This is a genomic window from Stenotrophomonas sp. 1278 (genome assembly GCF_029892765.1).
GTDB classification, from domain to species: Bacteria; Pseudomonadota; Gammaproteobacteria; order Xanthomonadales; family Xanthomonadaceae; genus Stenotrophomonas; species Stenotrophomonas indicatrix.
Genome location: NZ_JARXWD010000007.1, coordinates 57,672 through 170,269, shown reverse-complemented (window position 1 = coordinate 170,269; position 112,598 = coordinate 57,672). Strand labels below are relative to the sequence as shown.

Genomic DNA, 112,598 nt, shown 5'->3' with positions numbered 1-112,598 from the left:
AAGGCAAGCTGACCCGCGAGCAGGTCGTGCAGAAATTCGCCCATGCCCCGGCCCAGTTGTTCGATGTGGAAGAGCGAGGCTTCCTGCGCGAAGGTTACTTTGCCGACCTGGTGCTGGTGGAAGATGTGCCGTTCACGGTCAAGCGCGAGGACGTGCTGTCCAAGTGCGGCTGGTCGCCGTTCGAGGGCACCACGTTCCGTTCGCGCGTGGCCTCCACCTGGGTCAACGGCCAGCTGGTCTGGGACGGCAGTACGCTGGTGGGCGAGCCCGCCGGCCAGCGCATGACCTACGACCGCTGATGCGTCCGGCACTCATGTTCGCGGCGCTGCTGCTGGCAGCGCCCCTGCTCTCCGCACCCGCAGCCCAGGCACAGGACGGCATCGGCGACCTGATCGACAGCCGCGTGGTGTTCCCGGCCAGCGCGTCGCAGGGCGCGCTGGTGATCGGCAAGGTTCCCGCCGGCAGCAGCGTGCGCTATGCAGGCCGCGACCTGCGCGTGAGCAGCTACGGCAGCGTGGTGTTCGGCATCGGTCGCGATGAGAAGGGCCCGCTGCAGGTGCAGATCCGCCGACCGGATGGCAGCAGCGAGACGGCCGCCATCGCCGTGACCACGCGCGACTGGCCGACCGAGCGGGTGAACGGCGTACCGCCGAAGACGGTCAATCCGCCGCCGGCCATCGCCGAGCGGATCAAGCGCGAACAGGCGCAGGTCACCGCTGCGCGTGCGCGCGACGACAACCGCACCGATTTCACCCAGACCTTCATCTGGCCGGTGCAGGGCCGCATCAGCGGCCGCTTCGGCAACGCCCGCGTGTACAACGGCCAGCCCGGTGCCGGCCACTCCGGCATGGACATCGCCGTGCCGACCGGCACCCCGGTGAAGGCACCGGCGGCCGGTGTGGTGACGTTCGCCGGGCCGGACCTGTACCTGACCGGTGGCACGCTGCTGCTCGACCACGGCTTCGGCGTCAGTTCGAACTTCCTGCACCTGTCGCGCATCGACGTAAAGGTCGGTGATCGCGTCGAACAGGGCCAGGTGATCGCCGCCGTCGGCGCCACCGGCCGCGCTACCGGGCCGCACCTGCACTGGGGCATGAACTGGTTCGACACCCGCATCGATCCGCTGCTGGTGCTGGAGCGCAAGTAACGGTAGTGCCGGCCGCTGGCCGGCAACCTCATGGTGTTCAGCGACCTATGCGGATTGCCGGCCAGCGGCCGGCACTACCATGTGATGGTTCAGCCGCGCGCGGCCCACCACACGCGCAGCAACGTGCGCACGGGCGTGGCTTCAATCGGTTTGCCGGCGGCCTGCGCCGCCAGACGTGCACGCGCCAGGCTCGACCACACCCGGCGTGCACGTGGACCGGGCACGCGGGTGCCCCACCCTTTCAGCAACTGCTGCGCCCAACGCTGTGCAGCGTTGCCGGCATCTTCGTCCAGCAGGCTGCGCGGAACCCCGGCCACGCCAGCGTCCTGCAGGCGCTGGGCCAGGGTCTGCAGCAGCACGGCATGGCCAGCACCCTTGCGCGGCTTGTCGGCAAACACCACGGCCTCGACCGCAGCCACCGCGTCGGCATAGTTGCCCAGTGCGCGTTCGGCACCGGCAGCGTCCAGCGCTACGGTGCGCGCCTCGACCAGATCCGGCAGCGCCTCGGCCAGCTGCACCCACGGTGCCCGCACCGGCTCCAGCACGCGTCCCAGCGGATGCCGCGAACGCTGCGCGGCCCAGCTGCGCAGTTCCTCGCCCCACCACGCCAGCTTGGCGTCCGCCGGCAGCGGGTCGCCAGCGGTGTTGAGCATGTCGTCGAATTCCTGCAGCAGCGCGAACCACGCCAGCGCCACATGGCGCTGCGATTCGGCCACGAACGGCTCGGCCACCGACCATTCCGGCCAACGGCTGCGCCACTTGTCGAGGAAACTATCCAGCGCTGTACTGCTCACTACGTTGTTCCTTACGGCTGGGCCGGGGTCGCCGGCCGGCTCGGCCAGAGACTGGCCAGTTGCAGAAGTCCGGCATTCTCGACCAGCACATCGGCCTGCCAGGCCAACGGGTCATCGCTGTGCAGGCGGTAGCCCCACAGCGCCGCCACCGACGGCATGCCGGCAGCACGCGCGGCGATGATGTCGCGCTCATCGTCGCCGACGTACACGCAGTCTTCCGCTGCGATGCCGATCAGCTGCGCGGCGTGCAGCAGCGGCAACGGATGCGGCTTGCGTTCGGCCAGGGTGTCACCCCCGACCAGCACGGCGCAGCGCTGCTGCCAGCCGTACTGCGGCACGATCAGCCGCGCCAGGTATTCGGGCTTGTTGGTGACGATGCCCCACACGGTGCCGGCTTCGTCCAGCGCACCGAGCATGCCGGCGACGCCGTCGAACAGCACGGCATGCTGGCCGATCGAGGCTTCGTAGCGCTGCAGGAACTCGGGAATCAGTGCATCGCGCTCGGCTGCTTCCAGCTCTGGAAACGCGGCCGACACCATCGCCCGTGAACCCTTGGACACCACTGGCCGCAACTGCGCAGGATCGATCGGTGCGCGACCGCGCTCGGCCAGCATCGCATCAAGGGTGGCGACGAAATCCGGGGCGCTGTCCAGCAGCGTACCGTCCAGGTCGAACAGCACCGCACGCGGGAACACGGCGGTGGTCACGGCGCCTTGACCGCGTGGGCCAGGTAGTTGATGTCGGTGCGGCTGCTCAGGCGGGCGCGGTTGCGCCACGGCTCATAGGCCATGCCGCTGACATCGGCCAGCTGCAGGTCGGCCTCGCGCAGCCAACGCGCCAGCTCGGCCGGCTTGATGAATTCCTGGTAGTGGTGGGTGCCCTTGGGCAGCAGCCGTGCCACGTACTCGGCACCGACGATGGCCACGGCGAATGCGGCTGCGGTGCGGTTGATGGTGGACAGGAACAGATGGCCACCCGGCTTCAGCAGGCGCTTGCAGGCCTCGATGATCGCGCCCGGATCGGGCACGTGCTCGAGCATTTCCATGCAGGTCACCACATCGAAGCTGCCCGGTTGTTCGGCGGCCAGGTCCTCGGCGGCCTGCACCCGGTAGTCGACGCTGACGCCGCTTTCCAGGGCATGCAGACGCGCAACCTTGACCAGCTCCGGCGCCAGGTCGATGGCGGTCACTTCGGCACCGGCCTGGGCCAGCGCTTCACTCAGCAGCCCGCCACCGCAGCCGATGTCGAGCACGCGCGCACCTCGCAGCGGCGCGCGGTCGGCCACGTACTGCAGGCGCACCGGATTCAGTGCGTGCAGCGGCTTCTGCGGGCCATCGGCGTCCCACCAGCGGTTGGCCAGCGCGGCGAACTTGTCCAGCTCGGCCTGATCGAAATTGGAAGAAGCGTGGGGGGCAGTCATGACGGTTGTCCTTGCGGCGCCTGCACTCAGGCGCGGATATGACGGATGCGCTCGCGCCACTGGCGCGCGTTGGCGATGATGCCCGGCAGGTCCATGCCGACCAGCTCGCGCTGCACCAGCTTGGGCTTGCCGGCGATCCAGACGTCGCTGACCTGCTGGCGGCCGGTGGCGTACACCAGCTGCGACAGCACGTTGTGCAGCGGCTGGGTTTCCAGCGCGGACAGATCAACGCAGACCAGGTCGGCCTGCTTGCCGACCTCGATCGAGCCGATGCGCTCGCCGAAGCCCAGGGCGCGGGCGCCGCCGAGGGTGGAGGCGCGCAACGTGGTCGCCGCGTCCAGCGCGGTGGCATCGTCGGCCACGGCCTTGGCCAGGATCGCCGCCGTGCGGTTCTCGCTGAACATATCCAGGTCGTTGTTGCTGGCGCAGCCGTCGGTGCCGATGGCCAGGTTCACGCCGGCGCGCTGCAGGGCGCAGGCCGGGCAGAAACCAGAGGCCAGCTTCAGGTTCGACTCCGGGCAGTGCACCACGCTGACGCCGCGCTCGGCGCACAGGTGGATCTCGGCCTCGGTCAGCTGGGTCATGTGCACCGCGATCAGGCGGTCGTTGACCAGGCCGAGGCGATCCAGCCGCGCCAGCGGACGCTGGCCGTGCAGCTTGATCGAATCGGTGATTTCCTGCGCGGTTTCATGGGTATGCAGATGCACCTGCATGTCCAGCTGGTCGGACAGCATCCGCACCCGCTCGAAATTGGCATCGTTGACCGTGTACGGCGCATGCGGCGCGAATGCGGTGCCGATCAGCGGGTCGGTGCGCCACTGGTCATGCAGTTCACCGGCCTTGGCGAAGTACTCGTCGTCGGTCTTGGCCCAGGCGGTCGGGAAATCGATGATGACCGCGCCGACCAGCGCGCGGAAACCGTGCTTCTTGTAGACGGCGGCCTGCACGTCACCGAAGAAATAGTTCTCGTTGGCGCAGGTGGTGCCGCCACGCAGCATCTCGGCGATGGCAAGGGTGGTGCCGTCGGCCACGAATTCGGGACCGATCACCGCCGCTTCCACCGGCCAGATGTGCTGCTGCAGCCAGGTCATCAGCGGCAGGTCGTCAGCGACGCCGCGCAGCAGGGTCATCGGGTTGTGCGTATGCGCGTTGACCAGGCCCGGCATCAGCGCCGCCTCTGGGCGGCTGACAACCTGGGTGGCGCGGAACCGCGCACGCGCTTCGGCGCGCGGCAGGATGGCCACGATGTCGCTGCCACGGATGGCCACGGCATGGTCTTCCAGCACCACCGCATGCGGCTCGATCGGAACGACATAACCGGCTTCGATGAGCAGGTCGCAGGCTTCGGGGAGGTGCGGGCTATCGCTCATGCGGGCTCACTGGCTGGGGGAAGGACCATACGTAGCCTTGGCTCCGACCTGGCGACTGATCACCGGTCAAACGGCTACCGCTGGGCTTCTGGAAGGCAAGCCCCTGAGTCAGGGGCGGCCGCGAAGCGGCGGGGTGTGGATGCTGGTGAGTGGGGGCCCACGATCCGCCATGGCGGATCGTGGGAGCGCCAGCGCGAATGCGCCGGCGCCTACCCGGATTACTTGACGCGCGAGGAGTACTCGCCCGAACGGGTGTCGACCTTGATGATTTCATCCTGGTTGACGAACAGCGGCACGCGCACCACGGCGCCGGTTTCCAGGGTGGCCGGCTTGCCGCCGCCGCCCGAGGTGTCACCGCGGACGCCCGGATCGGTCTCGGTGATCTTCAGTTCAACGAAATTCGGCGGCTGCACGAAGATCGGCGAACCATTGAACAGGGTCACGATGCAGGACTCCTCGCCCTTCAGCCACTTCTCGGCGCCGCCCATGCCGGCCTTGTCGGCCTGCACCTGCTCGAAGGTCTCCGGGTCCATGAAATGCCAGTACTCGCCGTCGCTGTACATGTAGTCCATGTTGGTATCGACCACATCGGCCACTTCCACGTCGTCGGTCGCCTTCATGGTCATTTCGACCGTGCGGCCCGACTTGATGAAGCGATAGCGCACGCGGGTGAAGGCCTGGCCCTTGCCCGGCTTGATGAACTCGGTCTCGGAGATGACGGCCGGTTCATTGTTGACCAGGATCTTCATCCCGTTCTTGACATCGTTCATGCCCGCAGTGGCCATGCTCAAGCTCCTCAAATGGCGAAACCGCCGCGCGTGCGGCGAGCCGGATAGAATGGAAAGCCCACCGGAACCCCGGCGGGCAACTGTTTATGTGTCCATGATAACCGCAGGCCCCCTCTCCATGCAGCTTTCCGCCTTCCCCCGGACCCAGTCGCCAAGCGCGCCCGCGCGCTGGCAGCAGCTGTGGCGGCAGGCCCTGCGCGACCCGCAGACGCTGCTGGCCCGGCTGGATCTGGATGCCGCGGCGCTGGGCGTATCGGAGGCGGCCATCGCCCAGTTCGCGCTGCGCGTGCCGGAGGGTTTCGTCGCCCGCATGCGCCGTGGCGACGCCCACGATCCGCTGCTGCGGCAGGTGTTGCCGATCGACGCCGAGATGCGCCCGGCGCCCGGGTTCAGCTTTGACGCGGTGGGCGACGGCGCGGCCAGAAAGGCCACCGGGGTCATCCAGAAATACCGTGGCCGGGCCCTGCTGGTGGCCACCGGCAGCTGTGCCATCAACTGCCGCTACTGCTTCCGCCGGCATTTCGACTATGGCGCCGAGAACGCCGCCAAGGGGGGCTGGCAGGAGGCCGTGGAGGCCATCGCCGCAGACCCGGACATCGATGAGGTGATCCTGTCCGGCGGCGACCCGCTGTCGCTGGCTACGCACAAGCTGGCCGAGCTGACCGATGCGCTGCGCCAGATCCCGCACATCCGCCGGTTGCGCATCCACACGCGCCTGCCGATCGTGCTGCCCGAGCGCGTGGACGAGGAACTGCTGGCCTGGCTGGGCAGCCTGCCGTGGCCACTGGCGATCGTGGTCCATGCCAACCACGCCAATGAATTCGACGCCAGCGTCGACATGGCGATGGCCCGCCTGCGTGGTATCGGCGCCCAGCTGCTGAACCAGGCGGTGCTGCTGCGCGGGGTCAACGACAGCGTGCAGGCCCTGCAGGACCTGAGCGAACGCAGCTTCGCCGCCGGCGTGCTGCCGTATTACCTGCACCAGTTGGATCGCGTCGAGGGCGTGGCCCACTTCGAAGTGGACGACATCCAGGCCAAGGCCCTGATTGCCGGCCTCACTGCCCGGCTGTCCGGCTACCTGGTCCCCAAGCTGGTCCGCGAACTGCCCGGCGACCCGAGCAAGCGCCCGCTGTAGCGCCTCACGCGCCCGATTCGATCATCCGCACCACTTCGGTGGCGGTGACCGGGTGGCTCAGCCGGTAGCCTTGACCCAGGTCGCAGCCACGCTGGGCCAGCAGCTCGAACTGGGCCTCCTGTTCGATACCCTCGGCCACCACCGTGATGCCCAGTGCGTGGGCCATGGCGATGATCGCCGTGGTCAGGGCCAGGTCGTCCGGGTCGCGCTGCATGTCGGCGACGAAGCTTTTGTCGATCTTGACGCCGTCCACCGGCACCTGCCGAAGGTGGCTGAGACCGGAGAAACCGGTGCCGAAGTCGTCCAGCCACACCTTCACCCCGGCCCGGTGCAGGCGGTCCAGCAGCTGCGCGGCCAGCATTTCATCGCCGATCACCGCCGTCTCGGTCAGCTCCAGGTGCAGGCGCGAGGCCGGCAGGCCCGACTCCTGCAGGCACTGTGCAACCAACGCCGGCAGCTCCCCGCCGCGCAACTGCCGTGGCGACACATTGACCGAGACGAACAACTCGTCACCGGCCACGCCCCGCGGCCACTGCACCGCTTCCATGCAGGCAGCACGCAGCACCTTCGGACCGATGATCTCGATCAGGCCACTCTGCTCGGCCACCTCGATGAACACCGATGGCGGAATCGTGCCCAGCGTCGGGTGCTGCCAGCGCAGCAGCACTTCGACACCGACCATGCGGCGGTCACGCATGCGGAAGATCGGCTGGTAGGCCAGCCGCAGCTCGCCGCGCTCCCAGGCGCCACGCAGCTCCTGTTCCATGTGCACGCGCCGCTCGACCGCGTGATCCATGGCCCGGCTGTAATAGCGATAGCAGTTCTTGCCGGCCATCTTTGCCTGGTACATCGCGATGTCGCCGTTCTTCAGCAGCGTCGTCGCATCCGCGGCATCGTCGGGGAACAGGGTCACGCCGATCGAGGTGCCCAGGAACAGTTCCCTGCCCTGCACCACCAGCGGCTTGCCCAGCTCGCGCACCAGCACTTCGGCCAGCAACCGCGCATTGGCCGCAACATCGCCATCACCGACGAGGATCACGAATTCGTCGCCGCCGAACCGCGCCAGCACGGCATCGTCGCCGCCGGCCTCGGTCACTGCGCGGCCGATGCGCTGGGCGAACTGCAGCAACGCCTCGTCGCCGGCCTCATGGCCCAGCGTGTCATTGACCCGCTTGAAATCATCGATATCGGCAAACAGCAGACCCAACCGGTGATTGGACGCACGTGCGGCCATCAACCGATGGTCCAGCGCCTCGCGGAACGCCAGGCGGTTGGTGAGCCCGGTCAAGGCGTCGGTGTAGGCCATGCGCCGCACTTCGCGGTCGTGGCGGGCGATCGCATCACGCATGCGGGCAAAGCCGCGCACCAGTTCCCCGACTTCGTCGTCGCGGGTGTTTTCGCGCAGCGGCGCCTGGTAGTCGCCCGCTTCGATGCGCCGGGCGGCCGCGGCCAGCTCGCGGATCGGCGCCACCAGCGTGCGCTGTACGTACAGGATCACCACCACGCCGATCACCACCAGCAGGCCAAGCATCAGCAGCAGCCAGCCCAGATGCCGGCTTCCCATCTGCTGCAGCCGCTCACCGAGTGTCGCGTTGGCCGCCTGCTCACGCTGCAGCACTTCATCCAGTGCCATGCCGACGCGGACACCACCGATGCGCTGTTTGCCCATCCTGATCGGCATCGCGTTGTCGAGCACCGTGGGCGACTGCTGCACCACCAGCGACTGCGCGGCAACCGCCCCGGCCGCCAACGGATCGGTCATCGGCCGCCCGGATCCGGGCACTCCGGCCGAGCCGTCGTGGACCAGCCGCCCGCGGTCGTCGAACACCAGTACGTAGCGCACCACCGGCTGCCGCGAAATGCTGCGCACCAGCGCCCCGACCTGGTCCAGGTCGTTGTTGTGGAGCGGACCGGCAAGCGCATCGGACAGCTCGCGCACCATGGCCTCGCCACGGCTGCGCACGCTGCGGTCGAACAGTTCGTGGATGACGCCGTTGCTGAGCGACCTCACCTCGCCCTGCATCGCCGCCTGCCGCCCCAGCAGCACGGCCAGGATCGCCACCACCACCAGCATCGCCCCGCCCATCGCAAGCAGGAATCGGGCCTGCATCCCCGAGCCGAGCAACTTCATTCCACTTCCATCCGCACGCGCGTCGACCCTTGTTTCAAATCATCCCGCCACGGCTGCGCATGCGCATCGACGCGGCGGAAACCGGAAGCCCCCAAGACCTTCTGCAACGCACCCTGCACCCGCCGAAGACAGACGACACGCGACAAGCCGGCGGACGCCCGGCCTGATACCCCCGGCGCCGGTCCGGCACCCTGCCGGTCCACACTGCCAAGCGCATGATCCTGCGTCATCGCGAGTTGCCCCTCATCGCTGCCCAACGCCCCTTCTGTGAACCGGGCGCAGCATGCGCCGTCCCGGCCAGCAGGGCCAAGGCCAGGCGCAGCAGTTCCCCCTGCATTGCCCTACGCAGACCCGACACAAGCATCATCCCCCCGGGGTATCCGGACAGACTACCCGAAAAAATGAGACCGTCGTCAGCTGTCCTTGCCGTTCTTCTGCGCCAGCCGCGCCATGCGCTGGGTATCGGCCAGGATGCCGCGCAGCAGGCGCACTTCCTGCTCGCTGGGCTCGCTGCGCAGGAACAGGCGGCGCAGCTTGCGCATCGCCGACTCGGGCGCGCGTCCCTTGTGGAAATCGATCTCGTCCAGAGTCTCGCCAAGTTGGGCGAAGAAGCTCTCCATCTGATCGTGGCTGGCAACCTGCTCGCGGTTGTCCGGCTCGGTCGCGGCCACCGGCTGTGCGCCCAGCAGCTGCATGCGCACCTCATAGGCCAGCACCTGCACTGCGGCGGCCAGGTTGAGCGAGCTGAACTGCGGGTCGGACGGAATGTGCACGGCGGCATGGCACAGCTGCAGCTCCTCGTTGGTCAGGCCGGTACGCTCGCGACCGAACACCAGCGCCACCTCGGCACCCTCGCTGGCCTTGGCCACTGCGCGGGCGGCGGCATCTGCTGGCAGGAACTCCTCCAGCTGGACCCGGCGCGCACGTGCGGTGCACCCCAGCACGAAGCGGCAGTCGGCCACGGCTTCGGCCAGCGTGGCCACCACCGGTGCGTCGCCGAGCACGTCCTCGGCACCGGCCGAGCGCCGGAAGGCCTCTTCATCAAGCGGCTTCTCCGGCGCCACCAGCACCAGGCGGGCCAGGCCCATGGTCTTCAGGGCACGGGCGGCGGCCCCCATGTTGCCGGGGTGTTGGGTACCGACAAGGACGAATCGGAGGCGGGTGGCGACAGGAAACTGGGACATGAACAGGGAAAATGTCGAGCTGGACGAAGACCAATGGTAAACTGTGCGGCCGGCCACTGCGCCGGACCCGCTCTTTTCCCCCGCCAGCCCTTCTCTTCTGCCCTTCCGGGAGCCCATGCCATGCAGAAACCCGCCGTCACCGTCATGGTCAAGGCCGCCCGCCTCGCCGGCAACGTCCTCTTGCGCAACATCAACAAGCTCGAGGCACTGAATGTAGTCCAGAAGGGCCGCATGGACTACGCCAGCGAAGTCGATGCGGACGCGGAAAAGGTGATCGTCAAGGAACTCAAGCGCGCTTACCCCGAGTACGGCATCTTCGGTGAAGAAGGTGGCGTGCAGAGCGAGCGTCGCCACATGTGGGTCATCGACCCGCTGGACGGCACCAGCAACTACCTGCGCGGCGTGCCGCACTACTGCGTGTCGATCGCCCTGGTCGAGAACGGCGAGCCGACCGACGCGGTGATCTTCGACCCGCTGCGCAATGAACTGTTCACCGCCAGCCGTGGTGCCGGCGCCGTGCTCAACGACCGCCGCATCCGCGTGGCCGACCGCAAGGATCTGGAAGGCACCATGATCCACACCGGTTTTGCCCCGCGCGAGCGTGCCCGCGCCAGTGCGCAGCTGAAGTCGCTGGACGCCCTGCTGGTGCACGCCGAGGACATCCGCCGCTCGGGTTCGGCCGCGCTGGACCTGGCCTACGTCGCCTGTGGCCGCGCCGACGCCTACTTCGAGGCCGGCGTGAAGGCCTGGGACATCGCTGCCGGCGTGCTGCTGGTGCGCGAAGCCGGTGGCAAGGTCTGCGACTTCAAGGGCGCGACCCCGGCCCGCATGGACAACCGTGGCCCGGACACCCAGCAGATCGTGGCCGGCAACCTGAAGGTGGCCGAGTCGCTGCAGAAGGTGCTGGTCAACACCGGCTACGCTGCCGAGTTCGACGCGAAGTTCTGAGTTCGCGCGTAAAGCGGTTCATGGAGACGGCACCTGCGAAGGTGCCGTTTTCGTATCCGCAGTGATCGTGCTTGTCACTTTCTTTGCTCGTGCACCGTGCTGCAGGAGCAGCGCGGAACGGCGGAGCCGGCCCGTAGGGTGGCGCACAGGGATGTGCGCCATCAAGAAAGTAACCAAAGAAACACGCCGCCGGCCGCGAGCCGACGTGCTGCGCACGCCGGTGCCCTGCGCTCCTCGGTCCGCCGAGGGACGGTGCGGGAACTCGCTGCGCTCAGACACCCGCACCTCTTCGCCCTCGCCGGACCTGCGGTGCTCGGCTCGCTATAAGGCGGGCCGAAAGATCAAGATCAACGGCAAGAGCATCCACGCATGGCGTGGTACCGGGTGCAGCTGTGGCGTTTGATCTCGGGTCCGCCTTGCAGCGAGCCGAGCATCGCAGGGGAATCAGGGGCGCAGAGGCGCCGATGTCTGAGCGCAGCGAGTTCGGCGCCGTCCCCTGATTCGCCGAGAAGCGCAGGGCACCGGTGCGCAGCACCGGCTCGCATACTGGCGGCGTGTTTCTTTGGTTACTTTCTTTGCACGAGCAAAGAAAGTGACACCTCCCCGCAGGCGCGGAAACGATCCGCCGGGCATGGCCCGGCGCTACCGACGCGTGGGCGCGCAAACAAAAACGCCCGGCGCGAGGCCAGGCGTTCCTGCACTGCTCTACACGCGGAGGCTTATGCCACCGTCGACGCCCGCAGCGCGGCGATGCGCTCTTCCAGCGGCGGGTGGCTCATGAACAGTTTCTTCGCCGTCGAACCGGCAATACCGAACGCGGCGATCTGCGTCGGCAGGGTGCTCTGGCCGTGGTTGAGCTGCAGCCGCTCCAGCGCCGAGATCATCTTCTGGCGACCGGCCAGCGATGCACCGCCGGCATCGGCACGGAATTCGCGGTGGCGCGAGAACCACATCGAGATCATCGTGGCGAACAGGCCGAACACCATCTCCAGCACGAACACGATGATGTAGTACGCAAAGCCACGGCCACCACCTTCACGGTTGCCCGACAGCGCGCTGTCGATCACCCCGCCGACTACGCGGGCCAGCACGATCACGAAGGTGTTCAGCACGCCCTGCAGCAGTGCCATGGTGATCATGTCTCCGTTGGCGACGTGGGCGATCTCGTGGCCGAGCACGGCTTCGGCTTCGTCCTCGCTCATGTTGTGCAGCAGGCCGGTGGACACCGCCACCAGCGCGTTGTTGCGGTTGGCACCGGTGGCGAACGCGTTGATTTCCGGGCCGTCATACACCGCCACTTCCGGCATGCCGATACCGGCTGCCTTGGCCTGGCGCTCGACGGTGGCCAGCAGCCAGCGCTCGGTCTGGTTGCGCGGCTCGGTGATCACCACCGCACCGGTGGAGCGCTTGGCCATCCACTTGGACAGCAGCAGCGAGATGAGCGAACCACCAAAACCGAAGATGGCAGCCATGACCAGCAGGCCGCTCATCGAACGGGAGTCCACGCCCAGGATTGACATCACGATGCTCGCGAGGATCAGCACCGCGAGGTTGGTCGCTAGAAAGAGGGCAATACGGGTGAACATGGGAAATTCCGGCTCGGAAGGGGTCGATATCCGTCAATCTGCGGTGCAGTCAGCTTGAATTCAAGCGCCAACCTGACCGACGATTCAGCTGCATGACCTCCTCCCTCTCCTGCGGCCGCTTCGCGCCCTCGCCCACCGGCCTGCTGCATCCCGGCTCGCTGCTTGCCGCCTTCGGCAGCTGGCTGCTTGCGCGCCACCATGGCGGCCTGTGGCGGTTGCGCATCGAAGACGTCGACCCACCCCGCACGGTTGCCGGCGCCGCACAGGCGCAACTGCAGGCGCTGGCCGCCTTCGGCCTGCTTCATGACGGGCCGGTGATCTGGCAGAGCGCGCGTGGCGACGCCTACCAGACCGCGCTGGACCGCCTGTTGGCCGATGGCCACGCGTTCGTCTGCCACTGCAGTCGGAGCGATCTGGCCACCAATGGCGGCATCCACCATCGCTGCGTCGCGCGGCAGGCACGACCGGACCCGGCCGTCCGCTTCCGCGTGCCGCCCGGCAGCATCGTGCGCTTCGAGGATGGCCTGCGCGGCCCGCAGCAACAGGATGTCCATGCCGAGGTCGGTGACTTCGTACTGCGCCGCGCCGACGGCTGCTGGGCCTACCAGTTGGCGGTGGTCGTCGACGATGCCGCGCAGGGCGTGAACGAGGTCGTGCGCGGCGCCGACCTGCTCGATTCCACCGCCCGGCAGATCCTGCTGCAGCAGGCGCTGGACCTGCCGACGCCGCGCTACTGGCACCTGCCGCTGCTGCTGGATGCACCGGGCCACAAACTGTCCAAGTCACTGGCCGCGCTGCCGGTGGATGCCGGCGAGCCGGTACCGGTGCTGCGCCGGTTGTGGGAACTGCTGGGCCAGCCGGGCACCGCACTGGACGGCATCGACGACCGCGACGCGCTGTTGGCCGCCGCGCAGCGCAGCTTCAACCCCGGCCTGCTGCCGCGCGCGGACATTCTGCTGCCGGCCGGCGCACTTTCCGCGCCGATGTTGCAGAATCCCCCTTCCCCCACCTGACATCCGGACAGCTTTCCATGACATCTCGCGTCGCACTGGTCACCGGCGGAACCGGCGGCATCGGTACCGCCATCTGCCAACGCCTGGCCGACCAGGGCCACCGGGTCGCCACCAACTACCGCGATGAAACCAAGGCCCGCGCCTGGCAGCAGGCGATGACCGAACGCGGCTACCACGTGGCGATCTTCCCGGGCGATGTCTCCGACTCTGCCAGCGCCGAAGGCCTGATCCGCGCGGTCGAGGCCGAACTGGGCCCGGTCGAGATCCTGGTCAACAACGCCGGCATCACCCGCGACACCACCTTCCACCGCATGCGCGCGGAGCAGTGGCACGATGTGATCAACACCAACCTCAATTCGGTGTTCAACGTCACCCGTCCGGTCATCGAGGGCATGCGTCGACGCGGCTGGGGCCGGGTCATCCAGATCAGCTCGATCAACGGCCTGAAGGGCCAGTACGGGCAGGCCAACTACGCCGCCGCCAAGGCCGGCATGCATGGCTTCACCATCTCGCTGGCGCGCGAGAACGCAGGCTTCGGCATCACCGTGAACACGATCTCGCCCGGTTACGTGGCCACCGACATGGTGATGGCGGTGCCCGAGGAAGTGCGCGCCAAGATCATTGCCGACATCCCGACCGGGCGCCTGGGCAAGCCGGAAGAAATCGCCTACGGCGTGTCCTTCCTGGTGGCCGAAGAGGCCTCGTGGATCACCGGCAGCAACCTGGACATCAACGGCGGCCATCACATGGGCTGGTAAACGGCGCCAGGGCCTGAAAGCCCGTGCTGCACCCTGCCGTTGGTCATGCTGCGCAGCACGCAAAGCCTTGCTGCGCAACATTCCGGCAACGGAAAGCCAAGCCTGGCGGGGGCTGGGGCGGTTGCAACCGCTGCTGCACTGCGCCATGCTGCGCGTCTACTGTGACGAGTACCGCTTCATGGCTGCGACCCGCATCATCAAGAAGTATCCGAACCGCCGTCTGTACGACACCGAGATCTCCAGCTACATCACCATTGAGGACGTGCGCCAGCTGATCCTCGACGGCGAAGACTTCGAAGTCCGCGACGCCAAGAGCGGCGACGACCTGACCCGATCGGTCCTGCTGCAGATCATCGCCGACCAGGAGCAGGACGGTGAACCGATGCTCTCCACCCAGCTGCTGAGCCAGCTGATCCGCTTCTACGGCGATTCCCTGCAGGGCTTCATGGGCAACTACCTGGAGCGCAGCATGCAGGTCTTCCTCGACCAGCAGCAGCAGTTCCGCCAGCAGATGGGCAACCTTCTGGGGCAGACGCCGTGGGCGATGATGAACCAGCTGACCGAGCGCAACCTGGAACTGTGGCAGGAATTCCAGCGCAACATGGGCAGCGGTTTCGGTGGCCCGCGTCCGGGTGGCACCGGAACGGGCACCGGCGCCGGTACGGCCGGCAAGCCGAACGATCCGACCGGCGGCACCGGCACCGGCGGCAAGACCCGCCGCTGAGCCCCCGCCCCGGCGGATACGAAAACGGCGCGCCATCGGCGCGCCGTTCTGTTTTGAACGCCTCCACGCGGGGCGTGGTTCTACTTCCTGCAGCCCTTGCAGACCCGCTCGACCTTGTACCCCTTCGCCCGCAGCTTCTCGACCACGCCGTCGTTGCCCAGCAGGTGCAGGCCGCCCACCACCACCAGCGTGCCGCCCTGCCCGGCCTGCAGGTACGGCAGCAGCTTGGGCACCCACGCATCGTTGCGGTCGGTATTGATGCGCTGGTACAGCTGCGGATACTTCTGGCGCATCTCCACGCCCATCCGGCTCCACAGCAGGCGATCGTCACCGCGGCGCCAGGCCTCATGCAGCATCTGCGCCTGGGCGTCACCCTTGCCTGCTTCATCCAGCGCCTCGGACAGCATCTGCCGCTGCTCCTGCACGCTCATGCCATCAAGCAGGTTGATCTGGCTGGACATGTCTTCCAGGCCTGCGGTCTTCTTGCCGGCCTTCTGCGCCCGCTGCATGAAGTGCCGGTCCAGCCCCAGCTCGGGGTCCAGGCCCAGTTTCTGCATCTGCCCGACGGTGATGGTCAGGCCGACGAACCACGCTTTCATGCCCTGCAACTGCGCCAATGGCAATTGGTTCTGCGTCGCATAGGCCTGCAGCTTCTGCCAGGTCGGCGCATCCAGGTCACGCTTGAGTTCGCTGCCGTCCTTGCGGGTAGCCACCTGCACCATCTGGCTGGCCATCTGCGGCGACTGCAGTTCCTCAGGGGTCACTTCGAACAGCACACGCTGCGAGGCTTCGAATGCCTGCTCGACCTCGGTCGACAGTGGATAGTCCTGCGGCTTCAACAGATGGAAGGAACCCAGCAGGTACAGGCGTGCATCTCCCTGCCCGGTGACCTTCCACAGCAGCGGCACCGGCGGCTTACCGGCCGTGGCTTCGGCCGGCGCATCGCGCGCGATGGCCAACGGGCCGGCCGCGCAGGCAACGAGAAAAACGGCACTGCGCAGCAACAGTTTCATCAACATGTTCAACCCTCTCCTTCAGGCAGGTGATACGTCTTTTCACCCGCTTCCACGCGCAGGTCCAGGCGGTTTTCCGGCGGTGCCAACGGACAGGTCGCATAGGCGGTGAACGCGCACGGTGGGTTGTGGGCGTGGTTGAAGTCGATCGTCACGTGGCCGTCGGCCGTGGGCGCATCGGTATCCAGATAGCGGCCGGCAGGGTAGCTGCCGTGGCCACTGGTACGGTCGGCAAAAATCAGGAACAGCGGCTGCCCCGGTTCGCCGATCGCTTCCAGCCGCCAGCTGCGGCCGTCGCGATCGAATTCCACGGCACCGGCGTTGGGCATCTCGGTGGTCAGGCCGGTGATGTCCACGATCGGCAGGGTCTTGCCTGGCGGATGCGCGATGAAGCGCGCCTGCACCTGCCATTGCGGGCCACCGGGCCAGTACTGCAGGCCGGCGAAATCGCGGCGCGCCGGTGCATCGGCATGCTTGACCCGCAGTGCGTCACGCGGGCCGCGACGGATCAGGCTGAGCTGGCCCTTGCCACCATCGAAGGCCAGCAGGGTCGGCTGCGGATCCTTGTCGGTATCCATGCGCACACGCCCGCGCACGGGCTGTCCGTCAAGGGTGACATCCGTGCCGGACTCCGGCGTGAACCACCACTGGTCGCCGTCACGGCGCAGCAGGCCCAGCTTGGCCGGCCCCACCGCCAGGCGGATGCCGCTGGTGTCGCCGCTGCCGACGAAGTGCGATCGGTTCTGCAACCAGTGCAGGCCGACCAGCGCGGTCCAGCCATCGGGCCGGGTCAGGTCCTGGTAGCGCCGCACCCGCCATTGCTGTTGCTGTGCGGCGAAGGCCGGATCCTCAACGGCGGCCGGTGCCGGCGTGGATGCCGGGCTGCAGGCCACCAACAGCAGGGCCGCCAGCAGGCTGCCCATTCGGCAAAATCGCATCGGTGCTCCCCTCAACGTCCGCGCAGGAACCAGCGGTCGATCTCCGCCAGCGAAAAACGGGCCCAGGTCGGTCGGCCGTGGTTGCACTGGCCGGACCGCTCGGTGATTTCCATGTCGCGCAGCAGCGCGTTCATTTCCGGCACGGTCAGGCGCCGGTTCGCACGCACCGCGCCATGGCAGGCCATGGTCGACAGCAGCTCATCGCGCGCAGTGGCGATGCGACGGCTCTGGCCGTGCTCGCGCAGGTCGGTCAGCACATCGCGCAGCAGGCCTTCGGGTTCGGCATGGGCCAGCAGCGCTGGGATGCTGCGCACGTGCAGCGCGCCCGGTCCGGCACGGGTGATCTCGAACCCAAGCGCGGCCAGCGTATCGGCCTCCGCCTCGGCGGTATCGGCCTCGCGCTCGCCCACCGCCAGGGTGATCGGCACCAGCAACGGCTGCGACTGCAGGCCAATGCCATCGTGCGCATTCTTCAACCGCTCGTAGCCGATGCGTTCGTGCGCCGCATGCATGTCGACCACGATCAGGCCTTCGGCGTTCTCGGCCAGGATGTAGATGCCATGCAGCTGGGCAACGGCGTAGCCCAGCGGAGGTACGCCGGCGTCGGCACTGGTGACCGGCAATCCGTTCTCCATCGGCATCGGCGGCAGTACTGCACCACGCTCGGCACCCGCTGGCGACGCATACAACGCAGCATAGGCGGCGGGTGCGTCGGCCACCTGCAGGCCCAGCGGCTGCTGCGGGCGCCAGCCAGAGAAGCCGCCACCGCCGCCGCCCTGCCCGGCACCGGGCGCCGGGCCGCGCACGTAGCCGAAGCTGGAGGCCGTCGCGCCCGGCATCGCAGACGCGCTGCCGCCCTCGGCCGGATGCACCGCGCCTGCACCGATCTCCTGCGCGCTCATGCCGGCGCGGGTGTCGGCCAGCGCATCCTTCAAGGTGCGGTAGACGAAATCATGCACCAGCCGCGAGTCACGGAAGCGAACCTCGTGCTTGGCCGGGTGCACGTTCACATCGACGCGCGTCGGGTCCAGCTCCAGGAACAGCACATACGCTGGCTGCCGCCCGTGATACAGCACGTCGCCGTAGGCCATCTTCACTGCATGGGCGACACTGCGGTCACGTACCGAACGTCCGTTGACGTACAGGTACTGCTGGTCGGTGCTGGCGCGCGAATAATGCGGCTGCGCGATCCAGCCATGCAGGCGCAGGCCGGCACTGCTGTGGTCCACGCGCACAGCCTGGTTGGCGAAGTCCTCGCCCAGGGTCTCGGCCAGGCGCACGTCCGAATACAGGTCGCCCGGCTTGTAGCGACGCGAGGCCTTGCCGTTGTGCGAGACGCGCAGTTCGACATCGGGACGGGCCAGCGCCAACGAACGCAGCCACTCTTCGATATGCCCCAGTTCGGTGCGCTCGGCGCGCAGGAACTTGCGCCGCGCCGGCACATTGTAGAACAGCTCGCGCACTTCCACCGTGGTGCCGGGCGCATGCGCGCGCGGGGTCACCTCGCCGATCTTGCCGCCTTCGATCTGCAGTGCCGAACCGTGCTCATCATGGGCACGGCGCGAGGCCAGGGTGAAACGACTGACCGAGGCGATCGACGGCAGCGCTTCGCCACGGAAACCCAGCGTGGCCACCGCTTCCAGCTCATCCAGGTTGGCGATCTTGCTGGTGGCGTGCCGCGAAACCGCCAGCGGCAACTGTTCTGCGGCAATGCCGCTGCCGTTGTCGCGGATGCGGATCAGGCGCACACCGCCTTCTTCCAGCTCGATATCGACGCGGCTGGCGCCGGCATCGATCGCATTCTCTACCAGTTCCTTGACCACCGATGCGGGTCGTTCGACCACTTCACCGGCGGCAATCTGGTTGATCAGGATTTCCGGCAGCGGCCGGATCGGACGCGGATCGGGCGCGTTCATGGGCAGGCAAGGCAGGCAGACGTCATGCCACGATGATAGCGGAGCGGCGCCAGGGAGAGTCGAGTTCCACCGTACGCGGCGCCAGCCAGGCATGGCCTGGCTTCAGCGGAAGCAGGCGATCCAGCGGGTTACTTGCTGCCGCCCGCCACGGTGCTTGCAGCGTCGATCTCGGCCTGCGCGCGCGCGGCGTACAACGTGCCCGGCGGCGGTTGGCGGCTGAAGAAGGTGTGCACGCCATCCAGCACCGCACCGGCGACCTTGCGCTGGTAGGCCGGGTCGATCAGGCGGCGCTCTTCATCCGGGTTGGAGATGAACGCGGTTTCCACCAGCATCGCCGGCATGTCCGAAGTGCGCAGCACGGCGAAGTTGGCGCGCTCGATGTTCGGCTTGTGGTTGTTGCCGATACGCTTCAGGCCGCCCAGCACGTGCCCGGCTGCGTCCTCGGAGGATTTCATGTAACCGCTCTGGGCCAGGTCCAGCAGAACGTTGGCCAGCGTGCCTTCGGTCTGCTGCAGGCGCACGCCACCGACCAGATCGGCGGCGTTTTCCTTGTCCGCCAGCCAGCGGGCACGCTGCGAGGACGCACCCTTGGTCGACAGCACATACACCGACGAACCAGTGGCCGAGCGGTTTTCGGCAGCGTCGGCATGAATCGAAATGAAGATGTCGGCCTTGTTCGCACGCGCCTTCTGCGCACGCATCGGCAGCGGGATGAACACATCGCTGTCGCGGGTGAGGAAGGCTTTCAGGCCAGGCGTAGCGTTGACCTGGCGGGCCAGTTCACGCGCCACCGCCAGGGTGACATCCTTCTCGCGCTTGCCGGTCGGGCCGATGGCGCCCGGATCCTGACCGCCATGGCCCGGATCGATCGCCACCACCAGGTGACGCATGCCAGGCTGCATGCGGATGCGCGAGGCATCGCTGGGCATGGTCGGACGCGGCGACTCGGTCGGCGCAACAGGTGTCGGCACCGGTTTCGGCTGGGTGGCCACAACTGCAGTGGCGGCCTGTCCAGCCAGGATGGCTGCCGGCGACGACGTCGGGGTGCTGCTGGCGGTGGTGCCTGCTGCCGCCATCTGCACCGGGGTGGTGCTGGGTGCCGGCGTCGGCGCGGCGGGTGCCGCAGCGCTGGCACTGGCCTGCTGCTGGACCTGCGCGGTCAACAGCGCAGTGGCTCGCGCGGCATCACCACGGGACTGTGCGGTTTGTGCCGGGGTCGGGCCCGGGACCGGAGCCGGACTCACCGAAGACGGCGCTGGCGGCTGCGGCTGCGCAGGCGTCGGCGCGGGGCGACTGGCGGCCACGGCCGGGCCATCGCCCGGCCACTCGATCACCAGCTTGGATTCATTGCCTTCGCGCTGCATCTGCGGGCGGAAGGGGGCGACCGTCTCGGCCAGGTCGAATACGACACGGAAAGTGCCCGGCACCGGCTGCCCGGTGCGCACCGCAGTCACCACGCCCTGCGGCGACGGCATCTTCAGGTTGCGCACCGCGCTGGAATCAGGGAAATCGACCACCAGCCGGTTCGGGCCGGCCAGCGACAGGGTCTTGTAGCCACCACTGCCGACCAGGGCGATTTCCGCGCGGGTTCCGGTCGCACCGGTATTGAGCAGTACCTGGCGGACCTCACCGGCCCACGCACTGACGCTCGCCAGACCAAGTCCGACGGCGGCACAGATGGCAATGAGTCGATTCCCCGGGCGCATGACTCAGGATTCAATCACCGCACTGAACGGAATGCAACACCTTTTTCCTTAATAATCCGTAACCTGCCGGTGTTTGTTCTCGTCAGCCGACAGAAAGGGCCTGCAAGTCGCCACCTTCGGGAAGCCGCTGCAGCCATTCACGCCCCGTGTCGCTGATGCCAGTGAGACGCACGCGACGCCCCTGACCTTCAATCTCCAGTGCGACCACCAGATCGGTTGGCGGCAGCGCACCGGCACCGCGCTCCGGCCATTCGACCAGCCACAGCACGGCACTGCCCTCGTCCAGCCCGAGGAAATCCAGCTCGCCGGCCTGGCCGATGCGATACAGGTCCATGTGCCAGGCCTCGCCGCCACTGGACAACGGATAGCGCTCGACCAGGGTATAGGTGGGGCTGCGGATCGCCCCCTGCACGCCCAGCGCTCGCAACAGCGCGCGCGCCGTGGTCGATTTGCCGGCGCCAAGATCACCGCGCAGCTCGACCAGCGCCTGCGGCGGACGGGTGGCTGCCAGCCATTGCCCCAGCAGTTCGGTGGCGTTGCTGTCGGCAAGGAAGAATTCGGTCATCGGGAACGTTCCGGGTTGGCCAGCCGCCGCAGGGGCGCCAGCAGATCAGTGGGAAGCAGGCCGCGGGCACCGTCGGCGGCGGCGACATCGCCGGCCAGGGCATGCAGCAGCGCACCGCCTGCCGCCGCATCGAACGCAGGCAGGCCCTGCGCTCGCAGGCTGGCGATGATGCCGGTCAACAGGTCACCCATGCCACCCACCGCCATTCCCGGGTTGCCGGCCGCAATCAGTCGCGGTGCGTGGCCGGGCGCGGCGACGACGCTGCCCGCTCCCTTCAGCACCACCACTGCGTGATAGCGCTCGGCCAGCGCCTGCGCGCTGGCATAGCGATCGGCCTGGACTGCCGCCGTGGTGGTTTCCAGCAGGCGCGCGGCTTCGCCGGGGTGCGGGGTCAGGATCGCATCGGGCAGCGCATGTGCATCCTGCGCCAGCAGGTTCAACGCATCGGCGTCGATCACAAGCGGCAGGCCTGACTGCAGCACACGCGCATACAGCGCGCGCGCCCATTCGTCCTGGCCCAGGCCCGGGCCGATCGCCACCACCCTGGCTTTTGCCAGCAACGCCGGCAGCGCTGAGCCATCTTCCAGCGCGTGCGTCATCGCTTCAGGCAACCTCGCCAGCAGCGGGCCGACATGGTCGCGGCGGGTGCCGATGCTCAGCAGGCCCGCGCCAGCGCGCAGCGCAGCTTCGGCGGCCATCGCGATGGCACCGCCGCTGCCATGGTTGCCGCCCACGCACAGCACGTGGCCGGATTCACCCTTGTGGCTGTTGGCACGGCGCGGCGGCAGCAGATCAGGCAGGCGCGACTGCGTCCAGCACTCTGCAGCAGCGACGACACCCTGCCAGGCCGCATCGGCCAGCGCCAGTGGTGCCAGGTGCCTGCGCCCGGTGTATTCCAGTGCATCGCCGGTGTACAGGCCGCGGTGGGCGACGATGAACTGCACTGTCAGGGCCGCGCGTACGGCTGCGCCCGGCACGCAGCCATGGTCGGCGTCGACACCGCTGGGTACGTCCAACGCCAACACCGGCGCCTGCTGCGCGTTCAGCGCCTCGATCAAGGCCAGTGCCGCGCCCTCTGGTGCCCTGGAGAAGCCAAGGCCGAACAGGGCATCGACCCATATATCGGCCTGGGCCAGTTCGCCGTTGAAATCAGTGACGGTGCCGCCCGCGGACCTGAAATCCGCTGCGGCGCGCTGCGCCAACGCCGTGGAAGGTGGGCTGCCCGGCAGCGCGATCAGCTGCACCTGCCTCCCGGCCTGCAGCGCATGACAGGCCAGCACATAGCCATCGCCGCCATTGTTGCCGCTGCCAACCACCACGCCGATCCGCCGCGCCTGCGGCCAGTGCTGCAGCAGGCTCTGCCAGGCCGCCTGGCCCGCCTGGGCCATCAGGCCCCAGCCACCATCGCCATCCAGCGCGGAGGCCTGGGCATCGAGTGTGCGTGCGGCACGGGAATCGAACAGATCGGCGAGGTTGGCCATGCGGGGATTTTATACTGGTGCACATGTCCCCCGTCCCTGCCCCCCTCGATCCGGCCCTGGCCGTACAGCGCATCCGCGATCTGGCGCGCGCGCATGGCTTCCAGCGCTGCGGTATCGCCGGCATCGAACTGGGCGAGGACGAGGCGCACCTGGCCGACTGGCTGGGCCAGGGCCTGTACGGCACGATGGACTGGATGGCACGCCACGGCACCCTGCGCGCGCGCCCGGCAGAACTGCTTCCCGGCACCGTGCGGGTGATCTCGGTGGGCATGGACTACAGCCACAGGGACGACACCGAAGCGTGGGCGACCCTGGCCGATCCGGGGCGCGCCTACGTCGCCCGCTACGCGCTAGGCCGCGATTACCACAAGCTGATGCGCAACCGCCTGCAGAAGCTGGCCACGCAGATCAACGATGAGGTGGCGCCGCTGGGCTACCGCGTCTTCGTCGATTCGGCGCCAGTGCTGGAACGCGCGCTGGCACGCAACGCGGGGCTGGGCTGGATCGGCAAGCACACCTGCCTGATCGACCGCCACGGCGGCTCGTGGTTCTTCATCGGCGAGATCTACATCGACCTGCCGCTGCCGATCGACACGCCGGCCAGCGCGCACTGCGGCACCTGTACGCGCTGCATCGACGTCTGCCCGACCCAGGCCATCACCGCCCCGCAGCGGCTGGATGCGCGCCGCTGCATCTCCTACCTGACCATCGAGCATGACGGTGCGATTCCAGTGGAGATGCGACCGCTGATCGGCAACCGCATCTATGGCTGCGACGACTGCCAGCTGGTCTGCCCCTGGAACAAGTTCGCCAAGCGCACCGACGAAGCTGACTTCCGCGCCCGCAACAACCTGGACACCGCACGCCTGGACCAGTTGTTCGCCTGGGACGAAGCTGAATTCCTGCGCCGTACCGAAGGCAGCCCGATCCGCCGCAGTGGCCATGAGCGCTGGCTGCGCAACATCGCCGTGGCGCTGGGCAATGCGCCAACCACGGCAGAGACGCTGTCGGCGCTGCAGACGCGCGCCGAGGCTGCTTCACCCGTAGTCCGCGAACACGTGCAATGGGCACTGGCCCAGCACGGCCAGCGCTGACGTGCGATCCTGAGCCCCCTGCTCCATCTGCCCCACGCCGTCACCATGCAGCCACGCAACAACGACGTCTTCACCCCCAGCCAGCTCAACACCCTGGCGCGCGACCTGCTGGAAGGCAGCTTCCCGGCGATCTGGGTGGAAGCCGAACTGGGCAGCGTGGCGCGGCCGGCGTCCGGCCATCTGTATTTCACCCTGAAGGACGCGCGTGCACAGTTGCGCGCTGCGATGTTCAGGATGAAGGCGCAGTACCTGAAGTTCGTGCCGCGCGAGGGCATGCGCGTGCTGGTGCGCGGCAAGGTGACCCTGTACGACGCCCGTGGCGAGTACCAGATGGTGCTGGACCACATGGAGGAAGCCGGCGAAGGCGCGCTGCGTCGCGCGTTCGAGGAACTGAAGGCGCGGCTGGAGGCCGAGGGACTGTTCGACCCGGCCCGCAAGCGGCAGATGCCGGCCCACGTGCAGCGCCTGGCGGTGATCACCTCGCCCACCGGTGCCGCTGTGCGCGATGTGCTGAGCGTGCTCGGCCGCCGCTTCCCGTTGCTGGAAGTGGATCTGCTGCCGACCCTGGTACAGGGCGCAACCGCTGCCGCACAGATCACCCGCCTGCTGCAGGCCGCCGATGCCAGCGGTCGCTACGACGTGATCCTGCTGACCCGTGGTGGTGGCTCGCTGGAAGACCTGTGGGCCTTCAACGATGAAGCGCTGGCCCGCGCAATCGCCGCCAGCGGCACGCCGGTGGTCTCGGCGGTGGGTCACGAAACCGACTTCAGTCTCAGCGATTTCGCTGCTGACCTGCGCGCGCCTACGCCATCGGTGGCCGCGGAACTGCTGGTACCCGATCAGCGCGACCTGGCCCTGCGCCTGCGCCGCAACGCGGCTCGCATGGTGCAGCTGCAACGCCACGCCATGCAGCAGGCCATGCAGCGCGCTGATCGCGCCCTGCTGCGCTTGAACGCACAGAGTCCGCAGGCACGACTGGATCTGCTGCGCCGTCGTCAGCTGGACCTCGGACGTCGCTTGCATGCGGCGCACAACCAGCAGCAGGAGCGTCGCGCAGCCCGTTTGCGCCACGCTGCCGCAGTGTTGCGGGGCCATCATCCGCAGCGGCAGATGGAGGCGCTGCGACGTCGCCTTGCCGCGTTGGGCGGGCGCCCACAAGCGGCGCTGCAGCGCCTGCTGCAGCGTGATGCGCTGCGCCTGCGTGGCCTTGCACGTTCGCTGGAAGCGGTCAGTCCGCTGGCGACCGTCGCGCGTGGCTACAGCATCGTGACCCGTGCAGACGATGGCGCGCTGGTGCGCCGGATCGAGCAGGTACAACCGGGTGACGCACTGCAGGCCCGGGTCGGCGACGGCGTGATCGACGTACAAGTGACTGCGGTCAAGTAAGGGGTGTTCGGCAGGGCTGCGCCCTGCACCCGCAGAAGCAACGGCAACAGCCGAAGCAACGGCAGAAGCGGGTTTCCTGAGGGATGGCGGGGTGGGCCCGGTTGCGGGGGACGCTGCAAGTACGTCCATGTAAGCTCGGTCGCGCCATCCATGGCGCTCAGGCCCCCGCAACCGGACCCACCCCGCCTTCGAGAGTTTCCCGGTGGCGGTTGGTACATCCATGCCACGCGTGAATGAATCTCCATCGAGATCGAATATTTCGACAATTGATCGAAATGCATCCACGCATGGCGTGGATCTACCGTGTCGACCAAGGTCGACACCCACCAAGGGCAGGCCATGCCGTTCCGACAGATCGCGAAATCTGTCGAAGGCGGGGTGGGTCCGGTTGCGGGGGTGTCAGCCGCATGGATGCGGCTGCCAAGCCCCCATGGACGGGTTCACGGCGTCCCCCGCAACCGGACCCACCCCGCCATCCCACAGGAAGCCAGCTTTTGCTGTTGAGGTTGCCGGCCAGCGGCCGGCACTACCGCTTCGGCAGGTGCAGGGCGCAGCCCTGCCGAACCACCCTTTACCTGGCCTGCTCGCAGAACTTCTGCCGATACTCCAGTGCCTTCGGCATCAACGCCTGCAGGTTCTGGATACGGGTACCCGGATTGGGGTGGGTCGAGGCGAACTCCGGCGGCGACTGGCCACCACCGGCCTGGCCCATGCGCTGCCACAGCGGCACCGCCTCGCCCGGGTCGAAGCACGCCGCGGCCGCCAGCATCAGGCCCACTTCATCGGCCTGCGTCTCGTGGCTGCGTGCATACGGCAACAGGTACCCATAGCCCATCGCCGACATCATCATCTGTTGCTGCTGCGCATCCATGCCACTGGCGGCGCCGGCTACCTGGCCGATCTGGGTCAGCTTCTGCTGGGCCATGCGCTGTGCACCATGGCGCAGCAATGCGTGGGCGATCTCATGGCCCATCACCACCGCCATCGCATCGCGGGTGCGCGCCACCGGAATCAGCCCCGTGTAGACCGCCATCTTGCCACCGGGCAGGCAGAAGGCATTGGCCTGCTCGGACGGAATCACGTTCACTTCCCACTCGAAGTCGCGTGCGAAGTGTGCCGGCTGCAGCCCGTGTTCCTGCGCCAGCGCGGTTTCGACAACATCCACTTTGGCGATCAGTCGCTCGGCAATCGCCCGGACGTCCCGCGAGACCTGTTCATCCGGGCCCAAAGGGCGCTCCTGCGACAGGATCTGCTGGTAGGCCTGCAGGCCCAGCGCCTTCTCCTGGCTGGCGTCCAGGCTGCTGTCGATCAGCACCTTCTCGCCGGTATAGGGGTCGACCGCACGGTTGGAGAACCAGTAGAACGCCGCGTAGCCGGCGGCCAGCAGCAGCACCCACCAGCGGATGTTGCCGAACAGGCCACGCCGCTGCTGCGGCGAGCGGGAAAAAGGATCGTTGCGCATCGGCTGGTCTTCCGGCTGACCCCGCCGGCCGGCGGGTACGGCGCAATCTTAGTGCGGCGCTGCCTGCGGCGGGTGAAACCGGCGCCGATCCAGTCGTGCCCGTCAGATCCCTCGCACCAGTCGGAAGCCGATGCGCGCGTTGGTGGTATCCGAATCCTGCGATTGCCGCCACGCCGCCCGGGTCTGCTCCGGCGCATTGGCCCAGTTGCCACCCCGGATCACCCGTGAACGGCAGCCCGGGTTGAACCACGCCACACCATCAGCCGGCGCGCGCCGATAGCTGGCATGCCAGCAATCGGCCACCCACTCGCTCAGATTGCCGCCCATGTCATGCAGCCCGAAGGCGTTGGCCTGGAAACTGGCGACCGGGGCCGGTCCCCACCAACCATCGCCATAGCCGACGAAGGCGTTGTGCCAATGCCTGCCCGAAGGCGAAACATCCTTGCTGCCGGTGTAATTGCCACTGCCTTCCGGTGGCAGCCCGGCATCGCCCCACGGGTAGCGGCCACTGCTGCCGGCACGCATCGCGTACTCGAACTCGGCCTCGCTGGGCAGGCGGTAGCTGCGGCCGGTCTGTTCGGACAGCCAGTTCGCGTAGTTCTCGGCATCACGAACGCTCACGTGCATCACCGGCGAATTGCCCAGTGCCCGCCCGCCGTCATAGTCGGACCGCCAGTCCACGCCGCTGCGACGGATGAAATTGCCGCTGCGCTCGTCATAGACCACCGAATGTCCACGCCGGGTCGCACGTGGGCGGGCATTGGTCGCCTTCACATAGCGCTCGAAGTCACCCACGGTGATCTCGGTGATCGCCATCGCGTACCCTCGCTCGAAACGCACATAGTGGGATGGCCGCTCTGCGTCGGTTGCGCCCGGTTCGGTATCACTGGCGCCCATCTGGAATCCGCCATGCGGCACCACGATCATCTGCGGTCCACGGCCGCCATCACGCAGCGCATCGCTGAACACCTGCCCCGGCCGGAAGCTGCCGTAATGGGTGGCCAGTTCGATGCGTTCGCGCAGCTGCGCCACCACCGCGTCGCCCGGCAAGGCAATGCGCAGCGCTTCGGCCAGCTTCTCGCGCGCAGGCTTCAGCCCCTGCGGGGTGGTCAGATCATGCAGGCCGCCATCGCGCAGCTGGACCAGTGCCGCTGCACGGATCTGCTCGATGCGCTCGAACGCATCGGCGATGGTCGGTGACGAGTCCCGCACCTTGCTGGCTTCTGCCAACCACGCGCCGGCACTGGCGAAATCGCGGATACGCGCGGCATCCTCGGCACGCCGGATCAGCCCACTTTCCGCAGCTGCCAGGCCCTGCCGCGCGCGACGATTCGCCGGGTCCAGCGCAAGTGCCTCACGGAAGTTGCCAATCGCACCATCCCCCGCTTCGCCGATACGGTCGGCACGCAGATCCTCTTCGCCCGCGCGGTTGTAGGCGACCACACGCTGCGCGGTCTCGACCCGCCCCTGCAGCGCGCGCACCTTCTCGTCCTTCGGCGCCAGGGTCAGCAGCACCAGCGCCTGGCGCCCGGCTTCAGCCAGCGCTTCACGCTGCTGCAATGGCTGCTGCAGCAACGCATCGGCCTGCTGCTGCAGCTTCTGTTTCGCGCGTTGCAGGCCCAGGCGCGCCTGCCGATCGTCGGGTTCCTCCTCCTGCACTGCCAGCCACAGGGGCACGGCCGCATCGCCGTCTTCATACAGATGCCCCCGCGCGAATGCCTGGTCGGCAGCCCGGCGCAGCTGTGCCAGCGTACGTCCCTGGCGATCAACCCGCGGCGGCGTCCACTGCTGGATGTCCTCGGCCGCGTCGTCACCGGCAATGGTCACCGTGCCCCGCCCGGTACCACGCGCCGGACCGCCCTCTGGTGCGGCATCGGCCGGCTGGGCTGCGGTGGCACCGGCGGTCTGCGCAGGGGGCGACGGCGTGCAACCGGCCAGGCTCACGGCCAAGGCGGTAAACAGCGCGGGCGACAGCAGAAAACGCAAGCAGGGGCTCCTTCGGCACGGATGCGGACCGACGTTAGGCTATTCTCCCCTGCCTGAGCAAACCCGAGTAGTAGGCCCTGACACGTGGCAACCTGGATCACCACCCCCGCCGAGCTGGACACATACCGCCAGCAGCGGCCGACCCGCATCGGCCTGGATACCGAATTCATCCGTGAACGCACCTTCTGGCCACAGCTGGCGCTGGTGCAGATGGCCGTCGGCCAGGACATCCTGCTGATCGACCCGTTGATTCCCGGAATGCCCGAGGCCTTGGCGCCGTGGCTGGCCGATGAATCCATCACCAAGGTGATGCATAGCGCCAGCGAAGACCTGGTGGCGTTCAAGTGGACCTGTGGCGTGCTGCCGCGTCCGTTGTTCGACACCCAGATCGGCGCCGCGCTGGCTGGCATCGGTGCTGGCATGGGCTACCAGAAGCTGGTGCAGGAGATCACCGGCGTGGCACTGGAGAAGGGCGAAACCCGCTCTGACTGGATGCGCAGGCCGTTGTCGGACTCCCAGCTGAAGTACGCCGCCGACGACGTCGAGCATCTGTTCGCGATGCACGACGCCATCTCCGCCAAGCTGGAAGCGCTGGGGCGCCAGCAGTGGCTGCACGACGATGGCGAGCGCCTGCTGGCCAGCGTGGCAAATGACGAAGACCGCTGGCCCCACCTGGGCATGCGCTCGGCGCAGTTCCTGGACGCGCCCGCGCAGCGCCGCCTGCTGCGCCTGCTGCGTTGGCGCGACGTGCAGGCGCGCGCCAGCGACCGCCCGCGCAGCTGGATCCTGGACAACGAACTGGCCGCCACCCTGGCACGCACCCCGCCAGCCGATGCCGCTGCAGTGAGCAAGCTGTTCGAACAGTTCCCGAAGGCGCCGCGCAAGCTGGCCGCTGCGGTATGGCAGGCGCTGGACACGCCGCTGGCCGACGAAGCCGATGCGCCGTTGGCGATGCAGGCCAGCGATGCCAGCAAGCAGCTGCTGAAGAAGCTGCAGGATGCGGTGGCCGAACGCAGCCGCGAGCTCGGCCTGGCCGACGGCGTGCTGGCCTCACGCAAGCATCTGGAAAGCTATCTGGAGCATCAGCAGTGGCCGGCTGCACTGGCCGGCTGGCGCCAGCAGGAACTGGAGCCGCGGTTGCAGGCGTTGTTGCCCGCAGTCTGAGGAACCGGGCGGACAACGAAAAACGGCGCTCGATGAGCGCCGTTTTCGATACTCCAACCGGTAGTGCTTACCAGTTCATGTTCAACGAAACACCCACGGTGCGCGGTTCGTTGTAGACCGCGGCCATGTAGTTCTCGATCACACCCTTGAGGTTCTTCTCGTTGGTGATGTTGCGCGCGAACAGCGCCACTTCGTAGGCACCGTAGTTGCCCGAGTAGCCGATCTTCAGGCCACCCTCGAAATCACCCTTGGAGTTGAACTCCTTGCTGTCGTACAGCACGAAGCTGGTGTAGCCCTGCTTGTTCCAGTCGGTGGACACGAACATCGTGGCCGCGTCGCTGACCGGGAAGTCGTAACGCGCTGCCAGGTTGATGTTGTACTTCGGCGCGTTCGGCAGCGGGTTGCCATCGATCTGCGCGAAGGTGTTGGCACCGACCTTGATGGTCGGATCGTTCACCGTGCACACCACCTGGCCGTTCAGGCCGCAGACCTGCGCGTAGACGCGCTTGTCCTTGATCTCGCTGTGCAGCAGGCTCAGGCCGGCGCTCAGGGTCAGGTTCTGGATCGGGCGCAGCTCCATGTCCGCTTCGAAGCCGTAGGCCTTGGCCTTGTCTGCGTTGAACAGCACGCCGTTGCCGTCCGAATCGTTGCCGTTGAGCTGGATGTCGTTGACGGCGTAGGTGAACGCGGTGGCGTTCAGGCGCAGGCGGTTGTCCCACAGGCTGCTCTTCACGCCCGCTTCCCACGACAGGATCGTCTCCGAATCGGCGGTGGTGAAGTCGGCATTGAACACCGCCGAACGGCCCTGGATGGTCGGGCCACGGAAGCCGCGGGCGACCTTCGCATAGACGCTCACGTCCGGGGTGATCTGATACATCGCGCTCAGATCCCAGCTCGGGGTGGTGTCGGTCATCTTGACGTCGGTGCGGCCCTTGTAGGTGACCAGGCCGGCAGCGGTATCGGCCGTCTTCAGCAGGCGGGTGTGCTTCTCATCGCGGGTCTGGCGCAGGCCGGCGGTGACGGTGAACTTGTCGGTGAAGGCGTAGCTGAGCTGGCCGAAACCGGCCCAGGAGGTGTTCTTGTTGCGCAGGCGCACCCAGTTGTTCGGGTTGCGCGCAGCGCCCTTCAGGAACCAGGCGCGCTGGTAGAAGTCGGTGGTGTCGCTGCCGTTGAAGTAGAACGCACCGGCCTGCCACTGCAGGGCGCTGTCGTCATGGCTGGCCAGGCGGAACTCCTGGGTCCACTGGTCCAGGTCACGGATCTGGCCCATCGACTGGCCGTAGCCGTTCGGCACGCCATTGACCGGGAAGTTGACCGCAGCGCCGCCGTCGGTGTCACCGCGGCTGTAGCCGGAAGTGGTCTCGTAAGCGGTGATCGAGGTGAAGTCGATCGCGCCGAAGTCATAACGCGCCTTCACCGAACCGCCGTAGGTCTTGTACGCCTGCGGGTTGTTGTCGGCCTCGTCGTAGGCGACCTGGTCACGCGGCACGTCGGTCTTGTTCGAGCCCTTGGTCAGTGCGTTGCGCAGGAACAGGGTCGAGGTGCCTTCGTAGTCGCGGGCGTGGGCCGAAGCAAGGATCGAGAACTCGTCGCTGGGGGTCAGCAGCAGCTGCGCACGCACGTTGCGGTCGTCGAAGCCGCCCATGGCGTTCTTCTTCGGGCTGACCGTGCCGTCGGCGCTGGGGCCGGTGTAGGTGTTGTCGACGTAGTCGTCGCGGTGCTGGTACAGCGCCGACACGCGGAACGAAGCGATGTCGTTGATCGGGCCGCCGAAGCCACCGTCGATCGACACGCTGTTGTAGGAGGCATAGCTGGCGCTGACGCGACCGCTGTAGTCCTGGGTCGGCTTGAGGGTGTCGAACTTGACGATGCCGGCGGTGGTGTTGCGACCGAACAGCGAGCCCTGCGGACCGCGCAGCACTTCCACCTGGTCCACGTCATAGACCGGGTTGGACTTCAGCACCACGTGCTCCAGCACGACGTCGTCCTGGATGATCGAGACCGGCTGCGAGGCACCCAGGTAGAAATCGATGTTGCCCAGGCCGCGGATGTAGAAGCGCGGGAAGATGCGGCCGGTGGTGGTTTCCGCATACAGGCTCGGCACGCGGCCGGACAGCGCCAGCAGGGTGTCGTCGCCGCCGGCGGTGAAGTCGCGCATGCGCTCGCCCTGCACCACGCCTACCGACACCGGCACTTCCTGCAGGTTCTGCTCGCGGTGCTCGGCGGTCACGGTGATGGTGTCCAGCCCGGTCGGGGTCGGTGCACTGTCCTGCGCGGCAGCACCGAAGCTGGCAGCCAGCGCCAGGCCTGCACAGGCCAGAGCCAGCGGATGGCGACGGAAGGAAACGAAGGAGGACGACATGCCCGACGAACGGCGGGAATCGGAATGGGAAGGCATCGAAAGCTCTGAGGAGGCGTCCGTGCGGCCTGCGCTGACCGGGCGGCAAATAGGAGGAAAACTGCGCAAGCGGCCATTATCCTCCAAATTGTTACAATTTCGTTGCGCCGCTGGGCAGCAGGGGGATCAGGCCGCTTTCGGCACAGTCCCCGCCTCAGCCGTGCTGCGGTAACGGCGCCAGCGCGACCTCGACCATCGCCAGCAGGCGTTCGCGGCTGATGCCGTCTCGCGCCTGCACCGAGATGCCATGCAGCACCGTGGCGAAATGATCGCCCAGCGCCTGCACGGATAGATCGGCCGCCAGCTCGCCAGCCGCCTGCGCCTGCTGCAGCCGCGCGATGATCGCCGCCGTGCGCTGGCGGCGGTGGCTGGCCAGCCAGTCGCGTACGCCCTCGCCATCCGGTGACACGCTGCTGGCCGAGGACACTACCAGGCAGCCATGCGGACGACCGCGACGGGTGTAGGTCAACACGGCATCCCGCAGCATGCTGCCGATCGCATCGCGCAGTGACGCCTGCTCCAGCGCGCGCGGCGCGAAGCCGCCCTCGCCTTCCTCGTACAGCGCCACCGCTTCGCGGAACAGCTGCTCCTTGCTGCCGAACGCGGCGTAGATGCGCGCCGAGGCAATGCCAAGCGCTTCGACCAGGGCCGACATCGAGGTGCCCTCATAGCCGTGCTGCCAGAACAGCAGCATCGCCTTGCGCAATGCCTGGTCCCTGTCGAATTCGCGCGGTCGCCCTGCCATCTGCCTGCCTGCCGTTCTGAGGCGCGCAGTGTAACGCGGGTGTTGACCATCCCGATGCACGCGCCTATTCTTTGTCGACCGACAAACAATTGGAGCAACACATGCAAACCCTCAAAGGCCCCAGCCTGCATCTGGCGCAGTTCGCTGGCGACCAGGCGCCGTTCGACAGCCTGTCCGGCATCGCCGCCTGGGCGGCCGGTCATGGTTTCAAGGCCCTGCAGATTCCGGCATGGGACGCGCGCCTGTTCGACCTGGCCACCGCCGCCGACAGCCAGGACTACTGCGATGACCTGCGTGGCACCCTGGCCGAGCACGGCCTGCAGGTCAGCGAGCTGACCACCCACATCCTGGGCCAGCTGGTGGCGGTGCATCCGGCCTACGATGAGCTGTGCGATGGTTTCGCACCGGAAGCACTTCGCGGCAACCCGCAGGCACGCAGAGAATGGGCACAGCAGCAGCTGCATCTGGCCGCCCGCGCCTCGCGCCGGCTCGGGCTGCAGGACATGGGCACCTTCTCCGGCGCGTTCGCCTGGCCCTACCTGTTCCCCTTCCCGCAGCGTCCGCCGGGCCTGATCGATGCCGCATTCGATGAGCTGGCACGCCGCTGGCGGCCGATCCTCGATACCTGCGGGGACAACGGCATCAACCTCTGCTACGAAATCCATCCCAGCGAAGACCTGCACGATGGCACCAGCTTCGAACGCTTCTTCGAGCGTGTGGGCCAGCACGAGCGCTGCCGCATCCTGTTCGATCCCAGCCACTTCGTGCTGCAGCAGCTGGATTACCTGCAGTTTCTGGACATCTACCATCCGCTGATCCGCATGTTCCACGTCAAGGATGCGGAGTTCCGTCCCAATGGCCGCCAGGGCATCTACGGTGGCTACGCCGACTGGACCGAACGCGCGGGCCGCTTCCGCTCGCTGGGCGATGGCCAGGTCGATTTCAAGTCGATCTTCTCCAAGTTGGCGCAGTACGACTACGCCGGCTGGGCAACGCTGGAATGGGAGTGCTGCCTGAAGGACCAGGAAGCCGGTGCGCGCGAAGGTGCCGCCTTCATCCGCGACCACATCATCCCGGTCACCGACAAGATCTTCGACGACTTCGCCGGCGCGCCGATCAGCAGCGCCCAGATGCAGCACATGCTCGGCATCGCCTGAGCCCCCACAGGAACATCCCCATGACGAATTTTTCCACCGCTGGTACCCCCGGCGACGACACCCTGCGCCACCACTACCTGCGCATCGACGGCCAGCGCGTGCATTGCGTCTCCGCCGGCAGCGGTCAACCGGTGCTGTTGATTCCCGGCTGGCCGCAGACCTGGTTCGCCTGGCGCCACGTGCTGCATGCGCTGGCCGAGGCCGGCTTCGAAGCGATCGCGGTCGACCCGCCCGGCATCGGCGAATCCGATCGCCCTGCGCACGGCTACGACACCGGCAGCGCCGCCGCAGTACTGCACCAGACCATGCAGGCGCTGGGCCACGAGTGCTATCAGGTGGTCGGCCATGACATCGGCATGTGGATCGCCTATGCATTGGCCAGCGACCAGCCGCAGGCGGTGCAGCGCCTGGCCGTGACCGAGGCGGTGATTCCCGGGTTGGCGCCTGAGCCGGGCATCTTCGCCGCGCCGGCCGACAACATCTTCCTGTGGCACTTCATGTTCAACCAGGTGGCCGATCTGCCCGAGGCCCTCATCACCGGTCGCGAACGTGCCTACCTGGACTTCATGTTCGACCGCTGGTCGTACCGGCGCGATGCGGTGGCCAGCGAAACCTATATCGCCGCCTACAGCCGCCCCGGCGCGTTGCGTGCAGGCTTTGCCTGGTACCGTTCGATTCCGGAAACCATCCGCCAGAACCAGCTCCGCGCACAACGCCGGTTGACGATGCCGGTGCTGGCCATCGGCGCCGAGCACGCCACCGGCAATGCCCCGATGCTGACCCTGCAGCCGCACGCCGATGACCTGCGCGGCAGCGTCGTGCCGGGGTGTGGCCACTTCATCATGGAAGAGGCACCGGACGCCTTCCTCGCCCAGCTGCTGCCGTTCCTGCAGGAGGCTGACCATGCCGCTTGAACCCGCGTTGCAATCGTTCGTGGATGCGGTGGCGGCGCAACCACTGCCAGACGATCTGCTGGAACTGCGTGCACTCAGCGAACAGGCGCTGCCCACGCTGCAGGGTGCCACCGAGGCGGTATCGCATGTCGTGGAGCACGTCATCAGCGCGCGCGACGGCCATGCGCTCGTCGTGCGCCTGTATACGCCCGCAGCCAACGGCACCGAGCTGCGCCCTGCCCTGTTGTTCGCCCACGGCGGTGGTTGGTTCCAGTGCTCGCTGGCGGTCTATGACGACCCCTGCCGGGCCCTGGCCAATGCCAGCGGCCATGTCGTCGCTGCCGTCGGCTATCGCCTGGCGCCGGAGCATCCGTTCCCGACGCCGCTGCACGACGTCGCCGATGCCTGGCTGTGGCTGCGGGCCCATGCCGCCGCGCTGGGTCTTGATCCAGCGCGTCTGGTCATCGGCGGCGACAGCGCCGGCGGCAATCTCGCCGCCGCATGCTGCCTGCTGCTGCGCGATCAGGGGCTGCCGTTGCCATCGCATCAACTGCTGCTGTACCCGGCACTGGATGCCACCATGGCCAGCGGCTCCTACCGCGAGTTCGCCGACGGCTACTACCTCAGCGCTGAACTGATGCAGCGCTGCTGGCAGGCCTACCTCGGCGACAGTGACCGCCGACAGGCGCTGGCTTCGCCCCTGCACGCCCGCGATCTGCGTGGCCTGCCGACGGCCACGGTGCTGAGCTGTGAGTTCGATCCGCTGCGCGACGAAGCTGAACAGTACGCCGCCAACCTGCGGGAAGCGGGTGTGGACTGCACGCTGGAGCGCCTGCCGGGGATGATCCACGCCTGCATCCACCTGCATGGTGTGTCGGCGGCGACCGACATCGCGATCCAGCGCGCGGCGGCCCTGCTGCCCTGAGCCAGGCCTGCAGCGGCGCAGAGCACCTGCGCCGCTGTGTCCGGCCCGCCCCTTTGCAGCCGGCACCGGCCAGCGCTATGCTAGGGCCGTCACGTGGCGCCAGCTCCGCTGCCCACGGGATGCAACACCCCCATGGGGCCATAGCTCAGCTGGGAGAGCGCGTCGTTCGCAATGACGAGGTCAGGAGTTCGATCCTCCTTGGCTCCACCATATGAAAAACAGAAAGCCCCGGCACTGCCGGGGCTTTCTGTTCTGGCCAGCCGCTCAGGCCGGGTCCTGCCCGCCGTCCTTGCGCGCTGGTGCACGCGAATGTGCATCGCGCACCTTCTGGTCCTGCTGGCCGGGACGCTGCTTGGCCACTTCATCCTGCTGCTTGTCCTGCCGGCTTTCCTGCACGCCCTGCTTGGGGTCAGCCTGGTCCTTGTCGCGCTCGCTCATCGAAAGCTCCGTCATCGGCGGGGGACCGATGCTCCCGGCCACGCTAGAGCGTGGGGCGTGAGCCGCAGGTCATTCCGGCGCCAACACCGTGTGCAGCCTCGGCCTTGCGACCGCAATCGGCTCACCCCCCAGAATCAGAAAGCATCATGTTTATCGGAATATGCCATGCCCTCTCGTGCGCAGTCCGCTTCGCCAGCAACGCCAATGACCATCGACGCCGCCGATGGACGCATCCAGATCGGCAATCTGCCGACCCGGATCGGCCCCGCGCTGTCACTGGACCAGGCGCGCATCGCGTTTGCCGCGTGGATCCACGGCGAACGCAACGTCGGCACAGGCTATCTGTGGCTGAGCCTGCAGGGGCTGAGCCTAGGCGGCGCCCGCGCAGGCATCAGCCTGTGCTTCCACGGCCAGCAACTGGACATGGTGACGATGGGCGTCGAACTGCCTGGTGCAGAGCTGCTGGATAGCTGGCCAACCCAGGCGGCCATCGACGCCGAGGTCGCCTTCATGAAGCGCACGCTCGGCGCGGCACTGGGGCGGACGCTGACCGGTGGGCACGCCCGCTTCGACTGGGGCGAGGCCTGGGCCGGTTTCGATCCGAAGGGGTTCATGGCCAGCAGCGGCATCCGCTACCGGCCACGCCGGTGAGCATGCTCAGGTGCGGGTAATCGACACTCCTCCCTCGACACGCATCGCGCTGCCAGTGACGAAACTGCTTTCATCGCTGGCAAGGAACAACGCCGCGTTGGCGATCTCCTCCGGCTCAGCCATGCGCTTGAGGGCGTGCAGCGAGCGCACGAAATCACGCGCATCGCCCGTGGGCGCGGCCTGCCGGCCCATTTCGGTGTCGGTGCCACCGGGCAGCAGCACGTTGCTGCGTACGCCGCGCGCACCGTACTCGGCGGCGATCACCTGGCTCAGGCCGATCAGCCCGGCCTTGCTCGCTGCATAGGCCGCCATGCCCGGGAATCCCACGGTGTGGCCGACGAACGTGCCGACGAACACCAGCGAGCCACCGCCGCGTGCCAGCAATGCCGGCAACTGCGCGCGCGCGGCATGGAAAGCGGCATCCAGGTTGGTGGCCACCACCTCGCGCCAGGCATCGGCAGGGAGCTCTGCGGTGGGCAGGCTGGGGCCGAGCATGCCGGCGTTGTTGATGGCGGCATCCAATCCGCCAAATGACTGTTGGGCCAGATCGACCAGCACCTGCGCGGTGGCAGCATCGGCCACGTCACCCGCATGCACGGCCACTTCGCCGCCGCTTGCGCGGATCTGCGCAGCCAGTTCATGAAGCGGCTGTGGGCGCCGCGCATTGAGGACCAGTCGCGCGCCCTCAGCAGCGAAACGCAGCGCGCTGGCGCGGCCAATGCCGGCGCTGGCGCCGGTGATGAGGATGATCTTGTCGTGCAGCCGCATGGATGTGCTCCGGGTTGGGATGTGCCCGCAACAATGCGCCTGCATGGCCACGCCGACACTCCGTTTCCAGACCCGGCCGGTGGGTGCAGGAAACGGAGTTTCCACTGCCCTGGTGCATGCCAGAATCACGACATGGACAGCACCGCCGATATCGCTCTGGATGCCCGTATTGAACGGGTCTGCCGTCATCTGCAGACCAGCGTTGACGAACCGTCGCTGCAGGAACTGGCCGACATCGCGGGCTGCAGCCCGTCCCGCCTGCATCGCCTGTTCAAGCAGGCCACCGGCGTGACGCCGAAGCAGTACGCCACTGCCCTGCGGGCCGACCGCCTGCGCGAAGGACTGGAGCGCCAGGACCGGATCACCGATGCCTTCCACGAGGCGGGATTCGGTTCCAGCGGACGCTTCTACGAAAATGCACCCCGCCTGTTGGGGATGACACCCAAGCGCTGGCGCGCGGGTGGCGGCGGCGAGGTCATCCGATTCGCGATTGCACAGAGCACGCTGGGCAGCGTACTGGTGGCAAGCAGCAGCACCGGCGTGGTCGCGATCCTGCTGGGCGATGATCCAGAAGCGTTGCTGCACTCCCTGCAGCAGCGCTTTCGGCAAGCTGAACTGGTGGGTGCTGACCGGGGTTACGAACATCTCATCGCCCAGGTCATCGGCCTGGTCGAAGAGCCCGCGCGCGGCACCGCGCTGCCGCTGGATATCCGTGGCACCGCCTTCCAGCAGCGGGTATGGCAGGCACTGCAGCGCATTCCGCACGGGCAGACCGCGTCCTACGCCGACATCGCAGCGCGCATCGGCGCGCCGCGTGCCAGTCGCGCGGTAGCCCGCGCCTGTGCCAGCAATCCTCTCGCAGTGGCGGTGCCCTGCCACCGCGTGGTGCGGCGCGACGGAGATCTGTCCGGCTATGCCTGGGGCGTGGAACGCAAGCGCGAACTGCTGCGGCGGGAAAAGATGACCCGTCGCTGACGCGGTCGCTCAATCCAGCTTCACCACCAGCTTGCCGAAGTTGCGCCCCTGCAACAGGCCGAAGAAGGCTTCGGGTGCATTTTCCAGGCCCTGCACGACGTCCTCGCGATACTGGATGCGTCCATCGCGCAGCCACTGCGGCAGGTCGCGCTCGAAATCCGGCCACAGATGCTTGAAGTCATGCACGATGAAGCCACGCACGGTCAGGCGCTGGCGCAGGATCTGGCTGAACAGCGCCGGCAGCCGATCCGGTCCGGGCTGCGCGACGCCGCGGGCGTTGTAGGTGGCGATGGTGCCGCACACCGGAATGCGCGCGAAATCATTGAGCAGCGGCAGCACGGCATCGAGCACATGACCACCCACGTTCTCGAAGTACACGTCGATGCCATCCGGCACGGCAGCGCGCAGCTGTTCGGCAAAACCAGAGGCGCGATGGTCCAGCGCCACGTCCACACCCAGTGTTTCCAGATAGGCACGCTTGGCCTCGCCGCCGGCGATGGCAACCACCCGCGCGCCCTGCAGCTTGGCCAACTGGGCCACGGTGGCGCCAACCGGTCCACTGGCAGCGGCCACCACCAGGGTCTCGCCGGGTTGCAGCTTGCCGATTTCGATCAGGCTGGAGTACGCGGTGAACCCCGGCATGCCGTACACGCCCAACGCTGTGCTCAGCGGCAGCCCGGCCGGATCCAGGCGCCGGCTGATCGCATCACCCGCCACCACGGCATGCGTCTGCCAGCCGCCGGGGGCCAGCACCAGTTCGCCCACCGCCAGGCCAGGCGCCTGCGACTGCAGCACCTCGGCCACGGTCTGGCCCTCCATCACCGCATCCACTGCCACCGGCGGTGCGTACGACGGGCCATCGTCCATGCGTCCGCGCATGTACGGATCCAACGACAGGTAGCGGTTGCGCAGCAGCACCTGGCCCGGGGCCAATGCCGGCAGCGGCACCTGTTCGAGGCGGAAATTGGCGGCGACCGGCGCACCTTGGGGGCGCGAGGCAAGCACGATGCGGGTGGTTGAATCGGACATGTCCAATGGCTCTGCTGCGGGCAGCGTCGGGAGAGGAACCGCGACAGTACGCCGCGCCCTGCCCTCGTGGGTGCCATGAAAACAGCGTTCCATCGGTGCCTTCCCCACTCCGCCGCTGCATCGCTTGCCCCGTCACCTTTGGCGCCAGCGACGGGCCGCTGTTTTCCGCGTCCGGCATTCCCGGTCAGGCCGGCTCAACGCAGGATCAACCACTTGCAGGTACTTCCGCTGGCCGCAGACACCAATGTGAAGGTTTTTTTCCAAAACGCTTGCCGAACCTGTCCTACGTCCGTAATATGCGCGTCCTCGGCAGCGACATCGCTGCAACGAAACAAGTGGCCGAGTAGCTCAGTTGGTAGAGCAGGGGATTGAAAATCCCCGTGTCGGCGGTTCGATTCCGTCCTCGGCCACCACTTTCGAAGACCTGCAGAAATGCGGGTCTTTTTTTTCTACATGGCCGAGTAGCTCAGTTGGTAGAGCAGGGGATTGAAAATCCCCGTGTCGGCGGTTCGATTCCGTCCTCGGCCACCATGTTCAAAGACCTGCAGAAATGCAGGTCTTTTTTTGTCCGTGACGTTCCTTCCACGCACGACATGGATCGCGCCGCACCGATCCTGCACGGACGCGGCACGTGGGTTGACGAAACATTCACACCTCCGCGTGCTTCGCAACCTACGCTCCAGACTCCTGCCCGGAGCCGACCAATGCGCTTGCACCCTGCCCTGCTCGCCTGCCTGCTGCTTTTCGCCGCACCGGCACTCGCTGCCGAGCCCGTGCGCGCGGTCAGCGAACTGGACATCGATCGCTATGCCGGCCAGTGGCACGAGATCGCACATCTGCCGGTGTCGTTCCAGAAGCAGTGCGTGGGCGAGATCACTGCCAACTACGGGCTGCGCCGCGATGGCCGGATCAGCGTCACCAACGCCTGCCGCAAGGCCGATGGCGAGCGGATTGTCGCCGAGGGTGTGGCGCGGCCCGTTGCGGGGCAGCCCGGCCAGCTGCAGGTACGCTTCGTTCCCGACTGGCTGAGCTGGGTGCCTCTGGTCTGGGCCGACTACTGGGTGATCGCGCTGGACCCGGACTACCAGTGGGCAATGGTCGGTGAGCCCGGCCGCAGGTATCTGTGGATCCTCGCGCGCCTGCCGGAGATGGACCGCGCCCTGTTCGACCAGCTCAAGGCGAAGGCGCAAGCGATGGGCTACGACCTGGCGCCGCTGCGTCTGATGGCGCCCGTGCACGACGCGCCCGTGCGCGACGCGCCCGCCGACTGAGGCGCCGCCCAACCGGCGCACGCAACGTCCGCAATCCAGCATCGCGCACGCCTCGCGTGCATCTTCACACGCTACCCTCTGTGGCCGGTCGCCGCGGGCGACCCTTTCCACCATACGCCGTAGTATGCTTATCCCACGCACCGCCTTCAGAGGACCTGCGCCCATGTTCCACCGCTTCCGTACCGTCTTGATCGTCCTGTGCACCCTGGCCCTGGTCGCTTGCGGCGATGGCATCGTCAAGCGTGTTTCGGAACCGGCCGCGAGCCTGCAGCAGCTGACCGTGCAGGCCAATGGTGACTGGACTGTCGCTCTGCGCCTGCAGAACTACAGTTCGATGCCGATGAGTTTCGACGACGTCGCACTGACCCTGACCATCGGCGACACCGAGGCCGGCCCGCTGTCGGCCAAGCCGGGTATCTCCATCGGCGGCGTCTCTGCCGATGTCATCAACGTCAACTTCAAGCCCAGCCCGGCCGCGCGCCTGGTGATCGCCGACGCACTGGCCAGCAACCGCACCCTCGCCTACAGCCTGAAGGGCACGGTGTCGGCCACGCCGCAGGAAAAGAAGCAGCGCACCTTCGATATCAACAGCCGCAGCACGCTCAACCAGGCCCCGGGCCTGCCCGGCGTGCTGCGCTGATCTCCGCTTTCCGCCGCGACGCATCGCGCCGCTCCCCCTGTTACTGATCAAATCGAGACGCACCGATGAGCAGCTACACCGCCCCGCTTTCCGACCTTCGTTTCGGCCTGCACGATGTGCTGAAGGTCGAGCCGCTGTTCGCCCGTCTTGGCTTCACCGACGCCACCGCCGATGTCGTCGATGCCGTGCTGGAAGAAGCCGGCCGCTTCAGCGCCAGCGTGCTGGCCCCGCTCAACAGCGTGGGCGACGAGATCGGCTGCGTGCTCGACCAGGCCAGCGGCGAAGTGACCACGCCACCCGGCTTCAAGCAGGCCTACGACCAGTTCGTCGACGGCGGCTGGACCGGCCTGACCGCATCGCCGGAACTGGGCGGCCAGGGCCTGCCGCACACGCTGGGCGTGCCGCTCAATGAAATGATCAACGCCGCCAACCTGGCCTGGGGCAACTTCCCGCTGCTGTCGCACGGCGCCATCGAAGCACTGAAGCAGCATGGCGAAGCCTGGCAGCACGAGGCCTTCCTGAAGCCGCTGATCGAGGGCCGCTGGACCGGCACCATGTGCCTGACCGAGCCGCATTGCGGCACCGACCTGGGCCTGCTCAAGACCAAGGCCGAGCCGAACGCCGATGGCAGCTATTCGATCACCGGCACCAAGATCTTCATCACCGCCGGCGAGCACGACCTGACCGGCAACATCGTGCACCTGGTGCTGGCCAAGCTGCCCGATGCTCCCCCGGGCGCCAAGGGTATCTCGCTGTTCGTCACCCCGAAGTTCAAGGTCGACCGCGACGGCAACGTCGGTGAGCGCAACGCGCTGCGGTGCGGCTCGATCGAGCACAAGATGGGCATCAAGGGCTCGGTCACCTGCGTGATGAATTTCGATGGCGCCCAGGGCTACCTGGTCGGCCAGCCGCACAAGGGCCTGCAGGCGATGTTCACCATGATGAACACTGCTCGCCTGGGTGTCGGCCTGCAGGGCATCGGCCTGTCCGAGCGCGCCTACCAGAACGCGCTGAAGTACAGCCGTGAGCGCCTGCAGTCGCGTTCGCTCAGCGGCGCCAAGTTCCCGGACAAGCCGGCCGACCCGATCCTGGTGCATCCGGACGTGCGCCGCATGCTGCTGACCATCAAGTCGCTGGTGGAAGGCAGCCGCCTGCTGGCCCTGCATGCGGCCACCCTGATCGACGTCGCCCACCATGCGGAAGATGCCGGTGAACGCGAGCGCGCTGACACCCTGGTGAGCTTCCTGACCCCGATCTCCAAGGCCTGCCAGACCGAATGGGGCATCGAGAACACCTACAACGCCCTGCAGTGCTTCGGCGGCCACGGCTACATCCGCGAGCACGGCATGGAACAGCTGGCCCGCGATGCCCGCATCACCACGCTGTATGAAGGCACCACCGGCATCCAGGCGCTGGACCTGATCGGCCGCAAGACCGCGTCCAGCCAGGGCGCTGGCCTGAAGCTGATGCTGGCCGAGATCGAGGCGTTCGCCAAGGCGAATGAAGGCAACGAGAGCCTGGCCGAGTTCATCGGCCCGCTGCGCGCCAAGGCCGCCGAGTGGGGCAAGCTGACGATGGACGTGCTGCAGCGTTCGGCCGCCAATCCGGACGAACTGGGCGCAGCGAGCTACGACTACCTGTTCTATTCGGGTTATGTGGTGCTGGCCTACTGGTGGGCCCGCAGCGTTGCCGCCGCCGATGCCAGCACACACGGCGCAGCATTCGCGCAGGGCAAGCGCGAGACCGCACGTTTCTACTTCGCCCGCGTGCTGCCGCGCACCCTCAGCCACGCCGCCGCCATCCAGGCAGGTGCCGCACCGCTGATGGCAATGGACGACGAACGCTTCGGCGCCTGAGCCGGGCCGCAGCCGGCACCCGGCACCCGGCACCCACGGTAGTGCCGGCCGCTGGCCGGCAACCGCAACAGCTGGAGCAACAGCAACAGCTGGTTTCCTGCGGGATGGCGGGGTGGGTCCAATTGCGGGGGACGCTGCAAGTACGTCCATGTAAGCTCGGTCGCCGCATCCATGCGGCTCACGCCCCCGCAACCGGCCCCACCCCGCCTTCGACAATTTCCCGGTAGATCCACACCAAGCGTGGATGGAAACCACCGAAATCCCTCTGGAGAAAAGCCCCCCTTTGTTAAGGGGGGGCGCGCCGACGGCGCGGGGGATAGGAAGAATGCGCGGACCTGAATGTTGACGATTTGTGTATCGCCCAGCGGGCGATACACAAATCGTCAACATTCAGGTATAAGCTGTTTTCCCGATGGAGACAGACACTACACGCTTGGGTCTGATCGAAGCCGGAGCTCCGTTTTCTGCTCCGGGCGCCGAAGCATCGCCCAACGCCACGACGCTGCATCGCCCCGGCACGGTCCGGCTGCTCTCACTGGATGGTCATGGCCGGGTCCTGGATTGGATCACCTGGCAGGACGCCGCCTGCCTCTACGCCCGTGATGCCGTCGCCTGGACCCTCGGCGATCCCTGCCTGCACATCCACGGTGGGACCAATCGTCGCAGTGGCATGCAGAGCGGAATGGACCTGCACCCGATCATCGCCGCGCGCGGCCATGCCCGCTCGCGTGCACTGGACCCGACACCGAACCTGACCAACCCGGCCCTGTTCGCCCGCGATGCCCATCTCTGTCTTTACTGTGGACAGCAGTTCGGACGCCCGACTCTGACCCGCGACCACGTCATGCCCTTGTCCAAAGGCGGCCTGGATACCTGGGAAAACGTAGTCACCGCCTGCTTCCATTGCAATTCGCGCAAGAGCGACCGCACCCCGCAACAGGCCGGCATGCCGCTGCTGGCAGTGCCGTACCGGCCGAGCTGGATCGAGCACCTGATCCTGTCCAACCGCAACATCCTGGCCGACCAGATGGCGTTCCTGAGGGCCCAGCTGCCCAAGCGTTCCAAGCTCTGCACCTGAACATCGGGGAATGCAACCCTCACCGTCCTGTCACGGGCGGCGGCGTTTGCTTGCCCCACCCCCGTTTGAGGGCGAAAATGGGCGTTCAGAACAAGTGCGAACATGATGATCGACTCTGCCCGCTATCCCCGCCTCGCGCGCATCCAGACACCGGATGACCTGCGCACGTTCGACGAATCCGAACTGACGGCGGTCGCCGATGAACTGCGTGCCTACCTGATCGAATCGGTCGGCAAAAGCGGTGGCCATTTCGCCGCCGGCCTGGGCGTGATCGAGCTCACCGTGGCCCTGCACTACCTGTACCAGACCCCGGTCGACCAGCTGGTCTGGGACGTCGGCCACCAGACCTATCCGCACAAGATCCTCACCGGTCGCCGCGACGAGATCCATACCGTCAAGCAGAAGGATGGCGTCGCGCCGTTCCCCAAGCGCGAGGAAAGCGAGTACGACACCTTCGGTGTCGGCCACTCCTCGACCTCGATCTCGGCGGCACTGGGCATGGCCATCGCGCGCCAGACCGAAGGTGATGATCGCAAGGTCGTGGCCGTGATCGGCGACGGTGCGATGACCGCCGGCATGGCGTTCGAAGCGCTGATGCACGCCGGCGGCATGGAACCGGAACCGAACCTGCTGGTGATCCTCAACGACAACAACATGTCGATCTCCGAGGCAGTGGGCGGGCTGACCAAGATGCTCGGCCGCGCCACCGGCAGCCGCACGCTCAATGCGCTGCGCGAAGGCGGCAAGAAGATCCTTGGCGACAAGAAGAACAATCCCGCGCGTTTCGTGAAGCGCTGGGAAGAACACTGGAAGGGCATGTTCGTGCCGTCCACGATGTTCGAGGAAATGGGCTTCCATTACACCGGCCCGATCGATGGCCATGACCTGCCGGCGCTGCTGTCCGCGCTGAAGACGCTGCGTGCCTCCAAGGGCCCGAAGCTGCTGCATGTGATGACCACCAAGGGCAAGGGTTACGAGCCGGCTGAAGGCGACCAGATCGGTTACCACGCGGTGGGCCCGTTCGATCCGGACAAGGGCCTGGTGGCCAAGACCGGCGCGAAGAAGCCCACCTATACCGATGTGTTTGGCGACTGGTTGTGTGACGCCGCCGCGGCCGAGCCGCGTCTGTATGGCATCACTCCGGCAATGCGCGAAGGCTCGGGCCTGGTGCGCTTCAGCAGGGAATATCCGCAGCGCTACTTCGACGTAGCCATCGCAGAGCAGCACGCGGTGACCCTGGCCGCAGGCATGGCCACCCAGGGCGGCAAGCCGGTGGTGGCGATCTATTCCACCTTCCTGCAGCGCGCGTACGACCAGTTGGTGCATGACGTGGCCATCCAGGACCTGGATGTGCTGTTCGCGATCGATCGCGCCGGCGTCGTCGGCCCGGATGGTGCAACCCACGCCGGCAACCTCGACCTCAGCTTCCTGCGCTGCGTGCCGAACATGGTGGTGATGGCACCCTCCAACGAGGCCGAGTGCCGGCAGATGCTCAGCACCGGCCTGCAGCACCCCGGCCCGGCTGCGGTGCGCTACCCGCGCGGCAGCGGTACCGGCGTGGATGCCGGCAGCGATCTGTCGACCCTGCCGATCGGCAAGGGCGAGCTGCGCCTGCAAGGCAACCGCGTCGCGCTGCTCGCGTTCGGCAGCACCGTCGCCGCCGCCGAACAGGTGGGTCGCGAACTGGGTTTGAGCGTGGTCAACATGCGTTTCATCAAGCCACTCGATCGCGAGCTGGTGCTGGCCATGGCCAACCAGCACGACGCCCTGGTGACGATCGAAGACAACGTGGTGGCGGGCGGCGCAGGTTCGGCCGTGGCCGAACTGCTCAATGCCGAGGACGTGCTGCGTCCGATCCTGCACCTGGGCCTGCCCGATGCCTTCCAGCATCACGCCAGCCGCGAGGACCTGCTGGCCGAGGCCGGCATCGATGCGGCCGGCATCCGTGCGGCCCTGCTCAAGCGCTGGCCGCAGCTGGCCGCCGGCAACCCGCCGTTGAGCGCGGCGGGCTGAGAGCGTTGCAGGGGTCTGGTGGGGCCAGGCCATGCGTGGCTCCCCAGGTTCCTCATCCACGCATGGCGTGGATCTACCAGATTGCTGGTGGCGCAAAAGCAGATCCACGCCATGCGTGGATGGCGCGGACCGTGCCGACACGCGGCGTGCTCAGCCGTAGCTGATCGCCTCGACAAACGCACCGCTGGACTCCACCCGCACCGAGGCGCGCTGGCCGGTATCGGTGAAATGCAGGCGGGCCAGGGTTTCGGCGAAATCGAAGGCACGGACGCCATCGCGGAACTCGATCGGCTCCGGCTTGTCCGGGTGCAGCACGCGCCACTGGCGCTGCTCACATTGCAGTCGGATCAACATGCGTTGCTCACTCCTTGAACAGCGTATCGACGACGAGAGAATGACCGCACCAGGCGCGACAGGAATGGCCAGTGCGAACCGGGACGCGCAAGGCGTCCCGGGAGTCGACAATACGAGGAAAGAAGTGTGATCGCTATCAGATTTTTCTGATCTTGAGCCGATTGCGACAGCCGCTCAATTCACCTGGAACTGGGCCCTGCAGCCATTGCTGACCCAGATGCCACGGCGGTCCCAGCCCCAGGACTGGCCTTCGATGCAGGCACTGCGCGATTCCTGTCGTACCAGACGCACGCCGCGACGAACCTGCGCATCGCAGTACTGCTGGCGCCGGTCATTGGAATGGCAGGCAATCACCTGGCCACCACCACCCCACTGGCTTCCGCCCCAGCCGTTGCCACCACCGCCACCCCAACCACCGCCGCCACCGCCCGGCCGCCGGTATTCACCGACGAATTCGGCACGGCAGCCCTGGGTAACCCAGACACCGTAACGGGACTGGCCCCAGGTCTCACCTTCCACACAGGGGGAGCCGGATAACTGGCGGATCATGCGCGCACGCCCTTCCAGCCGGCACTCGTTGCTGCGGTTCTTGATCGATTCGCAGCGCACGATGCCATTGCCACCACGATCATCGTAGCGATCGTCGTAGCCATAGTTCTGCGCCTGCACGCCGCCAGCAGCAGCCATCATCGGCAACAGGGTGCACGCCACGGTGCGCCAAGTGAGTCCCTTGCCCATCCCTTGTCTCCAGGTGAATACGGTGGAGGCAAGCATCAGGGATTCCCGGCGTGCCGCACAGAGGGAGCCGCGACGGCGGTTTTTCCCCCATTCAACCAACCCAACCGCAACTGACTGCGGCTGCGGTGGCTCAGCGGCCGAAGTGCAGCGCGTCGACCGCGGTGCCCAGCGCTTCCACGCGCACGGTGCTGTGCTGGCCGGTACGGCAGTGATGCTCGCTGGCCCGGGAGGCAGCGGCATCGAAGGCGGCCGCACCGGTGCTGAACACTTCGGTCGCGCGTGTCTGCGGATCCAGGACGGACCAGCGCTGGGCGGTGCATTGGACAGTGATGACCATGGTGGGCTCCTGCGTTTCTGGGAAATCGGGGGACCGGCGCAAGGCCGATCTCCGATGCCCGACCAGCCTAGCCAGCGCCCCGGAGAAGACCTATCGGATTTATCCGAAAACTCCCCACCATCGCCTCAGAACGCGCCCCCCATCACATCCCTGAGGCCATTTAGGAAACTCGTTCCGTGACTCTTGTCACGAAGTCAGCCGCGCTTCACACTATCGTCATCAACAGGGGCCCCTTCCACATGCGCACCTCGCTTCCACTGCAGCGTTCGACGCTGCTGAAGTTCTATTTCGCCGCCAGCTACGTGGTATTGATCGAGGAACTGGTCCGCGCATCGCTGAGTTGAGGATCGGCCAGCGATGCTTGCCGCTGCTGCCGGGACCGAACAGACTGTCGGTTTACGGCACGGAGCCGCGCCCATGAAAGTCCTGATGCTGATCCCGCTGCTGGCTCTGGCCGCGTGTGCCAGCCCGGAAAAACCAGTCACCCATGACACCGCCACACCCGTGGTCGGTGGCGATCGCGATGCGCACGGTTGCATCGGTTCGGCCGGCTATCAGTGGTGCGAACGCAGCCAGCGCTGCGAGCGCCCGTGGGAACTGGCACAGGCGCAGGGCCTGGCCAACACCGCCGAAGCCATCGATGCCTACTGCGCCACTCCGGCGTCGCCGGCACGCAGGTAACGGGCCCACCAATGACCGACCTGACCCCGCTGCCCGCGCTGGCACCTGGCCGCTACCGCCACTTCAAGGGTGGCGAGTACGAAGTGATCGACATCGTCCGCAGCAGTGAGACGCTGCAGCCGATGGTTCTCTACCGCGCTCTGTATGGCGAGGGCGGCCTGTGGGTGCGGCCCTATACGATGTTCATTGAGCAGGTGCCCGGCGAGCACGGCCCGCAGGCGCGTTTCGCCCGCATCAGCGACTGAGCGGTGCGGCTCACGCCGCGCGCACGGTATCGCCGGGCATGCTGAAGACCCCCTGCGAGACGGAACCCGCATGCGCCACACCCTGTTGATCGCCCTGTCGCTGGCCAGCACCCCGGTGCTGGGCGCGGAACCTCCCAGCTTCGATCGTCCCGGCATCGGCTTCGGCACCGACACGGTGCCGCGTGGCGGCCTTGCCGTCGAACTGGGCCTGCCCAGCTATCAACGCGAGCGTGATCGCGACGGCCTGCGCACGACGACGCTGTCCAGCGACCTGCTGCTGCGCACGGGCCTGGCGCCGGGCTGGGAACTGCAGTTGGCGTCCTCGCCATGGCAGCGTCAGCGAGAACGTGGCCCCGACATGCCGCGCACGCAGCAGCGCGGCGCCGGCGACAGCACCGTCGGACTGAAATGGGCAGGTCCCGGCAGTACCGAGCGCACGGCGTGGGCGCTGCTGGCCAGCGGGGTGATCGCGCGTGGCGATGCAGCCTTCAGCGACGGCCGCCAGTACGCGCTGGCCGCCAGCGTCGAGCACAGCTTCAACGACCGCTGGAGCGGCGCGCTGTATGGCAGTCATCAGCGTGGCGCCGGCCAGCGCAGCACCACCTGGTCGCCCAGCCTCTCGTTGAGCGTGACCGAGCGGCTTGGCACCTATCTCGAAGCCGGTTTCACCCACGCCAACCAGCAACCTGACCAGGCCATCGCCGGCGCAGGGCTGACCTGGATGCTGCGGCCGAACGTGCAGCTGGACGCCTCGTTCGACCTGGGCCTCAATCGCAACAGCCCCGACCTGCAGCTCGGCACCGGCATCGCGTTCTATCTGCAGTGAGCTCAAGACCTGATCGTGCGCCCCGGGCGCATCGCCCTCGCGCTACAATCATACCGTCCAGTCGGTTTCGTCCCCCCATGACAGAATCCCCTCCTCGCTCCCGCCGCAAGGCGCCCGACAGCGTGCGCCAGGCACTGCTGCACGCAACCGCCCATACCCTCGGCCAGAATGGGCTGGCGGCCCTCACCGTGCAGGACGTCGCCGACGCCGCCGGTGTCAGCAAGGGCGCGCTGTTCCATCACTTCAGCAGCAAGCAGGACCTGGTCGAGGCGACGCTGACCTCGCTCATCGCCGACTTCGAGGACAGAGTGCGTGCGGTGCTGCGACAGTCCCCGAGCCGACATGGCGGCTTCAGCCGTGCCTATGTGCAGGTGAATTTCGAACATCTGCTGCAGCAGGAGCAGATCAACGACATCGGGCTCACCATGGGCAACATGCTGGAGCCGGCGCTTCTGGTGTACTGGCGCACGTGGCTGCGCGGCATGCTCGCCGAGTTCCCGGATGAAGCCAGCGATCCGCGCCTGTACGCCGCGCGTTGCGTTGCCGATGGTTACTGGGCCACCGCCTATGGGCGGCCGCTGGACGAAGACGAGCGGCAGAGCGCCCAGGCGATGGCCCTGGAGGCACTGAAGCTGTGCGAACCGGCATGAGCAGGAGGATTCGATGAACCCATATGTCTACCTGGCCGGTGCGATCGTGCTGGAGGTGATCGCCACGTCCCTGCTCAAGGCATCCGAAGGCATGACCCGGCTCGGTCCCACGCTGGGCGCGCTTGCCGGTTACGGTGTGTGCTTCTACCTGCTGTCGCTGACGATGAAGTCGATCCCCACCGGCATCGCCTATGCGATCTGGTCCGGAGTCGGCATCGTGCTGATTTCGCTGATCGGGCTGCTGGTGTTCAAACAGCGCCTGGACGCTCCGGCGCTGATCGGTATCGGCCTGATCTGTGCCGGCGTGCTGGTCATCAACCTGTTCTCGCACAGCAGCGCGCATTGAACGCGCTGCTGCACGAACACCCGGGCTAGGCGACCTTCTTGGCGACGGTCATGCCAAGCACGAAAAGTACGACGGCAATGATGATGCCGGCCCAGAACAGGAACTTGGCGATGCCCACGGCAGCGCCGGCGACGCCGCCGAAACCCAGCGCACCGGCGATCAGGCCGATGATGGCGAAAATGATGGCCCACTTGATCATGTCGATCCTCTCCCTGGCGGGAATGCTGAAGGTGGGATCAGGTTAGGTACGCCGCGATGCCACACGCGTGAACAGGTCGCAGGCGCGGCGTGAAACGAACCCGCTCAGCGCGGCCGGAAGCGCAGCAGCGCCACTGCGAAAGCGAGGAACACGCTGCCGACCAGGCGTTCGAACCAGCGTTGCGCAAATGGCTTTGCCAGCCAACGGCGCAGCCCATGTCCGCCTGCGGCATACATCACGTACCAGAACAGTTCGCAGGTGGCGAAGGTCGCCACCAGCACCGTGTACTGCACGGCCTGGCCACGCGCGGGGTCGACGAACTGCGGCAGGAACGCGGCGGCGAACAGCAGCAGCTTGGGATTGCTCAACCCCACCAGCAGGCCACCACGGAACACTGCCCAGGCACCGTGCACCGGCGCCAGCGCTGCTGCATCGACGCCTGTCGCCACCGGCGCCTGCCGGTAGCTGTCCCGCCACGCCTTGATGCCCAGCCAGGCCAGGTAGGCCACACCCAGGTAACGCAGCACATCGAACAGCATCGGCGATGATCGCAGCACCGCGCTCAGGCCGGCCGCGGACGCCGCAAGCACAAGCAGCATCGCCAGCAGGCAACCGGCCATGGCCGGCACGCTGCGACGGAAGCCCAAGCCGACGCTGCGCCCCAGGATGTGCAGCATGTTCGGGCCCGGCGTGCCACACAGCACGAAGACTGTCGCCAGGAACCACCACCAGGTATGCAGGGCCATCACTTCATCCACCGTAATAATCCCTGCAAGGATAGTGCGCAGCGGCTGTCACCACCATGTACAGTCCGGGGTCGATTCGACGGTTACAGCTGCTGCGGCTCAGCCGCTGGCAATGCGCGATGCGCGCAGCTCGGTCATCGCGATGCGCAGCACCCGCAGCGCCGAGCGCAGGAACACGACCAGCAGCGCGATGGCGACCAGCAGGTCCGGCCAACCGGCACCGAACAGCGCCACCAGCCCCGCCGCCAGCACCACCGAAACGCCCTCGAAGATATCGTTGCGTGCGCATTCCCAGGCCGATGCCAGGTTCACGTCATCATTGCGATACGGCGTCAGCAGCCACAGGCAGAAACCGTTGGCAGCAAGGTTCAACAGCGCGGCCAGGCCCATGCTTTCAAACAGGGGGACCTGCGGATGCGCCAGCCGCCATCCAATCTGCACGGCCACTGCCACGGCCGCAGCCAGGATCAGCACGCCCTTGAACAACGCAACCCGCGCCTTGGCCGCCACGCCGGCCCCCACCACCAGCAGGCTCAGCAGATAGGTCGCCGCATCGCCCAGGTTGTCCAGCGCACCGGAGAGCAACGAGGACGAATGGCTGTACCAGGACGCGCCGACCATCATCAGGAAGGTCGCCAGGTTGATCAGCAGGACGACCCACAGCACGCGCCGGTGGCGCGCCTGCATGGCTGCCACATCCAGCGTCTTGCCGCAGCCACAGCACTCGCCCATCGCCCTGCCCTCTGCCTGTCGTACCCCATTATCACGCCGATCAGGCCCGTCGGCTGCTGCTGCGACGGCTCCACCCACAATTGCACGCCCCGGCCCATGTTGTGCTGCAATGGCGCTTCCCCGGCACGGAGACACGCATGAAGACGCTTGGCCTGATCGGTGGCATGAGCTGGGAAAGTTCGGCGCAGTACTACCGCCTCATCAATGAAGAGGTACGCGCGCGGTTGGGCGGCGCGCATTCGGCGCAGTTGCTGATGTGGTCGCTGGATTTCGCCCGCATCAAGCAACTGCAGCACGACGGCGACTGGAATGCCCTGGGCAACGAAATGGTCGATGCCGCACGGCGGCTGCAGGCCGGTGGCGCCGACCTGCTGCTGATCTGCACCAACACCATGCACAAACTCGTTGCTGAGATCGAGGCGGCCTGCCCGCTGCCCTTGCTGCATATCGCCGACCCGACCGCCACGGCGATCGTGCAGGCCGGTCTGCAGCGCGTCGGCCTGCTCGGCACCGCCTTCACCATGGAGGAAGACTTCTACCGTGGCCGCCTGAGCGAGCGCTTCGGCCTGGACGTACTGGTTCCGGAGGCCGATGACCGCCGCGAGGTACACGCGATCATCTACGAGGAGTTGATCGCCGGGGTGGTCAACGAGCGATCACGGCAGGTGTACGTCGAAGTGATTGAACGCCTCGTTGCCCGCGGTGCCGAGGCGATCATCCTCGGCTGTACCGAGATCATGCTGCTGGTACGCGCCGAAGACAGCCCGGTGCCGCTGTTCGACACCACGACCCTGCATGCGCGCGCGGCAGTGGACGCAGCGTTGGCGTAACCCACGGCGGGATGCAGTCGAGCAGGCTCGACTGCACGGTCAGGCGTCCGGTCACGCAGGCGATTCGGGTTGCACTTCCAGCGAAGTAACCAGCCATTCCACCACCGGTGGCGAATCGCACAGGAAGAACACGGCGTCACCGCTGCGGGCTTCGGTCAGCATCCGGTAGACACTGATGGCCACGCCCGATTGGCTGGCAATGAAAATCTCGCTGCTGCGCGGCCCGTCGGCCTGGCGGGAAGCCCGCCGCAAGGCATCGCGGGCCGCAACCGTATCTTCCGGCTCGACTTCGCGGGTCAGTTCCAGGCCACGCAGGCCCCACGCAACAAAAACACGCTTGCCCTTGAACGTCGTGTCCAGGACCTGCACGTCGGCCGTGCCTGTGCCGGCCGACCGATGAATGACGATACTGCTGATCAACGCAACCCCCTGTGGTCGTCGTGGTCCGCACATCCTTGTCCGCACCCGCGCCAGCGGCCACGGGCGATGCCCGAAGGCCGCGTCCGAAAGCGCTGGAACGTGTAAAAAACTGTAAACCGATGCAATCGGATGTGCCCGGGATGATACGGGATGTAACGCCCTGCATGCGCCGTCGCACACTTATAAATCCGTCCTGAGCCAGCGCAGCCCGCAGTCGTCGCAGCGCGCCATACGTGCGCCATTCTTGCGTCCCATCCCCAAACCGAGGTTTCAATGAGCCTTCGCCTGCTACTGCCCTTGGGCGGCTCTGCACTTGCCCTGCTGCTGGCCGCAACGACCGTCTCGGCACAGGATTACGACAGCGAATCGTCACCGCGCACGACCTGCGAATCGCACTTCAACAAGACCCAGCAGTGCCCGTTCGAAGGACGCGCGCGACTGGCGCGGCAGCTGTCGGTGACGCGATGCGTTGAAGATGACAACTGGGGACAGCGCCGCGGCATGCTGTGGGTTACCGACGGCTGTCGCGCCGAATTCGTCGCCGAAGAACGCGGGCGTGGCCGCTGGCCCGGGCGTGAGCGTGACCGTGATCGCGATGGCGAGCGCCTGGTCTGCGAATCCTACGAAAACAAGGAGAAACAGTGCCGCATCCGCGTCCGTCATGACGTGCGGCTGGTCAAGCAGAAATCGGTCACCACCTGCACCGAGGACCGCAACTGGGGCTGGGACCGACGCGGTGTATGGGTCAGCGACGGTTGCCGCGCCGAATTCCGCGTCTACTGAGTGCGATGGCTGCGGGCCCATCATCGCTAGAATGAAGCTCCCGCAGCAGGAAACACCGCATGGAACGCTGGTACCTGGCAACGATGATGTCCTTGCTGCTGCATCAGATCGATGCCGCGTTCTGGCAGGAGTGGCGTATGTTCCAGGTGCCCGGCGGCATCCAGGGATTCCTGCTTTTCAATCTGCTTGCCATCGGCGTACTGCTGCACGGTTACCGTCAGGTCGTGCTCGGCCTGGGCTCTGCGCGCCGCTACGCACTGCTGTGCGGCGCGCTGGGTATCGGCACAGCCCTCATCGATGCAGGCTTCGCTGCGGCCGGTCGTGGTGAATTCCACCTGCCGCTGTCGCTGCTCACGCTTCTGGCCTGCCTGGTCAGCGGCAGCGGTTTGATGCTGCGCAGCCGTCGGCGATGAACGTGCGGGCTCCAGCAGTTCGGATACGCGCGGCCGTGTGCACGGATCTTCCGGCACTGATCTCCCTGGACAGCGTTGCGGCCGATGACCCACGGCGTGCCGTGCAGATCGGCCAATGGCTGGCGGATGGCCACATGCACGTCGCCGAACTCGACGACACGCTGGCCGGCTACCGGGTCCAGCACCGGCACTTCTTCGGTGAAGCCTTCATCGAGATGCTGATGGTCGCCTCGCCACTGCGCGGACACGGCGTCGGCAGCGCGCTGCTTCTGCATGCCACGTCGTGCAGCGCAGGTGCCAGGCTTTTCACCTCCACCAACCAATCCAACGCCAACATGCAGCGGCTGCTGGCAGCCGCTGGTTTCCAGCAGTGCGGCATCGTGCACGGCCTCGACGAAGGCGATCCGGAGTTGATCTACCGCTTCGCTACTGACGATGTGAGGTAAGGCGCGACCTTCGCTTCAAGCAGCGCCATCAGCGCCGGATCCATGCAGCGATAGTCGTCGGGGATATCCAGGCAGTGCAGCGGCGTGTGTTCAAGCAGGCGGGCAAAATTCGCCTGCAGCCGATGCTGGTGCTTGGGCTCCATCACGAAGATGACATCAGCCCAGCGGATATCCGCTGGGCTGATGGGCCGGCGCGCATGCGGGCTGGTGCCTGCCGAGCGCGCACTGATACCTGGCCGGCGCTGCCACATCGCTTCAGCGGTGGGGCTGCGCAGCTGGTTGCGACTGCAGACAAACAACAGGTTCAACATTCCTGGTCCAGCAGTTGCCGCGGGCTGAGGACTGGATAGGTGAAACCCAGCTGGCGCGCCCGCAGCAGCTTGTCGCCGCGCGTATACATCAGCTTCCAGTTCTTTTCCGGCTTGAAGATCGACGGTGCTGCCGTGTGGTCGCCAGCGTGGTGGCGCGACTGCGAGCGCCTCCAGGCGCGGTTCCTTTGCGTTTCCATGATCGTGTTCTCGTGAGTACCGGGTTCAGCAGCCGCGGTAGTACGAGTGCGCGCAGGATACAACGCCGCAACAAAAAAGCCCACGCATCGCTGCGCAGGCTTGTCTGTTACATCACAGTGGTCGGGACGGCCGGATTCGAACCGACGACCCTCTGCCCCCCAGGCAGATGCGCTACCAGGCTGCGCTACGCCCCGACTGATGCTGCGATGTGCCCGCCAGTGCGGCGGGCCGTGAAGTATAGCGGATTACGGCGGAAATGGGTCAGCGACGCAGCAGTTGCAGCACTTCTTCCAGTTCCATCCGCACCTGCTTGATGATCTGGTTGCTCAAGGCCGATTCCTCGCGCGCATCCGGACCATCCAGGCGCAGGCGCGCGCCACCGATGGTGTAGCCCTGTTCGTACAGCAGGCTGCGGATCTGCCGCACCATCAGCACGTCGTGGCGCTGGTAGTAACGACGGTTGCCACGGCGCTTGGCCGGCTCGAGACTGGGAAACTCGGTTTCCCAGTAACGCAGCACGTGCGGCTTGACGTCGCACAGTTCGCTGACTTCACCAATGGTGAAGTAGCGCTTGGCCGGAATCGGCGGAAGTTCGCGGTTACTGCCCGGATCCAGCATAAGCTTCCACCCTCTCCTTGAGCTTCTGGCCCGGACGGAAGGTAACCACCGTACGGGCGGAAATCGGAATTTCCTCGCCGGTCTTGGGGTTGCGACCTGGGCGCTGGTTCTTGCGCCGCAGGTCGAAATTGCCAAAGCCCGACAGCTTCACCTGACGTCCCTGTTCCAATGCTTCACGCAGCACATCGAAGAACGCGTCGACGAATTCCTTGGCTTCCCGCTTGTTCAGACCGACTTCGTCGAACAGCTTTTCCGCCATCTCCGCCTTGGTCAATGCCATTGCCTGCTACCCCCGAGTGCTGCCCGCTCAGCCGCGGATCCGGGCGTGGTGTTCACGCTCGATGGCAGTGACCGCCTCGGCCACTACCGCTTCCACGTCGCGGTCCGTCAGAGTGCGCGACTTGTCCTGCAAAATCAAGCCCATAGCGAGACTCTTGAATCCCGGCTCGACGCCCTGGCCGACATAGCGATCGAACAGGTTCAGCTCGCGCAGCAGCGGACCGGCAGCCTGACGGATGGTCGCGGCCAGGTCACTCCAGGCCACCTGTTCAGGCACCAGGAAGGCCAGGTCGCGGCGCACTGCCGGGTAGCGCGACAGTTCACCGGCGCGCGGCAGCGCACGGGCCGACAGCGCTTCCAGATCCAGCTCGAAGGCGTACACGTCCACGTCGATGTCCATCGCCTTGGCCAGACGCGGGTGGATCTGGCCGATCCAGCCGATGGCCAGGCCGTCGCGGAACACCTCGGCCGAACGCACCGGATGGCCGTAGGCACGCGAGGATGGGCGGAACTCCAGGACCGCGCCACTGGCCGCGGCCAGCGATTCCAGGTCGCCCTTCAGGTCATGGAAATCGACCTTGCGGGTCGGCAGGCCCCACTGCACCGCCTGCGCTTCACCGCAGACCGCAGCGGCCACGCGCGGGGTTTCCAGCGGCGCCGGCTGGCCGTCTCCGGCCTGCTGCGCGAACACCCGGCCGAGCTCGAACAGGCGCACCCGGCCGAGCTGGCGGGCGGCGTTGCGGCCCAGCGTGGCAACCAGGCCCGGCAGTAGCGACGGGCGCATCACCGCCAGTTCGGCCGACAGCGGGTTGGCCAGCGGCACCAGATCCTCGCGCAGCTGCCACTGGCCCAGCAGGCCATCGTCGACGAAGGCGAAATTGACGGTTTCCTGAAGATCGCGTGCGATCAGCTGGCGGCGCACGCTCAGCGCGTCCAGCTGGGTCTCGGACGGCATCGCGACACGCGATGCGCCACCCGGCAGCGTGGTCGGGATCTGCTCATAACCGTGGATCCGGGCCAGCTCCTCGATCAGGTCTTCTTCGATGGCGATGTCGAAGCGGCGGCTCGGCGCGGTGACCTGCCAGCCTTCGCCAGCGTCCACCACCTGCATGCCCAGCGCGCGCAGGATGCGCTCGACTTCGGCGTCTTCGATGGTGATGCCCAGCACGCGGGTGATGCGCGCGCGGCGCAGCAGGATCGTCGCCGGCTGCGGCAGGTCGGCCTCTCGTACCGCTTCGGTAACCGGTGCGGGGGTACCGCCGGCCAGGTCCAGCACCAGGCGGGTGGCGTATTCGATGGCAGTACGCGGCAGCGCCGGGTCGACGCCACGCTCGAAGCGGTGGCCAGCATCGGTGTGCAGGCCCAGCTTGCGGCCGCGGCCCATGATCGCGGCCGGCGCGAAGTGCGCCGCTTCCAGGAACACGGCGGTGGTGGCATCGGTGACGCGCGTATCGAAGCCGCCCATCAGGCCGGCCAGGCCGACCGCGCGATCAGCGTCGGTGACCACCAGGAAGCTGTCGTCCAGCGCAGCATCACGGCCATCCAGCAGCTTCAGGCTTTCGCCTGCGCGCGAACGGCGCACACCGATCGTGCCCTGCAGGGTGCCGAGATCGTAGGCATGCATCGGCTGGCCCAGCTCGAGCATGACGTACTGGGTGATGTCGACCAGCAGCGATACCGGGCGCACGCCACTGCGGCGCAGGCGCTCGGCCATCCACAACGGGGTCTTCGCCGCGGCGTTGACACCTTCGATGACACGACCCAGATAGCGCGGCGCTTCGGCACCTGCATCGAGCTGGATTGCCAGCTCGCGGCTGCTCTGGGCAGCGATCGGCGCTGCGATGAAATCCAGTACCTCGCTGCGCGTCGCTGCGGCGACGTCATAGGCGATGCCGCGGATGCTGAAGCAGTCGGCGCGGTTGGGGGTCAGCTTGATCTCGATGCTGGCATCCGGCAGGCCGAGGTACTCCACCAGGGACTGGCCGACCGGCGCGTCGTCCGGCAGTTCCAGCAAACCGGAGGCATCGCTGTCCAGGCCCAGCTCCTTGGCCGAGCACAGCATGCCGTTGGATTCGACGCCGCGCAGCTTGGCCGGCTTGATCTTCAACTCACCGATCTGCGCACCGACCATCGCCAGCGGCGCGACCAGGCCCGGTCGTGCATTCGGCGCACCACAGACGATCTGCAGCAACTCAGCCTGCCCCGCATCAACCTTGCACACCTGCAGGCGGTCGGCTTCGGGATGGCGCTCGGCTTCGACGATACGCGCGACGACCACGTGCTGCAGGCCATCGCCAAGCGCGGTCACGTCTTCCACTTCCAGGCCGATGGCGGTCAGCACCGCGCTGAGCTCATCGCGCGAGGCAGTGGTCGGGACGTGGCTGCGCAGCCAGTTTTCGGAGAATTTCATGGGTTCACCCTGGTGGGCCCGGCGCATGCGCCTGGGCCTGCGTTGTTGAGTCCGCCGGGCATGGCCCGGCGCTACCTGATGCGTTACGCGAACTGCTTGAGGAAGCGCACGTCATTTTCGAAGAACGCGCGCAGGTCGTTGACGCCGTAGCGCAGCATCGCGAAACGCTCCACGCCCATGCCGAAGGCAAAGCCGGTGTAGCGTTCCGGATCGATGCCGACGTTGCGCAGCACGTTCGGATGCACCATGCCGCAGCCGAGCACTTCCAGCCAGCGGGTGCTGCCATCGGGCTGCTGCCAGGCGATGTCCACTTCCGCGCCGGGTTCAACGAACGGGAAGTAGCTGGGGCGGAAGCGCATCTCGAAATCACGCTCGAAGAACGCGCGCACGAACTCGGACAACGTGCCCTTCAGGTCGGCGAAGGTCGAATGCTCGTCGACCAGCAGGCCTTCGACCTGGTGGAACATCGGCGAATGGGTCTGGTCGCTGTCGCTGCGGTAGACCTTGCCGGCGGCGATCATGCGCAGCGGCGGCTGGTGTTCGCCCATGTAGCGCACCTGCACACCGGAGGTATGCGTGCGCAGCAGCCGGCCGTCACCGAAGTAGAAGGTGTCATGCATGGCGCGCGCCGGATGGTGCGGCGGGAAGTTCAGCGCCTCGAAGTTGTGCCAGTCGTCCTCGATCTCCGGCCCTTCGGACAACTCGTAGCCCAGCCGGCCGAAGATGCCGGTGATTCGCTCGAGGGTGCGGGTGATCGGGTGCAGGCCGGCGCGTTCGCCACTGCGGCCCGGCAAGGTGATGTCGATCGCCTCGGCCGCCAGCCGCGCATCAAGCGCAGCATCTTCCAGCACCGCCTTGCGCTCGCCCAGCGCGCTGCTCAGCGCGTCGCGGGCCCGGTTGATGGCCTCACCGGCCGCCTTGCGCTCGTCGGCCGGCAGCGCACCGAGCTGCTTGAGCTGCGAGGTGATGCTGCCGCTCTTGCCAAGCAGGGCCACGCGCAGCTGCTCCAGCGCGTCCGGGCTCTGCGCGGCGGCCACGTCGGCCAGCGCCTGGGAAGTGAGGGATTGGATGTCGCTCATGGGTAGCCGGAACTCCAGTCGGTCTGCCATCGCGATGCGCGAAGGGCCGCGCCGTCGCAACCGCTTGCCGGTCGCCCGCCATCTGCACGGCTGCGCCCGGCACAAAAAAGAATGGGGAAGGACTTGCGCCCTTCCCCATGCATTGCCTCTACCTGACACCGTTCTCCGTGAACGGCAACGGCATCGGGAAGGACTTATGCCGCCAGTGCGCCCTTGGCCTTTTCGGCCAGTGCAGCAAAGCCAGCTGCGTCGTGCACGGCGATGTCAGCCAGAACCTTGCGGTCCAGGGTGATGCCAGCCTTCAGCAGGCCGTTCATGAAACGGCTGTAGCTCAGGCCGTTGATGCGGGCAGCCGCGTTGATGCGGGTGATCCACAGCGAACGGAAGTTGCGCTTCTTCTGCTTACGGCCGATGTAGGCGTACTGCTGTGCCTTGATGACCGCCTGCTTGGCGACGCGGAAGACCTTGCGACGGGCATTGTAGTAGCCCTTCGCCAGATCAAGGATTTTCTTGTGGCGGCGACGCGCCTGTACGCCACGCTTTACTCGTGCCATGTATCAGTCCTCAGAGGTAGGGAAGCATGCGGTCCAGACGGCCTGCGTCTTCTGCGCGGACGTGATTCGTCTGACGCAGGTTACGCTTACGCTTGGTCGCTTTCTTCGTGAGGATGTGGCTACGGTTGGCGTGGCCGCACTTGTACTTGCCCGAGGCGGTCTTGCGGAAACGCTTGGCCGCTGCCCGGTTGGTCTTGATCTTGGGCATTGCAATGTCCTTGATGGGATATGACCCTGGTTTCTGACTGATCTGGCGGCGGCCTGGGCCGCTCTTTCCGTCCTGCCATGATCGGCGTACGACCCGTCCTGGGTGGGTCGAGCCGGGCATGATACAGGCAAATCCGCCCTGTAACCAGCCCCCACACCGTTTTCACACCGAGACCGGCCCTGCCCGCCCCGGAAAAGCAAAAGGACGCCAGCGGCGTCCCTTCACCTTCATCCATTCAGCCGCCAGGCGCCCCGCGAGGCAGCCCGTCAGGCGTCAGGTCTTCTTCTTCGGCGCGATCATCATCACCATCTGACGCCCTTCCAGGCGCGGACGGGATTCGATGACGATGTCTTCGCCCAGATCGGCTTCGATCCGGCCAGCCATCTCGCGGCCCAGTTCCTGGTGGCTCATTTCACGGCCACGGAAACGGATGTTGACCTTGATCTTGTCGCCTTCTTCAAGGAAACCGCGCATCTTGCGCAGCTTGATCTGGTAGTCGCCCTCGTCCGTGACCGGACGGAACTTCACTTCCTTGATCTCGACCTGCTTGGTCTTCTTCTTGGCCTCGCTGGCCTTCTTCTGGGCTTCGAACTTGAACTTGCCGAAGTCCATGATCTTGCACACCGGCGGGTCGGCCTGCGGCTGGATCTCGACCAGGTCCAGGCCTTCATCTTCGGCCATGGACAACGCTTCGTCTCGCGTCAACACGCCGATCATTTCTCCGTCACTGCCGATCACGCGGACGCGCGGCACACGGATTTCCTGATTCTTGCGGTTCTGTTTGTTGTCAGGGGTACTGATATTGCGATCTCCCAAGGGTGTCGAACCCGGCCCGGGCGCCAATGCGCACGGGCCGGACCTTTGTTTACGCGCCCTCGGCCTGGAGCCGCTCGGTGAAAGCCTGGAGGCTCATGCTGCCGAGATCTTCGCCAGAACGCGTACGCACCGCCACAGCGCCGTTTTCCTTCTCGCGGTCACCAATGACCAGCAGGTACGGCACGCGCTGCAGCGTGTGCTCGCGAATCTTATAGCCGATCTTCTCGTTACGCAAATCGGCGCTGACGCGGAAGCCTTGATCCGCAAGGCTTTTGGTCACCGCAGAGACGTATTCAGCCTGCGCATCGGTGATATTGGCCACCACCACCTGGGTCGGCGCCAGCCAGGCCGGGAACTGGCCGGCATGGTGCTCGATCAGGATGCCCAGGAAACGCTCCATCGAACCGACGATGGCCCGGTGCAGCATCACCGGATGCTTCTTCTGGCTGTTTTCGTCCACGTATTCAGCGCCCAGACGGCCAGGCATCATGAAATCGACCTGCATGGTGCCCAGCTGCCAGGTGCGGCCGATGGCGTCCTTCAGGTGGTACTCGATCTTCGGGCCATAGAAGGCGCCCTCGCCCGGCAGCTCCTGCCATTCCACCCCGCAGCTGGACAGCGCCGAGCGCAGCGCGCCCTCTGCCTTGTCCCACGTGGCGTCATCGCCCAGGCGCGATTCGGGGCGCAGTGCGATCTTGACCTGGATCTCCTCGAAGCCGAAATGCTGGTACACCGCCAGCGCCTGCTGGTGGAACGCGGTCACTTCCGCCTCGACCTGGTCTTCGGTGCAGAACACGTGGCCGTCGTCCTGGGTGAAGCCACGCACGCGCAGGATGCCGTGCAGCGCGCCGGAGGGCTCGTTGCGGTGGCAGGCGCCAAACTCACCGTAGCGGATCGGCAGATCGCGGTAGCTGTGCAGCCCCTGGTTGAACACCTGCACGTGACCCGGGCAGTTCATCGGCTTGAGCGCGTAGGTACGCTTCTCCGATTCGGTGAAGAACATCGCGTCCTGGTAGTTGTCCCAGTGGCCCGATTTCTGCCACAGCGACACGTCCAGGATCTGCGGGCAGCGCACTTCGCCGTAGCCGGTGCTGCGGTACACCTTGCGCATGTACTGCTCGACCACCTGCCACAGCGCCCAGCCCTTCGGGTGCCAGAACACCAGGCCCGGGGCCTCTTCCTGCAGGTGGAACAGGTCCTGCTGCTTGCCGATGCGACGGTGGTCGCGCATCTCCGCTTCTTCGATGCGCTTGATGTACGCATCGAGCTGCTTCTTGTCGGCCCAGGCGGTGCCGTAGACGCGCTGCAGCTGCTCGTTCTGCGCGTCGCCGCGCCAATAGGCGCCGGAAATGCGGGTCAGCTTGAAGGCCTTCAGGAAGCGCGTGTTCGGCACGTGCGGGCCGCGGCACATGTCCACGTATTCCTGGTGGTAGTACATGCCCATCGCCTGGATGTCAGGCGACATGTCCTCGATCAGGCGCAGCTTGTAGTCCTCGCCACGGGCCTTGAAGATCTCGATGACTTCCGCGCGCGGCGTCACTTTCTTGATGACGTCGTAGTCCTGCGCGATCAGCTCGCCCATGCGCTTTTCGATCGCCGCCATGTCTTCGGGGGTGAACGGGCGCTCGGAGTAGATGTCGTAGTAGAAGCCCTCGGCGATCACCGGGCCGATCACCATCTTCACGTCCGGATAGAGCTGCTTGACCGCGTGGCCGACCAGGTGGGCACTGGAGTGGCGGATGATTTCCACGCCCTCCTCGTCCTTGGCGGTGATGATGCGCAGGGACGCATCGTGGTCGATGACGTCACTGGCATCGACCAGCACGCCATCCACCGAACCGGCGATGGTGGCCTTGGCCAGGCCGGCGCCGATCGACTGGGCGACGTCCATGACGCTGACGGGGTTTTCGAATTCGCGGCGGCTGCCGTCGGGAAGGGTAATCGTGATCATTGCAATGGCTTCATGCGGGGCCCGCCGTAGCGGGCTGGAAAGCGCTCCCGGGCTGTCGTCCGGGCAATAAAAAAGCGCCGCGAGGGCGCCTGGAATGCAGGGCCTTCGGGGCAGGTCAACAGTGGGCGGTGGTAGTGCTCATGTCGCACGCTCGGCCGGCGCAGTGCGCGGGCCACCTTGGTTCCAGGATGTGGTTGCCCGTGATCTTAAACCAGCGGCGGACAAAGCCCAAGCGGTGCCTGAATGGCGCTGGCTGGCGGCGTGAAAACGCAATGATTACCATGTCCGCGCAGCCCGCCCCGTGCCGGCCTGCCCGCTTCCCCCCAGGATCCTGCAATGCGCCACCCGCCCCGACCGGCGCCTGCCGGTCCCGCCCGTGCCCCGCGTTCACCGGCCGTATGCCGGGCCCGGAGCCCCCGATGATCACCGTTGGCCTGTCGACCCTGGGCTTCTGCAGCCTCGGCATGCTGTCGGCGATGTTCTCCGCGCTGGCCTTCTATGCCGCCTCCCCGCACTGCCGCTGGCCACGCCTGCGCCGTGCCGGGCGCCTGGGCCGGCAGATCGGCCTGGTCGCTGCAGTCGCTGCGCTGTGGCTGTGGATGGCCGAACTGGGCTTTGCCGCCGGCCTGGTGGCGATGCTGTGCACCTGGATGCTGGCCGCCATGCTGCTGCCGGCACTGGCCGCGTGGCACCGCCCCGAAGTGGAGCCGCGCTGATGTGGTCGCGCGCACTGGCCGGCATCTTCGCCGGCTTCTTCCTTGCCGCTGCGGCGACCGGCCTGGTCGCATGGCTGCCGCCGGGCCCCTGGCAGAAGGCCTTGGTGCCGAGCCTGATCGCGTTCGTCCCGTTGTGGATGCTGGCCGCGCTGTGGGCCTTCAGTTTCCGCAGCCCGTTGCGCGCCTGGCTGACCCTGGCCGGTTGCGCGGTGCTTGGCTTCGCCGTACTCGGCCTGCTGCGCCTGGCCGGCGCAGTGCAATGAGATCGACCGCATGAAATTCAGTTCACAGACCCTGCGCACGTTCACCACCCTGCACACCTGGGTCGGCCTGGTCGCCGGCTTCGGGCTGTTCGTGGCGTTCTATGCCGGCGCACTGACCCTGTTCCACCACGACCTCCCGCTGTGGCAGACGCCTGGCGCGGCAACCGCATTGCCGGCCGGCCTGGATGACGCCCAGTACCTGCTCGACGACGTGCTGGCCACGCATGCGGAAGCGCGTCGCCACGTCGGCATGACCTTCCCGGGCGCCGATCATCCGCAGCCGCTGGCCTACTGGCAGGCCGAAGACGGCAGCTGGCGCTATGCATGGCCGGGACAGATCAGCGGCAGTCCGACGCCACCGCAGACCGGGCTGGCCGAACTGGTCAACGAACTGCATTACAGCCTGGGCCTGCCGGTAGCCGGGATCTACGTGATGGGCATCGTCAGCCTGCTGTACGGCATGGCCCTGCTCAGCGGGCTGGTGATCCACCTGCCCAAGCTGCTGGGCGATCTGTTCGCGCTGCGCCCGGGCCGCAATCTCAAACAGCAGTGGCAGGACGCGCACAACGTGATCGGCGTGCTCAGCCTGCCGTTCCACCTGATGTTCGCGGTGACCGGCGCCCTGCTCTGCCTGGTGTTCATGCAGATGGCGGTACTCGATCCCCTGATCTACGACGGCAAGGCGCTGCAGGCGGTACCGACGGCGATGGATACGGCGCCGCTGCGCGAAGCCAGTGGCATCCCTGCCGCACCGGGCAGCCTGCGCGAACTGCACGCGCGGGCGCTGGAAGTGGCCCGCGCGCAGGGCGTGGCCAACTTCGAACCGGCCTACCTGAAACTGGCCAATGGCGGTGATGCCAACGCGACCATCGAAATCACCGGCGAGGCCAGCGGTACGCTTGGCCCGCTCGGCGCTGTCGCGCTGGATGTAGAAAGCGGCCGCGTGCTGGCCAGCCAGCTGCCTGGCCAGCGCGATGCCAATCACGCCACGCTCAGTGCCGCCTACGCCCTGCATTTCGGCGAGTTCGGCAACGGCGTGGTGGTCTGGCTGTACTTCCTGCTCGGCCTCGGCGGCGCCTTCCTGTTCTATTCGGGCAACCTGCTGTGGATCGAGTCGCGCCGTAAGCGCCGTCAGCCGCAGCAGTCGCGCGCGGCCGTCAACATGGCGCGGGCCACGGTGGGCGTCTGCATCGGCCTATGTGTGGCGATCTCGGTGGCCTTCGTGACCGCGCTGGTGCTGGAGCGGGTAGCGCCTGCCCAGGTTGACCACGGCATCCGCTGGGCCTGCTTCGTGACCTGGGCGGCGTGTGCGCTGTGGGCAGCCCTGCGCCGCCCGGCACAGGCGGCGCGCGAACTGCTGTGGGCTGCGGCGATCAGCACCGCGCTGGTGCCGGTGGCGCACGGCGCCCTCAACGGTGACTGGCTGTGGTTGGCCGCCGCACGCGGCCACTGGCCGTTGTTCTGGATCGATGCGATGGCACTGGCGATGGCCTTTGGCTTTGCCCGTCTGGCGTATGCGAGCCAGCGGCGGGCCCGCAACGGTGACCCCAACAGCGTGTGGGCGAACTGACCGGGCCAGCTCGCAGCGAGCGGGTTTACATGGCTTCCACGTAGCGGGCCACTTCGATCAGGTTCCCATCCGGATCACGGAAGTACACCGACTCGATCGGCCCAAGCGCTCCGGTACGCGGCACCGGCCCTTCTTCAATCGTTACCTGCTGGGCCTGCAGGTGGGCCAGCACCGCCTGTACGCCCAGCGGGGTGATCAGGCACAGATCGGCACTGCCACGGGTCGGCAGCAGCGCGTGGGGCTGCAACGGCGCGCTGGCCGGGTGCAGGTTGATCTTCTGCTGGCCGAACTGCAGGGCGACGCGGTCGGCGCCGAAGCGCACGACCTGCATGCCCAGCACGCGCTGGTAGAAGTCGCAGCTGCGCTCGATGTCGGCAACGGTAAGCACCAGATGGTCCAGGCGGTCGATGATGATCATGCACGCAGCTTAGCGCTGCGTGCATGGCGCCGATGTGCGGTTTCAGGCAACAGCGTTTGCCCGTCACCGCCGTACCAGCCCCGGTCCGGAGATGTCGAACCGGTCAGTCGCCGACGCGGGCCTTCTGCCACGGAGCAAGCATGGCGTTGAGCAGGCTGGCCTGCTCGTCGTCACCGGTCAGCTCCCACATGAAGACACCGGCCAGGCCCTGCTCGCGCGCGAACTGCGCACGCAGGCCGATGGAGCGCGGATCCTCGTAGCTGATGAAGATCTTCTGCGCCGGGTTGTACAGCCACGGGCTCTGCGCCTGCGGCTGCCAATGCTTCGTCCAACCCGGCTGGTCGAGATAGCGCGCCTTGATCACCCGCCAGTCACCGGCGTCGGCCGGCGCGCTGTAGGCCTGGTACAGGCCATCCGCCGACTCGCCGGTGACCTTGAAGCCGCGTCCGTAGAACGGCACGCCCAGCACCAGCTTGGCCGCCGGCACGCCATGCTCGCGGTAGTACTGCACGGCACCGGCCACGTTGTTCCAGCGCCGCAGCTCCGGCGCCAGCGGGTCGGCTGGCACTTCATGCAGCGGTGCATTGAAGGTCGACACCGCCGAGAAGCCGGTGCCCATGTCGTAGCTCATCAGGTTGATGAAATCGAACACCTTGGCCAACGCGGGCAGATCGTAGCTGGCGGCGGGGTCGTACGGCCCATCGGTCTGCAGGCGGCCAGCGGCCAGCGCGGCGGTCAGCAGCATCGGCTGCCCCGCCTTCCTGCCGCGGGCATCCAGCGCCAGCCGGAAGGCCTGCGCAAGCTTGGTCAGGTTGGCACGGTCCTGCGGCCGGTGCGCCAGTTCCTTCGGGCCACCGCTGACGGGGAACTCCCAGTCGATGTCCACGCCATCGAAGCTGCCGGCATGGCGCTCGAAGAACAACGCCATGCACGAATCGACCAGGCGCCTGCGGCTGGTCTCGGTCAGCGCCGCATCGGAGAATCCGCCCGCGCCCCAGCCCCCGATCGAAATCAACGTGCGCAGATGCGGATGCCTGCGCTTGAGCTCGGCCAATGCGGCGAAGTTGGCTGGCGCCTCGGCACCGATCGCACAGCGTCCGTCCTCGATGGTGGAAAACGCATAGAACAGATGGGTGAGTCGTTCGGCCGGGATGCTCGATACCGGATAGCGCTCGGCGGAGCCGCCGGGATAGTACGCACCGAAGATCGGCGGTTGCGCCGGTTGCGCCTGCGCGGCAATGGGCAGGGCGCCGGCGATCAGCACTGCAAGTACGGCCAAGGTCTGGCGGAACATGGAAACTCCCGGGTCGAAGGCGCCGCCACGTTAGCAAACAGATCGGCCCGTGGTGCGGATGTCCGTGCATGTCGTCCGCTGGACAGTGGCGTGCCGCTGGAAGCTGACACGGTCGTGGCTGCACAACGTCGAAAGCAGTTCGCTGCAGGACAACACACGACCTGCTTGAGCTAAGGTGGCGCTGGATCTTCACTGGCACACGGACATGACCGCAGACCACGACGCAGACGGCGAACTGCTGGACGACGAAACCCTCGAAAAGCTGCAGGCGCTGGAGGCCCGCGCCTATGCGGCCTTTGATGCGGGCGACCTGGCCGACGCGGCAATCCTGTTCGGCCAGCTCGTCGAATGGACACCCGACATCCCCCACCTGCACTACATGCGCGGGCTGGCACACAAGTACCTGCGCGAGTGGGCGTTGTCGCTGCAGGACAATCTCCGCTCCGAGCAGCTGCGCGATGAAGTCGATGAGGCGACCGCGTGGAATGCGGGAATTGCCGCCACCGGCGCCGGCGACTGGGCCGAGGCGCGCCGGCAATGGACCCGCTGCGGCATCACCCTCCCCGAGGGCGAAGGCCCGATCAACGGCAATTTCGGCGTTGCCTGTGTTCGCCTGAATCCGTGGTCCAGCGGCGAGACCGTGTACATGCGCCGGCTCGATCCGGTGCGCGCGCGGCTGGAAAACGTGCCGCTTCCGGAGAGCGGGTTCCGCTTCGGCGACATCGTGCTGCACGACGGCGCCTCCACCGGGCGCCGGACCTACGGCGAGCGCGAAGTACCGGTGTTCAATGCCATGCAGCGCCTGCAGCAGTCGGACATGGCGACCTACGCCGTGTTCGTGCAATGCGGTTCGCCGGACGACATCGCCGCGCTGCGCGCAATGACGTTGCCCGGCATCGGCCTGGTCGAAGACTGGACCCATTCGGTACGTCACCTGTGCCTGCGCTGCAGCTATGGGGCACCACACCAGCACGATGACGACAGCCACGAGGATGACGGCGGCTGGGTGCGCGAGCGCAATCTCGGTATTGCCGCACAGGGCCGCGCTGCGGTCGAAAAACTGATGTCGGCCTGGGCCGCGGCAGGCACCGGGCGCACGCTCGATGCGATCGAACACCGTGAGCACCCGCAGCAGGGTCCGCAGCCGGGCCAGGTGTGGTGGCTGGGTCACGAACAAGCGGACGAATGACGGCAGGGCGCTGCAGGCCTTGCGGCACAATGCCTTCAGAATTCTTCAGGCGTCCTTCCAGCACTTCAGCCAGCCCTCTGGCCGAATCGGCACTCCTTTCGATGGAGTCCGATCATGCGTTCGCCCCTGCCTGTGTCCACCCTGCTGCTGTGCCTGTACGCCCTCCCCTGCATCGCAGGCCCTGCCCACCCTGATCCTGGCCGCATGCGCGCGCTGGAGCAGGCCATCGCCAGCGATGAGCTGAAACAGATCCGCAGCGTGCTGCTGCAGGTTGATGGACAGGTCGTGTACGAGGGCTATTTCAACGGTGCCGATGCGCAGACCCTGCACGACGTGCGCTCGGCCAGTAAAAGCGTGACCGCCCTGCTGGTCGGCGCAGCGATCGGCGACGGCCGGCTGCCGGGCGTTCGCGCGAAGGTGTACGACTACTTCCCGGCCTTCGTCGCCCAGCACGACGTGGATCCCCGCCTGCGTGGCACCACGGTGGAGGACCTGCTGGCGATGAGCACGCTGTGGGAGTGCGACGACGAGAACCCGTTCTCGGCCGGCCACGAGGAGCGCATGTACGTCGGCGAGCGCTGGCTCGATTTTGCCCTGGCGCTGCCGGTGAAGGGCTTCGCGCCCTGGATGGCGCGCCCGGAGGACAGTCCTCACGGGCGCGCGTTTGCCTACTGCACCGCCAACTCCTTCGTGCTCGGCGCGGTACTGGAACGTGTGACCGGACAACCGCTGGCCGATTACGCAGCCCATGCACTGGAACGACCACTGGGCATCACCCACAGCCAGTGGAACCGTTCCCCCGAGGGCATCGGCATGGGCGGAGGCGGCACACGCTACCGCAGCCGGGACCTGGCCCGCCTTGGCCAGCTCGTGCTTGATGGCGGTCGTTGGCAGGGGCGCCAGCTGGTTCCACGCGACTACGTCGCCGCGATGCTGTCACCGCAGGCAACGGCCGGCGACGGCAGCGATTACGGCTATCAATGGTGGGGCCTGAAACTGACTGTCGGTGGCCAGCCACAGACCGTATGGGCGATGTCCGGCAACGGCGGCAACTACGTGTTCCTGCTGCCGCAACAGCGCGCTGTCGCGGTGGTGACCAGCCAGGCCTACAACCGCAGCATCGCTCACCCGCAGTCGCGCCGCATCCTCACCGAATTCCTGCTGCCGGCGCTGCGCTGAGGTCGGCCAGCCCGGCGGGACGCCAGTCGGCCGCCAGCACCTGCGCACGCTGGCGGCCGATATCGGCATCGATGCGCGCCAGCAGCGGCGCCCAGCCGCGCGCCTCGTGCAGGGACGCAAACAGCGGCGTGGAACGCAACCACGCCGCATCGCGGAAGCCATCATCGACCGCCTGTTGCAGCGCGGTGACGGCAGCCTCCAGGTCGCCTTGCGCCTGCAGCAGCAGGGCCCGCTCAAGCGCGGCATCGGACCAACCGTCGCCGCGCTGCGCCTGTAACATTGCAAGACGCGAAGCCACCCACTCCGGCGATGCCGCGGGCTGCGCGTACAAGGCCGCCAGCGATTGACCGAGCGATTGCTGTGGACGCAGCTGCCGCCCGCGCTCGAAGGCATCGGCAGCAGCGGCGTGATCGCCCGCCAGCAGCGCCAGTTCGCCCTGCAGCCGCAGCAACTGCGGATGTGGCGTGCCGCGTGCCAGCGCCTCGGTCAACGCCTGCCTCGCCCGGCCCGGGTCACCTGCCGCGAACAGACTGCGCGGCCAGGCGATGTTGGCGAAGACGTTGTCCGGATACAGCTGGAAATTTCGCGCGTGGCGCTGCGCGGCCGCGTGAGTGAAACCGAGCAGCTCCAGTTCGCGCGCCACCTGCACATCACGGAAGCGCAGGCGCTCGGGCGCCGTCAATGCAAGATTGGCACGCAGGGCCAGGGCAAGGTGGCCGCGCTCCTGGTGCAGGTAGGCGAGCGAGGCACGGGTGCGCTCGTCGCCCGGATCCAGCGCGATCGCCCGCTCGTATTCGGAAATGGCCTGCGGCATCTGCCCGAGGCAGTCGTAGGCATAACCTCGAAGCGCGTACACAGCACCCTCCTGCGGCGCGAGTTCACGTTCGATGTTGGCCAGCGCCAGCCCTTCCTGGACCTGCTCGGGCGATCCATTGAACAGACAGCCCTGCGCGGACAACGCTCGTGACAGGCCGCGGCGCGCCGGACTGGAATCAGGGTCCACCTGCAATGCCTGCCGGTACAGGGCGATGGCGCGCTCGTTGTTGCTGGCCTGGCCGATGCTGGCGTAATAGTCGGCGCGCTGCAGCAACGGCAGCGGGCCACCGGCCGCCGGCGTGCGCGGCCAGAACGAGGCGGCAGCGGCAAGAACGACGACACCGGCACCTGCAAGCCATGGCCATTTCTTCCGGTGCGCGGTAACGGGCACCGCCGCTGCCGGCGGTGCGATGGTCGGTACTGCACACAACTGATAGCCGCGCCCGCGTACCGAACGGACGTAGCGCGGGCGTCGGCTGTCATCACCCAGCGCCTGCCGCAACAGCTTGACCCGCTGGCTGATCGCATCCTCCCCAACCACTGCAGGTGCCCACACCTGTGCAGCCAGCGTGTCGAAGTCGACAACGTCGTTGCCGTGTGCCAGCAGCACGTCGAACAGGCGCCAGCTCAGCCCCTGGATCGGCAGCACGTCGCCGGCGCGGCTGACCCGCTGCGCGGGGCGGTCGATCTGCAGGTCAAGCAGGCGCAGGGTGTCCATGGGTGAAGCATAGCGCCGCGGCACGACGCCGGCAGCGCCGGACGACAGGCAAAGAAAAAGCGGGCCGAAGCCCGCTTTTTCATTCTGGCGTGTCAACCAAGGTTGACACCTACCGTCATCGACCTACGGTCGATTACTCGGCGGTGGCGCCTTCGCCTTCCTCGACGGCCTTCATCGACAGGCGGATACGGCCCTGCTTGTCGACTTCCAGCACCTTGACCTTGACCACATCGCCTTCCTTCAGCACGTCGCCGACCTTCTCGACGCGGTCGCTGGAGATCTGCGACACGTGGACCAGGCCGTCCTTGCCCGGCAGGATGGTGACGAATGCACCGAAGTCCATGATCTTGGCGACCTTGCCTTCGTAGATGCGGCCCGGCTCGACGTCCGAGGTGATCTGCTCGATGCGGGCCTTGGCGGCCTGGGCAGCGATGGCATTGACCGAAGCGATGACGATGGTGCCGTCATCCTGGATGTCGATCTGGGTGCCGGTTTCCTTGGTGATGGCCTGGATGGTCGAACCACCCTTGCCGATCACTTCGCGGATCTTGTCCGGGTGGATCTTGATGGTCAGCAGGCGCGGCGCGTAGTCCGACAGCTCCTCACGCGGGGCGGTCAGGCCGTGGGCCATTTCGCCCAGGATGTGCAGACGACCAGCCTTGGCCTGCTGCAGAGCCTGCTTCATGATCTCTTCGGTGATGCCTTCGATCTTGATGTCCATCTGCAGGGCGGAGATGCCCTCAGCGGTACCGGCAACCTTGAAGTCCATGTCGCCCAGGTGATCTTCGTCACCCAGGATGTCGGACAGGACGACGAAGCGATCGCCTTCCTTGACCAGGCCCATGGCAATGCCGGCCACCGGAGCCTTCACCGGCACGCCGGCGTCCATCAGGGCCAGCGACGAACCGCAGACCGACGCCATCGACGAGGAACCGTTCGACTCGGTGATTTCCGAGACGACGCGGATGGTGTACGGGAAGGATTCCAGCGACGGCATCACTGCCAGCACGCCGCGCTTGGCCAGACGGCCGTGGCCGATCTCGCGACGCTTCGGGCCCATCATGCGGCCGGTTTCACCCACCGAGTAGGGGGGGAAGTTGTAATGGAACAGGAAGTTCTCTTTGTACTCACCGGAGACGGCATCGATGACCTGGCCATCACGGGCGGTGCCCAGGGTGATGGTCACGATGGCCTGCGTTTCACCGCGGGTGAACAGCGAGGAGCCGTGGGTACGCGGCAGGATGCCGGTCTTCACTGCGATCGGGCGGACGGTGTCCAGCGCACGGCCGTCGATGCGGACCTTGGTGTCCAGCACCGAGTTGCGCATGGTGCTGTATTCCAGCTCGCCGAATTCCTTCGACAGCTCGGCCGGGTTCCAGCCTTCAGCGGCAACGCGGCCGGCCAGCGACTCGACCACGTCCTTCTTGATCGCCGAGATGGCGTCGCGGCGCTGCAGCTTGTCGCGCACCTGGAAGGCCTCGCCCAGACGCGGGCCGATGGCTTCCTGCAGGGCGCTGATCAGCACGTCGTTCTTGGCCGGGGCCACCCAGGTCGACGGCTTGGTGCCGGCTTCCACGGTCAGTTCGTTGATCGCGTTGATGACCTTCTGCATTTCGCGGTGACCGAAGGTCACGGCGCCCAGCATCACGTCTTCGGACAGCAGCGCGGCTTCGGATTCCACCATCAGCACGGCGTTGGCGGTACCGGCAACGACCAGCTCCAGCTCCGAATCCTTCAGTTCGGTCACGGTCGGGTTGAGGATGTACTCACCGTTCTTGTAACCCACCTTGGCGGCGGCGATCGGACCCTTGAACGGGGTGCCGGCCAGCGACAGCGCAGCCGAGGCACCGATCAGGGCCGGGATGTCACCGTCGATGTCCGGGTTCAGCGACATCACGGTGGCGATGATCTGGACTTCGTTCTTGTAGTCTTCCGGGAACAGCGGACGGATCGGACGATCGATCAGACGCGAGATCAGGGTTTCCTTCTCGGTCGCGCGGCCTTCGCGCTTGAAGAAGCCACCCGGGATACGGCCACCGGCGTAGAACTTCTCCTGGTAGTCACAGGTCAGGGGGAAGAAGTCCTGGCCCTCACGCGCGCTCTTGGCGGCAACGGCGGAGACCAGCAGCACGGTGTCGTCGAACTTGACGATGACGGCGCCACCGGCCTGGCGGGCGATTTCGCCGGTCTCAAGCGTGACGGTGTGCTTGCCGTACTGGAAGGTTTTGGTGATTTTTGCCACGGAGGGTGTCCTTGGGGATGCTGTCTGCGAATGGACCGTGGGCGACCCTTGCCGCCAACGGATGACCGGTCATTCCGATCTGAAAAAGGTATTGCGGTGCTACAAAACAAAACCGCGGCGCATCGCTGCGCCGCGGGGGATTCGTTGCTTAGCGACGCAGGCCAAGCTTCTCGATCAGGGCCTTGTAACGCTCGACGTCCTTCTTCTTCAGGTAGTCGAGCAGGCTGCGGCGGCGGTTGACCATCTGCAGCAGACCACGGCGGCTGTGGTGATCCTTCTTGTGGGTCTTGAAGTGGCCGGTCAGCAGTTCGATGCGGGCGGTCAGCAGTGCAACCTGGACTTCCGGGGAGCCGGTATCAGCCGAGCTGCGCTTGTTGTCTTCAATGACCTTCTGGGTGTCGATCGACATGTCTTTTTTTCTCTGTGATGCGTGGCCGGCAGGAACGCGCTTTCGCGCACCGCCTGGCTCGCCGTGAACCAACAAATGGATGAAACCCGCCTTCGGCAGGCTGCCGTAAAACGGCCGCGGAATTGTAACGGCCAGGGGGCTCTGGAACAAGGTCCGGGGCTGAACCGGGCCTCCCCGTTCAGAGGTTGAAGCGGCGCTGCGGGGCCAGCAGACCGCTTTCGTCGACCTGGCCCAGGCCCTGCACCACCGATCCAGGGCCAAACACCGCCACCAGGCCGCGCGGCCAGGAGAGGTCGCGCTGGCGCTGGCCCACGCAGAAGCGCTGGGTCTGCTCGGCGTCCAGGTCAACCCGGGGGTATTCGGACAGGCCCGCCGCCAGCGGCAGCAGCAGCGCGTCCATGGCGGCCTCATCCTGCGCTTCCACCAGAGCCCTCAGCTGCTCCAGGGTGACCATCGCCGGTTCGTGGAACGGTTCCACCCACAGGCGCCGCAGGGCGCTGATGTGCGCGCCACAGCCCAGCGTTTCACCCAGGTCACGGGCCAGACTGCGGATATAGGTGCCCGAGCCGCAGGTGACCCGCAGCCGCAGCCGCTCGGGGTGCTGCTCCAGAATCTCGATGGCGTGGACCTTGACTTGGCGCTCGGGCGCCTCGATGGCGTCGCCACGGCGGGCCTTCACATACAGCGGCTCCCCGCCCTGCTTGAGCGCGGAATAGATCGGCGCACGCTGCAGGATGTCGCCAAGCAGCGGCGCGATCGCCGCCTGCAGGGCCTCGGCGCTGATCACGGGCACCGGCCGCTCGAGCAGCACCTGGCCCTCGGCGTCGTCGGTATCGGTGGTCTGGCCCAGCACGATCTCGGCGTCGTAGGCCTTGGCCGAGCCCAGCAGCAGGCCAGCGATCTTGGTGGCCTCGCCGAAGCACAGCGGCAACAGGCCAGTGGCCAACGGGTCAAGGCTGCCGGTGTGGCCACCCTTCTCCGCACGGAACAGGCGACGGGCGACCTGCAGCGCGGCGTTGGAGCTCATGCCGGTCGGCTTGTCGAGCAGCAGGATGCCATCCAGGCGGCGGAACTGAATTCGGGTCATGACAGGTACGGGTAGCGCCGGGCCATGCCCGGCGAGCGCGCAGCGCGGTCTGCATCAGACATCGCGCAGCCGGAATGCAACAACGCCGGGCATGCCCGGCGTCGCGCGGTTATTCTTCGTCGCCTTCGCGACGCTTTTCGGCGGCCACGGTATCGGGCAGGTCGCGCAACAGGTTGTCGATGCGCTCGCCACGATCGACCGAGTCGTCGTAGTGGAAATGCAGCTCCGGCACATGCCGCAGCTTCATCGCGCGCGCCAGTTCCATGCGCAGACCCCAGGCCAGTTCCTTCAGGCCCTTCACGGCTTCAACCGAACGTTCCGGCATCAGCGCGGTGACGAACACCTTGGCGTGGGCCATGTCGCGGGTGATTTCCACGTCGGACACGCTCACCGAGGGCAACCCGTGCTCACGCACGGCGTTGTGCACCAGGGTGCCGAGTTCACGGCGCAGCTGGGCGGAGACACGGTCGGTTCGATGGAAAGTCTTGGGCACGCGGCAGGCTCTTGTTGGGTTTCGTTGTTGCAGTCTACGGGTTGAAACAGGACCGGCCCGTGAGGGCCGGTCCGTTGCAGCATTACAGGGTGCGCGGCACTTCGATACGCTCGAAGCACTCGATCTGGTCACCCGGCTTGACGTCGTTGTAGGCCTTCACCGCGATACCGCATTCGGTACCGTTGCGGACTTCCTCGACGTTTTCCTTGAAGCGGCGCAGCGATTCCAGCTCGCCTTCGAAGATCACCACGCTGTCGCGCAGGACACGGATCGGCTTGTTGCGCTTGACCACGCCCTCGATGACCATGCTGCCGGCGACGGCACCCAGCTTGGAGCTGCGGAAGACGTCGCGGACCTCGGCGATACCGATGATCTCTTCGCGGATCTCCACGCCCAGCAGACCGGAGGCCACCTGCTTCACCTGATCGATCACGTCATAGATGATCGAGAAGTAACGCAGGTCCACGCCGTTGGATTCGATGATGCGACGGGCCGAAGCATCCGCACGCACGTTGAAGCCGATGACGGTGGCCTTCGAAGCGGCGGCCGAATTGGCATCCGACTCGGTGATGCCGCCCACGCCGGAGTGGATCACGTTGATGCGGATGTCGTCGTTGGACAGCGCCACCAGGGCCTGGCTCAACGCCTGCACCGAACCCTGCACGTCGGCCTTGATGACCAGGTTGAGGACCTGCTGGCCCTCGCCCTTGCCCAGGGTCGCCATGATGTCTTCCATGCGGCTGCCCGCGGTGGCGACCAGGCGCGATTCGCGGCGCTTGGTCTCACGCTGCTGGGCAACGTCCTTGGCCAGACGCTCGTCGTCAACGACGACGAAGTCGTCACCGGCTTCCGGCACGCCGGACAGGCCCAGGACCTGCACCGGGATGGACGGACCAGCGAACTCCGGCTGCTTGCCGGTTTCGTCGAACAGCGCACGCACGCGGCCGTACTGGATGCCGCACACCAGGTAATCGCCCTTCTTCAGGCGGCCCTGCTGCACCAGCACCGTCGCGATCGGGCCACGACCCTTGTCCAGCGACGATTCGATGACCACGCCGTTGGCACGACCGTCGTCGACCGCCTTCAGTTCCAGCAGTTCAGCCTGGACCGAAACAGCTTCCAGCAGATCGTCGATGCCCAGGCCGGTCTTGGCCGAGATCTCCACCATCTGGGTGTCGCCACCGAAGTCTTCGGCCACGACCTGCTCGGAGAGCAGTTCGTTCTTGACCCGCATCGGGTCGGCACCGGACTTGTCGATCTTGTTGATCGCCACGATCAGCGGCACACCCGCCGAACGGGCGTGCTGGATCGCTTCCTTGGTCTGCGGCATGACGCCGTCATCGGCAGCCACGACCAGCACCACGATATCGGTCAGCTTGGCACCGCGGGCGCGCATCGAGGTGAACGCGGCGTGGCCCGGGGTATCCAGGAAGCTGATGACGCCCTTCGGCGTTTCAACGTGGTACGCACCGATGTGCTGGGTGATGCCGCCGGCTTCGCCGGTGGCGACCTTGGTGCGACGGATGTAATCCAGCAGCGAGGTCTTGCCGTGATCGACGTGGCCCATGATGGTGACCACCGGCGGACGCTGCACGGCCTCGCCCTGGTTCTCGCCGGCCGATGCCAACAGCGCGTCTTCGGCGTCGTTGTCGCTGGCGCGGATCGCCTTGTGACCCAGCTCTTCGGTGACCAGTGCCGCAGTGTCGTGGTCGATGGACTGGGTGATGGTGGCCATCACGCCCATCTTGAACAGCGCCTTCACCACCTCGCCGCCCTTCAGCGCGAGCTTCTGCGCCAGGTCGGCCACGGTGATGGTGTCGCCGATCGCCACTTCACGCACGACCGGTGCGGTCGGACGTTCGAAGGCGTGCGGGCCGGAGTTGCCACCGCCGCGCGACATGTCGCGGCGGCCGGACGTCGGACGGCTGCCCGGGCGACCACGGTTGTTGCTGTTGTTGCTGTTGCCACGGCGCGCACGATCGGCGGCGGACAAGTGCATCTGACCGGCAAAGCGATCACCCGGGCCACGCTCGTTGCGCGGCGCGTTGCGATTGTTGCGGTCGTCGCTGCGCGGCGGCGCACTACGCGGAGCAGCCGGGGCTGCAGCCGGAGCGCGCGGCGGGCGCGGCGCGGTTTCGTCGATCGGTGCGCGCACCTTCGGCTGGCTGGCAGCCAATGCCTCGGCAGCCTTGGCGGCGACCGCAGCTTCCTCGGCCGCCTTCTTCTCGGCCTCGGCACGCTCCTTGGCAGCGACCTCTTCCTCGCGCTTGCGGACGATTTCCTCGTCACGCAGGCGGTCCTTCTCGGCCAGTGCCTGCTGCTCGGCGAGGTTGCGTGCGCGCGACTCTTCCAGCTTGCGCAGGATGTCGGCACGCTCTTCGTCCGGGGTCATCGCGCGACCACCATCGGCCTTGACGTAGGTGCGCTTCTGGCGCACTTCCACGTTCACGGTTGTCTTGCTGCGACCGGAATTGACCGTCACTTCCTGCTGCTTGCGACGGTTGAGGGTGATCTTCTTGGCAGACTGATCAGTCTCTTCCGGGGCCTGCTCGGGCTTGCCATGCGAGCGACGAAGGAAGCCCAGGAGCTTCACTTTCTCGGAGCTGGTCACGACCTGGTCGGGACCGCTGAACTTCATGCCGGCACCAGCCAGCTGTTCCAGCAGTTTTTCGACCGGTGTATTGACCAGTTCAGCAAGCTTGCGGATGGTGGTTTGCTGCGACATTCGGATCCTATGATCTTGTGGGCGCCCCCCCGCATCTGGAGGTGGCGCGGATTCTACGCCCTGATCGGCTCAGGGCCCTGTTCATTGCCGGCTCATTCGCCGCGTTCCAGTCGGGCGATTTCCTCGGCACGCGCGGCCAGGATCAGCGCCGCGGCGCGCTCCTGGTCCAGCCCTTCGATGCCGAAGTCCATGACCTCGTCGGCGGCCAGGTCGGACAAGTCCTCGCTGGTACGCACGCCGTGGCCGGCCAACGCATATGCGGTGGCTTCGTCCATGCCCTTCAGGGACAGCAGGTCCTGCGCCGGCTGGCCGTCCTCCAGGCCTTCCTCGACTGCCAGGGCCTCATTGAGCAGCGCATCGCGGGCACGTGCGCGCAGCTCTTCGACGATGTCTTCGTCGAAACCTTCCACGGCCAGCAGTTCGCCGACCGGTACATATGCGATTTCCTCGACCGTGCCGAAGCCTTCGCTGACCAGGATGCCAGCGATTTCCTCGTCCACTTCCAGCTTGTCCATGAACAGCTGGCGAGCCGAAGCCTGCTCGGCTTCCGACTTGGCGGTCACCTGGTCCTGGGTCATCACGTTCAGCTGCCAACCGGTCAGGCGGCTGGCCAGGCGCACGTTCTGGCCGCCCTTGCCGATCGCCTGGGCCAGGCGGTCTTCAGCAACGGCCAGGTCCATCGAATGCTTGTCTTCATCGACGATGATCGACTGCACTTCGGCCGGCGCCATCGCGTTGATGACGAAGTTGGCCGGGTTCTCGTTCCACAGGACGATGTCCACGCGCTCGCCATTGAGCTCGTTGGACACGGCCTGCACGCGCGAACCACGCATGCCGATGCAGGCGCCGATCGGATCGGTGCGGGCATCGTGGGCGAGCACGGCGATCTTGGCGCGGTCGCCCGGATCGCGGGCGCAGGCCTTGATTTCCACCAGGCCCTGGCCGACTTCCGGCACTTCCAGCTTGAACAGCTCGATCATGAATTCCGGCGCTGCGCGGCTGATGAACAGCTGCGGGCCACGCGGCTCCGAACGCACTTCGGCCAGGTAGCCGCGGACGCGGTCGCCGGCACGCAGGACATCACGCGGAATGCCCTTGTCCTTCGGAATGAAGCCTTCGGCGTTGCCGCCCAGGTCGACATAGATGTTGCCGCGCTCGGCGCGCTTGACCACACCAGTGATCAGCTCACCGACGCGATCGGCCCAGGCATCGACCACCTGCTGGCGCTCGGCTTCGCGCACACGCTGCACGATCACCTGCTTGGCGGCCTGGGCGGCGATGCGACCGAAGTCGGGGTTCTCGATCTGCTCTTCGATGTAATCGCCGACATCCACGCCTTCGGCTTCGTCGATGGCGTCCATCAGGCGGATCTGGCGATCCGGCGATTCCATCACTACGTCGTCGGCCACCACTTCCCAGCGGCGGAAGGTTTCGTAGTTGCCATCCTTGTGGTCGATGACCACGCGGGTCAGCACTTCCTCGTCGGGATAGCGCTTCTTCGCTGCCGAGGCCAGGGCGGCCTCGATGGCATCGAAGATCACTTCACGCGGCACGCCCTTCTCGTTGGCGACCGCGTCCACTACCAGCAACAGTTCCTTGCTCATTGGCTCACTCCGCGCGCGGCTTCTTTGCCGCCGGCTCGTTGGAAGAAGAATTCTTGTTCGGCTTCGGACGCTTCGGTGCCGGACCGGTCGGCTTGCTCGGGGCCAGCCCCAGCGCCACCCAGTCAGGCATGATCCGCGCCTTGTCGATGTTGTCGGCCGACACCACCAGTGCGGCGTTGTCGACGATGAAGGTGATGCTGCCCTGCGCCTCATCGATCGCTTCGATGCGACCCTGCAGGCGACGACGGTTTTCCTGCGGCAGCTTCAGGGTGACCTTGGCCGATTCGCCAAGGTGACGACCGAACTGCTCCAGGTTGAACAGCGGGCGATCCACGCCCGGCGAAGACACTTCCAGCGTGTAATTGCCGCTGATCGGGTCTTCGACGTCCATCTGTGCGGACACTTCGCGGCTTACCCGCTCACAGTCGTCCACATTGATGATGCGCTCCGGCTGTTCCGCCAGCGGCACGTCGATGTAAAGGCGAAGGGTCGCACCGCCGGGGGCCGGCAGATACTCAACGCCCAGCAGCTCCAGGCCCAGCGACACAACGGTCGGGGCGAGCAGATTCGCGATGTCGGTTGCCTTGTCGCTCACAGCCTGCCTTGATCTCTTGGTTGGGTGCCGGCCTTGGCCAGCATGGAAACATGACGCCCCGAAAACGACGAAGGGCCCGCTGGGCCCCTTTTCCGGAAAGACTCCGGTGACTGGATTCCGGTTGCAACGCGCTGAACAAGCGTGCTGCGGCCCTCCTTCCGGGTGGATCTCCGATCGGGAGTGCCGCCGTCAGGGGTACTTCTAGGCCGCTGATGATAGCCCCTGCACCGCTCTGGTGCAAGGCTGCGGCCGTCCTGAAACCCTCCGCTGCACTCGCCGGGCATGGCCCGGCGCTACCGGGTGACCGCGCGATGATAGCGCCGGACCATGCCCGGCGGATCGGCGGAAGCCGCAAAGAAAAACGCCCTCGAAGCAGAGCTTCGAAGGCGCATTCTTTACTTGGTAGCGGGGGCAGGATTTGAACCTGCGACCTTCGGGTTATGAGCCCGACGAGCTGCCAGACTGCTCCACCCCGCATCAGAAGCGGAATTATGAGGGATAACTTCAAAACCTGCAAGCTTTTCCTCATTCATCGAATTGGTTGGCGCCGATTCGATGTGTTGGTAGCGGGGGCAGGATTTGAACCTGCGACCTTCGGGTTATGAGCCCGACGAGCTGCCAGACTGCTCCACCCCGCACCGGAAGTGTTTGAACCGCTGCCTCCACTCTGGCGAGGGAGGCGCTCCGCAACGATGTTCTGGCTGAACCGCTGCAGTGACAACTCAAGCTGCGTATATTACACGAATCGCGCAGCTTTGTGTCAACTTTTATGCAAGATGCGCAAATGCCTGCTGGCACCAGACCATGATCGGGTTCCAGGCCAGGCCGAGCGCCAGCAATGCCAGTGCGTTCACGCCCAGCACGACACCCAGCACGCGATCCTTGCTGCGCGGCATGGCCTCGCCCACCGGCTCATCGAAGTACATGACCTTGATGACACGCAGGTAGTAGAAGCAGCCGACCACGGCACACAGCACGCCCAGGATCGCCAGCCACAGCAGGCCGCCATTGATGGCAGCGCCGAGTACGGCCAGCTTGGTCCAGAAACCGAGGAACGGCGGAATGCCTGCCAGCGACGCCATGATGCACAGCACCAGGCCGGCCATCCACGGGTTGCGGGCGTTTAGGCCCTTGAAGTCCTCGATGTTCTCGGCCTCGAAACCGGCGCGCGACAGCGCGATGATCGCGCCGAAAGCAGCAGTCGACATGATCGCGTAGGCCAGGGCGTAGAACAGCGCGGCCGCATAGCCCTGCGAACCGCCGCCGGCGATGCCCATCAGCAGGAAGCCGATATGCGAGACCGTGGAGAACGCCAGCATGCGCTTGAGGTTGCTCTGCGCAATGGCCATCAGGTTGCCGATCACCAGCGAGACCGCGGCCAGGCCAGCGATCAGCAGCTGCAGTTCGGTGGACAGCGGGCCCACGCCCATTTCCAGCAGGCGGTAGGCCATGCCGAAGGCGGCCAGCTTCGGCGCCGAGCTGATGAACAGCGCGACCGGCGCCGGGGCACCCTGGTACACGTCGGGCAGCCACATGTGGAACGGTGCGGCACCCAGCTTGAAGGCAACGCCGGCAATCATGAACACCGCGCCGGTGACCAGCAGCACGCGCTCTTCCGAGTGCGGGATGGCGGCCTGGATGGCGTCCAAGTGCAGGCTGCCGGTGGCACCGTAGATCAGCGACATGCCGTACAGCAGCAGGCCCGAGGCCAGCGAACCGAGCACGATGTACTTCATCGCCGCTTCCGAGGCCAAGCCGTTGTCACGGTTGCTGGCAACCAGTGCGTAGGAGCACAGGGCCAGCAGTTCCAGGCCCAGGTACACCATCAGCAGGCTGCCGGCGGACACCAGGATCATCATGCCGGCGGTGCCGAACAGGATCAGCACCGGAATCTCGCCCTGGAACAGCTTGCGCTCGCGCAGGTAGCCCCAGCCGTAGATCAGGGTCAGGCCGCTGAGCAGCACGATCCCGGTCTTCATCACGTCCGCGGCGGTATCGCGCACGAACATGCCATGGAAGACCTCCCCCTGCCCGCCCACGCCGGTGGCCAGCATGAACAGCACCACGGCCAGTGCGGCGACCGAGAACAGGTGGGTGACGATCTTGTTCCGTTCGCTGACGAACAGGTCGAGGATCATCAGGGCGAAGGCACTGCCGATCAGCACCAGCTCGGGAGCGAGCGGTGGCAGGTCAGCAGCGGTCAGTGGCAGCAGCGGCGAGGTGGTCATCATCAAATCCTGGAATTACAGCAACTTGCTGGATGCGATCTGCATCGCCAGCTTTGCGATCGAGGGCTCCATCAGGTCGGTCAGCGGCTTGGGGTAGATGCCCAGGGCCAGTACGCCAATGGCGAACACGCCCAGCACCAGCCATTCGCGGCCGTTGATGTCCTTCAGTTCGGCGACGTGGCTGTTGGCCACCTCACCGAAGAAGATGCGCTTGTACAGCCACAGGGTGTAGGCCGCACCGATGATCAGGGTGGTGGCTGCGCCCAGGGCGATCCACGGGTTCCGCTGGAACGCCGACAGGATGACCATGAATTCACCGACGAAACCGCTGGTGCCCGGCAGGCCGGCGTTGGCCATGAAGAACAGCATGGCGAACGTGGCGAACCACGGCATCACGTTGACCACGCCGCCGTAATCGGCGATGCGGCGGCTGTGCATGCGGTCGTACAGCACGCCGACGCAGGAGAACATCGCGCCGGACACGAAGCCGTGCGAGATCATCTGCACCATGGCGCCCTGCAGTCCCAGGCGGGCCGCATCGACGTTGCCGGCTTCACGCACCAGCCACAGGGCGATGAAGGTACCCAGGGTGACAAAGCCCATGTGCGCGATCGATGAATAGGCGATCAGCTTCTTCATGTCGTCCTGCACCAGGGCAACCAGGCCGACGTAGATCACTGCGATCAGCGACAGCGCGATGACCAGCCATGCCCATTCCTGCGAGGCATCGGGAACGATCGGCAGGTTGAAGCGCAGGAAGCCGTATCCACCGATCTTCAGCGCGATGGCGGCCAGGATCACCGAACCGGCGGTCGGCGCTTCCACGTGCGCGTCCGGCAGCCAGGTATGCACCGGGAACATCGGCACCTTGACCGCGAACGCGATCAGGAAGGCGAAGAAGATCCAGGTCTGTTCCTTGCCCGACAGCTGCAGTGCGTAGAGGTCGGCCAGCTGGAAGCTGCCGCCCTTCATGTACAGGTAGATCAGCGCCACCAGCATCAGCACCGAGCCGAGGAAGGTGTACAGGAAGAACTTCAGTGCGGCGTAGATGCGACGCGGGCCACCCCAGACACCGATGATCAGGAACATCGGGATCAGCATCGCCTCGAAGAACACGTAGAACAGCATCGCGTCCGTGGCGGCGAAGATGCCGACGGTGACACCTTCCAGGATCAGGAAAGCGGCCACGTACTGGTTCACGCGCTTGTCGATCGCGCTCCAGGCGCCGATCAGGGCGAGCACGCTGACCAGCGTGGTGAGCAGGATCAGCGCTACGGCGATGCCGTCCACGCCCAGGTTGTAGCCGATGTTGTAGGTCGGGATCCAGGCGTGGGTCTCGACGAACTGCAGCGCGTCGATGCCCGGGTTGTAGCCGCCCAGCAGCGACAGACTCGCCACGAAGGTCAGCACCGCGACGCCCAGCGACGCCCAGCGGGCGGTCTGCGCATCACGGATCGCAAGGATCAGGGCACCGCCGAGGATCGGCAGCCAGATGAGGACACTGAGTAGAGGCCAGTTCGACACGTCTTCTTATTCCGTACAGGTCATCAACGCAGGTAATGCATCAGCACGCCCAGGAGGGCAATCAGGCCGATGATCATCGCGAAGGCGTAGTGATAGAGGAAACCGGATTGGGTACGGCGCAGCACGCTGGCTGCGACGTCCACAACACGTGCCGAGAGATTGACCACACCGTCGACGATGTTGCTGTCGATCCAGCGCGAGACCTTGCCCAGCTTGACGCTGCCACCGGCAAAGCCATCGATCCACAGCTTGTCGAAGCCGTACTTGTTTTCCAGCACGGACACCACCGGGGCGAAGGTCTTGCGTGCCTTGCCCGACAGGTCCGGCTTCCACAGGTAGAACAACGCAGCCAGCAGGAAGCCTGCCAGGGTCAGCCAGAACGGCGGCAGCATCATGCCGTGCAGCGCGAACGCCACCGGACCATGGAACTCCTCGCCCAGGAAGGCCACGGTGTTCTTGGCCGGATCGTAGAAATCGACGATGCCGGTGAAGAACGTGTTGACCTGGCCCTTGATCGCCGCATGGGCGTGGTGACCGGCCCAGTCGGTGCCATGCAGCATCGGACCGATGCTGAAGAAACCGATGGCGATCGACGGGATGGCCAGCAGGATCAGCGGCAGCGTCACCACCCACGGCGTTTCATGCGGCTCATGCGGACCGTGGCCATGGCCGTGGTCGTCATGCGCGTCGGCATGATGTGCATCGGCAGCATGGTGGTCGTCATGACCATGGCCATGATCGTCATGCGCGTCGCGGAAGCGTTCCTTGCCGTGGAAGGTCAGGAACAGCAGGCGGAAGCTGTAGAAGCTGGTCACCAGCACGCCACCCAGCACCGCCCAGTAACCATAGGTGGCCACCCAGCTGTTCTGCATGTGGGCGTGGATCTCGGCGGCCTCGATGATGGTGTCCTTCGAGTAGAAGCCGGAGAAGAACGGCGTACCGACCAGGGCCAGGGTACCGATCCACATGGTGATGAAGGTGATCGGCATGTACTTGCGCAGGCCGCCCATCTTGCGCATGTCCTGCTCGTGGTGCATCGCGATGATGACCGAGCCGGCACCCAGGAACAGCAGCGCCTTGAAGAAGGCATGGGTCATCAGGTGGAACACGGCAGCGGAGTACGCCGACACGCCCAGCGCCACGGTCATGTAACCCAGCTGGGACAGCGTGGAGTACGCGACGACGCGCTTGATGTCGTTCTGCACGATGCCGATCAGGCCGGTGAAGAACGCGGTGGTGGCACCGATGAACAGGATGAAGTTCAACGCGGTCTGCGACAGCTCGAACAGCGGCGACATGCGGGTGACCATGAAGATACCGGCGGTCACCATCGTCGCGGCGTGGATCAGTGCCGAGATCGGGGTCGGGCCTTCCATCGAATCAGGCAGCCAGACGTGCAGCGGAACCTGGGCCGACTTGCCCATCGCACCGATGAACAGGCCGATGCAGATGACGGTGGCGATCGACCAGATCACCGGCTCGTTCAGCAGCTGCATGCCGAACATGGTGCCGTCCCAGATCTGCAGCTGGGCGCGCGGGTCGGCGAGCATGCCGGCCTGCGAGAACACCTGCGAATAGTCCAGGGTACCGAACACCCACAACACGCCAGCGATGCCCAGCAGGAAGCCGAAGTCGCCGACGCGGTTGACCAGGAACGCCTTCATGTTGGCGAAGATCGCGGTCGGGCGCTTGAACCAGAAACCGATCAGCAGGTACGACACCAGGCCCACTGCTTCCCAGCCGAAGAACAGCTGCAGGAAGTTGTTGCTCATCACCAGGGTGAGCATCGAGAAGGTGAACAGCGAGATGTAGCTGAAGAACCGCTGGTAACCCGGATCATCCTGCATGTAGCCGATCGTGTAGATGTGGACCAGCAGCGACACGAAGGTCACCACCACCATCATCATCGCGGTCAGCTTGTCGACCATGAAGCCGACGTGGGCCGAGTACTGGCCGACTTCGAAGAACGTGTACAGGTTCTGGTTGAACGGCTGCGCCCCGCCCCACAGCAGCTGGTAGAGCGTGTGCATCGACAGGCCGCAGGCAACCGCGACACCGAGGATCGTGATGGTCTGCGCGCCGAAGCGCTTGACCTGGCGACCGAACAGGCCGGCGATGATGCTGCCGAACAGCGGTGCAAGCACCACTGCGATCAACAGACTCTTGGAGAGAGTGATTTCCATCTGTGGATCAGCCCTTCAACGAATCGACTTCGCCGACATTGATCGTGCGGCGTGTACGGAACAGGGTCACCAGGATCGCCAGGCCGATGGCGGCCTCGGCAGCAGCCACGGTCAGGATGAAGAACACGAACAGCTGGCCGGCCGTGTCCCCCAGTTCCCGGGAGAACCCGACGAAATTGATGTTGACCGACAGCAGCATCAACTCGATGGACATCAGCAGGACGATGATGTTCTTTCGGTTGAGGAAGATGCCGGCGAGGCTGATGCAGAACAGCACCGCGCCCAGCGCCAGGATGTGGCCCAGAGTGATCGAGATCATGCCTTGGTCTCCTCGTCGCCCGCGGCCGGCGTGCTGTTGCTGTGGATCTGCGGCTGTTCGGCGTCCATCTTGACCATGCGCAGGCGGTCGTGTGCCTTGACCATGGTCTGCTGCGACGGGTTCTGCGTCTTCAGGCCTTCACGACGGCGCAGGGTCAGCATCACCGCGGCGACCACGGCCACGGTCAGGATGACGGCGGCGAACTCGAACGGCAGCAGGTACTCGGTGAACAGGCTGCGTGCCAGCCAGGTGACGTTGGAACTGTCGGCGGCGAGCGCGGCGGCGTTGTCGGCCGGGAACGGGTTGACCGTCCTGCCCTTCACGCCGATCAGGATCAGCATCTGCACCAGCATCGCCACGGCCACGATCAGGCCGACCGGCAGGTAGCGCACCCAGCCTTCACGCAGCTTGTCCGGATCGATGTCGAGCATCATCACCACGAACAGGAACAACACCATCACCGCACCAACGTAGACCAGCACCAGTGCCACGCCGAGGAACTCGGCGCCGACCAGCAGCCACACGCAGGCGATGGAGAAGAAGGTCAGCACCAGGCACAGGACGGCGTGCACGGGGTTGCGCACGCTGATCACCGCACCGGCCGAAACCGTTGCCGCGATGGCGAAGACCCAGAAAGCGATATTTACCCAATCCATCTCTCGACCTCAGCGGTAAGCGGCATCGGCGGCACGACGCTCGGCGATCTCGGATTCGAGACGGTCGCCCAGGGCCAGCAGCTGCGGCTTGGTAACGATGTTTTCGCCACGATTCTCGAAGTGGTACTCGAGGATGTGGGTCTCGACGATCGAGTCCACCGGGCAGCTTTCCTCACAGAAGCCGCAGAAGATGCACTTGAACAGATCGATGTCGTAACGCGTGGTACGGCGGGTGCCGTCCTCGCGCTTGGCCGAATCGATGGTGATGGCCAATGCCGGGCACACCGCTTCGCACAGCTTGCAGGCGATGCAGCGCTCTTCACCGTTGGGATAACGGCGCAGGGCATGCAGGCCACGGAAGCGCGGCGACTGCGGGAACTTCTCCATCGGGTACATCATCGTGTACTTCGGCTTGAAGCTGTACTTCAGCGTCAGCCAGAGACCGGCCAGCAGTTCGAGCAGCAGCAGGCTCTTGAAGTAATGGGTAATCCTGTTCATCACTTAGACGCCCTTTTGAATCACGCCGAAGAACACCATGACGGCGGTAACCGCGATCCAGAAAATGGTCAGCGGGATGAAGACCTTCCAGCCCAGGCGCATGATCTGGTCATAGCGGAAGCGCGGGAAGCTTGCTCGGAACCAGATGTAGGCGCTGGCGAAGAAGAAGACCTTGACGAACAGCCACGGCCAGCCGCCCTTCCAGATCCAGTCGATGAACGGCGAGATCTCGCCCGGGTTGACCCAGCCCTGGATCGGGCTCAGCCAGCCGCCGAGGAAGAAGATCGAGATCAGGAAGCTGATCAGGATCATGTTCGCGTATTCGGCCAGGAAGAACAGGGCGAACGCACCGCCGGAGTACTCGACCATGTGGCCGGCGACGATTTCCGACTCGCCTTCCACCACGTCGAACGGCGCGCGGTTGGTTTCGGCGACGCCGGACACCCAGTACACGACGAACAGCGGGAACAGCGGGATCAGGAACCAGTCGAAGAAGCCGGAGCTGCCGGCCTGGGCCATCACGATGTTGCTGAGATTGAGGCTGCCCGAAGCGATCATCACGCCGACCAGGGCGAAGCCCATCGCGATTTCGTAGCTGATCATCTGCGCCGAGGCGCGCATGGCACCCAGGAACGCGTACTTCGAGTTGGAGGCCCAACCGGCAAGGATGATGCCGTAGATGCCCAGCGAGGTCATCGCCAGCAGGTACAGCAGGCCGGCATTGGCGTTGGACAGCACCAGCTGATGGTCGAACGGCACCACCGACCACGCGGCGAAGGCCGGGGCCAGGGTGATCAGCGGCGCCAGCAGGAAGATCGCCTTGTTGGCGCTGCTGGGCTGCAGGACTTCCTTGAACAGCAGCTTGAAGACGTCGGCGAAGGCCTGGAAGATGCCCATGCCCACGTACATCGGGCCGTGGCGGACGTGCATCCAGCCGATCAGCTTGCGTTCCCAGACCACGTAGAAGGCCACCGAGACGATCACCGGGACGGTGATCACCAGGATCTTCAGGATGATCCAGATCAGCGCGCCGATGTCACCCAGGCCAAGCAGCCACTGGTGCAGCGGATCGACCGCGTTAATCAGCAATTCGTTCATGCAGCCACCACCGAAACACGAGCGGCACCCAGCGGCGCGGTTGCGCCGTGGCCCGATTCAATCCAGACCGAACCCGCAGCGACGCGGGCGTCGACCACCACCGGCAGGGTGGCCTTGCCGGCATCGGTGCCGACCTTGGCCATCTGCCCTTCCTGCAGCTGCAGGCGGGCGGCATCGTCAGCGTTGAGCACGATGCGCGGGGCGTTGTTGAGCGGATGCGACTGCAGCGCCGGGGCGCGACGGACCACCGCATCGGTGCGGTAGATCGCAGCGGTCGAGGCCACTTCCATGCCCTCGCCCGCCAGCACCGGCTGTGCCGAAGCGGACACCTGCACGTTCACCGGTGCCAGGCTGGCGCGCAGGCCGGCCAGGTCGATGAACTCGAAACCGGCCACGGCCAGCTCACCGCCGAGTGCACGCAGCACGCGCCAGCCCTCGCGGGCCTCGCCCGGCAGCTTGCCGCCGGCACGCGCCGACTGCTCGCGACCATCGAGGTTGGTCAGGGTGGCATCGATTTCCGGCAGCGCACCGATCGGCAGGATCACGTCGGCAACGTCGCGGGTCGAGGCGCAGGCGAACTGGCTGAAGGCCACCACCTGTGCGCCGACCAGCGCCTTGCGCGCGGCCGGAGCATCGGCGAAGTCCAGGCCCGGTTCCAGGCCGTAAACCACGTAGGCCTTGCGCGGATCGGCCAGCATCGCAGCGACGTCCTTGCCGGCCGGCAGTACGCCGGCGCGGGTCAGGCCGATCGCATTGGCGCCCTGTGGGATGCGGCACAGCTTGGCACCGGTGGCGGCGGCGAAATCACGCGCAGCGGCGCGGATCGCGGCAGCCTGCGGATGGTTCTCGGCGATGCCACCGACGATCAGCACCGTATTGGTACCGCCCTGCACCGCCGAACGCAGCTCGGCGTTGGCCAGCGCATCGGCGAACTTCGACGGAGCCACGATCTGCTTGCCGGCAACGCTGAACGCGAAGTCGAAGTCGACCGGGTTGACCACGTGGATCTTCGCGCCGTTCTGGGTCTGCGCCTTGCGCAGGCGGGCGTGCAGCAACGGCAGCTCGTGGCGGATGTTGCTGCCGAGCACGACGATGCGGTCCGCGCCTTCGATCTCGGCCAGCGGCAGGCCGAACACTTCGGCAGTGGCGGCGTCGGAGAAGTCGCGGTTGTTGATGCGGTGGTCGATGTTGGCCGAACCCAGGCCGGTGGCCAGGCGGGCCAGCAGTGCGCCCTCTTCGTTCGACGTCGACGGGTGCACCAGCACGCCCAGGTTGTCGCCCTGGTTGGCCTTGAGGATCTCGGCGGCCGCGGCCAGGCCTTCAGCCCAGCTCACTTCCTTCCACTCGCCGTTGACCTTGCGCAGCGGCTTGACCGCACGGTCTTCGCTGTACAGGCCCTGGTGCGAATAACGGTCACGATCGGACAGCCAGCACTCGTTGACCGCCTCGTTGTCGCGCGGCACGGTACGCAGCACTTCGCCGCGACGCACGTGCAGGAACAGGTTCGAGCCCATCGCGTCGTGGTAGCCCAGCGATTCGCGCGCGGTCAGTTCCCACGGACGGGCGCGGAACTGGAACACCTTGTTGGTCAGCGCGCCGACCGGGCACACGTCGACGACGTTGCCCGAAAGCTCGGTGGTCAGCGGCTTGCCGTCGTAGGTGCCGATCTGCAGGTTTTCACCGCGGTACATGCCACCCAGTTCATAGGTACCGGCAACGTCGGCGGTGAAGCGGACGCAGCGGGTGCACTGGATGCAGCGGGTCATCTCGGTGGCAACCAGCGGGCCCATGTCCTCGTCGGCCACCACGCGCTTGCGCTCGTTGAAGCGGCTGACCGAACGGCCGTAGCCCAGCGACACGTCCTGCAGTTCGCACTCGCCGCCCTGATCGCAGATCGGGCAATCCAGCGGGTGGTTGATCAGCAGAAACTCCATCACCGAGCGCTGGAACTTCAGCGCCTTTTCACTGCGGGTGGCGACCTTCATGCCTTCCATCACCGGCGTGGCGCAGGCCGGTGCCGGCTTCGGCGACTTTTCCACATCCACCAGGCACATGCGGCAGTTGGCAGCGATCGGCAGCTTCTCGTGGTAGCAGAAGCGCGGAATCGAAATGCCCGCCTTGTCGGCGGCCTGGATGATCATCGAACCCTTGGGCACGACCAGCGACTTGCCATCGATCTCGATGGTGACGTGGTCCGGTGGCACGCTGGGATTTATGGGTTGCGCGCTCATGCAGCGGCTGCCTCCACCTTCTTGCCGTCAACCATCGAATGACCGTTGACGATGTAGTACTCGAATTCGTCCCAGAACTGGCGCAGGAAGCCCTGGATGGGCCATGCCGCCGCTTCGCCGAACGCACAGATGGTATGGCCTTCGATCTGGCCGGCCACGGTCTTCAACTGGTGCAGGTCTTCCATCGTGGCCTTGCCGGCGACGATGCGCTCCAGCACGCGGTGCATCCAGCCGGTACCTTCGCGGCACGGGGTGCACTGGCCACAGGATTCCTTGTGGAAGAACTGGCTGATGCGGCAGGCGAACTTGACGCAGCAGACGCTGTCATCCAGCACCACGACCGCACCGGAGCCCAGGCCGGAGCCCAGCGCACGGATGGTGTCGTAGTCCATCGGCAGGCCCTTCAGTTCGGCCGCGGTCAGGACCGGCATGGACACGCCGCCCGGGATCGCGCCCTTCAGCTTGCGACCCGGCTTGAGGCCGCCGGCCATTTCCAGCAGGTCGTCGAAGGTGGTGCCCAGCGGCACTTCGAAATTGCCGCCCTTCTGCACGCAGCCGGACACCGAGAAGCACTTCGGGCCGCCATTGGCGGTCAGGCTCAGGCCCTTGAACCACTCCGGACCATTGCGGATGATCGCCGGCACCGAACCGTAGGTTTCGGTGTTGTTGATCGTCGACGGCTTGCCATACAGGCCGAAATTGGCCGGGAACGGCGGCTTGTAGCGCGGCTGGCCCTTCTTGCCTTCCAGCGATTCCATCAGCGCGGTTTCTTCGCCGCAGATGTAGGCGCCGGCACCCAGGGCGCCGTAGATGTCGATATCCACGCCCGAGCCCAGCACGTTCTTGCCCAGCCAGCCGTTTGCATAGGCATCGGCCAGGGCCTGCTCGAAGTGCTCGAACGGCTCGTGGTGGAATTCACCGCGCAGGTAGTTGTAGCCCACGGTCGAACCGGTGGCGTAGCAGGCAATCGCCATGCCTTCGACCACCGAATGCGGGTTGTAGCGCAGGATGTCGCGATCCTTGCAGGTGCCCGGCTCGGATTCATCCGAGTTGCAGAGGATGTACTTCTGCACGTTGCCCTTGGGCATGAAGGACCACTTCAGGCCGGTCGGGAAACCGGCGCCGCCGCGGCCGCGCAGGCCCGAGGCCTTGACCATCTCGATGACCTGCTCCGGCGGGATCTTCTCTTCGAGGATCTTGCGCAGGGCAGCGTAGCCACCGGTCTTCAGATAGCTTTCGTACGACCACGGGGTGTCGTAATGCAGGGTGGTGTAGACCACCTGGTGCGGCAGCGGCGCGGGGCCGACCGGACCCTTGGATTCGTGGTGATGTGCCATGCCCTTACTCCAGCCCGTCCAGAAGCTCGTCGACCTTTTCCAGGGTCAGACGCTCATGGTAGTGACCATTGATGACCATCATCGGTGCACCCGCGCAGCCGGCCAGGCACTCTTCCTCGCGCTTGAGGTAGACGCGGCCGTCAGCGGTCGACTGACCGTTCTTGATGCCCAGCTTCTTCTCGCAATGGCGCACGATGTCTTCGGCGCCATTGAGCCAGCAGCTGATGTTCGTGCAGATGGCCACGTTGTTGCGACCCACCTTCTCGGTCTCGAACATCGAGTAGAAGCTGGCAACCTCGTAGGCCCACACCGGCGGCAGGTCCAGGTACTTGGCCACGCCGGCGATCAGCTCGTCGGTCAGCCAGCCCTGGTTCTGCTCCTGGGCAGCATGCAGACCCTGCAGCACGGCAGAGCGCTTGCGGTCCGGCGGGAACTTGGACAGCCAGTGATCGATGTGAGCGCGGGTTTTGTCGCTCAACACCACCATCGGGTCGACGTCGCGCGCCGCCTCGAAATTACCTGTCGCCTTCATCGGCCGACCTCAGCGAAATGCATAACGTGAAATTGCAGAAACTGCGGCGCCGGCTTGCGCCGGCTGCCTGCAGCGGGCGTTGGCGTGGCGGACGGCATTACCGGTCAACCTCGCCGAACACCAGATCGTAGGTACCGATCATCGCCACCACGTCGGCCAGCATGTGGCCGCGCACGATCGAATCGATCGAGGACAGGTGGGCAAAGCCCGGCGCACGAAGGTGTACGCGGAACGGCTTGTTGGCGCCGTCGGAAACCAGGTAGCAGCCGAATTCGCCCTTGGGCGCTTCAACCGCAGCGTAGGTCTCGCCGGCCGGCACGCAATAGCCTTCACTGAACAGCTTGAAGTGATGGATCAGCGCTTCCATGTCGTCCTTCATGTCCTCGCGCTTGGGCGGAGCGACCTTGAAGTTCTTGACCATGACCGGGCCGGGGTTGGCCTTCAGCCATGCCACGCACTGCTTGATGATGCGGTTGGACTCGCGCATTTCGGCAACGCGGCACAGGTAGCGATCGTAGCAATCGCCTTCCTTGCCCAGCGGGATGTCGAAATCGACGGCATCGTACTTCGCATAGGGGCGCTTCTTGCGCAGATCCCAGGCGACGCCCGAGCCACGCAGCATCACGCCGGTCATGCCCCACTGGTGGGCCAGCTCCGGGGTGACCACGCCGATGCCGACGGTACGCTGCTTCCAGATACGGTTGTCGGTCAGCAGGGTCTCGTATTCGTCGACACGGCCCGGGAACTCATTGGTGAAGTTCTCCAGGAAGTCCAGCAGCGAACCTTCGCGCGAGGCGTTGAGGTTCTTCAGGGCCTTGCCCTTGTGCCAGCGCGATTCCTTGTACTTCGGCATGTGGTCCGGCAGGTCGCGGTAGACACCGCCCGGACGGTAGTACGCCGCGTGCATGCGCGCGCCGGAGACCGCTTCGTAGCAGTCCATCAGCTCTTCGCGCTCGCGGAAGGCGTACAGCATCACCGCCATCGCACCCAGGTCGAGCGCGTTGGAACCCAGCCACATCAAGTGGTTCAGGATGCGGGTGATCTCGTCGAACATCGTGCGGATGTACTGCGCGCGCTCCGGCGCCTCGATGCCCATCAGGGTCTCGATCGAGCGCACGTAGGCGTGCTCGTTGCACATCATCGACACGTAATCCAGGCGATCCATGTAGCCGATCGACTGGTTGAAGGGCTTGGATTCGGCCAGCTTCTCGGTACCCCGGTGCAGCAGACCCACGTGCGGGTCGGCACGCATGATGGTCTCGCCGTCCATCTCCAGGATCAGGCGCAGCACACCGTGCGCGGCCGGATGCTGCGGGCCGAAGTTCATGGTGTAGTTGCGGATTTCCTGCCGGCTTTCGGCAGCGTTGCTGGCGAATGCTTCGCCGGCCTGGTGTACGTGACTCACTTCACTGCCTCCTGCGAGCGCTCGCCGGCAGCGGTCTGCAGGCGGGCGTCGTCGCGGATCACGCGCGGCACGCCGACGCGCGGCTCCACCGAGGTGACCGGTTCGTAGATGACACGCTTCTTTTCTTCGTCGTAGCGGACTTCGACGTTGCCGATCAGCGGGAAGTCCTTGCGGAACGGATGGCCGACGAAACCGTAGTCGGTCAGGATCCGACGCAGGTCCGGGTGACCTTCGAAGATCACGCCATACAGATCGAACGCCTCGCGCTCGAACCAGTTCAGGCCCGGCCAGATGCTGGTCAGCGAGGACACCACCGGCAGCGCTTCGTCAGGCGCGAAGCAGCGCAGGTGCATCATCAGGTTGTGCTGGTACGAACGCAGCTGTGCGACCACGGCAAAGCGCTGGGTCGGCATGTGCTGCGGACGGGCACCGTCGGCGCTCTCTTCGCTGGGGAACTCGCCCCAGGCGAAGCGGCCCTGGGCCTTGCCCTCGACACCGCGGCTGAAGCCCTGCGAGGACACGTCGGCGGTGTCCCACTCATCGGAGCCATAACCGAGGTAATCGACGCCGCAGAGGTCCACGGCCTGCTCGAAACCAAACTCGTCACGCAGCGCGAGGGCGGTGGCGTGCCACTCAGCGGCAGGCACTTCCAGCGTCACTTCGCCGCGGGGTTCGACCACGATGACCTTCGCACCAGCGAAACGTGCGGAGAGTCGGTCGATGAAGGATGCTTGCTCTGCCATGGGGGCTTGGCGCGCTCTTGTCAGGTGAAGGGGTCAGCGGGCGATGGTCTGTGTACGCCAGATCTTCTTCTGCAGCTGCAGGATCCCGTACACCAGCGCCTCGGCGGTCGGCGGGCAGCCCGGGACGTAGACGTCCACCGGCACCACGCGATCACAGCCGCGCACCACAGAATAGGAATAGTGGTAGTAACCACCGCCATTGGCGCAGCTGCCCATGGAGATCACCCACTTGGGGTCGGGCATCTGGTCATAGACCTTGCGCAGCGCCGGGGCCATCTTGTTGACCAGGGTGCCGGCGACGATCATCACGTCGGACTGGCGCGGCGACGGGCGGAACACCACACCGTAGCGGTCAAGGTCCAGGCGCGCTGCACCTGCGTGCATCATTTCGACCGCACAGCAGGCCAGACCGAAGGTCATGGGCCACATCGAGCCGGTGCGTGCCCAGTTCAGCAGCGCATCGACGCTGGTGGTGACAAAGCCCTTTTCCAGCAGCGGGTTGTCGCCTTCCGGCCGCAGGATGTCGTCAACCCGCCCTTCCGGGACAGGATTGGTCATCAGGCCATCGAGAGTCTGAATCACTCCCATTCCAGCGCTCCCTTCTTCCAGACATAGATGAAACCGAGGAACAGCATGCCGACGAACAGACCCATGGTGACGAGCGAACGCGCGCCAAGCTCCATGAAGACCTGCGTCCACGGCACGATGAAGATGATTTCCAGGTCGAAGACGATGAACTGGATCGCGATCAGGTAGTAGCGCACGTCGAACTTCATACGCGCGTCTTCGAAGGCTTCGAAGCCGCACTCGTACGGCGACAGCTTTTCCAGATCGGGGCGGCGGGGACCGAGGAATCGACCAACCAGCATCAGCGTAATGCCGATACCGGTGGCAACGATCAGAAACAGCAGAGACGGCAAATATTCGGCCAGCACAGCGATTCTCTCTTGCCTCTGCCGCTGCGCCTGCAGGCGCTTTGGCATGGGGGAGTGGACGGGAAGCTGCCTGGCGCCTTGCGCGCCAGACCAACCCGCTTTACTTACTAAATGGTGCCCAAGAGGGGACTCGAACCCCTACGACCTAAGTCGCTACCACCTCAAGGTAGTGCGTCTACCAATTCCGCCACCTGGGCAAACGATCACATCAGACTATCTTCCCGATGCGCCGCGTATTGTAACCGGCTTCAGTCTTTCTGGGAGCCTTCCGAAGGCTTTTCTTCACCAGAAACCGAAGATTCCGCCTGAGCCGGCACAGTTGCGGCCGGAACCGGGGCGGCCGGGACCGCATCGGCCTTCGGAACGGCCGGCAATTCGCCCGCCGGAGCGGCCGGAGCGCTGGCCGCCGGGGCGGACATCAGACCCAGATCCTGATCGGCGGCCGGGCGGTTGCCATGGCCGGCGTACCAGGCCATGAAGAGGCTGATGCCGAAGAACACCACGGCCAGCCACTTGGTCGACTTGGACAGGAAGTTGGACGCGCCACGCGCACCGAACACGGTCCCCGAGGCGCCAGCGCCAAAGCCCGAACCTGCCGCCGCACCCGAGCCACGCTGCATCAGGATCAGCGCGACCATGGCCACGGCAACCAGCACGTAGACGACATTGAGGATCAACATCAGCATTGGAAATCCGCCCTCGGACTAGAGTGCCGGCGGCTAGCCGGCAACCGTAACTAATTGTTTGCCGCCGCCTCTGCGATGGCCAGGAAGTCGGCGGCCACCAGGGAGGCACCACCAACCAGCCCACCATCGACATCCGGCTGCGCGAACAGTTCCCCGGCATTGTCGGGCTTCACGCTACCGCCGTAAACAATGGGCAGTGAATCAGCAATTCTAGCATCGATGCGCGCGACTTCGCCACGAATGAACGCGTGCACCTGCTGCGCCTGCTCCTTGGTTGCGGTACGGCCGGTTCCGATCGCCCAGACCGGCTCGTAGGCGACCACGGCATTGGCGAAGCCTGCGGCCCCGACAAGCTCGAGCACCGGGGCCAGCTGGCTGGCGATGACCGCCTCGGTCTGCCCGGCCTCGCGCTGCTCAAGGGTTTCACCGACGCACAGCACCGGCACCAGGCCAGCATGCAGGGCGGCAGCGAACTTGCGCGCGACCAGTTCGCTGCTCTCGTTGTGGTACTGGCGGCGCTCGGAGTGGCCGACCAGACCATAGCGGGCACCCACCTCGTGCAGCATGGCCGCACAGACCTCACCGGTGTAGGCGCCCTTCTCGTTGCTGCTGACGTCCTGTGCACCAAAGGCCAGGCCGGTCTCGCCGAAGTCTTCGACCAGCTCACCCAGATAGGGCATCGGCGGCAGGATGACCACCTCCACCCCGCTCTTGGGCAGCCCGGCAGCGACCTGCCCCAGCAGTTCGGTGGCGAATTGACGGCTGCCGTGCAGCTTCCAGTTTCCAGCGACGATCTTGCGGCGCATGAGCGGGTGGCTCCTGTGTGAACTCAGCCGCCCATGATACCTGCTGCGGCAAAAAACCGTTTCCGTGTAAGCGGTTACATGGATTTTCAGCCAACGGCGCAGCCCCTCGTGGCAGGGGTTGGGGCTGGTTGGTCGCGGAGAGCCCGGTGGGGATCTGGAGGCTGGCCGGTCGGGTGGGCTGCGCAGGGGACGCTGCAAGTACATCCTTGTAAGCTCGTAGGCGCCATCCATGGCGCCTGCGCCCTGCGCAGCCCACCCGGCCGGCCCCTGACACATTCCGGCGATTCCGCCCGCCACGGAAAGAAAAAAGAAGATCAAGAGCAAAAGCGAAAGCGAAAGCGAAAGCGAAAGCGAAAGCAGAGCTTCAACCCCTCCCTGCTTCGAGACCTGACAGATCTCATCCACGCATGGCGTGGATAAATAGATAGATCGTGTCGACCAAGGTCGACACCTACCAACAGCCGCGGGAAATTGTCGGGGGCGGGGCGGTGTGGGTTGGCAGGACCGTTGGCGCCATGGGCCCGAGGCATGCCTCGGGCGGGTTGGGCAGGACGCCCAACCCCGGTCTTGCCGTGCGCGCAGGACAGCGCACACGAGCAAGGCGCCATCGAGCCCCCAGGGATGGGTTTACGGCGTGTCCTGCCAGGCCACACCGCCCCGCCCAACCCACAGAAGCCCAGAGCCGCTTTGGCTTTGGCTTTGGCCTTGGCCTTGGCCTTGGCCTTGGCTTTGGCTCTGGCCTCTGCGGGTGCAGGGTGCAACCCTGCCGAACCCCCTCCGCTGCGCTCGCCGGGCATGGCCCGGCGCTACCCGTAACAAGAAGGCCGCCTTTCGGCGGCCTTCTTGTTACTTCAGCTTGATCTCGCGCAGGCGCTCTTCGAGGAAGCCGTGCGCGGTGATCGGTTCCGGGTACCGGCTCGGGTTCTCCTCGGTGATGCACGAAGGCAGCACGTCGATCAGGAAATCCGGGTTCGGGTGCAGGAAGAACGGCACCGAATAGCGCGGCTGACGGGCCAGCTCACCCGGGGGATTGACCACCCGGTGGATGGTCGACGGATACACGTGGTTGGTCAGGCGCTGCAGCATGTCGCCGATGTTGACCACGATGGTGTCCTCGTCCGAGGTGAACGGCACCCAGTCTCCGTCATGCGACTGCACTTCCAGGCCTGCCGCGCTGGCACCGACCAGCAGCGTGATGAAGTTGATGTCGCCATGCGCACCAGCGCGCACGTTGGGAATGTCGTCGGTGGTGATCGGCGGGTAGTGGATCGGGCGCAGGATCGAATTGCCGAAATTGGTCTTGTCGGCGAAGAAGTGCTCCGGCAGGCCGATGTGCAGAGCCAAGGCCGAAAGCACGCGCGAACCCAGGTTGTCCAACGCCTGGTACAGGCCGTAACCACGCTCACGGAAGCCCTCGACCTCGGACGGCCACAGGTTCGGCGCCATCACGTCCCGATACTTGGAGTCGTCGGCGATCTCGCGGCCGATGTGCCAGAACTCCTTCAGGTCGAAGTGCTTGGAGCCCTTGGCGGTCTCCACACCGAACGGGGTATAGCCACGGGCGCCGCCGCTGCCAGCCACGTGGTACTTCCGCTTCGTCTCATCCGGCAGTGCGAAGAAGGCCTTGAAGACGTCGTAGGCCGCATCGATGTCGGCCTGCGGAATGCCGTGGTTGCGGATGCCAGCAAACCCCCATTGGCGATATGCCGCCCCCAGCTCGGCCACGAAGGCGTCGCGGTCACTGTCGAAACGGGTGATGTCGAGGGTGGGGATCTGGCTCACAGCGGTTCCTGGCTTGTCGTTGAGTCGGTACGGGCCCGCCATGCAATGGCGACCGATCTGAACATTGTGACAGATAGATCGGAACACGCCACCGACACGCTGAAACAAACCGATACAATGCGCCACCCGCGCGCGGTTTAACGACTTCGTCACGCCGGGAATCGCCCCGTTGCCCACCTGAACCCGCCCCGCCATGGATGCCGCCCTGCCCGACGCCACCGCCGCTGTTATTTCCGGCCCTGCCCGACGCTGGCGCCGGCTGGCCTGGTGGTCCTTGTTCGTGGCCGCCAACGCCGTGCTGGCCGCGCTCATCGCGCTGGGCAACGTGCCGCTACGCGATAACCCCGGCGGCACGCTCGGCCTGGCTTATCTGGCGTTCGCCCTGCCTGGCCACCTGCTCGCGTTCGGTGCCTTGGCTGGCCTGCTGCCGCTGGCCATCGGCCTGTGGCCGCGCAGCGCGCGCGCATTGAGCGTCTCGGCGGTGATCTGCCAGGGCCTGTGGCTGTGCCTGCTGCTGGTGGATGCCAAGGTCTTCGCGCTGTATCGCTTCCACCTCAACGCGATGGTTGCCAACATGGTGTTCGGCGGCGCCCTGCAGGATCAGGTCAGCCTGTCCTGGAAGACCTGGCTGCAGGCGGCGGCTCTGGTATCGGCGATTTTCGCCGCGCAGGGCCTGCTGGCCTGGGCGTGCTGGAAGCTGCTGCCCGCAGCGCCACGGCGGCGGCGGGTACTGCAGGCCTGGGCGGTGGTTGCCCTGCTGATGGGCGGCGGCCAGGTCGCCACTGCCTACTACGACGCGCTCGGCGAACGCGCAGTGATCAGCCAATGGAACTACCTGCCATGGGCGCAGCCGATCACCGCCAAGAGCGCGATGCGCCGCTTCGGCGTGGTCAGCCAGCACCAGGTCGGCCTGCCCGATCCGCGCCATGCCCAGCTCAACTATCCGTTGCAGCCCCTGCGCTGCCAGAGCCACCAGCGGCCGAACGTGCTGATGGTGGTACTGGAGTCGTTGCGCCATGACGTGCTCACCCCGCAGTTCATGCCCAACGTGTCGCAACTGGCCCGTTCCTCGCGGGTATACGAACATCATTTCAGCACTGGCAACGCCACCCGTTATGGTCTGTTCGGGCTGCTGTACGGCCTGCCGGGTGGCTACTGGCCCAGCATGCTCGACGAGCAGCGCGGCTCGCAGTTGTTCAAGGTGCTGGGACAGCAGGGCTATGACCTGCATCTGTATGGCAGCGCGCCGCTGTACAGCCCGGAGTTCGATCGCACAGCGTTCGCCGATGTCCGCGACCAGTTGCACCAGGGGCCGTCCGAACTGACCTCCGACGGCCGTGATGCCGCCATCGTCGCTGGACTGCAGAAGGACATCCGCGCCAGCCAGGCTGCGCAGCGCCCGTGGTTTGGTTTCGTGTTCCTCGATTCCACCCACGCGCCCTACCACATGCCGGCCGGCTATCCGCCGCTCGCTACGCCGATGGCCGATGCCATCGATTTTCTCAAGTTCGGCCCCGAGCACGATCCAACGCCGGAATTGAACCGTTATCACACCGCGGTGCATTACGCCGACAGCCTGATTGGATCGCTGCTGGATGACCTGCGTGCACAGGGACTGGACCAGGACACGATCGTGCTGGTGACCGGTGACCACGCCGAGGAATTCAACGACCTCAAACTCAACTACTGGGGCCACAACGGCAACTTCTCCAACCACCAGCTGCAGGTGCCTTTCGTGCTGCATTGGCCCGGCCAGGGTGGCGGCCGCGACGCGCGGGTCAGTTCGCATGAAGACTGGGTGCCGACGCTGATGCGCCACGGCCTGGGCTGCGAGAACGCATTGACCGACTACAGCACCGGCCACGACCTGCTGGCTGCACCGACCGGCAAGCGTGCGCTGGTGGTGGAAAGCTGGTCGCAGCGTGCGGTGCGCAATGGCGAGGCGATCTACGTGTTCGACAAATTCGGCAACGCCACCGCGCTCGATGCGCGCTACCGCCCCCTGCCGCAACAGACCCCCGACGCCGCCAGCATCCGCGCGGCATGGGAAGCGCTGACGCGCTTCCGCAACCGCTGAATCCAAGGACTGATCCACCATGAACCGTCCGCTGCGCATCCTGCATACCGAAGCCGCCAAAGGCATGGGTGGGCAGGAGATCTACATTTTCCGCCACATGCAGGTGATGCGCGCGCGCGGCCATGACGTCGCCCTGCTGTGCCAGCCGGACGCGCGCCTGGCAAAGCGCGCGCGCGATGATGGCTTCACCGTGCATACGCTGCGCATGGGCGGCCTGGCCCGGCTGCTGCGCGGCATCTGGTCGGTGTCACGGCTGGTCCGCCGCGAGCGCTACGACGTGGTCAACACCACCAGCCGTCGCGATGCATTGATTGCCGCCGCGGGCGCACGCCTGGGCGGCACACCGCTGGTAGTGCGCTCGCGCCACCTGATGAGCCCGGTGAATTCGCTGCTGACCTACACCGGCCTGCCGCACCGGGTCATCACGGTGAGCAATTTCGTCAAGCAACTGCTGGCCGACCGTGGCATTCCCGCCGATCACATCGGCATCGTGCCGCCGATGGCGGTTGCGCCAACCGACGCCACGCATGAGCCCTCCTGGCAGGCGTTGCAGGAGGCGCGCGCACGCGTGCGCGCCGAGCTCGGATTCGACGAACAGGACATCGTAGTGGGCTGCGTGGCCGTGCTGCGCGAACCCAAGGGCCACGCCGAACTGCTGCAGGCCATGGTGCCGCTGTGCAAGGCCAATCCCCGCCTGCATCTGGTGGTGGTCGGCGATGGCCAGGCAGTGATGCAGCGCCTGCAGGCCACGTGCGCCGAGCACGACCTGCAGCACCAGGTCCATCTGCTGGGCTTCCGCAGCGATGCCAGCCAGCTGATGCCCGGCTTTGACATCTTCGCCCTGGCCACACACAAGGAAGCATCGGGCACGGTGTTCCTGGAAGCGGCCCAGGCCGGCCTGCCGATCGTGTCGCATCGGGTCGGCGGCGTGCCTGAAATGCTGGTGGAAGGCAGCAATGCCATCCTCACTCGACTGGGTGACAGCGGCGCCCTCACCGGCGCGTTGCGGCTGCTGGTGGACGATCCCGAGCGTCGCCGGCAGATGGGACGTTCCGGCTGGGACTGGATCCGCAGCGCCAAGCGTTTCAGCCCCGAAGGCCACGCTGAAGCCACCGAACACTATTACCACCAATGGATGAAGGAGCTGGGTCATGGCTAATGCCAGAACCGTACCGGTGCTGATGCATCACCACGTCAGCAACTCGCCCGGCATGATCACGGTGTCGCCGGAGAATTTCGAAAGCCAGATCGCCTGGCTGGCGCGCACCGGCTGGACCTCGTTGACGCTGGACCAGTACGCCGGCTTCCTGGCCGGCAAGCCGGTGCCGCGCAAATCGATCGTGATCACCTTCGATGATGGCTACCTGGATAACTGGGTCTACGCCCATCCGATCCTGCAGAAGTACGGCATGCACGCGGTGGTGTTCGTGGTGACCGGCTGGATGCACGAGGGGCCGATGCGCCCGCATGCCGGCATCGCCGGCGCCACGCTGCCGGAAACGCCCGAACATCGCGCCTGCGAAGACCTGATCTACAAGCAGGGCCGCAGTGACGAGGTGATGATGCGCTGGAGCGAAGCACGTGCAGCCATCGAGGCGGGCACGTTCGAGATCCATTGCCACACCCACACCCATACGCGCTGGCTGCGCCGCCAGGACCTGGATCGCGCCCAGCGCCGCGCCGGCATCAGTGGCGACCTGTCGATGGCCAGGGAAGTGCTGCTGGAGAAGCTGGGCGAAGTGTCGGACACCCTGTGCTGGCCGTACGGCGATTTCGACCAGGACTACATCGAAGTGGCACGTGAGCAGGGGTTCCGCTACCTGCATACCACCCATCCCTTCGGCCGCAACGTGGTCGGCGGCGATCCCGAGCGCATCTACCGCTTCGCCATCCGCAACCGGCCGGCAAGCTGGCTGCGCAAGCGCATCGCGTGGAGCTACAACCCGTTGATCGCACCGCTGTTCAACGGCTTCAAGGCGCGGCAGAAGAAGATGGTGCCGGGGCCGTGATGGCGCTGCCAGCACTGGGCTGGCACAGCTTCGGCAAGGAAGCTCCAACAGAGTGGAAGGACTACAGGAAATGAACGTTCTGGTTACCGGCGGCGCTGGATTCATCGGCTCCCACACGTGCGTGGAACTGCAGCAGCAGGGCCATGCGGTGGTCGTCGTCGATTCACTGTGCAACAGCGACGCCGGGGTGATCGGCCGGATCGGCGACATCACCGGCATCGCGCCGCTGTTCGTACAGGCCGACGTGCGTGACCGTGCGCGGATCACCGCGGTGCTGCGCGAGCATTCGATCGATGCGGTACTGCATTTTGCCGCGCTGAAATCGGTTGGCGAATCGCGGCAGATGCCGTTGGACTACTTCGACAACAACATCAGCGGCACCCTCGCCCTGCTCGGCGCCATGCGCGATGCCGGCGTGGGCACGTTCGTGTTCAGCTCGTCGGCAACCGTGTACGGCGACCAGGACCATTGCCCGGTGGCCGAAACGGCCTCGACCTGCGCGATGACGCCCTATGGCCGTTCGAAGCTGGTGGTGGAGCAGCTGCTGTCCGACCTGGTCGGCGCCGATACGTCGCTGCATGTGGCAACGCTGCGCTACTTCAACCCGGTGGGGGCGCATTCAAGCGCGCTGATCGGCGAGCTGCCGCACGGAACGCCCAGCAACCTGATGCCCTACATCGCCCAGGTGGCCGCCGGCCTGCTGCCCGAAGTGCAGGTATTCGGCGATGACTATCCGACCTGTGACGGCACCGGCGTACGCGACTACATCCATGTGCAGGACGTGGCGCGGGCCCATGTGCTGGCGCTGCAGTACCTGCGCGACAAGCGCCGCAGCATCACACTGAACCTGGGCACCGGCCAGGGCCACAGCGTGCTGGAACTGATCAAGGCCTTCGAGCAGACCGTCGGCCGGCCGATTCCGTTCCGGATCACCGGTCGCCGTACCGGCGACATCGCGGTGAGTTTTGCCGACCCGTCCCTGGCCCTGCGCGAGCTGGGCTGGACCGCGCGCCATGGCCTGGAGGACATGTGCCGCGACACCTGGAAATGGCAGACGGAGATGCCGCGCAGCGTCTGATGCCTTGCTTGCGGCAGACAGCAACATGGCCGCACAAGCGGCCATGTTGTCGGTTCGATCCAGCGACAGGGTTCAGGCCGCAGCCGCTGTCCTGACCGCCGCCGAAAGCCGGTCCAGGGTGTCCTGCATCAGCGTCGCGTCATCGGCCTCGACCGTGACCCGCACCACCGGTTCGGTGCCGGAAGGACGCAGGAAGGCACGCCCGCGACCGGATACCGCCTGCTGCGCTTCGAGCAGCGCAGCCTGCACGCTCTCGGCCTGCACGGTGGCCTTGGCCGAGACATCGCCAAGGCGCACGTTGACCGTCTTCTGCGGCACCTTGGACAACGGCTGCAGCGCTTCGCGCAGGTTCTTTCCCTGCTGCTTCAGCGCCACCAGCACCTGCAGGGCACTGACGATGCCGTCGCCGGTGGTGGCCCGGTCCAGGCACAGCAGATGGCCGGACGCTTCGCCGCCGAGCACGCCGCCTCCCTCCACCAGTGCCTGATGCACGTAGCGGTCGCCGACGTTGCTGCGCTGGAACGGAATCTGCAGCTCGGCCAGGGCCTTTTCCAGACCGAAGTTGCTCATCAGGGTACCGACCACCGGACCGCGCAGGCGCCCTTCGGCCTGCCATGCGCGCGCCAGGATGTACACCAGGTCATCGCCGTCGACCGGGTTGCCGCGGTCATCGGCCATCAATACCCGGTCACCATCGCCGTCGAAGGCGATGCCCAGGTCGGCGCGGGTCTCACGCACCTTGGCAGCGAGGTTGTCGATGTGGGTCGACCCGACGCCGTCGTTGATGTTGACGCCATTGGGTTCGGCACCGATGCCGATGACCTCCGCGCCCAGTTCGCGGAACAGCAGCGGCGCGATCTGGTAGGTGGCGCCATGCGCGCAGTCGAGCACCAGGCGCACACCGCGCAGATCGAACGCGCGCGGCACGCTGGACTTGCAGAACTCGATGTAACGGCCGACGGCCTCGCGTGCACGCGAGGCCTTGCCGAGCTTTTCCGAAACGGCCGTGGTGAACGGCACGTCCAATGCGGCTTCCAGCGCCAGCTCGGTGGCATCGTCGAGCTTCTCGCCCTGGGCGGAGAAGAACTTGATGCCGTTGTCGTAATGCGGGTTGTGCGACGCACTGATGACGATGCCCGCGTCCACGCCCAAGGTACGGGTCAGGAAAGCAACGGCCGGGGTCGGCATCGGGCCGAGCAGCTGCACGTCAGCGCCCGCAGCGACCAGCCCGGCTTCCAGCGCGGCTTCGAACATGTAGCCGGAGATCCGCGTGTCCTTGCCGATCACTACGATCGGACGGCGCCCCTCCTGGCCGCGCTGGGCGACCAGCACGCGGCCAAGGGCGTTGCCCAGGCGCAGCACGAAATCAGCCGAGATCGCCCCTTGGCCGACTCGACCGCGGATGCCGTCGGTACCGAAGTACTTGCGGCCCCCCATCAAGCTTCCTCCGGTGCCGGCTCGCGACGCAGCATCGCCAGCAGGTCGGCCAGGCGGTCGCGCAGTTCACGACGGTCACAGATCTGGTCGATGGCGCCGTGCTCGAGCAGGAACTCCGAACGCTGGAACCCTTCCGGCAGCTTCTCGCGCACGGTCTGCTCGATCACGCGCGGGCCGGCGAAGCCGATCAGTGCACGCGGTTCGGCGATGTTGATGTCGCCCAGCATGGCGAACGATGCCGACACACCGCCGGTGGTCGGGTGGGTCAGCACCGAAATGTACGGCTGTCCGGCTTCACGCAGTTTGCCCAGCGCGGCCGAGGTCTTGGCCATCTGCATCAGCGAGAACAGGCCCTCCTGCATGCGCGCGCCGCCACTGGCGGAGAAGCACACGTACGGTGCGCCGATCTCGGCGGCGGTCTCGGCGGCAAGGGCGAAGCGCTCGCCGACCACCGAGCCCATCGAGCCCCCCATGAAGGCGAAATCGAAGGACGAGGCCACCAGGGGACGGCCCTTGAGCAGGCCGCGCATGGCGATCAGCGCGTCGTACTCACCGGTGTTCTTCTGCGCGATCTTGATGCGCTCGCTGTACTTCTTCTGGTCCTTGAACTTCAGCAGGTCGGTCGGCCCCAGGCGGGCAGCGATCTCGGTGGTGCTGTCGGCGTCGAACAGCGCAGCCAGACGGGCGCGCGCGCGGATGGCCATATGGTGGCCGCACTTCGGGCAGACCTCCAGATTCTCTTCCAGCTCCGGACGGTACAACGCACTGCCGCAGTTGCTGCACTTTTCCCACAGGCCCTCGGGGACGCTGCGCTTCTTGCTGGGGGTGTTGTCGGTGCGGATGCCAGACGGCATCAACTTGCTGAGCCAACTCATGCGGGAGGACACTTCCGTTCAGGGCGGCCCGGGGGCCGCAAAGGCGGACAGTCTAGCTCCGCTTTCCCTGCCCGTGCACCCCCTGCCCGGCCTTGGGCCCGCTGGAAAAAACCATGCTGGGACGTACGTTTAGGTGCTGGGTAGCGCCGGGCCATGCCCGGCGGATATTCTTGCGCGCCCCACCGCCGGGCATGGCCCGGCGCTACCATTACTGATCCAGCGCCTGCCGCAGCGGAGCCAGGAACGCTGCGGCGCGCTGCGCCGCATCCTCGGTGGAGGTCGCTTCGGCCAGCACCGCCACCAGTGCGCTGCCGACCACCACGCCGTCGGCCTGGCGCGCCATGGCCGCCGCACTGGCTGCGTCCTTGATGCCGAAGCCGGCCACCACCGGCACGCTGGCCCTGGCCCGCAGCGCCTGCAGGCGTGCGCTGGCCGCGTCGCTGTCCAGTCGTTCCGAGGCGCCGGTGACCCCGGCAAAGCTGACGTAGTACAGATAGCCACGGGCCAGCGCCAGCAGCTTGTCGGCGCGTGCCTCGCTGGTGGTCGGCGATGCCAGCAGAACCAGCGCAAGGCCTGCAGCGTCGAAGGCCTGCTGGGCTTCGCCGGCCTCTTCCGGCGGCAGGTCGACCAGCAGCACGCCGTCCACGCCAGCCGCCACCGCCGCTTCGGCGAACGCCACGTAACCGTGGATCTCCACCGGGTTGAGATAGCCCATCAGCACCACCGGCGTCTGCGTGTCCTGTTGCCGGAACTGCGCCACCGCCTGCAGCACGTAACGGTTGCCGGCACCGCGGGCCAGCGCGCGCTCGGAACTGCGCTGGATGGTCGGGCCGTCGGCCATCGGATCGGAGAACGGCACGCCCAGTTCGATCACATCGGCACCGGCCTGGACCAGCGCGTGCATGACCGGCACCGTGGCTTCCAGCGAGGGATCACCGGCGGTGATGAAGGGGATCAGGGCCTTGCGCTGCTGCTGGCGCAGGCGCTGGAAACAGTCATCGAGTCGGGAAACAGGCATCTCAGGCACATCCTTCAATCAGTTCAATCGCTTCGCTGGTCCCCCAGTACATCAGGATGACCTTCCCTTCAAACACTTCCAGGCGGATGCCCAGGTCGGAACCCGGATCCTGCCAGGTCAGGTACTCGCCCTGATCGCCGTCGTAGGCATGCGGGCTGGAGACCGGCGCGCCGGGGAACTGCGCCACCGCCTGCGCCCGCGTCATGCCGATGCGCAGTCCGAACGGACCCGGCTGGTCGACCGGCGCCTTGGCGTCCTCGCCCGGACCAAGATCGAAACGGACCACGCGGTCTTCGTCGGTCATCATCGACACGCCGGGCGGCAGCCCCTTGCCGTCGTAGTACTCGCAACTGCCGCCGATGGCTTCGACCGCGCCCATTGCCTTCCACGGCCCGAAGGCCTTCAGGTCGCTCATGTGCTGACCAATCAGCACCTCGCCGGCATGATCCAGCGCCACCGACGCCACGGCGGGCGCGTCATCGCTGGAGACCACAGCCGAGGCCGGTGGATCATCGATGGGCGTGCTCGCAATCGGGTCGACGTCATCGTTGGCCGCCATCGGCTGCGCCGGTTGCGCAGCAGCCTTGGCCGCCGGCGCCAGCACCGGCGGCTCCGGCGGTTGGCACGCGGCCAGGCCCAGCACCAGCAGCACGCCCGTGCTGCGCATCAGTGCGCTCACAGCACCAGCCCTTCGCGCGCCGCGATGGTATGCACGTCCTTGTCGCCACGTCCTGACAGGTTGCACAGCACGATCTGGTCGCGCGGACGCCCGCGCGCGAGCTTCATCGCCTGCGCAAGCGCATGGCTGGACTCCAGCGCCGGCAGGATGCCTTCGGTGTGGGCCAGCAGATGGAAGGCCTGCAGCGCCTCTTCGTCGGTGATGCCGACGTAGCGCGCACGGCCGCTGTCGGCCAGGAACGCATGCTCGGGGCCTACACCCGGGTAATCCAGGCCGGCCGACACCGAATGGGTCTCGATGATCTGGCCATCGTCGTCGCACAGCACATAGGTGCGGTTGCCGTGCAGCACGCCCGGGCGGCCGGCGGCGATGGAAGCTGCGTGGCGGCCGGTGTGGATGCCATCACCGGCCGCTTCAGCGCCGACGATCTCGACCTGGCGGTCGTTGAGGAAGGCATGGAACAGGCCGATCGCATTGCTGCCGCCGCCGACGCAGGCGGTGATCGCATCAGGCAGGCGACCGTACTCGGCCAGCATCTGCTCGCGTGCCTCGCGGCCGACGATGGCGTTGAAGTCGCGCACCATGCGCGGGTACGGGTCTGGACCCGCTACCGTGCCGATGATGTAGAAGGTGTCCTGCACGTTGGTGACCCAGTCGCGCATCGCTTCGTTGAGGGCGTCCTTCAGGGTGGCCGAGCCGGAGGTCACCGGCACCACCGTCGCCCCGAGCAGTTTCATGCGGTAGACGTTGATCTTCTGCCGCTCGATGTCGGTGGCGCCCATGTACACCACGCACTCCAGGCCCAGCCGCGCCGCGACGGTGGCACTGGCCACGCCATGCTGGCCGGCGCCGGTCTCGGCGATGATGCGCTTCTTGCCCATCCGCGCCGCCAGCAGCGCCTGGCCGATGGTGTTGTTGATCTTGTGCGCGCCGGTGTGGTTCAGGTCCTCGCGCTTGAGCAGGATCTGGGCGCCACCGACGTGGTCACTCAATCGTTCAGCATGGTAGATCGGGCTCGGCCGGCCAACGTAATGGGCCAGGTCGCGGTCATAGGCCAGCTGGAACGCCGGATCCTGGCGGGCCTGGTCATAGGCCTGGGCCAGTTCCTGCAGCGGGCCGACCAGGGTTTCGGCGACGAAGCTGCCACCGTAACGGCCGAAGTGGCCCTGGGCGTCAGGGAAGGCATGGAAATCGGCGATGGGAGAGTCAGGCATGGAGACGACCGGTCGTTCAGACAGGTGGATACTCTAGCGCACGGATTGTGTCCGGAAAATGGATATTATCTGGCCTATCCCGTCAGGAAATCTCACATGAGCACGTCACCACTGCCGCCCTTGAATGCCCTGCGGGCGTTCGAGGCCACCGCACGTCTGGGCGGCGTTGGCCGCGCGGCCCAGGCGCTGCATGTGACCCATGGCGCGATCAGCCGGCAACTGAAGCTGCTGGAAGACCATCTGGGCCTGGCCCTGTTCCAGCGCGCCGGCCGCGGACTGCGCCTGACCGCCGCCGGCACCCGCCTTCAACAGGCCTGCAGCGAGGCGTTCGGCGGCATTGAAGACTGCGTGCGCGAACTGCGGCGGCCAAGCGCGGAGCCGGCCCTGGTGCTGGGCTGCAGCGGCAGCGTGCTGGCGCGCTGGATGATTCCGCGGCTGCCGGCACTGCAGGCTGCCCTGCCCGGCGTGCGCCTGCAGTGGTCGGCCCTGGATGGCAGTTTCACCGAGGCGCAGGCCACGCTGGATGCGGTGCTGCTGCTGGCACAGGGACCATGGCCGCGCGGCTGGCAGGTGCGCGAGCTGGCACCGGAACGGGTGGGTGTGGTGGTGGCGCCCTCGCACCCGGCGGCGCAGCGGTTGCGCCATGTCCCCCCGTCGGCCTTGCTGCGGGAAACGCTGCTGCACACCAGTTCGCGCCCGCAGGCGTGGCCTGCATGGGCGCAGTCGCACGGGCTGGACCCGGCCCAGCTGCAGCTCGGCACCGGCTTCGAACACCTGTACTACCTGCTGGAAGCAGCGGTAGCGGGGCTGGGCCCGGCGATCGCGCCGGAGCCACTGGTGGCCGAGGATCTGGCAGCCGGGCGGCTGGTGGCACCGTGGGGATTTGCCGCGACCGGCGGGTTCTGGGTGCTGGCGCGGCCGGACGGCCCTGTCGATGCGCGCGTGGACGCGTTGGCCGATTGGGCGGTAGGGCAGTTGCGTTGAACCGGGTTCTGCCGGCCTGCCGCTGCGGGGAATGGCCGCAGATGTGGCTACTGTAGATCCGGACCCGTGCCCGGTTGCGTTGAGCTGCAGAACACGCCTTGCTTCGCCCGGAAGCCGAGCGTGGGCTCGGCTCTACACAAGGCCAACCGGCAGCGATCGAGCAAGCTCGACGCTGCGAAGCACGATTACGACGCCGTCGGCGCCGCCAGGCGCTGCTGCAGGTCCTCGCGCAGGCGCGACAGCTCGACTTCGGCCTGCTGCCGCTGCTGCATGCCCTCGCGATGGATGCTGCGCACTTCCTCGACGGTAGCGATCAGCTGATCGTGGACGTGGCGCAGCGTGGCCACGTCGATCACGCCGCGCTGGTTGCTGCGTGCGGTGTCCACCGACGCCTGGCGCATCAGGTCGGCATTGCGTCGCATCAGCTCATTGGTCGCATCGTCGATGGCATTGGCCAGTTCGGCAGCGTTCTTCTGTTCGCCCAGCGACAACTGGATCGCGAACTGACGCTTCCACGAGGGGATGGTGATGTCGCGGACGGTGTTGAACTTCTCGATCAGCTGCAGCGCATTGGCCTGGATCAGGCGGATCATCGGCAGCGACTGGTCAGCCGCGTGCTGCATCAGCTGCAGGTCGGAGACGCGCTTCTCGATCAGGCGGATCGCATTGTCGATCTCGCTCTGGCGGATGCGCTGCTGCGGGTCATCGCTGCCCTGCCCCAGCAACTGCTCGGACTGCAGCTGGGCCAGGCGCTGCTTGCCGGCGGCGGCATACAGGCCCAGCGCATGACGCTCCTCGCGGACGATGTCATGCATGCGGTCGAAATCGCTTACCCGCTTGCCCATCAGCGCCTGTTGCGCACCCACGTCGCCGAGCAGCTGTTCGATCTGCGAATTGGTATCGCTGAACTTCTGCACCAGCTCGCCCTTGGAAGAACGCAGGCGATCGATGAGGCCACCGATCAACGGCACCTTCGAGCGCTGGGAAAAACCATCCAGCTTGAGCTCGCGCGCGATGCGCACCACTTCGCCGAGCTTCTCGCCATTGGCGTCGAGGTCACGGTTGCGCACCTGGTCCAGCAGCTGGCTGGAGAAGGCCGTTGTGCGTGCGGCGGCTTCACGGCCGAACACCTGCAGGTTGCCCGGACGCAGGTCTTCCAGCTCGCGGCCGATTTCGGCGATGCGCGGCAGGTCGTCGCGGACCAGGCCGAGGGCCTTCAACGTGCTGTCA

General features: G+C 66.3%; 110 protein-coding genes and 7 tRNA genes (2 of these 117 cut by a window edge). 42 read left to right on the top strand and 75 right to left on the bottom strand.

The genetic code is table 11. From position 1 onward, the window contains the following. Both M2299_RS09525 and M2299_RS09520 read left to right on the top strand, forming a co-directional pair. Positions 1-299, top strand: the 3' portion of a protein-coding gene (locus M2299_RS09525; RefSeq protein WP_280884258.1) for a dihydroorotase. 1,048 nt of this gene lie to the left of the window's left edge; the window shows 299 of its 1,347 coding nt (coding positions 1,049-1,347); its start codon lies off the left edge, out of view; its stop codon occupies positions 297-299. Further along, the gene (locus tag M2299_RS09520; protein WP_162292043.1) at positions 299-1,147 is read left to right on the top strand and encodes a M23 family metallopeptidase; all 849 of its coding nucleotides are present in this window, start codon (positions 299-301) and stop codon (positions 1,145-1,147) included. The genes M2299_RS09525 and M2299_RS09520 overlap by 1 nt, the downstream gene beginning before the upstream one ends. Positions 1,148-1,236: 89 nt before the next feature. Here the strand turns inward: M2299_RS09520 and M2299_RS09515 are convergent, their stop codons facing one another. The 5 genes from M2299_RS09515 to efp form a co-directional block, all read right to left on the bottom strand. Further along, positions 1,237-1,941, bottom strand: a complete 705-nt coding sequence (locus tag M2299_RS09515) for a squalene/phytoene synthase family protein (RefSeq protein ID WP_099843102.1) — start codon at positions 1,939-1,941, stop codon at positions 1,237-1,239. Positions 1,942-1,952: 11 nt separating this feature from the next. Then, positions 1,953-2,648, bottom strand: a complete 696-nt coding sequence (locus M2299_RS09510) for a phosphoglycolate phosphatase (protein ID WP_099843104.1) — start codon at positions 2,646-2,648, stop codon at positions 1,953-1,955. Beyond that, positions 2,645-3,361 (bottom strand): bifunctional 2-polyprenyl-6-hydroxyphenol methylase/3-demethylubiquinol 3-O-methyltransferase UbiG, encoded by a 717-nt coding sequence (ubiG, locus tag M2299_RS09505; RefSeq protein WP_033831579.1) that lies wholly within the window; start codon positions 3,359-3,361, stop codon positions 2,645-2,647. Before ubiG ends, M2299_RS09510 begins: the two co-directional genes overlap by 4 nt. 26 nt (positions 3,362-3,387) lie before the next feature. Beyond that, on the bottom strand, positions 3,388-4,731 hold the full coding sequence (locus tag M2299_RS09500) for a TRZ/ATZ family hydrolase (RefSeq protein ID WP_280884257.1): 1,344 nt from the start codon (positions 4,729-4,731) through the stop codon (positions 3,388-3,390). Between the two features lie 218 nt (positions 4,732-4,949). Continuing rightward, positions 4,950-5,516: an elongation factor P gene (gene efp, locus M2299_RS09495; RefSeq protein ID WP_006379771.1), complete on the bottom strand. Its 567-nt coding sequence runs from the start codon at positions 5,514-5,516 to the stop codon at positions 4,950-4,952. 97 nt (positions 5,517-5,613) lie between these two features. Here efp and epmB point away from each other — a divergent pair, with 97 nt between their 5' ends. Continuing rightward, entirely contained in the window at positions 5,614-6,654 is a 1,041-nt protein-coding gene (gene epmB / locus M2299_RS09490; RefSeq protein WP_099843106.1) for an EF-P beta-lysylation protein EpmB, read from the top strand. A gap of 4 nt (positions 6,655-6,658) precedes the next feature. On the opposite strand, the gene M2299_RS09485 is transcribed toward epmB, so the two are convergent. Then, the gene (locus M2299_RS09485) at positions 6,659-8,785 is read right to left on the bottom strand and encodes a GGDEF domain-containing protein (RefSeq protein ID WP_080148397.1); all 2,127 of its coding nucleotides are present in this window, start codon (positions 8,783-8,785) and stop codon (positions 6,659-6,661) included. Positions 8,786-9,198: 413 nt separating this feature from the next. Beyond that, a complete protein-coding gene (locus M2299_RS09480) occupies positions 9,199-9,969 on the bottom strand; it encodes an RNA methyltransferase (protein ID WP_100436686.1) in 771 nt (256 codons plus the stop codon). Between the two features lie 120 nt (positions 9,970-10,089). Here M2299_RS09480 and M2299_RS09475 point away from each other — a divergent pair, with 120 nt between their 5' ends. Continuing rightward, positions 10,090-10,917: an inositol monophosphatase family protein gene (locus M2299_RS09475; RefSeq protein WP_025876387.1), complete on the top strand. Its 828-nt coding sequence runs from the start codon at positions 10,090-10,092 to the stop codon at positions 10,915-10,917. Positions 10,918-11,636: 719 nt separating this feature from the next. Here M2299_RS09475 and htpX read toward each other — a convergent pair. Further along, positions 11,637-12,503: a protease HtpX gene (gene htpX / locus M2299_RS09470; protein ID WP_025876385.1), complete on the bottom strand. Its 867-nt coding sequence runs from the start codon at positions 12,501-12,503 to the stop codon at positions 11,637-11,639. Positions 12,504-12,595: 92 nt separating this feature from the next. Between htpX and gluQRS the strand changes: the two genes are divergently transcribed. The 3 genes from gluQRS (at position 12,596) to phaR (ending at position 14,998) form a co-directional block, all read left to right on the top strand. Continuing rightward, entirely contained in the window at positions 12,596-13,516 is a 921-nt protein-coding gene (gene gluQRS / locus M2299_RS09465) for a tRNA glutamyl-Q(34) synthetase GluQRS (RefSeq protein WP_280884256.1), read from the top strand. 17 nt (positions 13,517-13,533) lie between these two features. Then, the gene (gene phbB / locus M2299_RS09460; protein ID WP_025876381.1) at positions 13,534-14,274 is read left to right on the top strand and encodes an acetoacetyl-CoA reductase; all 741 of its coding nucleotides are present in this window, start codon (positions 13,534-13,536) and stop codon (positions 14,272-14,274) included. Positions 14,275-14,452: 178 nt separating this feature from the next. After that, the gene (phaR, locus tag M2299_RS09455; protein WP_025876379.1) at positions 14,453-14,998 is read left to right on the top strand and encodes a polyhydroxyalkanoate synthesis repressor PhaR; all 546 of its coding nucleotides are present in this window, start codon (positions 14,453-14,455) and stop codon (positions 14,996-14,998) included. Positions 14,999-15,078: 80 nt separating this feature from the next. Here the strand turns inward: phaR and M2299_RS09450 are convergent, their stop codons facing one another. The 6 genes from M2299_RS09450 to M2299_RS09425 form a co-directional block, all read right to left on the bottom strand. Continuing rightward, complete coding sequence (locus M2299_RS09450) at positions 15,079-16,017, bottom strand: TraB/GumN family protein (protein ID WP_100436688.1); 939 nt, start codon at positions 16,015-16,017, stop codon at positions 15,079-15,081. Between the two features lie 2 nt (positions 16,018-16,019). Continuing rightward, entirely contained in the window at positions 16,020-16,949 is a 930-nt protein-coding gene (locus M2299_RS09445; RefSeq protein ID WP_280884255.1) for a DUF1684 domain-containing protein, read from the bottom strand. Between the two features lie 11 nt (positions 16,950-16,960). Continuing rightward, positions 16,961-18,865, bottom strand: a complete 1,905-nt coding sequence (gene mutL / locus M2299_RS09440) for a DNA mismatch repair endonuclease MutL (protein WP_223486128.1) — start codon at positions 18,863-18,865, stop codon at positions 16,961-16,963. A 128-nt stretch (positions 18,866-18,993) separates the two neighbouring features. Continuing rightward, positions 18,994-20,571, bottom strand: a complete 1,578-nt coding sequence (locus M2299_RS09435) for an N-acetylmuramoyl-L-alanine amidase (RefSeq protein ID WP_280884254.1) — start codon at positions 20,569-20,571, stop codon at positions 18,994-18,996. Between the two features lie 82 nt (positions 20,572-20,653). After that, entirely contained in the window at positions 20,654-21,136 is a 483-nt protein-coding gene (gene tsaE, locus M2299_RS09430; RefSeq protein ID WP_025876369.1) for a tRNA (adenosine(37)-N6)-threonylcarbamoyltransferase complex ATPase subunit type 1 TsaE, read from the bottom strand. Further along, entirely contained in the window at positions 21,133-22,617 is a 1,485-nt protein-coding gene (locus tag M2299_RS09425) for an NAD(P)H-hydrate dehydratase (RefSeq protein WP_280884253.1), read from the bottom strand. Before M2299_RS09425 ends, tsaE begins: the two co-directional genes overlap by 4 nt. Before the next feature lie 23 nt (positions 22,618-22,640). Here M2299_RS09425 and queG point away from each other — a divergent pair, with 23 nt between their 5' ends. Beyond that, positions 22,641-23,711: a tRNA epoxyqueuosine(34) reductase QueG gene (gene queG, locus M2299_RS09420; RefSeq protein WP_059064679.1), complete on the top strand. Its 1,071-nt coding sequence runs from the start codon at positions 22,641-22,643 to the stop codon at positions 23,709-23,711. Between the two features lie 45 nt (positions 23,712-23,756). Further along, entirely contained in the window at positions 23,757-25,097 is a 1,341-nt protein-coding gene (gene xseA / locus M2299_RS09415; RefSeq protein ID WP_032978676.1) for an exodeoxyribonuclease VII large subunit, read from the top strand. A 571-nt stretch (positions 25,098-25,668) separates the two neighbouring features. Here the strand turns inward: xseA and M2299_RS09410 are convergent. Continuing rightward, positions 25,669-26,559, bottom strand: a complete 891-nt coding sequence (locus M2299_RS09410; RefSeq protein WP_280884252.1) for a M48 family metallopeptidase — start codon at positions 26,557-26,559, stop codon at positions 25,669-25,671. Positions 26,560-26,661: 102 nt separating this feature from the next. Next, positions 26,662-28,545, bottom strand: a complete 1,884-nt coding sequence (locus M2299_RS09405) for a formylglycine-generating enzyme family protein (RefSeq protein ID WP_280884251.1) — start codon at positions 28,543-28,545, stop codon at positions 26,662-26,664. 84 nt (positions 28,546-28,629) lie between these two features. Here M2299_RS09405 and rnd point away from each other — a divergent pair, with 84 nt between their 5' ends. Further along, positions 28,630-29,709, top strand: a complete 1,080-nt coding sequence (rnd, locus tag M2299_RS09400) for a ribonuclease D (protein WP_280884250.1) — start codon at positions 28,630-28,632, stop codon at positions 29,707-29,709. A gap of 67 nt (positions 29,710-29,776) precedes the next feature. Here rnd and M2299_RS09395 read toward each other — a convergent pair whose 3' ends face one another. After that, entirely contained in the window at positions 29,777-32,107 is a 2,331-nt protein-coding gene (locus tag M2299_RS09395; protein ID WP_280884249.1) for a TonB-dependent receptor, read from the bottom strand. A 154-nt stretch (positions 32,108-32,261) separates the two neighbouring features. Continuing rightward, a complete protein-coding gene (locus M2299_RS09390; protein WP_025876357.1) occupies positions 32,262-32,852 on the bottom strand; it encodes a TetR/AcrR family transcriptional regulator in 591 nt (196 codons plus the stop codon). A 101-nt stretch (positions 32,853-32,953) separates the two neighbouring features. Between M2299_RS09390 and M2299_RS09385 the strand changes: the two genes are divergently transcribed. The 4 genes from M2299_RS09385 (at position 32,954) to M2299_RS09370 (ending at position 36,037) form a co-directional block, all read left to right on the top strand. Next, positions 32,954-34,009 carry a sugar phosphate isomerase/epimerase family protein gene (locus M2299_RS09385; RefSeq protein ID WP_280884248.1) on the top strand — a complete coding sequence of 352 codons (1,056 nt, stop codon included), beginning with the start codon at positions 32,954-32,956 and terminating at the stop codon, positions 34,007-34,009. A 20-nt stretch (positions 34,010-34,029) separates the two neighbouring features. Then, a complete protein-coding gene (locus M2299_RS09380; RefSeq protein ID WP_280884247.1) occupies positions 34,030-34,923 on the top strand; it encodes an alpha/beta hydrolase in 894 nt (297 codons plus the stop codon). Beyond that, on the top strand, positions 34,913-35,827 hold the full coding sequence (locus tag M2299_RS09375) for an alpha/beta hydrolase (protein WP_280884246.1): 915 nt from the start codon (positions 34,913-34,915) through the stop codon (positions 35,825-35,827). Before M2299_RS09380 ends, M2299_RS09375 begins: the two co-directional genes overlap by 11 nt. Before the next feature lie 134 nt (positions 35,828-35,961). After that, positions 35,962-36,037 (top strand) — tRNA-Ala (locus tag M2299_RS09370). A 54-nt stretch (positions 36,038-36,091) separates the two neighbouring features. On the opposite strand, the gene M2299_RS09365 is transcribed toward M2299_RS09370, so the two are convergent. Further along, positions 36,092-36,265 carry a hypothetical protein gene (locus M2299_RS09365; RefSeq protein WP_162887676.1) on the bottom strand — a complete coding sequence of 58 codons (174 nt, stop codon included), beginning with the start codon at positions 36,263-36,265 and terminating at the stop codon, positions 36,092-36,094. A gap of 165 nt (positions 36,266-36,430) precedes the next feature. Between M2299_RS09365 and M2299_RS09360 the strand changes: the two genes are divergently transcribed. Next, positions 36,431-36,916, top strand: a complete 486-nt coding sequence (locus tag M2299_RS09360) for a hypothetical protein (protein WP_280884245.1) — start codon at positions 36,431-36,433, stop codon at positions 36,914-36,916. 6 nt (positions 36,917-36,922) lie between these two features. Here M2299_RS09360 and M2299_RS09355 read toward each other — a convergent pair whose 3' ends face one another. After that, positions 36,923-37,684 carry an SDR family oxidoreductase gene (locus M2299_RS09355; RefSeq protein WP_025876348.1) on the bottom strand — a complete coding sequence of 254 codons (762 nt, stop codon included), beginning with the start codon at positions 37,682-37,684 and terminating at the stop codon, positions 36,923-36,925. A gap of 132 nt (positions 37,685-37,816) precedes the next feature. Between M2299_RS09355 and M2299_RS09350 the strand changes: the two genes are divergently transcribed. Next, positions 37,817-38,659 (top strand): methylated-DNA--[protein]-cysteine S-methyltransferase, encoded by an 843-nt coding sequence (locus M2299_RS09350; RefSeq protein WP_280884244.1) that lies wholly within the window; start codon positions 37,817-37,819, stop codon positions 38,657-38,659. Positions 38,660-38,668: 9 nt separating this feature from the next. On the opposite strand, the gene M2299_RS09345 is transcribed toward M2299_RS09350, so the two are convergent. Then, positions 38,669-39,688 carry an NADP-dependent oxidoreductase gene (locus M2299_RS09345; RefSeq protein WP_280884243.1) on the bottom strand — a complete coding sequence of 340 codons (1,020 nt, stop codon included), beginning with the start codon at positions 39,686-39,688 and terminating at the stop codon, positions 38,669-38,671. Between the two features lie 337 nt (positions 39,689-40,025). On the opposite strand from M2299_RS09345, the gene M2299_RS09340 reads away from it, so the two are divergent. The 7 genes from M2299_RS09340 (at position 40,026) to dxs (ending at position 46,546) form a co-directional block, all read left to right on the top strand. Then, positions 40,026-40,101, top strand: a tRNA-Phe gene (locus M2299_RS09340). A gap of 42 nt (positions 40,102-40,143) precedes the next feature. After that, positions 40,144-40,219: transfer RNA gene (locus tag M2299_RS09335), tRNA-Phe, on the top strand. 173 nt (positions 40,220-40,392) lie between these two features. Further along, positions 40,393-40,959 carry a lipocalin family protein gene (locus tag M2299_RS09330; protein ID WP_025876343.1) on the top strand — a complete coding sequence of 189 codons (567 nt, stop codon included), beginning with the start codon at positions 40,393-40,395 and terminating at the stop codon, positions 40,957-40,959. A 163-nt stretch (positions 40,960-41,122) separates the two neighbouring features. Then, a complete protein-coding gene (locus M2299_RS09325) occupies positions 41,123-41,599 on the top strand; it encodes an LEA type 2 family protein (protein ID WP_099843134.1) in 477 nt (158 codons plus the stop codon). Between the two features lie 65 nt (positions 41,600-41,664). Further along, positions 41,665-43,455 carry an acyl-CoA dehydrogenase C-terminal domain-containing protein gene (locus M2299_RS09320; RefSeq protein WP_280884242.1) on the top strand — a complete coding sequence of 597 codons (1,791 nt, stop codon included), beginning with the start codon at positions 41,665-41,667 and terminating at the stop codon, positions 43,453-43,455. A 412-nt stretch (positions 43,456-43,867) separates the two neighbouring features. Then, positions 43,868-44,533 (top strand): HNH endonuclease, encoded by a 666-nt coding sequence (locus M2299_RS09315; protein WP_025876340.1) that lies wholly within the window; start codon positions 43,868-43,870, stop codon positions 44,531-44,533. A gap of 105 nt (positions 44,534-44,638) precedes the next feature. After that, positions 44,639-46,546: a 1-deoxy-D-xylulose-5-phosphate synthase gene (gene dxs / locus M2299_RS09310; protein WP_032951912.1), complete on the top strand. Its 1,908-nt coding sequence runs from the start codon at positions 44,639-44,641 to the stop codon at positions 46,544-46,546. A 150-nt stretch (positions 46,547-46,696) separates the two neighbouring features. On the opposite strand, the gene M2299_RS09305 is transcribed toward dxs, so the two are convergent. The 3 genes from M2299_RS09305 to M2299_RS09295 form a co-directional block, all read right to left on the bottom strand. Beyond that, positions 46,697-46,900, bottom strand: a complete 204-nt coding sequence (locus M2299_RS09305; RefSeq protein ID WP_032978640.1) for a hypothetical protein — start codon at positions 46,898-46,900, stop codon at positions 46,697-46,699. Positions 46,901-47,074: 174 nt separating this feature from the next. Beyond that, on the bottom strand, positions 47,075-47,638 hold the full coding sequence (locus M2299_RS09300; protein WP_089236266.1) for a DUF3011 domain-containing protein: 564 nt from the start codon (positions 47,636-47,638) through the stop codon (positions 47,075-47,077). Between the two features lie 130 nt (positions 47,639-47,768). Further along, complete coding sequence (locus tag M2299_RS09295; RefSeq protein WP_025876332.1) at positions 47,769-47,975, bottom strand: hypothetical protein; 207 nt, start codon at positions 47,973-47,975, stop codon at positions 47,769-47,771. A 417-nt stretch (positions 47,976-48,392) separates the two neighbouring features. On the opposite strand from M2299_RS09295, the gene M2299_RS09290 reads away from it, so the two are divergent. The 5 genes from M2299_RS09290 to M2299_RS09270 all read left to right on the top strand — a co-directional run bounded on the left by M2299_RS09290 (position 48,393) and on the right by M2299_RS09270 (position 50,723). Next, complete coding sequence (locus M2299_RS09290; protein WP_280884241.1) at positions 48,393-48,656, top strand: hypothetical protein; 264 nt, start codon at positions 48,393-48,395, stop codon at positions 48,654-48,656. An 11-nt stretch (positions 48,657-48,667) separates the two neighbouring features. Beyond that, positions 48,668-48,901, top strand: a complete 234-nt coding sequence (locus M2299_RS09285) for a DUF1653 domain-containing protein (protein ID WP_049468868.1) — start codon at positions 48,668-48,670, stop codon at positions 48,899-48,901. Positions 48,902-48,971: 70 nt separating this feature from the next. Then, positions 48,972-49,727 carry a transporter gene (locus M2299_RS09280; protein ID WP_165780904.1) on the top strand — a complete coding sequence of 252 codons (756 nt, stop codon included), beginning with the start codon at positions 48,972-48,974 and terminating at the stop codon, positions 49,725-49,727. Between the two features lie 77 nt (positions 49,728-49,804). After that, on the top strand, positions 49,805-50,377 hold the full coding sequence (locus M2299_RS09275) for a TetR/AcrR family transcriptional regulator (protein WP_100436705.1): 573 nt from the start codon (positions 49,805-49,807) through the stop codon (positions 50,375-50,377). A 13-nt stretch (positions 50,378-50,390) separates the two neighbouring features. Further along, positions 50,391-50,723 (top strand): SMR family transporter, encoded by a 333-nt coding sequence (locus M2299_RS09270; RefSeq protein ID WP_025876322.1) that lies wholly within the window; start codon positions 50,391-50,393, stop codon positions 50,721-50,723. A 25-nt stretch (positions 50,724-50,748) separates the two neighbouring features. Here M2299_RS09270 and M2299_RS09265 read toward each other — a convergent pair whose 3' ends face one another. From M2299_RS09265 to M2299_RS09255, 3 genes are all read right to left on the bottom strand, one after another. Continuing rightward, positions 50,749-50,922 (bottom strand): DUF1328 domain-containing protein, encoded by a 174-nt coding sequence (locus M2299_RS09265; protein ID WP_099843146.1) that lies wholly within the window; start codon positions 50,920-50,922, stop codon positions 50,749-50,751. A 104-nt stretch (positions 50,923-51,026) separates the two neighbouring features. Then, positions 51,027-51,668 (bottom strand): LysE family translocator, encoded by a 642-nt coding sequence (locus tag M2299_RS09260; protein ID WP_280884240.1) that lies wholly within the window; start codon positions 51,666-51,668, stop codon positions 51,027-51,029. 99 nt (positions 51,669-51,767) lie between these two features. After that, complete coding sequence (locus M2299_RS09255; RefSeq protein WP_280884239.1) at positions 51,768-52,400, bottom strand: cation transporter; 633 nt, start codon at positions 52,398-52,400, stop codon at positions 51,768-51,770. A gap of 137 nt (positions 52,401-52,537) precedes the next feature. On the opposite strand from M2299_RS09255, the gene M2299_RS09250 reads away from it, so the two are divergent. Then, a complete protein-coding gene (locus M2299_RS09250) occupies positions 52,538-53,230 on the top strand; it encodes an aspartate/glutamate racemase family protein (protein ID WP_099843148.1) in 693 nt (230 codons plus the stop codon). Between the two features lie 51 nt (positions 53,231-53,281). On the opposite strand, the gene M2299_RS09245 is transcribed toward M2299_RS09250, so the two are convergent. Beyond that, on the bottom strand, positions 53,282-53,599 hold the full coding sequence (locus tag M2299_RS09245) for a hypothetical protein (RefSeq protein ID WP_280884238.1): 318 nt from the start codon (positions 53,597-53,599) through the stop codon (positions 53,282-53,284). 324 nt (positions 53,600-53,923) lie between these two features. Here M2299_RS09245 and M2299_RS09240 point away from each other — a divergent pair, with 324 nt between their 5' ends. The 3 genes from M2299_RS09240 to M2299_RS09230 are packed head-to-tail and all read left to right on the top strand — an operon-like array spanning position 53,924 to position 55,292. Beyond that, on the top strand, positions 53,924-54,433 hold the full coding sequence (locus tag M2299_RS09240) for a DUF3011 domain-containing protein (protein WP_280884237.1): 510 nt from the start codon (positions 53,924-53,926) through the stop codon (positions 54,431-54,433). A 59-nt stretch (positions 54,434-54,492) separates the two neighbouring features. After that, positions 54,493-54,846: a DUF6713 family protein gene (locus M2299_RS09235; RefSeq protein ID WP_280884236.1), complete on the top strand. Its 354-nt coding sequence runs from the start codon at positions 54,493-54,495 to the stop codon at positions 54,844-54,846. Next, entirely contained in the window at positions 54,843-55,292 is a 450-nt protein-coding gene (locus tag M2299_RS09230; RefSeq protein ID WP_099784898.1) for a GNAT family N-acetyltransferase, read from the top strand. The genes M2299_RS09235 and M2299_RS09230 overlap by 4 nt, the downstream gene beginning before the upstream one ends. On the opposite strand, the gene M2299_RS09225 is transcribed toward M2299_RS09230, so the two are convergent. The 11 genes from M2299_RS09225 to thrS all read right to left on the bottom strand — a co-directional run bounded on the left by M2299_RS09225 (position 55,262) and on the right by thrS (position 63,716). Then, positions 55,262-55,603 carry a phosphotyrosine protein phosphatase gene (locus M2299_RS09225; RefSeq protein ID WP_025876304.1) on the bottom strand — a complete coding sequence of 114 codons (342 nt, stop codon included), beginning with the start codon at positions 55,601-55,603 and terminating at the stop codon, positions 55,262-55,264. The two genes, M2299_RS09230 and M2299_RS09225, sit on opposite strands and share 31 nt — an antisense overlap. Beyond that, positions 55,597-55,800, bottom strand: coding sequence for a hypothetical protein (locus tag M2299_RS09220; protein ID WP_025876303.1), 204 nt, complete (start codon positions 55,798-55,800; stop codon positions 55,597-55,599). Before M2299_RS09220 ends, M2299_RS09225 begins: the two co-directional genes overlap by 7 nt. A 118-nt stretch (positions 55,801-55,918) precedes the next feature. Next, positions 55,919-55,995 (bottom strand) — tRNA-Pro (locus M2299_RS09215). A gap of 67 nt (positions 55,996-56,062) precedes the next feature. Then, positions 56,063-56,419, bottom strand: a complete 357-nt coding sequence (locus M2299_RS09210; RefSeq protein WP_005410431.1) for a MerR family transcriptional regulator — start codon at positions 56,417-56,419, stop codon at positions 56,063-56,065. Beyond that, positions 56,400-56,699, bottom strand: a complete 300-nt coding sequence (locus M2299_RS09205) for an integration host factor subunit alpha (RefSeq protein WP_005410432.1) — start codon at positions 56,697-56,699, stop codon at positions 56,400-56,402. Before M2299_RS09205 ends, M2299_RS09210 begins: the two co-directional genes overlap by 20 nt. 27 nt (positions 56,700-56,726) lie before the next feature. Then, a complete protein-coding gene (pheT, locus tag M2299_RS09200; protein ID WP_280884235.1) occupies positions 56,727-59,108 on the bottom strand; it encodes a phenylalanine--tRNA ligase subunit beta in 2,382 nt (793 codons plus the stop codon). An 83-nt stretch (positions 59,109-59,191) separates the two neighbouring features. Further along, positions 59,192-60,187, bottom strand: coding sequence for a phenylalanine--tRNA ligase subunit alpha (pheS, locus tag M2299_RS09195; protein WP_099843160.1), 996 nt, complete (start codon positions 60,185-60,187; stop codon positions 59,192-59,194). 194 nt (positions 60,188-60,381) lie between these two features. After that, complete coding sequence (rplT, locus tag M2299_RS09190) at positions 60,382-60,741, bottom strand: 50S ribosomal protein L20 (protein WP_005410435.1); 360 nt, start codon at positions 60,739-60,741, stop codon at positions 60,382-60,384. A gap of 10 nt (positions 60,742-60,751) precedes the next feature. After that, entirely contained in the window at positions 60,752-60,949 is a 198-nt protein-coding gene (gene rpmI, locus M2299_RS09185) for a 50S ribosomal protein L35 (RefSeq protein ID WP_002811096.1), read from the bottom strand. A gap of 273 nt (positions 60,950-61,222) precedes the next feature. Then, complete coding sequence (gene infC, locus M2299_RS09180) at positions 61,223-61,765, bottom strand: translation initiation factor IF-3 (protein WP_025876259.1); 543 nt, start codon at positions 61,763-61,765, stop codon at positions 61,223-61,225. 49 nt (positions 61,766-61,814) lie between these two features. Next, positions 61,815-63,716, bottom strand: a complete 1,902-nt coding sequence (thrS, locus tag M2299_RS09175; protein ID WP_025876257.1) for a threonine--tRNA ligase — start codon at positions 63,714-63,716, stop codon at positions 61,815-61,817. A 419-nt stretch (positions 63,717-64,135) separates the two neighbouring features. Between thrS and M2299_RS09170 the strand changes: the two genes are divergently transcribed. From M2299_RS09170 to M2299_RS09160, 3 genes are read left to right on the top strand one after another with little or no spacing between them, the layout of a single operon-like run. Continuing rightward, positions 64,136-64,432, top strand: a complete 297-nt coding sequence (locus M2299_RS09170) for a hypothetical protein (RefSeq protein WP_280884234.1) — start codon at positions 64,136-64,138, stop codon at positions 64,430-64,432. Then, entirely contained in the window at positions 64,432-64,695 is a 264-nt protein-coding gene (locus tag M2299_RS09165; RefSeq protein ID WP_099784902.1) for a hypothetical protein, read from the top strand. Before M2299_RS09170 ends, M2299_RS09165 begins: the two co-directional genes overlap by 1 nt. 10 nt (positions 64,696-64,705) lie before the next feature. Continuing rightward, positions 64,706-66,265: a PepSY-associated TM helix domain-containing protein gene (locus M2299_RS09160; RefSeq protein ID WP_280884233.1), complete on the top strand. Its 1,560-nt coding sequence runs from the start codon at positions 64,706-64,708 to the stop codon at positions 66,263-66,265. A 25-nt stretch (positions 66,266-66,290) separates the two neighbouring features. Here M2299_RS09160 and M2299_RS09155 read toward each other — a convergent pair whose 3' ends face one another. Further along, on the bottom strand, positions 66,291-66,683 hold the full coding sequence (locus M2299_RS09155) for a VOC family protein (RefSeq protein WP_100436712.1): 393 nt from the start codon (positions 66,681-66,683) through the stop codon (positions 66,291-66,293). Positions 66,684-66,786: 103 nt separating this feature from the next. Beyond that, entirely contained in the window at positions 66,787-67,977 is a 1,191-nt protein-coding gene (locus tag M2299_RS09150; protein WP_025876245.1) for a glycoside hydrolase family 18 protein, read from the bottom strand. Positions 67,978-68,182: 205 nt separating this feature from the next. Between M2299_RS09150 and M2299_RS09145 the strand changes: the two genes are divergently transcribed. Beyond that, complete coding sequence (locus M2299_RS09145) at positions 68,183-69,166, top strand: hypothetical protein (RefSeq protein WP_280884232.1); 984 nt, start codon at positions 68,183-68,185, stop codon at positions 69,164-69,166. Positions 69,167-69,280: 114 nt separating this feature from the next. Then, on the top strand, positions 69,281-70,345 hold the full coding sequence (locus M2299_RS09140; RefSeq protein WP_100436713.1) for a serine hydrolase: 1,065 nt from the start codon (positions 69,281-69,283) through the stop codon (positions 70,343-70,345). Here the strand turns inward: M2299_RS09140 and M2299_RS09135 are convergent. The 28 genes from M2299_RS09135 to M2299_RS09000 form a co-directional block, all read right to left on the bottom strand. Beyond that, a complete protein-coding gene (locus M2299_RS09135) occupies positions 70,314-71,879 on the bottom strand; it encodes a tetratricopeptide repeat protein (RefSeq protein ID WP_280884231.1) in 1,566 nt (521 codons plus the stop codon). The genes M2299_RS09140 and M2299_RS09135 overlap by 32 nt on opposite strands. 133 nt (positions 71,880-72,012) lie before the next feature. Next, entirely contained in the window at positions 72,013-74,121 is a 2,109-nt protein-coding gene (pnp, locus tag M2299_RS09130; protein WP_025876239.1) for a polyribonucleotide nucleotidyltransferase, read from the bottom strand. Between the two features lie 148 nt (positions 74,122-74,269). Further along, positions 74,270-74,530, bottom strand: coding sequence for a 30S ribosomal protein S15 (gene rpsO / locus M2299_RS09125; RefSeq protein ID WP_005410445.1), 261 nt, complete (start codon positions 74,528-74,530; stop codon positions 74,270-74,272). Between the two features lie 178 nt (positions 74,531-74,708). Further along, complete coding sequence (truB, locus tag M2299_RS09120; protein WP_280884230.1) at positions 74,709-75,617, bottom strand: tRNA pseudouridine(55) synthase TruB; 909 nt, start codon at positions 75,615-75,617, stop codon at positions 74,709-74,711. 109 nt (positions 75,618-75,726) lie between these two features. Next, positions 75,727-76,110 carry a 30S ribosome-binding factor RbfA gene (gene rbfA, locus M2299_RS09115; RefSeq protein ID WP_025876229.1) on the bottom strand — a complete coding sequence of 128 codons (384 nt, stop codon included), beginning with the start codon at positions 76,108-76,110 and terminating at the stop codon, positions 75,727-75,729. A gap of 82 nt (positions 76,111-76,192) precedes the next feature. Continuing rightward, positions 76,193-78,835, bottom strand: a complete 2,643-nt coding sequence (gene infB / locus M2299_RS09110; protein ID WP_025876227.1) for a translation initiation factor IF-2 — start codon at positions 78,833-78,835, stop codon at positions 76,193-76,195. 92 nt (positions 78,836-78,927) lie between these two features. Continuing rightward, positions 78,928-80,439 carry a transcription termination factor NusA gene (gene nusA, locus M2299_RS09105; protein WP_025876225.1) on the bottom strand — a complete coding sequence of 504 codons (1,512 nt, stop codon included), beginning with the start codon at positions 80,437-80,439 and terminating at the stop codon, positions 78,928-78,930. Between the two features lie 4 nt (positions 80,440-80,443). After that, on the bottom strand, positions 80,444-81,034 hold the full coding sequence (gene rimP / locus M2299_RS09100) for a ribosome maturation factor RimP (RefSeq protein WP_025876223.1): 591 nt from the start codon (positions 81,032-81,034) through the stop codon (positions 80,444-80,446). Positions 81,035-81,434: 400 nt separating this feature from the next. After that, a tRNA-Met gene (locus M2299_RS09095) sits at positions 81,435-81,511 on the bottom strand. A gap of 84 nt (positions 81,512-81,595) precedes the next feature. Then, a tRNA-Met gene (locus M2299_RS09090) sits at positions 81,596-81,672 on the bottom strand. A gap of 129 nt (positions 81,673-81,801) precedes the next feature. Next, the gene (gene nuoN / locus M2299_RS09085) at positions 81,802-83,262 is read right to left on the bottom strand and encodes an NADH-quinone oxidoreductase subunit NuoN (RefSeq protein WP_025876222.1); all 1,461 of its coding nucleotides are present in this window, start codon (positions 83,260-83,262) and stop codon (positions 81,802-81,804) included. Between the two features lie 15 nt (positions 83,263-83,277). Further along, a complete protein-coding gene (locus M2299_RS09080; RefSeq protein WP_025876221.1) occupies positions 83,278-84,786 on the bottom strand; it encodes an NADH-quinone oxidoreductase subunit M in 1,509 nt (502 codons plus the stop codon). 23 nt (positions 84,787-84,809) lie between these two features. Then, on the bottom strand, positions 84,810-86,969 hold the full coding sequence (gene nuoL / locus M2299_RS09075) for an NADH-quinone oxidoreductase subunit L (protein WP_140226410.1): 2,160 nt from the start codon (positions 86,967-86,969) through the stop codon (positions 84,810-84,812). A 7-nt stretch (positions 86,970-86,976) separates the two neighbouring features. Then, on the bottom strand, positions 86,977-87,288 hold the full coding sequence (gene nuoK, locus M2299_RS09070) for an NADH-quinone oxidoreductase subunit NuoK (RefSeq protein ID WP_032951897.1): 312 nt from the start codon (positions 87,286-87,288) through the stop codon (positions 86,977-86,979). Continuing rightward, entirely contained in the window at positions 87,285-87,944 is a 660-nt protein-coding gene (locus M2299_RS09065) for an NADH-quinone oxidoreductase subunit J (RefSeq protein WP_025876216.1), read from the bottom strand. Before M2299_RS09065 ends, nuoK begins: the two co-directional genes overlap by 4 nt. Positions 87,945-87,953: 9 nt before the next feature. Continuing rightward, positions 87,954-88,442, bottom strand: a complete 489-nt coding sequence (nuoI, locus tag M2299_RS09060; protein ID WP_005417924.1) for an NADH-quinone oxidoreductase subunit NuoI — start codon at positions 88,440-88,442, stop codon at positions 87,954-87,956. Between the two features lie 3 nt (positions 88,443-88,445). Further along, positions 88,446-89,540, bottom strand: a complete 1,095-nt coding sequence (nuoH, locus tag M2299_RS09055) for an NADH-quinone oxidoreductase subunit NuoH (protein ID WP_025876209.1) — start codon at positions 89,538-89,540, stop codon at positions 88,446-88,448. Next, positions 89,537-91,771, bottom strand: coding sequence for an NADH-quinone oxidoreductase subunit NuoG (nuoG, locus tag M2299_RS09050; RefSeq protein WP_025876207.1), 2,235 nt, complete (start codon positions 91,769-91,771; stop codon positions 89,537-89,539). Before nuoG ends, nuoH begins: the two co-directional genes overlap by 4 nt. Then, the gene (nuoF, locus tag M2299_RS09045; protein WP_025876206.1) at positions 91,768-93,108 is read right to left on the bottom strand and encodes an NADH-quinone oxidoreductase subunit NuoF; all 1,341 of its coding nucleotides are present in this window, start codon (positions 93,106-93,108) and stop codon (positions 91,768-91,770) included. Before nuoF ends, nuoG begins: the two co-directional genes overlap by 4 nt. A gap of 4 nt (positions 93,109-93,112) precedes the next feature. Continuing rightward, positions 93,113-93,640, bottom strand: coding sequence for an NADH-quinone oxidoreductase subunit NuoE (gene nuoE, locus M2299_RS09040; protein ID WP_025876204.1), 528 nt, complete (start codon positions 93,638-93,640; stop codon positions 93,113-93,115). A 97-nt stretch (positions 93,641-93,737) separates the two neighbouring features. Beyond that, on the bottom strand, positions 93,738-95,045 hold the full coding sequence (locus tag M2299_RS09035) for an NADH-quinone oxidoreductase subunit D (protein WP_025876202.1): 1,308 nt from the start codon (positions 95,043-95,045) through the stop codon (positions 93,738-93,740). Continuing rightward, the gene (locus M2299_RS09030; protein ID WP_025876200.1) at positions 95,042-95,788 is read right to left on the bottom strand and encodes an NADH-quinone oxidoreductase subunit C; all 747 of its coding nucleotides are present in this window, start codon (positions 95,786-95,788) and stop codon (positions 95,042-95,044) included. The genes M2299_RS09035 and M2299_RS09030 overlap by 4 nt, the downstream gene beginning before the upstream one ends. 33 nt (positions 95,789-95,821) lie before the next feature. After that, complete coding sequence (locus M2299_RS09025; protein WP_025876198.1) at positions 95,822-96,376, bottom strand: NADH-quinone oxidoreductase subunit B; 555 nt, start codon at positions 96,374-96,376, stop codon at positions 95,822-95,824. Continuing rightward, positions 96,367-96,723, bottom strand: a complete 357-nt coding sequence (locus M2299_RS09020) for an NADH-quinone oxidoreductase subunit A (protein WP_005414075.1) — start codon at positions 96,721-96,723, stop codon at positions 96,367-96,369. The genes M2299_RS09025 and M2299_RS09020 overlap by 10 nt, the downstream gene beginning before the upstream one ends. A gap of 112 nt (positions 96,724-96,835) precedes the next feature. Then, positions 96,836-96,920: transfer RNA gene (locus M2299_RS09015), tRNA-Leu, on the bottom strand. Between the two features lie 51 nt (positions 96,921-96,971). Further along, positions 96,972-97,409: a preprotein translocase subunit SecG gene (secG, locus tag M2299_RS09010; RefSeq protein ID WP_025876192.1), complete on the bottom strand. Its 438-nt coding sequence runs from the start codon at positions 97,407-97,409 to the stop codon at positions 96,972-96,974. 50 nt (positions 97,410-97,459) lie between these two features. Continuing rightward, a complete protein-coding gene (gene tpiA / locus M2299_RS09005; RefSeq protein WP_025876190.1) occupies positions 97,460-98,215 on the bottom strand; it encodes a triose-phosphate isomerase in 756 nt (251 codons plus the stop codon). Positions 98,216-99,061: 846 nt separating this feature from the next. After that, positions 99,062-100,039, bottom strand: a complete 978-nt coding sequence (locus M2299_RS09000) for a 2-oxoglutarate and iron-dependent oxygenase domain-containing protein (RefSeq protein ID WP_280884229.1) — start codon at positions 100,037-100,039, stop codon at positions 99,062-99,064. 151 nt (positions 100,040-100,190) lie between these two features. On the opposite strand from M2299_RS09000, the gene M2299_RS08995 reads away from it, so the two are divergent. The 4 genes from M2299_RS08995 (at position 100,191) to galE (ending at position 105,161) form a co-directional block, all read left to right on the top strand. Further along, complete coding sequence (locus tag M2299_RS08995; RefSeq protein ID WP_238379108.1) at positions 100,191-102,074, top strand: sulfatase-like hydrolase/transferase; 1,884 nt, start codon at positions 100,191-100,193, stop codon at positions 102,072-102,074. A 19-nt stretch (positions 102,075-102,093) separates the two neighbouring features. After that, positions 102,094-103,233 carry a glycosyltransferase family 4 protein gene (locus M2299_RS08990; protein WP_180830897.1) on the top strand — a complete coding sequence of 380 codons (1,140 nt, stop codon included), beginning with the start codon at positions 102,094-102,096 and terminating at the stop codon, positions 103,231-103,233. Continuing rightward, positions 103,226-104,083, top strand: a complete 858-nt coding sequence (locus tag M2299_RS08985) for a polysaccharide deacetylase family protein (RefSeq protein ID WP_033831646.1) — start codon at positions 103,226-103,228, stop codon at positions 104,081-104,083. The genes M2299_RS08990 and M2299_RS08985 overlap by 8 nt, the downstream gene beginning before the upstream one ends. A 70-nt stretch (positions 104,084-104,153) precedes the next feature. Further along, a complete protein-coding gene (galE, locus tag M2299_RS08980; RefSeq protein ID WP_099843180.1) occupies positions 104,154-105,161 on the top strand; it encodes a UDP-glucose 4-epimerase GalE in 1,008 nt (335 codons plus the stop codon). A 72-nt stretch (positions 105,162-105,233) separates the two neighbouring features. On the opposite strand, the gene glmM is transcribed toward galE, so the two are convergent. From glmM to trpB, 5 genes are all read right to left on the bottom strand, one after another. Next, positions 105,234-106,598, bottom strand: coding sequence for a phosphoglucosamine mutase (gene glmM / locus M2299_RS08975; RefSeq protein WP_025876178.1), 1,365 nt, complete (start codon positions 106,596-106,598; stop codon positions 105,234-105,236). After that, positions 106,598-107,473 (bottom strand): acetyl-CoA carboxylase, carboxyltransferase subunit beta, encoded by an 876-nt coding sequence (gene accD / locus M2299_RS08970; protein ID WP_032975002.1) that lies wholly within the window; start codon positions 107,471-107,473, stop codon positions 106,598-106,600. The genes glmM and accD overlap by 1 nt, the downstream gene beginning before the upstream one ends. 208 nt (positions 107,474-107,681) lie before the next feature. Continuing rightward, on the bottom strand, positions 107,682-108,491 hold the full coding sequence (gene trpA / locus M2299_RS08965) for a tryptophan synthase subunit alpha (protein ID WP_140228026.1): 810 nt from the start codon (positions 108,489-108,491) through the stop codon (positions 107,682-107,684). A 1-nt stretch (position 108,492) separates the two neighbouring features. After that, positions 108,493-109,170 (bottom strand): hypothetical protein, encoded by a 678-nt coding sequence (locus M2299_RS08960; protein ID WP_280884228.1) that lies wholly within the window; start codon positions 109,168-109,170, stop codon positions 108,493-108,495. Further along, positions 109,167-110,384 (bottom strand): tryptophan synthase subunit beta, encoded by a 1,218-nt coding sequence (gene trpB, locus M2299_RS08955; protein WP_032975005.1) that lies wholly within the window; start codon positions 110,382-110,384, stop codon positions 109,167-109,169. The genes M2299_RS08960 and trpB overlap by 4 nt, the downstream gene beginning before the upstream one ends. Positions 110,385-110,480: 96 nt before the next feature. Here trpB and M2299_RS08950 point away from each other — a divergent pair, with 96 nt between their 5' ends. Beyond that, the gene (locus M2299_RS08950) at positions 110,481-111,368 is read left to right on the top strand and encodes a LysR family transcriptional regulator (protein ID WP_280884227.1); all 888 of its coding nucleotides are present in this window, start codon (positions 110,481-110,483) and stop codon (positions 111,366-111,368) included. 185 nt (positions 111,369-111,553) lie between these two features. On the opposite strand, the gene M2299_RS08945 is transcribed toward M2299_RS08950, so the two are convergent. Continuing rightward, positions 111,554-112,598, bottom strand: the 3' portion of a protein-coding gene (locus M2299_RS08945) for a toxic anion resistance protein (protein ID WP_032975007.1). It continues 65 nt past the right edge of the window; only the last 1,045 of its 1,110 coding nucleotides appear in the window; its start codon lies beyond the right edge, outside the window; it ends in the stop codon at positions 111,554-111,556.

Bases quoted from the DNA above. Each gene is read 5' to 3' on its own strand.
- nuoE (WP_025876204.1), bottom strand. From the start codon at position 93,640: ATGAAGGCGACAGGTAATTTCGAGGCGGCGCGCGACGTCGACCCGATG.
- M2299_RS09410 (WP_280884252.1), bottom strand. From the start codon at position 26,559: ATGCGCAACGATCCTTTTTCCCGCTCGCCGCAGCAGCGGCGTGGCCTG.
- M2299_RS09280 (WP_165780904.1), top strand. From the start codon at position 48,972: ATGCGCCACACCCTGTTGATCGCCCTGTCGCTGGCCAGCACCCCGGTG.
- rpsO (WP_005410445.1), bottom strand. From the start codon at position 74,530: ATGTCGATCGACACCCAGAAGGTCATTGAAGACAACAAGCGCAGCTCG.
- M2299_RS09475 (WP_025876387.1), top strand. From the start codon at position 10,090: ATGCAGAAACCCGCCGTCACCGTCATGGTCAAGGCCGCCCGCCTCGCC.
- M2299_RS09320 (WP_280884242.1), top strand. From the start codon at position 41,665: ATGAGCAGCTACACCGCCCCGCTTTCCGACCTTCGTTTCGGCCTGCAC.
- phbB (WP_025876381.1), top strand. From the start codon at position 13,534: ATGACATCTCGCGTCGCACTGGTCACCGGCGGAACCGGCGGCATCGGT.
- queG (WP_059064679.1), top strand. From the start codon at position 22,641: ATGTCCCCCGTCCCTGCCCCCCTCGATCCGGCCCTGGCCGTACAGCGC.
- dxs (WP_032951912.1), top strand. From the start codon at position 44,639: ATGATCGACTCTGCCCGCTATCCCCGCCTCGCGCGCATCCAGACACCG.
- M2299_RS09270 (WP_025876322.1), top strand. From the start codon at position 50,391: ATGAACCCATATGTCTACCTGGCCGGTGCGATCGTGCTGGAGGTGATC.
- M2299_RS09295 (WP_025876332.1), bottom strand. From the start codon at position 47,975: ATGGTCATCACTGTCCAATGCACCGCCCAGCGCTGGTCCGTCCTGGAT.
- epmB (WP_099843106.1), top strand. From the start codon at position 5,614: ATGATAACCGCAGGCCCCCTCTCCATGCAGCTTTCCGCCTTCCCCCGG.
- M2299_RS09155 (WP_100436712.1), bottom strand. From the start codon at position 66,683: ATGATCATCATCGACCGCCTGGACCATCTGGTGCTTACCGTTGCCGAC.
- M2299_RS09255 (WP_280884239.1), bottom strand. From the start codon at position 52,400: ATGGGCGAGTGCTGTGGCTGCGGCAAGACGCTGGATGTGGCAGCCATG.
- thrS (WP_025876257.1), bottom strand. From the start codon at position 63,716: ATGATCACGATTACCCTTCCCGACGGCAGCCGCCGCGAATTCGAAAAC.
- galE (WP_099843180.1), top strand. From the start codon at position 104,154: ATGAACGTTCTGGTTACCGGCGGCGCTGGATTCATCGGCTCCCACACG.
- M2299_RS09265 (WP_099843146.1), bottom strand. From the start codon at position 50,922: ATGATCAAGTGGGCCATCATTTTCGCCATCATCGGCCTGATCGCCGGT.
- M2299_RS09445 (WP_280884255.1), bottom strand. From the start codon at position 16,949: ATGCGATTTTGCCGAATGGGCAGCCTGCTGGCGGCCCTGCTGTTGGTG.
- M2299_RS09360 (WP_280884245.1), top strand. From the start codon at position 36,431: ATGCCCTCTCGTGCGCAGTCCGCTTCGCCAGCAACGCCAATGACCATC.
- M2299_RS08990 (WP_180830897.1), top strand. From the start codon at position 102,094: ATGAACCGTCCGCTGCGCATCCTGCATACCGAAGCCGCCAAAGGCATG.
- M2299_RS09520 (WP_162292043.1), top strand. From the start codon at position 299: ATGCGTCCGGCACTCATGTTCGCGGCGCTGCTGCTGGCAGCGCCCCTG.
- M2299_RS09365 (WP_162887676.1), bottom strand. From the start codon at position 36,265: ATGAGCGAGCGCGACAAGGACCAGGCTGACCCCAAGCAGGGCGTGCAG.
- accD (WP_032975002.1), bottom strand. From the start codon at position 107,473: ATGAGTTGGCTCAGCAAGTTGATGCCGTCTGGCATCCGCACCGACAAC.
- nuoH (WP_025876209.1), bottom strand. From the start codon at position 89,540: ATGAACGAATTGCTGATTAACGCGGTCGATCCGCTGCACCAGTGGCTG.
- M2299_RS08950 (WP_280884227.1), top strand. From the start codon at position 110,481: ATGAGCACGTCACCACTGCCGCCCTTGAATGCCCTGCGGGCGTTCGAG.
- M2299_RS09425 (WP_280884253.1), bottom strand. From the start codon at position 22,617: ATGGCCAACCTCGCCGATCTGTTCGATTCCCGTGCCGCACGCACACTC.
- gluQRS (WP_280884256.1), top strand. From the start codon at position 12,596: ATGACCTCCTCCCTCTCCTGCGGCCGCTTCGCGCCCTCGCCCACCGGC.
- tsaE (WP_025876369.1), bottom strand. From the start codon at position 21,136: ATGACCGAATTCTTCCTTGCCGACAGCAACGCCACCGAACTGCTGGGG.
- rpmI (WP_002811096.1), bottom strand. From the start codon at position 60,949: ATGCCCAAGATCAAGACCAACCGGGCAGCGGCCAAGCGTTTCCGCAAG.
- M2299_RS08995 (WP_238379108.1), top strand. From the start codon at position 100,191: ATGGATGCCGCCCTGCCCGACGCCACCGCCGCTGTTATTTCCGGCCCT.
- M2299_RS09375 (WP_280884246.1), top strand. From the start codon at position 34,913: ATGCCGCTTGAACCCGCGTTGCAATCGTTCGTGGATGCGGTGGCGGCG.
- tpiA (WP_025876190.1), bottom strand. From the start codon at position 98,215: ATGCGCCGCAAGATCGTCGCTGGAAACTGGAAGCTGCACGGCAGCCGT.
- M2299_RS09350 (WP_280884244.1), top strand. From the start codon at position 37,817: ATGGACAGCACCGCCGATATCGCTCTGGATGCCCGTATTGAACGGGTC.
- nuoL (WP_140226410.1), bottom strand. From the start codon at position 86,969: ATGGAAATCACTCTCTCCAAGAGTCTGTTGATCGCAGTGGTGCTTGCA.
- pheS (WP_099843160.1), bottom strand. From the start codon at position 60,187: ATGAGCGACATCCAATCCCTCACTTCCCAGGCGCTGGCCGACGTGGCC.
- htpX (WP_025876385.1), bottom strand. From the start codon at position 12,503: ATGTTCACCCGTATTGCCCTCTTTCTAGCGACCAACCTCGCGGTGCTG.
- M2299_RS09135 (WP_280884231.1), bottom strand. From the start codon at position 71,879: ATGGACACCCTGCGCCTGCTTGACCTGCAGATCGACCGCCCCGCGCAG.
- M2299_RS09000 (WP_280884229.1), bottom strand. From the start codon at position 100,039: ATGGCGGGCCCGTACCGACTCAACGACAAGCCAGGAACCGCTGTGAGC.
- phaR (WP_025876379.1), top strand. From the start codon at position 14,453: ATGGCTGCGACCCGCATCATCAAGAAGTATCCGAACCGCCGTCTGTAC.
- M2299_RS09225 (WP_025876304.1), bottom strand. From the start codon at position 55,603: ATGTTGAACCTGTTGTTTGTCTGCAGTCGCAACCAGCTGCGCAGCCCC.
- M2299_RS09275 (WP_100436705.1), top strand. From the start codon at position 49,805: ATGACAGAATCCCCTCCTCGCTCCCGCCGCAAGGCGCCCGACAGCGTG.
- nusA (WP_025876225.1), bottom strand. From the start codon at position 80,439: ATGAGCAAGGAACTGTTGCTGGTAGTGGACGCGGTCGCCAACGAGAAG.
- M2299_RS09290 (WP_280884241.1), top strand. From the start codon at position 48,393: ATGAAAGTCCTGATGCTGATCCCGCTGCTGGCTCTGGCCGCGTGTGCC.
- M2299_RS09485 (WP_080148397.1), bottom strand. From the start codon at position 8,785: ATGAAGTTGCTCGGCTCGGGGATGCAGGCCCGATTCCTGCTTGCGATG.
- M2299_RS09325 (WP_099843134.1), top strand. From the start codon at position 41,123: ATGTTCCACCGCTTCCGTACCGTCTTGATCGTCCTGTGCACCCTGGCC.
- ubiG (WP_033831579.1), bottom strand. From the start codon at position 3,361: ATGACTGCCCCCCACGCTTCTTCCAATTTCGATCAGGCCGAGCTGGAC.
- M2299_RS09145 (WP_280884232.1), top strand. From the start codon at position 68,183: ATGACCGCAGACCACGACGCAGACGGCGAACTGCTGGACGACGAAACC.
- nuoN (WP_025876222.1), bottom strand. From the start codon at position 83,262: ATGACCACCTCGCCGCTGCTGCCACTGACCGCTGCTGACCTGCCACCG.
- nuoG (WP_025876207.1), bottom strand. From the start codon at position 91,771: ATGAGCGCGCAACCCATAAATCCCAGCGTGCCACCGGACCACGTCACC.
- M2299_RS09450 (WP_100436688.1), bottom strand. From the start codon at position 16,017: ATGTTGATGAAACTGTTGCTGCGCAGTGCCGTTTTTCTCGTTGCCTGC.
- M2299_RS09240 (WP_280884237.1), top strand. From the start codon at position 53,924: ATGAGCCTTCGCCTGCTACTGCCCTTGGGCGGCTCTGCACTTGCCCTG.
- M2299_RS08985 (WP_033831646.1), top strand. From the start codon at position 103,226: ATGGCTAATGCCAGAACCGTACCGGTGCTGATGCATCACCACGTCAGC.
- M2299_RS09345 (WP_280884243.1), bottom strand. From the start codon at position 39,688: ATGTCCGATTCAACCACCCGCATCGTGCTTGCCTCGCGCCCCCAAGGT.
- M2299_RS09025 (WP_025876198.1), bottom strand. From the start codon at position 96,376: ATGGGAGTGATTCAGACTCTCGATGGCCTGATGACCAATCCTGTCCCG.
- efp (WP_006379771.1), bottom strand. From the start codon at position 5,516: ATGGCCACTGCGGGCATGAACGATGTCAAGAACGGGATGAAGATCCTG.
- M2299_RS09330 (WP_025876343.1), top strand. From the start codon at position 40,393: ATGCGCTTGCACCCTGCCCTGCTCGCCTGCCTGCTGCTTTTCGCCGCA.
- M2299_RS09500 (WP_280884257.1), bottom strand. From the start codon at position 4,731: ATGAGCGATAGCCCGCACCTCCCCGAAGCCTGCGACCTGCTCATCGAA.
- M2299_RS09305 (WP_032978640.1), bottom strand. From the start codon at position 46,900: ATGTTGATCCGACTGCAATGTGAGCAGCGCCAGTGGCGCGTGCTGCAC.
- trpB (WP_032975005.1), bottom strand. From the start codon at position 110,384: ATGCCTGACTCTCCCATCGCCGATTTCCATGCCTTCCCTGACGCCCAG.
- mutL (WP_223486128.1), bottom strand. From the start codon at position 18,865: ATGAACGCGCCCGATCCGCGTCCGATCCGGCCGCTGCCGGAAATCCTG.
- M2299_RS09355 (WP_025876348.1), bottom strand. From the start codon at position 37,684: ATGCGGCTGCACGACAAGATCATCCTCATCACCGGCGCCAGCGCCGGC.
- M2299_RS09480 (WP_100436686.1), bottom strand. From the start codon at position 9,969: ATGTCCCAGTTTCCTGTCGCCACCCGCCTCCGATTCGTCCTTGTCGGT.
- M2299_RS09390 (WP_025876357.1), bottom strand. From the start codon at position 32,852: ATGGCAGGGCGACCGCGCGAATTCGACAGGGACCAGGCATTGCGCAAG.
- M2299_RS09260 (WP_280884240.1), bottom strand. From the start codon at position 51,668: ATGGCCCTGCATACCTGGTGGTGGTTCCTGGCGACAGTCTTCGTGCTG.
- xseA (WP_032978676.1), top strand. From the start codon at position 23,757: ATGCAGCCACGCAACAACGACGTCTTCACCCCCAGCCAGCTCAACACC.
- M2299_RS09065 (WP_025876216.1), bottom strand. From the start codon at position 87,944: ATGGATTGGGTAAATATCGCTTTCTGGGTCTTCGCCATCGCGGCAACG.
- M2299_RS09140 (WP_100436713.1), top strand. From the start codon at position 69,281: ATGCGTTCGCCCCTGCCTGTGTCCACCCTGCTGCTGTGCCTGTACGCC.
- M2299_RS09210 (WP_005410431.1), bottom strand. From the start codon at position 56,419: ATGCTGGATCCGGGCAGTAACCGCGAACTTCCGCCGATTCCGGCCAAG.
- nuoF (WP_025876206.1), bottom strand. From the start codon at position 93,108: ATGGCACATCACCACGAATCCAAGGGTCCGGTCGGCCCCGCGCCGCTG.
- M2299_RS09435 (WP_280884254.1), bottom strand. From the start codon at position 20,571: ATGCGCCCGGGGAATCGACTCATTGCCATCTGTGCCGCCGTCGGACTT.
- trpA (WP_140228026.1), bottom strand. From the start codon at position 108,491: ATGCCTGTTTCCCGACTCGATGACTGTTTCCAGCGCCTGCGCCAGCAG.
- M2299_RS09030 (WP_025876200.1), bottom strand. From the start codon at position 95,788: ATGGCAGAGCAAGCATCCTTCATCGACCGACTCTCCGCACGTTTCGCT.
- rplT (WP_005410435.1), bottom strand. From the start codon at position 60,741: ATGGCACGAGTAAAGCGTGGCGTACAGGCGCGTCGCCGCCACAAGAAA.
- M2299_RS09380 (WP_280884247.1), top strand. From the start codon at position 34,030: ATGACGAATTTTTCCACCGCTGGTACCCCCGGCGACGACACCCTGCGC.
- secG (WP_025876192.1), bottom strand. From the start codon at position 97,409: ATGCTGATGTTGATCCTCAATGTCGTCTACGTGCTGGTTGCCGTGGCC.
- nuoK (WP_032951897.1), bottom strand. From the start codon at position 87,288: ATGATCTCGATCACTCTGGGCCACATCCTGGCGCTGGGCGCGGTGCTG.
- pheT (WP_280884235.1), bottom strand. From the start codon at position 59,108: ATGAAATTCTCCGAAAACTGGCTGCGCAGCCACGTCCCGACCACTGCC.
- M2299_RS09150 (WP_025876245.1), bottom strand. From the start codon at position 67,977: ATGTTCCGCCAGACCTTGGCCGTACTTGCAGTGCTGATCGCCGGCGCC.
- M2299_RS09205 (WP_005410432.1), bottom strand. From the start codon at position 56,699: ATGGCATTGACCAAGGCGGAGATGGCGGAAAAGCTGTTCGACGAAGTC.
- truB (WP_280884230.1), bottom strand. From the start codon at position 75,617: ATGACCCGAATTCAGTTCCGCCGCCTGGATGGCATCCTGCTGCTCGAC.
- glmM (WP_025876178.1), bottom strand. From the start codon at position 106,598: ATGGGGGGCCGCAAGTACTTCGGTACCGACGGCATCCGCGGTCGAGTC.
- M2299_RS09385 (WP_280884248.1), top strand. From the start codon at position 32,954: ATGCAAACCCTCAAAGGCCCCAGCCTGCATCTGGCGCAGTTCGCTGGC.
- infB (WP_025876227.1), bottom strand. From the start codon at position 78,835: ATGTCGCAGCAAACCACCATCCGCAAGCTTGCTGAACTGGTCAATACA.
- M2299_RS09250 (WP_099843148.1), top strand. From the start codon at position 52,538: ATGAAGACGCTTGGCCTGATCGGTGGCATGAGCTGGGAAAGTTCGGCG.
- M2299_RS09285 (WP_049468868.1), top strand. From the start codon at position 48,668: ATGACCGACCTGACCCCGCTGCCCGCGCTGGCACCTGGCCGCTACCGC.
- M2299_RS09170 (WP_280884234.1), top strand. From the start codon at position 64,136: ATGATCACCGTTGGCCTGTCGACCCTGGGCTTCTGCAGCCTCGGCATG.
- M2299_RS09160 (WP_280884233.1), top strand. From the start codon at position 64,706: ATGAAATTCAGTTCACAGACCCTGCGCACGTTCACCACCCTGCACACC.
- M2299_RS09165 (WP_099784902.1), top strand. From the start codon at position 64,432: ATGTGGTCGCGCGCACTGGCCGGCATCTTCGCCGGCTTCTTCCTTGCC.
- M2299_RS09300 (WP_089236266.1), bottom strand. From the start codon at position 47,638: ATGGGCAAGGGACTCACTTGGCGCACCGTGGCGTGCACCCTGTTGCCG.
- nuoI (WP_005417924.1), bottom strand. From the start codon at position 88,442: ATGAACAGGATTACCCATTACTTCAAGAGCCTGCTGCTGCTCGAACTG.
- M2299_RS09235 (WP_280884236.1), top strand. From the start codon at position 54,493: ATGGAACGCTGGTACCTGGCAACGATGATGTCCTTGCTGCTGCATCAG.
- M2299_RS09230 (WP_099784898.1), top strand. From the start codon at position 54,843: ATGAACGTGCGGGCTCCAGCAGTTCGGATACGCGCGGCCGTGTGCACG.
- M2299_RS09220 (WP_025876303.1), bottom strand. From the start codon at position 55,800: ATGGAAACGCAAAGGAACCGCGCCTGGAGGCGCTCGCAGTCGCGCCAC.
- M2299_RS09395 (WP_280884249.1), bottom strand. From the start codon at position 32,107: ATGCCTTCCCATTCCGATTCCCGCCGTTCGTCGGGCATGTCGTCCTCC.
- M2299_RS09315 (WP_025876340.1), top strand. From the start codon at position 43,868: ATGGAGACAGACACTACACGCTTGGGTCTGATCGAAGCCGGAGCTCCG.